The organism is Nostoc sp., assembly GCF_036916975.1.
Taxonomy (GTDB): Bacteria; Cyanobacteriota; Cyanobacteriia; order Cyanobacteriales; family Nostocaceae; genus Nostoc.
Genome location: NZ_JBALFF010000066.1, coordinates 57,672 through 141,819 on the forward strand (window position 1 = coordinate 57,672; position 84,148 = coordinate 141,819).

An 84,148-nucleotide genomic window follows, 5' to 3' on the forward strand; every position below is an offset into this window, starting at 1 on the left:
TGCACCAAGTACCACAACAGTTGGTAGCACCATCCAACTTAACTATCAAGTCAAGAACCAAGGTAATGCTAGTGCAGGTTATAGCTACAGCAAGTTCTATTTATCCAAAGATGCCACTCTCAGCAATGATGATGTGTTTTTGAACTCTGATTACGTTACCAACATTGGCGCTGGTGGTGTGAGTTCTGAATCAGTCGCACTTAGCATTGCTAATGGCACTGCTGCTGGTAATTATTATCTGCTTTCTCAAGCCGATGGTTATGCTTACGTGGCTGAAAGCAATAAAATCAATAATATTTTTGCCAGTACTATTACAGTGCAAGGGACTAATAATGACTGGTATAGTCAAAATCTGAAAGACGCAGGATTGATTAATTTAACTCGCTCTCTGGCAGCAGACGGGAATTTAAGTAGAAAGGATATGATTGATCTCTTCCGTGATGGTGAAGATAATAGTGCAATTGACGCTACTGAATTAGTTGATCTTCGCACCATTGTTAATAATGCCAGCCGCTTTACCATGCTAGATTATGTTCGTGTTCTCTCAGGCAATGTAGTGAATGGGAATATAGCGAACCAATGGTGGACGGGAGGTAACACAAGTAAAACAACACTAGGAAACCTTTTTGCTGGTAGTAGTGCTGCACAAATGGAAAAATTGATTGGCAAGTGGTTTTTAGGAAGCGATCGCCCCACAGCATCCAGTAGCGCCAACTATCAAGCAATCAGTGGCTCTTTATTCCAAAATGGTATTAGTACAGATGATATTAAGCAAGGTGATTTGGGAGATTGTTATTATCTGGCTACCCTATCTGCCATAGCTCAGGAAAAGCCTAACTACATCCAAAATATGTTTATAAACAATGGTGATAATACTTTCACTGTTCGTTTCTTTAATAATGCTGTGGCAAACTACGTCACAGTTGATCAATATTTACCCACTGATGCTTACGGAAAGTTAATCTACGCTAGTCCAGGTAGTTCCTACAATAATTCTAGCAATGAATTATGGGTAGCACTAGCAGAAAAAGCCTATGCTCAATTGGGTGAGTTAGGTTGGAGTCGTCCTGACAATACCACGAATGCTTACAGTTCTATTGAGGGTGGCTGGATGGATTATGTAACCCGTCAAGTAACTGGCTTGGATGCCACTATGCAACAAGTTACTAACATGACCAAAACTCAACTAATTGATTTAGTCAATTCCAATAAAGTATTAACTGCTGGGTTTGTTAATGGTGCAAATTACGGCGTAGTTAATAACCACGCCTATACTGTTACTAGTTACAATTCAGCAAATGGAACATTTAGCGTCAGAAATCCTTGGGGATATCAAGATGCGAACTTAACATGGGAGCAATTGCTCAATCTCAAGACATATTTTGTTTGGTCAAATGCTTAACTGCGATTAAGGGATGATATTTATTCTAATTTTCGGTGGGGATGAATAGCTTCATCCTTACCGAATTTTACCATACAGCATTTTTTAGTATTTATGATTAAAACACCTTTGATAACTTGTATTGCTTTACTGGTTGTAACGGGATCAACTAACATTTGTGCTATCCCTTCTACCTATGCTCAAAGTCAAATTCATTTTGCATCTAAACAGAGAACAACTATGAAAAATAATAATAGTTTGATTAAAAAAGTAACTCTGATTGCTAGACAAGAAAATTTACCACCTTTGGGTATTTCTCATGATCCACAACGCAATATTGGTCTTGCTTCTGTTTTTATCCTCTTGGAAAATCCTCAAACTAACAGTGTCATTGTAAAAATTTCTAAAGTTGAAATCCGCAATCTCTTAGATGGCAAATTACAAAATTTTCAGTCTCAGTACAAAGAAGTTGAATTAAAACCTCTAGAAAATTCTGAGATTCTTATGGAATTGACTAATAAAAGCGGCTACACAGGACATGATCGAGTCAAAGCAGTAGTTACCTATCATATAGAAAATCAAAGTAAGACTATAGAATCAGAAGCTGTTGCAGCTAATCTTTCCAAATAATTGATTGAGATTAAAAGCAGGCTTGACGCTGGGCTATGCGCGGCATAGTCTCCCCTTCTCACCTTGGGAGAAGCTAACGCCTGCCGTATGATGCCTGAAGGGCTGTAGGAAGAAGACCGCACTGGCTCCCCTCCCCGCAGGCGGGGTGGGGTTCTCCAGCTTTAATAAGTAATCAAGCGGACATGATATTACTTACCATTTCCACTCACTCTAAAGCGTCCTTTGTCATTAGTCCTTTGTCAAAAAGCAATGACTAATTTATACCTAGCCACTTTTGACCGCCTAAGCGCTGAACTAAGCCATATACCAACAAATCGAGGGTAATTTTGCGCTCATCGATTAAGAATGACTCAAGTGTGCTAGGTTTTTTGCCTTCATTACAGGAAAATCCCTTTTTCCCTTGAATATTTTCTTCGGGAAAATACAGGTTAAACTGACGCAAACCAGTTTCTTTCCAACTGCCGATAATTTGCCAGCATTCTTCAGCAGATTCAAAGCCAGTGATTGGCAGTTTCTGCTTGGCAAAAGACACCTGTAAATCTTTCACGCCTTGTTGAGCGATCGCTTTTTGTAAAGCTGGCAAGTAGTCTTGCTCGATGAACTCTACAAATGGCTTATCTTCAACAGCTGGGGCTTTTTCCTTTTTGGCGGCTTTAGCTGCGGGTGCGGTTTCTCCTGTTGCTGCGGCGGCGGCGGGTTTTTCTCGCTTGGGTGATGCAGCAGCTGGTTTAGCTGCATTAGGGTTATCTTCAGGGTTTGCAGCTTTCGGATCTGGCGTATTAGCAGTAGGAAGGTCTGTAGCTTCGGGTGAGTCTGTACTAGGAGCGTGTTCTTCAGCCACGCTGGGAGCTTGCTTGTCAACAGTGCTGGGAGCTATTTCTCCCGCTTGATTGTGATTGGTTGGGTCTGCCATTGCTCAGGTCAATCCTTTAATCTAGCTTTTGGAGCGATCGCTCACCTTGATGTATCGGGTATTTTTATTTTGACATAATAGTGCGTCAGCCTTCTTTAAATCCCCTTGAATCTCATACCAGTTTTTACCTGTTCCTGGTCTAAAGGCTCTTAGCCGATTGAATTTTTATTGCCCTCTTCCTGGTTTGCAATCTGCAAAACCCAATGCCTCTGTATCAAGGAAACTAGCGATCGCCATTTCAATTACCGCTTCGACTGGATACTCAATTTCGGTAGCACGAGCAATCAAAGCTTGTCGAATTCGCTCAGGTAAACGCCCTAAGATGACTTCAGCATCAGCACTCGTAAGTTGCTCTTGAAGTTTAGCTTGCATAGGTTCACCTTTCAGATGGAATTTGGACGTTGTACGGAGGTTCCGTAGCTCTTAGAATAATTGCTTCTAACTCCAATAGTAGCGCAGGGTTTCCCCAGTAAGAAATTAGCTGCATCGCAATACGAACGTCTTCATCGCTATATTTGTCAAGCCACGCCCATAAAAAAGCCTTGTGTCCTCCACTAAAGCGACCCCGTAAACTCTTAGTTTTACCAATGTAAAGCAAGCCATCAGTTTTGTGTCTGATTGCATAGATACCAGGACGAGCAGGAATGTTGGCAAATTCGCGGCTCAAAGGCTGGCATTGCTCAAATGGTGTGAAGGCGATCGCATCCAGGATTCTCCGAGCTTGGATTTGCAATTCATAGTCGTTTGTCGGCATGAAAGTAAGAAAACTGATTGCACAGATGAATTCACACAAATCATGTTTTGTCAACCAAATGTTATGCAGCGTTTCTGCAAGAGTTGAAGCCCATAATTAGAGAACTTCTTCAGCTAAAAGTTGTCCCTTGACTCGTTCATATTCATCTTCAAGAAGCCATTCTTGGGCGGCTTGATAGTTAGAATGAGTGACTATAAGTTTATAGTCAGATGCAGGGTTAAAAATACGACAAGTGCCATCTTGATCGCCAATTAACATCAGAATCTTAGGTGGAAAAAGAACTGGATCAACCCAGAGTTCTAGAAACTTCCAGGTTTTAGCTTGTTCTGCGAGGGCTGGTGCGTGGGATTGCATGATATTCACCTGTCGTCTTCACGATTTTGATCTCACCGTAGTCAAGTGGGATTTGGCTCCCATCTGCTTTAATTATGTAACCGATAGGCTCTGAAAAGTAGAGTCCATATCGTTCGTAATCGTCCTCTTCATCATCTATTCCAGTTCGCTCTCCCCCTGCAATAATAGCTTGTGTGACTCGTTCAAGGGTTTCACGATCGTTAAATATGTGCGCTCTACCTTCTCTGTGCAGCAGTCGTTGGACTTGGGGGGTATTAGGCAAATGGCGAGCAATTAGGCTTGGTCGGGGATCTGGAGTGATATCTCGGTCAATTCCGCTCATGGGTTGGGCGATCGCACACTAAATCAAAATCCCTATTGTAAGCGATCGCTCGTGCTTATTACGAACATCACACGAATTCAGAGGTGTAGCGAATTCTCTAATACTAACGGAGGACGATGATGATTAAATAATTCGTAATTCGTAATTCGTAATTCGTAATTATGTTTTGTAATGAAGAGAAGTTTGTGGGGACGGTTTCCGTCCACAAAACTTCGGGGGATTTAAACCCCAATCGCATTACAATCATGCCCTCTGGGGATGGGGACTTGACCCCAATATTGATTAAAGGGGGGTAATCCAATAAGTAATGCCTCCGACAACTTGTTTATTAAAACCAAACAGAGGTAAATTATCTTCAGTTAAACCTACATAAGTCCAATGTGGAAGATCATTTTGTACAGTTTGAAACCAACCATTTTGATTAAGAGCTTTTCTTTGTTCTTTACTACTTACGCGTAAATCAATTGCTAATCCCCAAAGATGTTGTGAAGTTCCCGGAGGTGCAACTAAACCGAGAACTTTTGTTTCTTTACCCTGTTGAACTTTTGCCAAAATTTGATTATTAGCATATTTATGCCAAAATATTAAATTCGTGTTAAAAGTGCGAGTACAATCACCAGAACCATAACCAGATTTTAGTGGTATCTGTTGTTGAACTCGCGCTTTATTTAAAGCATCAGCCGCCGATTTTTGTAAATAACAGTCGTTAGTGCCATCAACATGACCCATTGTTAAACTACCTTGAAACTCTTGGGTTTCTTGTTCATTAGCAAAGATATCTTTTGGCGGTAGTTTAATTCCGACATCTTGATTTACAAAGACTGCGCCATAGTTTCGCAGCAAAATATATTCATAAGTACCAGCTTGGGGAACTGTGGGTAACTTCCTAGCGATCGCAGATAAAAAACGCTGTTGAGCATTTAATTTTGCATCAGGGATAAATGGTTCTGATGTTGTCTTTTTAAAGGTATCTGTACAAGGTAATGAATCAGTAATCAAACATCCGTTTAATGGTTGGGCGGTTATAGCAACTTTGTGGCGGGTAATCTCATTACTAGCTACTAATGTGAAAATAATCAAGATAACTATACTGATGAAAGTTGCTTGTTTGATAAATCTAGTAAAATTTCTTGGCTTTTTGATGGTAAGTTTCATTTGTAAGTAATTTCTGAATTTGTTCAAGAATAAATAAGCTGATGATAAATATTTATAATTAATTAGAAAGGGGAGCATCCCGTCAGGTGCAAAAACCTTGATAGCCCTAACCCCGAATCCCATCATTTGGGGGAGGAGGAACTAGAATTATGTCTCCCCTCTCCCAAAAATGGGAGAGGGGCTGGGGGTGAGGGAAAAGATTTAAGCACTCATTGGGATGCTCCCTTAGAAAGTAACTTGTTTATCGGCATTAAACTATATTTTTACAGGGCTATTTCATTCTATTTTTACGACAGTTTTTAGGAATCTTTTTCAGAAAAATAAGAATTTAAACGCAATTTAAGTTGAGAACCGTAGTTTTTGCCCTCACCCTAAATCCCTCTCCCAGACTTGGGAGAGGGACTTTGAAAACGTCACATTTTAGAATGAAATAGCCCTGATATTTTTATGCAAGTTATAGACAGCATCTAATATATACCCGTAATAAATGAAATTGGTGCTAATCGCTAAACATGTGAGCAATAGTTGTGATAAACAACCCGGAACGTTGTCACAATTATTAAAAAAGATTATGTTTGTGACTTATTGCTCAAGTAAAAAAAGAAAATTGTTTTTCATTTAGTACTAGTAAATTTGATAACTTTTTTATCAGAAAGTTACATCCCTGAAACCACTGGAACAGTTAAAATTGAAAAGAACTCTCAGCAAGCTGATCCTGTAAGTATGACCATGCACAATTTGGTTGAATTCCAAGACGCTTTTGATGTCATAGTCGTCGGTGCAGGTCACTCCGGTTGCGAAGCGGCTCTGGCCTCTGCACGCCTCGGTTGTCGTACCCTGCTATTGACGCTCAACTTGGATAAAATCGCTTGGCAACCTTGTAATCCAGCAGTGGGTGGCCCGGCCAAATCCCAGTTGACTCATGAGGTAGATGCACTCGGCGGAGAAATTGGTAAAGTAGCAGACCGTACCTACCTACAAAAACGTATCCTCAACTCTTCACGGGGGCCTGCTGTTTGGGCATTACGCGCCCAGACAGACAAGCGCGAATATGCAGCAGTGATGAAGAATATTGTCGAGAACCAAGAAAACTTGACAATCCGCGAAAGTATGGTAATAGATTTGGTGCTGGGTGCTAACGGTGAAGTTATCGGCGTTGAAACTTATTTTGGTGTCGGGTTCCAATGTAAAGCAGTCATCTTGACAACCGGCACCTTCTTGGGGGGCAAAATTTGGGTTGGTAACAAATCAATGCCAGCTGGACGTGCTGGAGAATTTGCGGCCGAAGGATTGACACAAACCCTAAATCGTTTGGGATTTGAAACCGGCAGACTTAAAACTGGAACTCCAGCCCGGGTAGACAAGCGATCGGTAGATTATAGTAAAATGCTCATCCAGCCAGGGGATGAAGATGTACGCTGGTTTAGCTTTGACCCAGAGGCGTGGGTAGAACGGGAACAGATACCTTGCTACATCACCCGCACAACTGCCGAAACCCATCGCTTAATTCAGGAAAATTTGCACCTGTCGCCAGTTTATGGCGGTTGGGTGGAAGCGAAAGGGCCGCGTTATTGTCCCAGTATTGAAGATAAAATTGTGCGCTTTGCCGATAAGGAAAGCCACCAAATATTTATTGAACCAGAAGGAAGGGATATACCCGAACTTTATATCCAAGGGTTTTCTACAGGGTTACCAGAAAATTTGCAACTGCAAATGTTACGGACTCTCCCCGGTTTGGAAAAATGTGTGATGCTGCGTCCGGCGTATGCTGTGGAATATGACTATTTACCTGCAACTCAGTGTTACCCCACACTGATGACTAAAAAGATTGCCGGACTGTTTTGTGCTGGGCAGATTAACGGCACCACAGGTTATGAAGAAGCCGCCGCTCAAGGGCTGGTGGCAGGAATTAACGCCGCTCGATTTGTTCGCTCTCAAGAAATGATTGTCTTTGCCCGCGAGCAAAGTTACATCGGGACGCTAATTGATGACTTGTGTACAAAAGACCTGCGGGAACCTTACCGGATGCTTACGAGTAGGTCTGAGTACCGATTGCTATTGCGTTCTGATAATGCCGACCAACGCTTGACACCCTTGGGCCGGGAAATTGGTTTAATTGACGATCGCCGTTGGGATCTATTTACCCAAAAGCAGGCCAATATTACCACAGAAAAGCAAAGATTGCAAGCTACACGAGTCAAAGAACATGATGAAATAGGAATAGCGATCGCATCTAATACCCAACAATTAATTAAAGGTTCAATTACTCTCAACGACTTGCTGCGCCGTCCCGGATTTCATTACGTTGACCTCGACAGGTTCGCCCTTGGAAACCCCAACCTCAACCGGGCCGAGAAAGAAGGCGCAGAAATTGACATCAAGTATTCTGGCTATCTCGCTAGGCAACAAAATCAGATTGACCAAATTGCCCGCCAAGCGCACCGCCAGCTACCTGGGGATTTAGATTATACAACAATTGATACTCTTTCTAAAGAAGCGCGAGAAAAGTTAACTCACGTAAAACCACTCACTCTAGGTCAAGCTGCACGTATTGGTGGTGTAAACCCAGCAGACGTTAACGCTTTATTATTATATTTAGAATTGCGTAGAACCAAGAGCCAGCGAGAGTTTCCAGCGTTAGCTTCACACAAACTTGATAAAGACTGAGTATAGTAGTAGGGAGGGAGATTGGTATGATAGATGACATAAATATTAGTAATGGCATCATCAACAATCCCCAGATTAAAGTTGACTTTAATACCAACGCTCAACCAACTCGTCTCAATCAGAGGGCGGATTGGATATTATCTGTAATCCTAATTAAGAGGCAGTAGGCGCGGCGTTTCCTCGTCCTAGCAACAACCCAGAAAGTCTATGTTACAAAAAGCCAGCACCCGTCTCATAGTACCGGAACCATCAGAAGACTTAATCGCCAACGAGCCTTGGTCGATAGAAAACTATGCTGATGGTCTAATGGATGAACTCTTTGCCGATATCGACTCCATTCTGGATGTTAGTGGTAATCTGCTTTCTCAGACAGTTAGCCACAGTAGGCAGAAGAAATCTAACCAGTCTGTTGCAGGGGTTTCTCCCCAACCCCAACACCAGTCGCCTTCAGAAAAGGTGCCGCAAAGAGTCACGATACCGCAGATTATCTTACCAAACCCCGTGAACCAACCAGTGCAGTCAGTTGCTCAAGATAACCACAAACACTTGAGTACCGTTGTATTTGACACCGCCACCGTTAAACCATCTATTAGAAAGCCTCAGAAAAGTAGTGGTAATTTGGGCAAACTGCTGATAGCGGGAACAACTTTAGGCGTGGCGATCGCTGGTATTATCTACCTGGTACAGTCTGGAGTCGTATATCTTTTAAATCCCAACTTGACCGAGCCAGCTATTCTAGTCCCGCAACCGCAGTCACAGTTGCCCACAAAAGTAGAAATAGAGGCAGATTTGGTTGACTACATGCTGCAAGCGCTGGCAGTTATAGATAAGCAAGAAGCAACGCCCAATCGAAACTCTGCCATACCTGGATTCTCCAGTCAGGCAAATACTAATCAGATAGCCCTTGGTAACAGGCAAATAAGTGGTAATCTCCCATCAGTTCCACTTCTAGCCAACAATACACCACTAGCCCCCAACCGTTCTGGAAGCGTTGTTGAGCGCATCTACGTTCCCGTTTATCAAGCGCCGTCGCCAATGCGCTACGCACTGCCGGTTATTCCTCGTAGTCCTACATTGCCACAAGTTGCCAGTGTGTTGCAGGCATCTCAACCGGATGTTGTGAAAAATGCCCTGAATACAGTGCGACAAGCTGCCAAGCCTATAACTGTCAACATGTTAGCTGCGGCTGTAAGAGCCGAACTTAAACCTCTAGCTGCGAAAACTGCACCGATTACCGTGCGGCAAACACCCAGCCCTCTGCCTGCATTACCAGTAGTTCCATTACGTGCAGCCCTCGCCCCAGATTCAGAACCAACTATTACCCAAGAACAAGTATATCCGGCAGTTGCGATCGCAGATGCTCCGAGTAATACCTTAGAAGGATTACTAGAGTTAGGCAACAAATCTGCTGCTTTGTTTAAAATTGATGGCGTGACTCGCCGCATCAATATGGGTGAAAGCATTGGCTCAAGCGGTTGGACACTAGTAGATGTAAGTAATGGTGAAGCTGTTATCCGCCGTAACGGCGAAGTGCGATCGATTTACGCAGGGCAAAAATTATAATAAGCTGTTTAAGCCTCTCTCTAGTGGTCTATCCCATTAGTTTTGATAGGTGAATCAGTTTTAAATTTCTCTTCTTTAGTCACCAAGAACTAGCTCCTCACTGGTGGGTTAATTTCAAAATGAATATGATTATCGTGACCACTCAGAGGAACACAAAGTTTTTCTTTAATTAGCTGTTGATCGTTGAAAAAGACTGCCCGTAATAACTTTTGCTTACCAATAGACTTGAGAATAGCTCGTGCAGCACCTTGATCGTATTCAGAACTCGACCAAATGATGCCACCGAAATTTCCATTTTTTTGGGGTAAGTAAACATCGCACATCATACCAGTTTCATGTCCATGATGGTCAGGAGTATCGCCTCCATGAGGAAGGCTAACATCGTTAATTGCGAATGGAGCAGCTGTGGGGTGAGTCTTACGATAACTGTTTTGATAATCTTGGGCAATTTTTTTGATAACATCAGCTAACCAGTGTGTTCCAAAATCGTGCTTATCTTCGATGTCTTCTAGTTCACCGTTAACCAAACCATTATCACGATCGCTTTTTGGCATCAACTCCCACCGTGGTGCATTAGCTGCTTGCAACCATCGATGAGTTGTTCCCCCAACATCAACTCGCCCATCACCATTAAGAGTACTGCGACCAGCAATAATTGACTGAAATAGTTTGATTGCGTCAAATAGTCCTCTGTCTCTGTCTGCACTGTTAAAATCGCCTACCCATGTGTAGCCTAGCTCATACAATCGGGCCTTAATAGCCTTAACATCATCAGCTTTATTGACTCCGCCAATTCCTACACTACCACCGAGTTTAATTAACTTCGCTCCTGGTAAACTAGATGCAGTAGGTTGTTGAGTGTTTTCATCGTCCTTGCTATCGAAAGGAACAACAACTTTAATGCGGATCTCTAGAGTTTGACCATCAAGGGCAATTATCATGCGGCGATCGCCTTCTTGTTTAAAGACGAAATCAAGTTGCCATTTGCCGTCTTGACTAATTACTACATTTGCGATTGGGAATTGATCGTCAATTATAATTGACAAAACTTTGCCACTGTCAGCTAAACGTGCTACGCCTTCAACCCTAAAACTTTGCCCTACTTCCACTTCTTTTGGCGCACGAATTACCTGCAATTGTTCCACTGAAACGGGAATAGTAACTCCACCTGCATTAGCCAGTAATTTTTGCGCCTCTGGAAGTAAGTCCACAACTTTACTCACATATTTAGGATCGGATGAATAGCCTTTAGCCTTGAGAAAGCCAAGGAAGTTTTCTGGCGTGTTGGTATAATCTTCTAAACCTTTATAGGGAGTGCGAGTTAAAAACTTCCAATAACCAATAATAAAAGCATCTATATCTATAAATTTACAGAACTCAACTTCTTCTGGCTCAGAAGGAACTTTCATTTTAAAAGGTTCGGCAAACCCTTTCATCTCAGTAACTCGCCATTTTAATCCCGCAAAATTGTTAGCATTGACAGCAAGCTCACTTTTTCCTCTGTCAGATTCTAATAACCATTGTGCGAGGGTAACTTCTTTTAAAATTTGCCGATTAATATCGCTAATCTTTGTACCTTCAATGCCAACTTGTGTAAATATTGTTGCTAAATTTTTATTCAAATAATTTTTGACTAAATTATCTAGTAATGACATAAATTTTTCCTATGTAAAGGGCTTTATATATCCCCAACTTTTGAGAAAATTCGGAGATATAGGTGTTGACGAATCAATGATATATAGCAGTCCTAAATCATTCGTGAAAATTATATCTCTCTTTCTTCTTTCCTTTGCGTCCTTGGCAGTTCGTTTCCTAATCTATATTTTTACGTTATTGCGAGTGAAACAAAGTAATCGCAAAGGTTTTGAGGATTTTATATTTCGTTACATTTATACCCACCTACTTAATCTTTTTCTATAATGCTATATCCAGCAAAAATTGTTTTATGCCTGTTACCCCTGTATCTGGAGGGCAATTGTGTCTCATATCAATACAAATTTCATAGAGTTGATGTCCTTTTTATAACTTAAAAGGTACGGTTTAACTTACTATACTGTATTAATTATTAACTTAAATCCGTAGGCGTAGCCAGCACAACTCTTGGAGACGCTGCGCGAACGAATTTAGTTAAATAAATCTAAATTTAGCCTAAGTATTTCCTAAAACAGTTAAATACCACAAATTTTAACCAATATAGGACTTACGCAAAAAGCAGTGAAAGCCTTGATTTCCCGTAGGGGCAATTCATGAATTGCCCCTAAATTTTATACTTGATGCATAAGTCGTACAATATAGGTAGAAAATCAAGTTTATGGTGAAGAATTAAAAGACAGTTATAAATTTCCCTACCTAAAGATGGTTCACAAAAATAAATTTCAATGTTAAAAATATAATTTATGTTAATTATTACGCTGCGCGTAGCTTGCTTCTACGAACTGGTACGACAAACCTCAGTGACCACCAAAAATATAGCTTAATAAATGTTTCTCCAAGCTTTCACCGTCCCTTTGCCAATTTCGCTATCAACAGCTTGACCACCTTCCAAGACTAGTCTGATGTCTAAGTTCTCATCTGGAGCATTTTTCAAAGCAGTAGCTAATTCTTGACTGATAGCAAAAGTGCCGGTTGAACCGTCTAATTGAAAAACTTTTTCCCTGACCTTGAGCAAAAGTTTATCGACTTTCTTGGTAGCTACAAACCTAAGAGGGTCAGGTCTGGGATACACACGACCTGCGGTGTAGAAAGGAGACATTGCTTCACCAGAATTTACAGTTACCAGAACTCGAATGCTCGAAGGAGTCCACAAACTAATAACTTGCGTTGAACCCTCACGCAACAAATAGCCACCTAAGGAGTTGCGGTCGAAAACCCCAAGAAACTCCCCTTCAAAAGGGTCAACGATTCTCACGGCTTTCGACCAAGGTACATCCATATCAGGTGATAGTCCTGCTGATTTGACTAGTGGTAAATCACTTGATGCTTTGGCAAGACTAGCTACCTCTTGAACAGTGAAAGCAGGACAAACTTGAGGTGAAAGCACAGCCAAGCTAGTCCCTAAAAGAAGAACTGAAATTGTCTGCGGTAAGTTCATCATAAGTTAGGGGTAGAATGTTCAAAAATAATAATTGGACAGCCTTTATTAGTCATCCTCCGCAAGACTTTTGTTTGCTATGAAGCTTTGACAATTGAGCAAGTTTGAGTGTCTTGGGGCAATGTCTCTTAACTCGCCGCATTCTCTAAAAGACCCTTTGCATAGGTTACTAAGTAAGTGGACGCAAATAATCATCACTGGTTCGTAGTTGCGCTTTAGCGCATCCGGATAAAGATGCGCTAAAGCGCAACTACGAGCCAAATACAGAGATTTTACTTTTCGTTACATAGTTTGGTTTTATCTTGTCTACCTACTTATCAATAATACACAAGTACTAACTATTTACGGATACTTAAGTAATATCATTTAATATTGTTATAAAGGGTTTGAGGTTTTTGTGCCGGAGGTTTAGATGGAATTTTATTTTTGACATAAATATAAAAGCAGACATTCCCAAACTAGCCGCGGTTGAGCGTAAGAAAGTAAGTATTTACGAGATTGTTCTAGCTGGTTTATGATACTGGGTTGATGCCACTCCTGCCAGTAGAATTGCTGAAGATAATCAACTAACCACAGTTGGGCTTCTGTATCTAAATCTTTATCAATTTTCTTGGCTAACTCTAAAGCTTTGCGGTAAGAAGCAGGAGCTTTTTTTAAGTCTTCGAGTAACTCAGAGGGAATAGCTTGTAATTGTTCGTAAGATGCGATCGCACTTCCGGCACTGCCAGCTGCTATACTCAATACTGCCTGATTTGCCAAAATTTGTTGATGACCAGTTTGTGTAAGTACAACAGCCAAAGACTGTGCATCTAAGCGATAAAAAGGAATGCGTTGACAGCGTGACACCAAAGTTGGCAAAATAGACTCTAAGGTAGGTGCAATTAAAATTAACGTCGCCTGTCCCGGTTCTTCTAAAGTTTTAAGTAAAGCATTCGCTGCTGCTTCTGCCATTGTTTGGGCTTCTTCTAGCACCACTACATTCCTCGCCGCTTTCAAGGGTGGACGACTGAGAAACTCGGTAATTTCCCGAATTTGCTCTAGCCGAATTACAGGTGGTGCTTTACGCTTAAGTCCTTTCTCGGCCGCTTCTGCTGCTGTTAATCGTTGTCCCTGGTATTGGTACGTCGGTTGCATCCACAACAAAGCCGGATGGTTCCCTTGGCGCAAACGGTTTTGTAAAGCCGCAGTGACTCCCATCTCACTAGAAAATAGCAATTCCACAAAACATCTGGCTGCTAAACTTCTTCCCACACCATGTGGCCCCACAAATAGATATGCTGGAGCAACCCGATTTTGTCTGACAGCCTGAGTGAGTAATTCTATGGCTTGCTGTTGTCCTACAAGTGGTGCAAATGGGTTAATAGTTCAGTACCTTCGCCAAAACAAGAATATAGAAAACAGAGGGCTGATGTAGTAGAGTTGTTGTGTTCTATAACCACAACTTAGAAGCTACAAAATGCCAATATTTGACATACTAGCACTGTTGCAATGACTTCTACCGCCTAAAGGTCGTAGCCTTTTAAATACAGAGGGATGCAGTGCTATTGTAAGGCGATACATTCAGTAAATCTAAAAGTTTTTTTTCCAAAAGAGCGATCGCTTATTTTACAATTGGATAGCTTAAAAAACTTGTTTACAGACTGTACTGTACTTCATAATCCGGCAATTTGCTATATGAATTATGTTTTTCTTAGCGATTTGCTACCAATTTTTGAGCGATTTTTTGCTTAAATAGACGATAAAAAAACAATGGATTACCTATAATATAACGATCCCATAGACGAGTAGGTTCAGTAACTAAGCGGGTTAACCACTCAAAGCCATTATTTGTCAGCCATTCAGGCCCACGATATGTAGAGTTAGTATAAAAATCTAAGCACGCGCCTAAAGGTAAAAATACACGAGCTTCAATTTTATTGAAGTTATCTAAAATCCACCTTTCTTGTAATGGCATACCAAAACCAATATATAAAATATCGGGTCGAAAATTATTAATTTTTTCTATTATTAAATCATTCTCTTTTCCTGATTTATCAAAGTAACCATGATGCCCACCTATGCGAAGGTTTGGTGCAATTGATCCTAACTTTGTAATTGCTTCATCCACTACGCCGGGTTTTCCAGCTAATAAAAATAAAGAAATGTTTTCTTTTTCACATTTCAATGCTAAATCTTCTATATAATCTGGTGCTGTCATGCGATGTGCAGAATCTAGCGAATAACCGCTTAAATTAGCTGCTAACAATACACCAAATCCGTCGCAAAATACTAAATCTGCATTATTTAAAAAATCTCGATACCAAGACTTTTCATAAGCAAAATTCATCGCTCTAATATTCACATTTTCGACAATTGTCTTTTTGGGACTTTTGACTGCTTCTACTAAATAATCGATTAATTCTTGTACTTTAACTTGATGGAATCTTGTATCAAACAACTTGATTTCCGGGAAAGTTTTCGTATTAGTACTCGTATTCATTGTTATTTCCTTTTTGTTTAATTTAGACAAACTTTTTTCAGAATATGGCTCTCAAGCTACGACTGATGCATAAATGTATTTTAAAGATGCAAGATAATTGTTGATATCCAAGTGTTTTACACTTATGCGTGCATTATTTCCTAGAGATATTCTCAAATTTTTATCTGCAATTAAAGATTGCATTGCCTCTGACAACTCTTGAATCTCACCCGGATTAAGTAATAAACCATTCTGGTTTTGAGTAACTACTTCCGGTATTCCTCCTACTTTAGTAGTTATGACAGCTAAACCCCAACTCATTGCTTCTAGTAATGCCATCGGCAAACCTTCGTTGTAAGAAGGTAAAACAAATACATCAGCTTTAGCTAAAAGATCGTCGCGTTTTTCTTTGTCTACCCAGTCTAGGATAGTGATGTAGTCAGCAAGATTTAGAGTTTGAATCAAACTACGAGCTTTTTCTACATCTCCATCTCCTGCCATAACCAACTTTGCTTTACTTTTTTGTTCAGCAGGTATAGAAGCGAATGCGTTAATTAAATCAAATGCACCTTTGCGCTGACCAATGCGCCCTAGAAATAAGAAAAATACCTGGTTGGAATCTACATGCTGCGGAATTTCGGCGGGAATTCTTACCGCGTTAGGAAGAACAATAACTTGCTCTGGCTTCAAACCCAGATTTTCGATATAAAATTTTTTCCAGCTATCTGATAAAACAATAAAACGGGTACATTTACTAAAAGACCAACTCAGCCATTGCTTAAGCAATTGCGGAAGCTCAGAGTAAAATAAATGAAAGTCAGCACTATGAGCATGAATAATTAGCGGCTTTTGAAATAGCCAACAAATAAGACTAGTGATTGAGTGACGAAAAGCGCTACCTCTCTCTGAAACGTGAACGTGAATTAAGTCGGCTTTTTTATTTAATAAGTTCCAAAATAACTCCCCTATTGCCTGCAAAAACACTAATACTTTCTGGAGAGCAGAGCCATTCGGTAAAGTAGTAATATGTGTAAATTTAATATCAGAAGTCGCTTCAGTAGCTTCTTCAAGGATGAGCTTTTGCACGGAAACTATCCCACCTTGCCGCTCCAAGCTTTCGCCTAACATAGTAATCTTTATAGGACTCATAACAAAAGAGCTTATTTAGGGTAGATAAATTCATCAAATATTTATGTGCCGCACACACTACTTAACATATTATTAAGTTATGTATTTGTCAATGATATTGATTAACAGTTTTAATGTAATAAATATTACCATGCGACAAAGGATGGGCTAAATGTTGTTTAGCCGTGGCGTGTACTTTATTCTTAAAACTGATTGAATAATCTGTTGACAGACTGGAAAACTAATGAACTTATTTGAGCTTTTAGCAGGGGAAGACAATCATCTAGCCCTAGTTACGCCTGAGGGGCGATCGCTAACCTATAAGCAATTGCGCGAGAATATTGTTGGATTGGTATCGCAACTCAACAGCTTTGGATTGAAACGGGGCGATCGCATTGCCATTGCCATGACTAACGGTTCACCAATGGCTATTACCTTTTTGGCTGTGGCCTTGTGTGGCACTGCTGCACCCTTAAATCCTAAATACAAACAAGAAGAATTTGCCTTTTATTACGAAGATATCCAAGCAAAAGCACTAATTACGTTGTCTGACGAGCCAAAAGCAGCCATTGCCGCCGTCACACCCGATATGATGCTGATTAATGCCAAGGTAAACACTGACGGCACATTGAGCTTTGAATTAGTCAAAACAGGCTCAGAACCAGCAGAATCCTCGAATCTGGCAGCCCCCAACGCCGATGATTTGGCGATGATTCTCCACACTAGCGGCACCACCAGCCGTCCCAAACGTGTGCCGATTCGTCATTGCAACTTAATCGCCTCAGCTAACAACATCATTGGTGCTTACTCACTCACAGCAGATGATACTACAATTTGCCTAATGCCCCTGTTCCACATTCACGGATTGGTGGGCTGTTTGCTGGCAACTCTAGCATCGGGCGGCACATTAATTTGTCCCAATGGTTTTAATGCCCTGGAGTTTTGGAAACTGGTAGATACCTACAAACCTACTTGGTACTCCGCAGCGCCAACCATGCACCAGACAATTTTAGCCCGCGCTAGCCGCAACGCAGAAATTGTCAAAGCTAACCGCTTTCGTTTCATTCGCTCTAGTAGCGCTCCCTTGCCTCCAATTATTATTGAACAGCTAGAAGCAACTCTTAATGCTCCCGTGGTGGAATCTTACAGCATGACTGAAGCATCTCACTTAATGACTACTAACCCCCTACCGCCAAAAGTCAGGAAACCGGGTACTGTCGGTTATGGCTTCGGTGTGGAAGTCGGCATCATGGACTTTGAAGGTAACCTATTATCTCAAGGAAGCTTGGGCGAAGTGGTGGTAAAAGCACCCAATGTTATAGATGGCTACGAAAACAACCCCCAAGCTAACGCCACAGCTTTTGTAAACGGTTGGTTCCGCACTGGGGATCAGGGTACACTGGATGCAGACGGTTACCTGCGCTTGACTGGACGCATTAAAGAATTGATTAACCGGGGTGGGGAAAAAATTTCTCCTTTAGAAGTGGATGACGTTTTGCTGCGCCATCCCGCCGTCGCCGAAGCCTTAGCTTTTGCCGTCCCCCACAAATCTTTAGGAGAAGATATTCATGCTGCTGTTGTCCTCAAGGGAGAAGTCGGCGAAAAAGAACTTTTAGCTTACTGTTCAACCATGCTGGCAGACTTTAAAGTTCCTAAGCAAATTCACATTTTAGATCAACTACCTCGTGGTGCTACGGGGAAACTGCAACGGTTGGCTATGGCGAAATTGCTTAACATAGGCTGAATCAGCGATACACTAAGGAAAATTCCTTAAGGAAGCTTTGATGGCACGGTCAAACGGGGTTACAACTGAAATGTCTGCACAGGAATTGCCTACAATATCAGATGAAGATACAGTGACAATTGAAGATTTACCGGAAGCTGTGGAGGATGTCCAAGATATTGACGACATCTTGAACTCACTCAAAACCTTATTGAGTAGCCTAGAAAAACTCCAAAAAGTCCGGCAAGAAGTGGGCGATATTAAACCGTTAATCGGGCGGATGCTTGATGGTGAAATGGTTGCTGGTGAAGAACTTGAGCAACTTAAGGCAGGTGTGAGCAGTCTTTCTCGCCTTGTTCGGGCTTATAATGACCATCAAATAGCGCTGACTAAAGCACAATCTGCGAGAAGTTTGCTAGATCAAGTGCTTAAAGAGCGGAAAGCTAATTGAAACAAGAAGCAAGCGATCGCATTTTTTTAAAGAGGCGATCGCCTTTAGCTATGTCTACAGCAGCAAAGTAGATCAGTAAGTAGGGAGGTATTGTACTCTACTTCCTATTGATATTTTCCTCAATAATTGGCTAATAACCTAAAATAGGTTATGCTCACGAAAGTTTAGTATTACTTGCAAGGTAGGTATCGTAATGAAGACTAATAGAGAGAATCTACCCTTAGACCAGATTCTCTTGGAGGATAGCTTACAACTGCTTAGTAATCTGCCAGATGAATGTGTTGACTTAGTTGTATCCTCTCCACCTTATAATCTAGGCAAAGAATACGAATCAAGGCAGGCTCTTGAGATTTATTTGGCAGAACAAACAGCCGTTTTGCTTGAATGTAGCCGGATTCTTAAAAATACAGGTTCGCTATTTTGGCAAGTTGGTGCTTTTTCTGACCGAGGAATGCTGATTCCTCTGGATATTTGCTTTTTTCCGATTTTAGAGTCATGCAGATTAATTCCTCGTAACCGAATTATATGGGCTAGGCAACATGGTCTTCATGCCCAAAAAAAGTTTTCTTGTAGACATGAAACTATTCTTTGGTTTACTAAATCGGATAACTATAAATTTAATCTAGATGCTATTAGAGTTCCACAAAAATATCAAAATAAGAAACATTATCGGGGAAATCGTAAAGGTGAACTTTCATGTAATCCAGAAGGTAAAAATCCTGGTGATATTTGGCTATTTCGGAATGTTAAACATAACCATGAAGAACAAACTATACATCCCTGCCAATTTCCAGAAGACTTGGTAGCTCGAATTATATTAGCTACAACTAACAAAAATGATATTGTTTTAGATCCATTTATGGGTTCTGGTACTGTGGGAGTGGTTGCGAGAGATCATGAACGCCATTTTATCGGGTCAGAAATTGAACCAAAATATCATCAAGTTGCGTTGCATCGTCTTAGTGGCAATCCAGATAAAAATGGTTGTTTTCCAAATTTAAAAACATTGCGCGATTATGTTGAAAAAACTGGTCAATCTATTGATAAATTTAAGTTTGATGTGCAAGTAGGAAATAAAGCTTCGGAACGCAGCAAAGCAAAAATTTATCCAGAAGAGTATCACTTGCAAGAAATGGAAGATAGATTAATCTATGAAGAATCTGCTTTTGCAGCTAATCTAAGAGGTGAAGAGATTCCAATAGATCCAAAGCTTAATGGTAATGGAAAAAAGACCTCTTTGCAAAATAAAATAGTAAAACAAGTAGAAGAAATAGAACAAATTGAATTGAGATTATGGAGTTAATAGATTAATTTTTACAATAAGTTAAGTAGACAACGACTACGGGGTGAACGTCCAGCAATGATTTGACATTGGCGACTAACTCTAGTATTCACAGTTCTAGAATATCTTTTAGATGAATACTCAGTCCAGATGATAGGTACTATTGTATTTTGTTGTTCAAATAATCCAACCAGTCTAATTGGTACATCAAAAACTTGGTATTTAGTCAAAGCTGTTAACTGATTAACAGCTTGCTCGTAATAAAGAGTGCTGTTGGAAGCAGGAAACATCAGAGCCTTTGTCACCAGAATTACCAAATTAGTCGGGTATTCAACAAATTCAGTTTTAGCTTTGAAGAACAATTCTGAGCGCAAGGTGTTATTGAGTAGGAAGGGATAATTAGAAAACTGAATTTCAATGATAATGCCAGCTTTGGCAAAATCAACCTCTGTACCCAAAAATCTGTAAGCTAGGGGAATAGGTATATTTGATTGCCAACCATCATGAATAAAGGCAGCTTTAATGTATTCGTTCGTACCTACTGGATCGAATATTGCATTACCCTGAATTCCAGCTTGATCTGAAGCTTTGATGTGTAAAGGCATTCTAGTGAGAATAGTAATAACCTCATGCCATTCGTTCTGGTATTGGGTATTAATGATTGTATCTGCTGCGTTAAAGTCAATATATTGAATAATGATTATTATGTCTCCTTTTGGTATTTCAGCAATTCTTCGATAAAAGCAAGCGGATCTATTTCAAGGACTTGGGCAACTTGTAAAAACTCAATAACGTCAAGACGACGCTCTCCACGTTCATACTTTGATACATAGGATTGCGGAAGCTCTAACTTTGCTGACAACTCTGCTTGAGTGAGCTTGGCAGCTTTTCGGGCTTCGATAAGTAGCTGGCGAAACCGATTGTACTCTTCGCTGAAAACTGATTTAGGCACTTTAGCTTGCCCTTTTTCTGGCGATGGTTTATTCGATCTCAATGAGAGTTATAACAAACCTAATATGGTATAAACCCAAAATAGGTTTTTGAGCATATCTAAATCTGTGCTTTCATTTGAAGGATATCAAATTTTGCAAGATATCTACTTATGATGATGAACGTTGCACCCGCCATTGTAATACTAGGTCAAAATAGCGTGACAGTAGCACGCAAAATAATCACAGTCCTACCAGGGGCAACATTATACGGTCTAGCGGGGCGCACATCTGGAGTTGATGTCAGCTTTACTAACTTCGGCGAGACGTTACGCGAGTTATTTGCCCAAGGAACGCCGCTAATTGGCATTTGTGCCGCCGGTATTTTAATTAGGACGTTAGCTCCTATACTCTCAGATAAACAACAGGAACCACCAGTGTTAGCTGTGGCTGAAGATGGTAGCGTTGTTGTCCCTCTCTTGGGCGGACTTGGTGGGGTAAACGATTTAGCCCGTCGCATTGCCCAAGCGCTTGATGTCAAGCCTGCAATTACGACTACAGGCGATTTACGTTTGGGTACAACGCTGTTATCTCCTCCCCCCGGATACCATTTAGCAAACCCAGAGGATGCGAAGAAATTTATCTCAGATTTGCTAGCTGGGGCGCAAGTCAAGTTAGAAGGCACAGCACCTTGGTTAAGCGATCGCAAATTGCCCATAGATCCACAGGGAAATTTGACCATCCAAGTTACGGAACGTTTGGTAACTCCTACAGCCAACTGTCTTGTCTACCACCCAGCAACGATCGCGATCGCAATTACTGACACCATTGATGATCCAGTAACTTTAGTACAACAACTACTAACTGATACCTCATTAGAAAAAGCATCAGTCGCCGCCATATTTGCACCCATCACCGCCGCCGCCGATCCCGCAATTCACGCCGTAGCTAGCGCCTTGGGAGTGCCTACCCGCTTTTTTACCCCAAATCAGCTAGAAAGTCTGTTATCACAAGGTTATAGCCCCGCCCAAGCAGTTGCGATCGCCGCCACAGGCACATCCCCCATTACTTCCTCATCTCCCCACATAGCGATCGCCATTGCCCCTCAACCAATTGACCCTAACACCATCGGTCAACCACGCGGACGGTTAGCGATTATTGGCACAGGCCCTGGTGGGGAGCAATGGATGTCTCCAGAAGTGAAAGAGATACTCAAGTCGGCAACTGACCTAGTGGGTTATAAAACTTATTTAAATTTAATCGGTTCTCTGGCTGATGGTAAGCAACGGCATGAGTCTGACAACCGCGAAGAAGAAGCACGGGCAATTTTTGCACTTGATTTGGCCGCATCTGGGCGATATGTAGCTGTAGTTTCATCTGGTGACCCAGGTATCTATGCAATGGCAACAGCAGTTTTTGAAGTATGCGATCGCCTTTCCTTACCCGAATGGGACACTATCGACATTCATGTAGCCCCAGGCATTTCAGCTATGCAGGCCGCCGCCGCCGCGATTGGTGCGCCCCTTGGACATGACTTTTGTGCTATTTCCCTGTCTGACATCTTGAAACCTTGGTCTTTGATCGCTCAACGAATTGCTGCTGCTGCTGAGGCTGATTTCGTAATTGCTTTCTACAATCCTGTTTCTAAAGATCGTACCTGGCAACTGGCAGAAGCAAGAAATATTTTATTGCAACATCGAACACCAGATACCCCAGTAGTGTTGGCGCGGAATCTCGGTAGACCAGGACAAACGGTGAAAGCGATCGCCCTTGACCAATTAACACCAGCTACCGCCGATATGCGGACAATTATTCTCATCGGTTCCACAAAAACCCGAACCATCAAACGCAACGATGGTACTATCTGGGTTTACACGCCGCGTCGCTATGAAACTTCCAAATTATAAAATATCCAACTAACTCTTGTAGGGCGGGCGAGACGCCCACCCCACAAGATTGGTTATATTTATACAAATTACGAATTACGTACAGCCCTTTGGGCATGAAAACCGCGCAGCGTGCCGGAGGCTCTATTACGAATTACGAATTATTTAACAAATGGTGGGGGTTTAAGTCCCCTGCTTCTATCAAGCAGTGCGTTTTGTGTCGGGGTCTAAATCCACGTCACAAAACGTAATTGCGAATTGCGAATGGGCGAAAAAGCGAATTGTTTTAATCGGGTCTTAAATCGTTAGATAATTCCACAATACCCCTAGATCCATCAATCCTTACCCGTTGACCATCTTGGAGTAGCCATGTAGCGCCGTGAACATCCATCACTGCGGGAATCCCATACTCCCGTGCCACGATCGCACCGTGAGAAAGCCGTCCACCAGCTTCGGCAATTAATCCTCCAGCCCTTAATAACAAAGGTGCCCAGCCGGAATCTGTGTAAGGTACTACTAGAATCGTATCTCGATCAATCTCCGGCACGTCTTGTAAATTTCGCAACACTTTCACCCTGCCTTCAGCTTGTCCCTGGCTGGCTCCAATCCCTTGTAATATTTGGTCAGAGTAGAGTTCAGAGGGAGCTAAGGGATGAGGGGGTGTATTGCCGTAGACTAAAAGGGGTATTTGAATGATCTCACTATCTTGGGCAAATTGCGATCGCCTCGATTTCACTAACTCATCTAACTCCTCAATTAAGCTAAAATCGTCACCCACAACTAAACGCCGCACTTCATCAAATTCTAGAAAAAAGATATCTCCTGCTTTCTTAAGTAAGCCGGACTTTAACCAAATCTTCTCTAAAGCGACAAAACTCCACCGCAATTGGGCTAAAAGCCGGGAATAAACTTCGGTAACTCGTCCCTTGATATCCACACGCCGTTGCACAAATCCACGTTTGCGCTTCCCAGCAAAAATGCTATTAATTGCGTCTTTAGCGCCTGATTGTGGTTCGTTCCCCTGCATTAACTGTACAAACATCTGCTTAATCATCTGGGGATTTTCCCGCCAGGTAGAAACGGAAATATCAGTTCCCACTTCACTTAAATAACCGTAATCCTGAAGCAATTCGTCAAATTCTCGCAGGATCTTTTCTCCCTCTGGGGTTTGCTTTAATTGCTTAAATACGTGCTGTGGGTCAAACTCAAGCAATACTTCTTTGGCATCTGTTGCTATTGCACTGAGCGATCGCAATGCCGCTACCTCTGGAGTAACGCTATGATCAATTTGCCCATCCTTCACCCGAAAAATCCCCTGGCGCAGGGCAGCACTCAAGGGAGCTAAAATACTGTAATATGTCCCATGACGTAGCAAGTTTAAAATAAAGTCAATTCTGATTAGCAGCTTGGCTGGTTCAAAGTTCTCTATATCTTCTTCTGCCAACTGCGACAACCCAGGAATGAACCGTTTGTTATAATCCTGCTTGAAGTCTTTTTCTAAACTTAATTCCCGCCTCAGCAACTTTCCTAGTCCTGGCAAATTTTGCCAAGTTGACTGCAAGGACGGTTTACTTAATTTAGCTCCTCTAGTTAAAAATTCCAAACTTTCCGGCGGCAATCCCATGCGGAGAAAAATATCTCCTAAGAGGGATGCATTAAAGTAGGCTCTAGAATAATGCAGAGTTGCTGTTTCAGTGAAATCTAACCCGAAAGCGCGTTCGCCTAAAACTAGAGTAAAAAATTCTCCCCAAACTCCACAAGTTAAGGGACGATTAATCGACCATGTTAAGGGGTGAATTACTCCAGGAATCACTTCGGCGGCGATTTTGCGTGTCCAGATTGGTAGTAGAGTGGTGATCGGTCGAGATTGCAACACCCAGAGTGTTTGACCGTCGTAACTCCATTCCACATCTTGAGGAGTGCCATGATAACGTTTTTCGAGTCGATAAGCTAAGTATGCAACTTGCTTGATTAATGCTTGGGGGACTCGTCCTTGACCCTCTAATTGCACAGAGGAGGAATTTTCTGTTTCAATGACAAAAGCACAATATTGTTCTGGTGTGACTTTTCCCGAAACGACTTGCGTTGGGCTACCTGGAAGGGCTTCAATGATAATTGCATCACCTTGCTGGGTAATGGGATCGCGGCTGAAAGCTACGCCAGAATATACACTCTGGACTTGTTGTTGAATCAATACAGCCATTGCTGTATCTTTTAAGCCGCGATCGCGCCGATATTGCAAAGCAGATGGATGATTATAGGAAGCTTTAACTTGAGCGATCGCTGATTGTAATGCCTCTGGGCTGGTAACATTTAAAATTGTTTCATACTGTCCAGCCGCAGAAGCGTGTTCTGAATCTTCTCCAATCGCAGAAGAACGAACCACCAAGGGAGATAATTCTGATGGCTGGAGAAATGTCAACCCTTGGGGATCGTCAATCGGGGCGAGTACCCATCCCTTTGGGACTGGATAACCCCAGCGCTTAATTTGAGATAATGTAGCCGCCTTTTCTCCGACAATAGCAGCATCCAACTCTTCATCTAAAGAAACCATCGCGCGTTGGCGTAGCCCGTCGTAGACATCGCCGCGTAAAAATTCCAACATCGCAAGAGATTCTGTTTGTGCCTCTTGGGCTGGCAGATTCATATCATCAGCAATTTTAGTATAAATCCAGCCCATTAAACCAGCTAAGGCGACAGCAGCAACCATTCTGGGGAAATCGCTAATGTGCAGAAGTGCCACAAACACCGGAAAAAGAAGCAAAACCCCAAATTTTACTACCTTTCTCGATTGCAGAATTGTAAAGCTAATTCCTGCAAAAAAGGATACAAATATTGCCACAAGAGGATCATGTACGACAAATCCCCAGACAACATTTGTCGTACCTGCCCCTCTACCTATCCAGTATCTACCAATTACCAGAGCAATCAGGGCGATCAATTCCCAAAACGATCCTTCCGGGAAAAAAAGGCGGCTGAGTAAGACTACCGCAACTCCTTTAAAAGCTTCTGACAAGACTGCCAGAATTCCGACAAACTTACCGCCATGATAAAAAGCAGCTGATACACTAATGTTTCTTGTACCAACTTGTGATAATTTCTTGCCCGTTAGCGCGTAAGTGATCCATGCAATCAGGGGTAATCCGCCCAAGAGGGGGCAGGCAATTAAGATAACTAAGACACCCCAAGGTTCAAACATTCGTGATTTTGGACTTTAGATTTAATTCCACCTAAAACCTTAAATCTAAAATCTAAAGTTTTTCTAAAATTTTTGATGGTAATTAGGGCGTTTTTATTTACTAGTTGCTGAGTGGACACTTGGCTACGACGGCAACCGTTTAAGACAAGTGTCCTTCTAAGCTACTAATGGTTTTAGTTTAGCGCATAGGCAGCTTGCAGGGCCCAGATAATCAGAGCAGCGATCGATCCCAGAAGTAACACGGTAGAGATAGTGACTACTTTTGGGGAATCTGCACCCTCAAATTTCATAATTCCGCGATTTAAATCGGACATAGCTTTGTAATCCTCTTATGTTGGAGCATGAAACATTTGTCCGTTTTGATTGTAGTCCTTCTATTTGTGGATGATGTTAAATTCCTAATATTATTTTGTTTCAACTTGGGAATTTTTCCATCACCAAAATTGCTTATTTCTTTAGAGGTATTTAGTCTTATTTATACAAATGGGGAGACTGGGGGGAGAAATCAATTCAAAATTCAAAATTCAAAATTCAAAATTAAAGAACTTCTGCCTCCTCTTTCCGAATGCCCCTCAAGAGTGCTGAGTTCCTCTTTTCCGTTAGCGATAGCTACGGTTGAGCCAGTGCTGAGTGGTGCAAAGAAGAGAATAACTCCAAACTCCAAACTCCTAACTCCCAACTCCAAACTCCAAACTCCTAACTCCCAACTCCCAACTCCCAACTCCCAACTCCCAACTCCCAACTCCCAACTCCAAACTCCAAACTCCTAACTCCTAACTCCTAACTCCTAACTCCTAACTCTTTTGCCCCATATTTTAGTATCCTGCTTGCTTGTCTACGACATTCCGCAAGGGCTGACCGGTTTGGTAGCGTTTGAGATTGTCGATAAATAGTTGTGCTATGCGCTCTTTGAGGCGTGGCGAAAAGGCTGAACAATGGGGGGTGATAAAGGCGTTTGGCAACGTCCACAAGGGACTTTCCGGCGGCAGAGGTTCTGTAGCTACTGTATCTAATCCAGCACCGGCAATCCATCCCTGACGAAGTGCGGTGAGTAATGCGGCTTCATCTACGATCGCACCACGAGCGATGTTAATTAAGTAAGCTGACTGACGCATAGAGCGCAATGCACTTTCATCGATCAAGCCTTTAGTTTCTGGAGTTAATGGTGTAGCAATAACTACATAATCTGCTGATGGAAGGAGCGATCGCCACTGATTGGCACCCACAACTTTATCAAAATTTGCTAGGGGTTCGGGATGGCGGCGACTACCCCAAACTGTGACTCCAAAGGCTTTAGCGCGAGATGCGATCGCTTTACCTATATTCCCAGTGCCGAGAATTAACAAATTCGCATCTGCCAACTCTTCGAGAAACAATCCTCTTACCCAAGTGTGTTCATTCTGCAAAGTTTGCAATTTCCCCAGATTCTTGGCGTGATATAGCATGAATGCCAGTACAAATTCTGAAATTGGAATCGCATGAACCCCTGCGCCATTAGTGAGGATAATGTCCTTTTGCAAAAAATTTGGTGTGAGGATGTGATTAACGCCAGCACTCGGTGACTGTTGCCAACGCAGCGCAGGTGCTGCTGTCAGTACTTTGTCATGGGTAGAGGTTTTCAGGTAAAATCCGTTAACATAAATTTCTGCATCACTAGCATCACCATGAAGATTACCTTCACTATCCACCTCCACAACATCTATATCCGATGGTAGGTGTGGCTGAATATCAGCAATGAGATGATCGGGTAAAATTAGTTTCACCATTTGCTACTCCCTCATTTAATTTTGGATTTGGGATTTTAGATTTTAGATTGTTCACAAAGATAAATCTAGAAGGATCAAGCTTTTGATTTTAAATTTGGTGTTTTTGCTTAATCCCAAATCCCAAATATAAAATTGTCATTGTCATGAAGCACTCGTTAATTGTTGAGCAAATTTTTCCTTAGTGACAAATTCGCTAAAAGTACTCACGACTGGTGGCGTTAGCTGTGTAGGTTCACTCTGCAAAGGTAGGCGGGGAAATAATAATTCGGCGGTGCGATAGGCTTCTTCTAAATGGGGATATCCAGAAAATATGAAAGTTTCTATGCCCAAATTGCTATATTCCAGCATCCTAGCGGCAACGGTGTCGGGATCTCCAACTAGGGCTGTACCAGCACCACCCCGCACTAATCCAATTCCTGTCCAGAGGTTGGGGCTAATCTCTAAGGTTTTTCGACTACCATTATGTAGTTGACTCATGCGCCGTTGTCCTTCAGAATCAGAATTAGCTAAGTCTTTCTGAGAAGATGCGATCGCATCCTCATCTACATATTTAATTAGCTCATTGGCAGCATCCCAAGCCGCAGATTCGGTTTCTCGCACAATTACATGTAAGCGAATCCCAAAACGGACTGTTCTTCCTTGTTCAGCCGCCAGTTGCCGAACTTCGGCAATCTTTTGGGCTACTTGTTCTGGAGGTTCGCCCCAAGTCAGATAAACATCTATATGTTTAGCAGCAACCCGCTTGGCAGCAGCAGATGAGCCACCAAACCACAAGGGTGGATAGGGTTTTTGAACTGGTGGAAATAGAAGTTTACCACCTTTGATATCCAGATAGTTTCCTTTAAAATCGACTGTTTCCCCACTGACGATCCCCCGCCAAACTGTGAGAAATTCATCGGTTAAATCATAGCGATCGTCATGACTAAGATGCAAGCCATCCCCAGCAAGTTGCACCGGATCTCCACCTGTCACCACATTAATCAACAATCTTCCTTTAGAAATCCGGTCAAATGTTGCACCCATCCGGGCCGCAACACCTGGGGAAGTAATTCCTGGACGAATTGCTACGAGAAATTTCATCCGCTTGGTGACAGAGATCAAAGCAGCAGCCATAATCCAAGCATCTTCACAAGAACTCCCTGTGGGTAACAATGCGCCCGTGTAGCCTAAATTATCCACAGCTTGGGCAATTTGCTGCAAATAATCAGGTGTGGCAACACGAGAACCTATATCTGTGCCTAAATAGCGTCCGTCATGAGATCCAGTCGGAATAAACCAGAGAATTTGCATATTTTTCAGGGTATAAGGGCTTGAAATTCCGGTAATTCGATAAATTTACCGTATTTTTATTAGTATTTTACAGGAAATTATTTAAAAATAGCTACGCCCGCCGTAGGCGATCGCACTCAAGTTACGCGAATATAGCGCAGCCTCATACAGAATTGGTATTAGTATACTAGAAGGAGAAATTTTGCCTTATCCCACTCAAAAAAAATGCCTATCCAACAGGTAAGTAAAGAGTATATTGCCATAGATCCTGACTATTGTTGTGGTAAACCCCGCATTGTGGGAACAAGAATAACTATTGCTGCTATTGCAAAAATGTATTTGGAGATGGGAGAATCTCTAGAAGAAATTGCTTCTGAATATGATTTATCTAAAGCAGCAGTTTATGCAGCAATGGCGTACTATTACGATCATCGAGAAGAAATTGAGCGCCATACCGCAGAAAGTGAGGCGTTAGTGGAGGAAATGAGGCGTAATAGTCCTCCTTCTCCTTTAGAAGCAAGACTAAAGGCAATTCGGGGTGAGTAGTCGGATAAGATTTCATTTAGACGAACAGGTGAGGTCAGTTATTGCCCGTGAATTGCACCGTCGTGGTATTGATGTGACCACAACCACTCTCAGTGGGATTACGAACTCAAAGCGATGAAGCACAATTAGATTTTATTTGTCAACAACAGCGAGTGCTTTTTACTGAGGATGATGATTTCCTTAGAATTGCGAGTTTTACCAATAATCATCCTGGTATTGCTTACTGCAAGCAAGGAACTCGTTCAATTGGACAGATCGTTGAAAGTCTGCTACTGATTTATGAAGTTTATACGCCAGAGGAAATGGTAGGGCGTGTTGAGTATTTGTAAATAAACATCATGTCCTCAAGTGCGATCGCTTGACTTTTAAGACAGTCGCTACAAATTAAGATTGGATGATTTATTGTTTGATAATACCTAATAATTTATAGTTGTTCCCATTCAGATGCGGTATAACATATTGCAAGGTGTAGGGAAACCGCTTTCTTCGCAGTGGCTTGGCTACACAGGCTTTCGTCCGCAAAGGCAGACTAAGGTCAAATTAAGGGTTAAGTCTCGTGTAGATGCGGTTTCTAATCGCCCGTTTCGCTATGGGTACACCTCACTTTCCAAAACCAAGGTTTTCAAGAATTAAGTAAGTAGGCAAAATCAAACCAAACTATGTAACGAAAAGTAAAATCTCTGTATTTGGCTCGTAGTTGCGCTTTAGCGCTAAAGCGCAACTACGAGCCAGTGATGATTATTTGCGCCCACTTATTTAATTAAAAGGGAAATTTGCCAAAGATGAATTGTGTTACAAAAAAAGCAGGAGTATTCTAGTGGGGAACTTGAAAGCTGGTATTTTAGTACTCACACTGAGTTGTATCATTGCAACTGGTATAGCAGTATATCTGCTTGGCGGCATTGAACCAGCACAAATTCAAGCTTTGCTAAAATCTTCTGGGATCTGGGCACCTGTTATTTATGTTGCTTTGTACGTTATGGCAACTATGTTAGTTTTGCCCTCAACAGTGCTAAATTTGACTGGAGGTGCAATTTTTGGCCCTTGGCTGGGTACTTTCTGGACTAGTGTTGCAGCAGTCATTGCGGCAATAATTGCCTTTATTTTTACTCGGACTATCGGACGTAAAACAGTTGCCAAACGACTTGCAGGACGCTGGCAAGCAATGGATGCTGAGGTACGGCGTGGAGGGCTTTTTTATATGTTTGCCATCCGACTAGTACCAATTATGCCCTATGGTTTGGTGAACTTTGTGGCTGGACTGACTTCGATCAGTTTTAAAGATTATGTTCTAGGTACAACACTTGGGACTGTTCCTAGTGTATTACCTTTTGTACTACTAGGTAGTTCTGGTTTGAAGGCAGTCAAAACAGGCGATTTCTTGCCGCTAGTACTCGCCTTGGGCTTAACTGGAACCCTGGTAGCAGGGTCTACTTGGTATCGTCATCGTCGGAGTTTTCCCAAAAAAGCTGTAGAAAGCCTTAAAGAATCAGATTCAGATTACATAAATCCAAATAATAAATAAATTATCGGAATGGGACTTGAATCTTGCTAGGTATACTAAGAACCAAACCTTTGCGAAAGCAAGCAGTCTGTCAGCTTGGCTGTTCAAAATTAAACGAGATTCTTAGATGCTACCAAAGTATTCATTGATTGTTCCAATTTATAACGAAGAAGAAATTATTCCTGAACTATACCGCAGACTGAGTGCAGTAATGAATCGGCTCGATGGTGTTGTCGAATTAATTTTAATTAATGATGGTAGCCGCGATCGCTCCCTACAACTACTACGAGAACTCCATCAAAAAGACCCGCGCATTTGCTATCTAAGCTTTGCTCGTAACTTTGGGCATCAAATTGCAGTTACGGCTGGTCTGAATTTTGTCCGGGGTCAAGTTATCATCATCCTTGATGCTGACTTACAAGATCCACCAGAACTAATCCCCGACATGATTGAAAAATGGCGACAAGGCTATCAAGTCGTCTACGCTCAACGCACTCAACGCCTCAAGGAAAGATGGTTTAAGCGTTTTACTGCCTACTTCTTTTATCGCATTCTCCAAAAGCTTGCAGATGTAGAGATTCCTACTGATACTGGTGATTTTTGTTTAATGGATCGGCAGATCGTCGATATTCTCAATTCTATGCCAGAACGCACCCGTTATATCCGTGGTCTGCGTTCTTGGGTTGGCTTTGAGCAAACAGCAATTCGGTTCGAGCGCAACCCCCGCTTTGCTGGGGAAGTTAAATACACTTTCAGTAAATCTTTGGCGCTGGCTATTAATGGTCTAGTATCCTTTTCAATAGTGCCACTGCGGTTATCAACCTACTTAGGGTTAGTAGCGGCGACGGCGGCCATCTTCATGGCTTTATTAGTCTTGTATTGGCGGCTTTTTGTTCCCCATTCGCCTTTAACCGGGTTTACGATTATTTTGATGGCAATTTTCTTTCTGGGATCTGTGCAGTTAGTCAGTGTTGGCATCTTAGGCGAATATATCGGGCGCATTTATGAAGAAGTTAAAGCTAGGCCCCTCTATACTTTGGCAGAGGTAGGTGGTTTTTATCACAAGTCCTCTAACTCAAGGAGCAATTCTGACAAACTAGATAATTTAGAAGATCCTACTATTCAAAATGTAGACAAGTATTGACCTAAGAAAGGCAGAGGACAGTTGGTGGGGACAGGAGGGGTAAGAGCTTGTGCATAGGTATCAACTTAACGTAAAAGTATGTCCCCCAAGGAACTGAAGTTCCTTGCTAATAGCGAAAGTCATCTTAAGATGACTAAAATATAGCCAAAAATATGAAGTCTACTTCAGTAGACTTTAGCTATTAGCCTTGAACTTTAGTTCCAGGCGGGTGAGAAAGCTAACACTTAAGCTACTTTTGGCTGAAGTTGACACGTATGCAGCCTGTGAAGCCCAAATTATCTACAGCTTGGGCAATTTCCTGCTTTTCATTAATTTTTACTGACTATTTGCGGCGATTACTTACGACACAGGAAGCGATCGCAGTTGCTGGAGTTGACTTAGCCAAGAATTTTGACATATTTTCGCCTCATAGAAAATTACTGGGTCTTGCATTGTAGCAAGCTCTATGCAAAGATAATTCTACAAAGTACGGTAAATCGATAGAGCTATCGTATTTATTTAACAATTAATGCTGTCAAAATATAGCTGATTACAAATTAGTGTTTTCAGTTAATGTTAATTGGCAAATAATAACTTGCATCCAAATCAAGCTTTAGTCAATGTCAGTAGCCATTGATTAACTTTGTACAGCATAACAAAAAAATGCCATTACGATGTCTCAAGAAGTATCAGTTTCTATAGCTTATGTTTGATTTTTTCTTAAAAAGATAAAAGTCTTTACTAAAGCAGCGATTGTCTCATCTAAGAAGTTTCTAGGATTCTTTCAAGCGTTAGAATTCATAGTTGCTGCGAATTTTGCATTGTCCATTCAATTGCTTAGTACTGGTTTCGATATTTGTCAGAAACTTGTACTTTTCTAACCAAAAAACTTTTGCTAAGTCTATAATCTAAGGTTTTAGTAAAAACATTTAGATAAAAGATTTGTCTGTCTAATCGAGAGCTACTTTATTCATGATTTAAGGTTGAGGAGTTAAGGAGTCATGTTGAATTTGCGCTGGAATTATAGATGTATATTGTTCCTGCTTTCGTTGCTAGATATTCTAGCTATCCTGGTTTTTTATCCAGCCAAAAGTCAGGCTGAACTGCCTAAACCTGATGTATCTACTACTGAACTAGAAGATAACAAAGCTGCACAACCAGTTATCAATCAAACAATAGACACTTCAATTGCACCAGTCACTCGTAAAAAAGCTGCAAATGATCTCCAAGAGCGAGTGACACCTGTCTCGCAATTGTTGCAAGTTGCACCACCAAGTGATAAAAAAGCTCCAAATAATTCTGTAGGACAAGTGACATCCGTCTCGCAACTGTCAGATATTTTGCCGACAGATTGGGCATTTCAAGCATTACAATCTCTAGTTGAGCGCTACGGTGTAATTGCGGGATATACAGATAGTACATTTAAAGGCGATCGCTCTCTAACGCGCTATGAATTTGCAGCTGGGTTGAATGCAGCTTTAGATCGCCTCAATGAACTAATAGCAACTTCAACGGGAGATTTAGTCAAACGAGAAGACTTGGATACCCTCAAAAAACTACAAGAACAATTTTCTCCAGAACTCGCTCAACTTCGGGGACATGTAGATAGCTTGGAAGCGCGAACTGCGAATTTAGAAGCAACTCAGTTTTCAACCACAACCACACTTATAGGTCGAGCGCAGATTGTTGTTGGCGACCTTCTGACGGGTAATAACGTCGTCACTAAGAAACCAGCACCTCACAATGCCACACTTCAAGGCTTAACTTCTTTACGGTTAAACACCAGTTTTAACGGTAAAGATTCACTAGCTATAACAATAGGAGGTGGAAATATTGAATCATTGGGACAAACAAGAGCTGGATTATTGGGAACTTATGAGGGGAGAACTGCTGATAACGCCAGTATTACTTTTGCACGCAATCAGATTATTCTCAGTGGTCTTCGCTATCGGTTTCTACCTTATCCAAATACCCAAGTCAACATTTATCCTTTGTCTGATGGAGCTAGTGAGATAGGTCTTTCTGGTCCGATTAACCCATATTTTGAATCGTCTTTTGCGACTGGTGCTAATGGAATTTCACGATTTTCACGGCGGTCTTTGGTCTATAACTATGGAGATACCGGCCCCGGAATTGCCATACTCCAAGGATTAGGCAAACAGCTTCAATTCGGGATAGCGTACAGCGCACCAAACGGTAACAATCCCACATTTAATAATGGCTTATTTACAGGTAGGTATTTAGCTTTAGCACAGTTAATCTACTACTCTTCTAATCGGAATTTTCGGGTGGCGGCAACTTACGTTAATACCTATAGCCCACCAAATACTCTAGGTTTTAGTGGAACAAATTTCGGCCCAGCAGTCGGGAGTAATCTGGTAAACAGCACCGTTGCTGGAGCGGGAACTGTAGGTAACCTTTATGGTCTACAGGCGTTTTATCAAGTTAATCCCAAGTTGGCAATCAATGGGTGGGTAAGTTATGCAGCACACCGCTATTTGGGGCGCGGAGATGGCGAAGCTATGGATTGGGCTGTAGGACTGGCATTCCCGGATCTTTTTAGTGAAGGTGCTTTAGGGGGGGTTTTAGTTGGTATGGAGCCAAAAATAATTAGTCTCACTAAGGGTGTAGATTTGGGAGCAGGTGCGGGACAAGCGGACAAGGATACTTCCTTGCACGTTGAAGCATTCTATCAATATAAAATCGGAGATAATATTGAGGTTACGCCGGGTTTGATCTGGATTACTGCACCGAACTCTGATGCTAGCAATCCTGATAGTTTATTTGCTTGGGTTCGTACTGTCTTTAGGTTTTAACCTTTGCGACTCCCCGGACTGATTAAATAATTCGTAATTCGTAATTCGTAATTCGTAATTCGTAATTCGTAATTCGTAATTCGTAATTCGTAATTACGTTTTGTGACGAACGCACAAAGCGTCTCTAAGAGTTGAGTGCTGTTGTGGGGACGGCTTCCGACTCGCATTACAACGTGCGATTTAGATTGAGGCATTCAATTCGTGCTGCCTGTAGAGACTCTTTACTTAAACCCCCAAAGTTCGTTAAACTTTGCTTAAGCAAGTGGGCGTAAATAATCATTACTGGCTCGTAGTTGCGCTTTAGCGCTAAAGCGCAACTACGAGCCAAATACAGAGATTCTACTTTTCGTTACATAGTTTGGTTTTATCTTACCTACCTACACTGGTTTAATCGAAAAGTCTGGGATTCTTAAATCTTAGGGAGTGGCTTAACTCGCAAGTACAGACACGGTATCTTGGTAATATGCACAAAGTAAGCAAAAAAACAAGCCTATTTAGATAGCTAAATTTATTTAACATAACTTTACGTTTGAATTTGTTTGATAAAATACTTGCTTTTTATCGAAAACTATGAAAAGCTTTGTTATATCCAAAACTACGGTTTATCTATCAAGTTAAAGTAGTAACTAGCAATCAATCTGGTGGCAACCTGTCTTAAGGAGCCACAATTTAAGGCTACTAAACTCTCGATTCAGTAATTAAAAATCTAACCTTCAGCCCACTTCCTTTGTAGGCGAGAGGTTATTCCAGGATTACTAAATTGGTGTTTTCGTCAGTCGTCAAGTAGGTAGGCAAACTGATTTATGAAATGGTGTGGAGCATCGATGGGGTGAAGACTTGATGCAAAAGACTTTATCGATGGAGGGAAATTGTAAATGCTGAAGACGTTAACAACCGATTTTGAACTCGACTTAGAAGGCGATGTGCTTGTAATTGGAGGTGGGCCTGCTGGAACTTGGGCGGCATGGAGCGCTGCATCAAGTGGAGCTAGGGTGATCCTTGTAGATAAAGGGTATTGTGGAACAACTGGATGCGCTGCTGCATCTGGCAATGGTGTGTGGTACGTGCGACCTGATCCCGAAGCAAGAGAAACAGCAAAGGCAAGTCGGGAATCGTTGGGTGGGTTTTTATCCGATCGCAACTGGATGGATCGGGTATTGAATCAGACCTATGTCAACGTTAATCAGTTAGCAGAATGGGGTTATCCCTTCCCTACCGACGATGAAGGTAAACCCTATCGGCGATCGCTGCAAGGGCCGGAGTATATGCGGCTGATGCGACGGCAAATTCAACGGGTAGGAGTCAAGATTTTAGACAACAGCCCCGCCTTAGAACTACTGGTAGATGACGATGGTACTGTTGCTGGTGCAACAGGTGTGAATCGTCAAACTGGTGAGAAATGGATAGTGCGATCGCAGTCCACAATTATCGCAACTGGCGGCTGTGCGTTTCTCAGTAAAGCGTTAGGATGCAACGTCCTGACAGGGGATGGTTATTTAATGGCGGCTGAAGCTGGTGCTGAGATGTCGGGTATGGAATTCTCCAATGCTTATGGCATCTCTCCCGCCTTTTCTTCAGTTACCAAAACCCTGTTTTATAATTGGGCAACCTTCACCTACGAAGACGGTAGTGTGATTCCGGGAGCAAGTTCTCATAGACGTTCAGTAATTGCCGAGACATTGCTGCAACAGCCAGTTTACGCCATCATAGACAAAGCGGCAGAATCGATGCGGGCATCTATGCGTTTAGCACAGCCCAACTTCTTTTTACCCTTTGACCGTGCAGGTATTGATCCATTTACTCAACGTTTTCCTGTGACTCTGCGTTTAGAAGGAACTGTGCGCGGTACGGGAGGAATTCGGATTGTAGATGAGAGTTGTAGCACTTCTGTACGGGGACTCTACGCGGCTGGAGATGCCGCTACACGCGAACTGATTTGTGGCGGATTTACTGGCGGTGGTAGCCACAATGCTGCTTGGGCAATATCTTCTGGGTATTGGTCGGGGAAATCGGCTGCTGAATATAGCCGCAGTTTGGGAGAACATAAAACTCAACGACTAGTTAAGGGTGTTGGAGAGGTAATATTACAAAGTGGGAGCGATCGCTCCTTGGCAACTGATGAAGTTATTCAAGCAGTCCAAGCTGAAGTATTTCCCTACGAAAAGAACTATTTCCGTACAGAAAAAGGCTTAACCGAGTCTTTGGGTAAGCTAAATCATCTTTGGCAAGAACTCCGTAGTAGCCAGGTAATATCAGAAAAAGAGCTTCCCAGAGCGCGAGAAGCTGCGGCGATGGTAGCTACAGCCCGGTGGATGTATAGCAGCGCCATTGAACGTAAAGAAACTCGTGGTATGCACAAACATTTAGATTATCCAGAACTTGATGCTAACCAGCAACATCACCTGATTAGCGGCGGATTAGATCGAGTCTGGGTGAAAACTCAACCTTTACTGAATACAGAAGATATTTTTCAATCCAAAATCCAAAATCTAAAATCCAAAATAGGAGCAGCAGTGTGATTGAGTTGGTCAGCGAATCGCGGTGCATAAAATGTAATATCTGCGTGAATATTTGTCCAACCAACGTGTTTGACAGAGTACCCAATGCGCCGCCAACCATTGCTCGACAGAGTGACTGCCAAACTTGTTATATGTGCGAATTGTATTGTCCAGTTGATGCTCTTTATGTTGCACCAGAAAGTGATATGCAGACTTCTGTCAATGAGGCAGAATTAGCAGAAGTTGGGCTACTGGGTAGTTACCGGGAAAACATCGGTTGGGGACATAAACGTACCTCAACAGCAAAAGCCGATCAAACATTTCAAATTTTGAAGCAGATCAAATAAGTACGGCAAAGAAAAAAGTTATGCTGTGGTTCGCAGTAGGAACAGGTTCTATCAGTAAAAATATAGCCCTTTTCAATTCAGTGAGGTACAGGTATGCAGACAGACCTAACCCCCTCCCGTCGCTCTAAGGGGGAAAAATTCAAAGCCTCTCTCTTTTTAGGAGAGAGGTCAAAACTGTACTTCAACCAATCGAGAACCGCTATAAACTTCCTTCAAAATTATCAACCTCAGTGGCTTGTATCCTACTGCTACTAACTACAGGATGTAACCAAGGTGAAATTAAATCTGCTCAATCAATTGAGGCGTGGGCTTTGCCCACTCTATATTTCTCCTAACGAACCGCAGAGGCGCAGAGGACACTGAGAAATGAGAGTTTAAGAAAATATCCCAAAATTGACGCAAAAATCCTCTCTATGTCCTCTTCTCTCTGGGTTCTCTGCGTCTGGAGTTTATTTGGATAATTTATTGCTTGAAAATGCCTAAAAGGATGATTTGATTATGGTGTTAGATATTACAAAACCAAAGGATTACATTGACTTAGCAGCTTCTTTATCCAAGGAACTTGCCCAATCCGCAGTTGAAAGGGATGCCCAAGCCGGAGTTCCAGAAGAGGAAATTAATAAACTGCGTGAGAGTGGTTTATTACCACTGATTGTGCCTAAGCAATATGGTGGCATTGGTGCAACTTGGATTGATGCTTTAAAAATTGTTAGAAAGCTATCAAAAGCTGATGGTTCAATTGGTCAGTTGTATGGTAATCATCTCAATTTGACGGCTTTGGGTCACGTTTCCGGCACACCAGCCCAAAAGGAAAAATATTATAGAGAAACTGCTAAAAATAACTTATTTTGGGCAAATGCTATTAATACGCGAGATACTAGACTGAAAATTACCCCAGAAGGTGATAATTTTCGGGTTAATGGTGTTAAAAGCTTTGGTACAGGAATTTCTGTTGCAGATTTTAGGGTATTCTCCGCTTTAAAAGATGGGGTAGAATTGCCCTTTATATTCATAATTTCCAAAGACAGGGAAGGGTTAGTTTCTAATCAAGATTGGGACAACATCGGGCAACGTCGCACTGATAGCAGTAGTTATACATTTAATAATGTTTTAGTGGAGAAAGATGAGATTTTAGGCCCATCCAATCCTCCTGATAGTGCCTTCTCAACTTTTCTTGGGATTATTGCCCAGCTAACAAAAACCAATGTTTATCTGGGAATTACTAAAGCAGCCTTCGCCGCCGCTCGTGAGTATACTAAAACTACTACTAAACCGTGGATTACATCGGGGGTAGATAGTGCTACTCAAGACCCATATCTTCTGCATCATTACGGTGACTTGTGGATGGAAATTCAAGCTGCGATCGCTCTAGCAGATCGAGCAGCCGAAAAGGTGCAAGCAGCATGGGATAAGGATGTATCGCTGACTCATCAAGAGAGGGGAGAAGTTGCGATCGCAGTTTCCGCGTCCAAGGCATTAGCTACTCGTGTAGGTATAGATATTACCAACCGCATTTTTGAAGTTACCGGAACTCGCGCCACAGCAACTAAATATGGATTTGACCGTTACTGGCGAGATTTGCGAACCTTTACCTTGCACGATCCTGTGGACTACAAATTGCGAGCGATCGGTGATTGGGTACTCAACGATCAACTACCTGTTATCACCCAATATTCTTAAGGTATTGGGCATTGAACAAAACAGACTTTCACTCACAAGTTTTAATCTTCCACTAGCACTATATTGGATTGGGATCTTCTCACTCCACTTCCTAAATTTTTCCTCCTAACTATTAAAGTTTCAAGTTCCTCGAGTCGTTGCAGGGTGGGTTATACCCACTCTCTTCCCTAATTTCATCAATAAAGTTTTTAAATTTATAAAAAATAAGTTAGTAAATAAGATTTTTTGTTTTTTACATTGCAATTAATCATCATTTTTCTAACTACCTAGAGGGAAATCAATAAAACAACCCATGCCAGCTTTACAAGGAAAGTTTGAATTGAAAAAAAGCCAGAGAACAACACCTCGTTCCTTGTTGTTTGCTCTCGGTTACTGCTTAATGCTATCAACAACCCTATCAAGTTGTAGTGAAGCAAAAAATAACACTCAACAGTCAGAAAGTTCGCTAAAATCCGTCGCTTTATCTAGCACTACAGAGAAGCAATTAGTACGGATTGTACGTTCAAAACAACTTTCTGCTTTAGCAATTTTAGAAAAACAGGGTTCCTTAGAAAAGCGATTAGAGCCTCTGGGTTTTAAAGTACAGTGGGCTGAGTTTGCGGCTGGACCACAACAGCTAGAAGCCCTAAATGCAAACGGGCTGGATATCGCATCTACAGCCGAATCGCCTCCTGTATTTTCACAAGCAGCCGGAGCGCCTCTTGTTTATCTAGCTACTACACACCCCAGTGGTAAAGCTATTTCACTTTTAGTTCCTGTCAACTCACCGATTAAAAGTGTTAGCGATTTGAAGGGAAAAAAAGTCGCTTTTCAGAAAGCCTCTATTGGTCATTACCTATTAGTTAAAGCATTAGAAGACGCAGGATTAAAATTGAGCGATGTCCAATCAGTTTTTCTACCGCCGCCAGATGCAAATGTGGCATTCAGTCAGAACAAGGTGGATGCTTGGTATATTTGGGAGCCATTCGCTACTAGAAATGTAGAAAATAAAATAGCTCGTGTTTTAACAGATGGCGGTAAGTTGCGCGATACTGGCAACTTTTTCTCCACTTCACGCCAGTTTTATCAGGCTCATCCTGACGTAATTAAATTGTTTTTAGAGGAGCTAGAAAAGGCAGAAATTTGGACTAAGAATCATCCCAAAGAAGTAGCACAACTGCTTGCTCCTGTAACTCAGCTAGATCCACCTACTTTAGAAATAATGCATGATAAATATGACTATGGGCTGGTACCAATTACTGAAAAAACTATTATCAAGCAACAACAAGTTGCAGATAAGTGGTACAGCTTAGGACTTATCCCTAAGAAAGTGAATGTTAGAGAGGGGTTTTTGACACCTGAAGAGTACGCCAAAATTACTCCATCAGAGGTTTTAGCTAATAAGTAGTTATCCCCAATAATAAATAAAAACACAGGAGAATATTATGCCTACCTTGACTTTGACAGAGGTTAAAATTAGGAATATTGATGTCCCTTTGGGAGCCATAGTTACCAATCTTAATGCCAGTCAACCTATTGCACCTGAAGTCATATTACAACTTAAGCAAGCTTTGCGCGTAGACGCGTTCGCAAAGCGTCTCGCAGAGAAGCGGCTTGTCGCCAGACATCGCCACATCTTAATTTGGCTCGTAGTTGCGCTTTAGCGAAGACAGCGCAACTACGAGCCAAATACAAAGATTTTACTTTTCGTTACATAGTTTGGTTTTATCTTGCCTACCTACTTACTCCACCAACACTGATAAGTGAAAAATAGAGACTAATCAGATATGAAGGCTGTTTTTCCAGCCAACTATAATACCAATTTACTAAAACCAAAAAGAGATTAGTTAAATTAGCGCAATCTCAAGTTGGAATACTAAATTGGTGTTCTAGGAGCTTGACAGAACAACTTCAAATTATCTTACTTCCTGAAAGAAAGTAAGACTGATAACGCTAAGTTTTTTCAAACAAACTAGAATACCAATTTACTAAACACAAAAAGAGATTTGTTCAATTAGTGCAATCTCAATTTGTAATCCTAAATTGGTGTTCTAGGAGGTTGATATAACGACTTCTTATTATCTTACTTGCTGAAAGAAAGTAAGACGGACAACTTAAAAGCTAAAAATTACCAGGAAAACTACAACTGATGAACAAGCCATTTCAACCACAACGCCGCACAGTTTTAAAGCGTATTGTCCAATATTCAGCACTGGGACTGTTTGCTTTATTGTCTCCCTTTGCAGGTAGCCTTGTACAAAGCACCCAAGCACAGACAAAATCCGAATTTAACGCCAAAGTAATTAACTTGGCTTATCAAAGTTCTGGTGATATTGTCAAGGTTAGAAAAGTTGTTGAACCACGTTTCAAAGCATTGGGTGTAACTGTGAATTGGGTTGGGCCATTCGCCGCAGGGCCGCAATTGATAGAAGCGCTGAATGCAGGTAAGGTGGATATCGGCAATGTCGGCGAGACACCTCCAATATTTTCCCAAGCTGCAACCACAAGCATCCCTGAATTTGTCTATATTGCTGGACGCACGCCCACCAACGGTGCAAACCAAGGTATTGTAGTGAAAGCTAATTCTTCCATTAAGACAGTAGCGGATCTTAAAGGTAAGAAAATTGCTTTTCAGGTAGGGTCAAATGCACAGTATTTACTAGCAAAAGCTTTACAAGAGGTAGGGTTAAAAATTAGCGATATTCAAATCGTTGCTTTGACTCCATCTGAAGCCCGCGACGCTTTTATTCAAGATAAGGCTGACGCCTGGGTGGCTGGCGATCCCTTGTTAGCTGTTGTGGAAAGTACTATTCCGATTCGTAATCTGAGAAATGCAGCAAGAATTAACACTCTAGGCGGGTTTTATATTGGTAGGCGTGCATTTGTCACCCAAAATCCGCAATTGGTGCAAGTGTTTTTAGAGGAAGCAGAGAAAGCAGGAGAATTTGCTGAAAAAAACCCAACCGTAATTGCTAACGATTTAGCTCCTGAACTGAAATTAGATGTATCAATTGTAGAAAAGGTGGTACGCCGTAGTGCTTATAGATTGAGAAGACTGACACCTGCGATCGTTGCCGAGCAGCAGGGCGTTGCTGATTTCTATTTTGCAGAAAAAGTCATCCCCCGTAAGATAGATATCAAACAAGCGATTCTTCCTACTCTACAATATCAAGCGATCGCACCTAATAATATCAAGTAAAGGTAAACAGGTAGAGGCAGGTTTATCACGATCGGGCGGGCAACGGCTCTCGTGAGGGAGTCGTTGACTTTAACCCTCTTCTGTCATTCTGGGAAAAGAGGGTTAGTCCTGAAAGTATAGATTTGCTTGCTCTACCAGTTTTGATCTAGTTGGAACGAAAAATCCTTGTTTCAGGCACTTGAAATAATCGAATGTACAAAAAACCTTCTTTAGCACGGTGATGCCAACTACACATTTACCGACTTTTTCTCCATAAAAAAGCCCCACCGAGTGATGGGGATGAAGACTGATGGATTTTTGGCACTTTTCTCTGTTTAGGGTGCGCTTGGCAAAACTCTCTATCTATTCACTTCTTCTAATGGAAAGCTGTCAGGGTTCGCTGATGTACTAATGACATATTCAGGGTAGGCTGGTATGCCATGCTCGTGTAAATCCAAACCTTCTAATTCGCCTTCTTTCGACACACGCAGTGTCCCGGTCAAATTTACCAAATACATCAACCCCATTGCCACAGCAAATGTAGATACAGTAATAATTAGGTTGCCGATAACTTGTGCGCTCAAAACCTGTATCCCCCCACCATAAAACAGACCTCTTAAGGTTGCAGAGACATCAGGTGAGATGGGGCCAGTCGAGCCGAATTCACCAGTGGCAAACAAGCCCAGCGACCACGTTCCCCAAATTCCGCAAAAACCATGTACAGGAACTGCACCGATGGGGTCGTCAATCCTCAGCCATTCCAAAAGGTCTATGCCTAGAATGACAACTACGCCAGCTACCGCCCCAATGATGATAGAACCTGTTGGATTCACCCAATAGCAAGGGCAAGTAATCGCAACCAAACCCGCTAAGAAACCGTTGACTGTGAAGCTCAAATCCCACTTTTGTGTTTTCGGATATCCAAAAAACAGTGCCGACAGACCGCCTGCACATGCTGCCAAGGTAGTATTAGCGGCAACCCGTCCAGTCCCCACAAAGTCCATGGCCGAGAGTGTCGAGCCGGGGTTGAAACCGTACCACCCGAACCACAGAATCAGACCCCCGGAAGCAGCAATTACAAGGTCATGAGGTAACATCGGCCCGCCACCGTCGCGCTTAAACCGACGACCCAAACGCGGCCCGAGGGCGATCGCACCTGCCAGGGCAATGAATCCCCCAATGGTGTGAACAACTGTAGAGCCTGCAAAGTCATGGAAGCCAGTTCCCAAGAAGGGCAGGAAACCGTCTTTGCTGCCCATCGTTGCCAGAAAGCCGTCTGGCCCCCAAGCCCAGTGTCCGATAATTGGGTAGATGAATCCAGAAACGCCAAAGCTGTAGAGAAGATCACCAATAAACCCTGTTCGCCCAATCATTGCCCCCGAGGTAATCGTTGAGCAGGTATCTGCAAAGGCGAACTGAAACAGCCAGAACGCCAGAAACGCTACACCTGTACTTTCATAAGTCGCAGGCGCACCTTGCAAGAAAAACCAATTCAGTCCAATCAAGCCGTTACCATGACTGAACATGAAGGCAAAGCCCCATGCATAGAACAATAAACCGCAAAGACAGGTGTCAACGATGCATTCCATCAAGACATTGACGGTTTCACGAGAGCGACAGAAACCTGCTTCCAGCATTGTAAAACCTACCTGCATTGCAAATACTAGGAAGGCCGCTAGCAGAGTCCAGAGGGTATTAATCGGGTTAACGATGTCATTGCCTTTAAGTACTGGATCGGCTGCCAAAGCTGGTGTTTCCATCAAATTGGGGATGAAGGCAAATACCATGAATAGCATCATGATAGCCATTGCCTTGCCCAGCAGTAGTAAGTAACCGTAGCGCCTCCACTCTGGATCACGTAAACGCTGTCCCAATCGTGCCAACTTGTTAACTTGCTGACTTTCCCCAACAGTAAGAGGCATTTTCTTCCTTTTGGGCAATTGCTGATGCTTAAAGAGGAAAAAGCCTTTCTTGACTGGGGTAGATCCCGCCTTAACGAAAAATACAATAAAGCTTGTTACTAAATAGCCAAATAGATTGAGGCAATTTCGACCGTTTTTTACCAAAGAACTACAAGCGTTAAATAAGATAGTTTCTAGTCTGCTTCTCTTGTTACCCACTAAGTAAAACCTCCATCAAGGTAAATATTTTTAAACAACTAAAAGCTCAATTGTCAGTCAAGGTTTTGAGGAATAATCTGAAGTATTTATGTCAAATAAACTTGAGCGTCATTGTCTCAAAACTGATAGCCTATCACGTTGCGATAGTTGCGGCACCATCAACAACAAAAAAGGAGTTTTTCTGTAAGTCTCTAACCACATTTTTCTAATATCAAAAATCCTGATAGTGTGAGAAATCTGAATGTGACTTTACAGGAATCAAGTGATAAATTTGACTAATTGTTTATTTATTTCTGATAAAAAACTGTATTATTTAATACAGTTTTTGGTCAGGATGTCGCATAAAGTTACTCCTGCCACATCAGATATAACCACTGTATTCTTTACAGTATCAGTATTTCCCGATATTAAGATAGAAACATTCAGAATGTTATTAATTTTATATACAACAATTTAATAACTTGTTACTTTTGTTTTCACAGCCTCATCAATCTCGTCACACTTTCGTCATGATTTTGTCATATTTTCGTCAAGGGGATATGCAATTATTAGCCAGAATATGTTTATTCATTTGCAGAAGGTGGGATCAAGCTGTTCCACAAATAAAATTGCATAACCTGGGCGGGCTTTCCTGTCCACCCTACAAGAGTTATATTTAATAAGGGTTATGCAAGCTTATTTGTTTTTTAGCTTACCTGCCTTTTACTTATCTTTAACTGCTGTCCGTGGGTTTAAGTCCCCCGCTTCTATCAAGCGGCAAGTTTTGTGGTGGGGTTAAAATCCCCATTGCAAAACAAAATTGACGAATTACGAATTACGTACAGCCCTTTGGGCATGAAAACCGCGCAGCGTGCCGGAGGCTCTATTACGAATTACGAATTATTTAATAGCCTATCAATCCTGATGATGGTTAATCAGCTATTAAGTTAGCGATCGCATCTATTAATTCGGCTGGTTCTATTGGTTTTGCTAGATGCTTGTCAAATCCAGCTGCAAGTACCTGTTTGGCGTTCATTTCTCCAGCATAGGCGGTAAGTGCGATCGCTCGAATTTGCCCTCCTTGTTCTAGTGGTAGTGTTCTCAACTGTCGCATGAACATACATCCATCCACTTCTGGCATCCCAATATCGCTTAAAAGTATATCTGGCAGAGATTGGCTTAAAGCGGCTAGTGCCTCATTTGCTGATGTCACTGCTGTCACATTTGCCCCATACTGCTCTAGTAAGAAGGCAATAAATTCTAGCGTATCTGCATCATCATCCACTACTAAAATATTGACACCATTTAAATTTGAGGATGTCTCTGAGTCGCTACTTTCCTGTTTAATCTCTGATTGATTTTGGATTAGAGGGAGTCTCACGGTAAAAGTTGCCCCCTGATCCTCGCCTCTGCTTTCTACCTGAACTGTCCCGCCATGCAGTTCGACTAAGTGACGGACGATCGCTAACCCTAATCCTAATCCACCAAATTTTCTGGTGGTGCTGCTGTTCTCTTGGCGAAAATATTCAAACACGTAAGGCAGAAAATTGGGATCGATGCCCTTACCAGTGTCGCTGACGATAATTTGAGCGTAAACCGGGGAGTGGTTTGGTATTTCTTTACCCCCTACTCCCCACTCCCCACTCCCTACTTGTTCCAATCGAATATCAACCCGTCCCAGAGCAGGTGTAAACTTAACTGCGTTTGAGAGCAGGTTCCAAACGATTTGCTGCAATCGGCCAGAATCACCTAAAACTTGCCGCAAATGTGGTTCTAGGCTGATGTGCATCTCAATTGACTTCGCTTCTGCTGACAGCCGCACTGTTTCCATAGCTGCCAAAATCACAGATGCCAAATCAACTGGGTAGATATTTAAGCTCAGTTTACCTTGTAAAATTCGGGAGATATCCAGCAAATCTTCAATTAGTTGAGCTTGTAACCTAGCATTTCGCTCAATAGTCTTCAGCGCTTGAGGGATTGTCTTTTCATCAAGTTTTTTGGTTTGGAGTAGCTTAGACCATCCTAAAATCGGGTTGAGTGGCGATCGCAATTCATGAGAAAGAACTGCTAGAAACTCGTCTTTAATCCGGTTAGCGTTTTCTGCTGCTTCCCGTGCGGTTTGCTCTGCCTCGTATAGGCGGGCCCGTTCCATCGCTTGAGCGCACTGCTGTGCTAGTGCTAAAATGAAGGGTTTGTCATCTTGATTAAACTCCTGAATTTCACCAAAAGCTATAGACATTCCACCTATGGCTCGTCCCTCAACGATCAATGGAATCGAAATCCAAGCTCTGTAATTATACCGTGCATACTCCTGAGCTAGATGTGGGTAACGAGCAACCCTTGTTGTGGTTGGCTCTTGCCAGATGGGCTGTTTGGTTCGTACTGCTTCTGCCAGTGGTACGGATGTATAAATAGAGAATCGACTCCATGAATCGAGAGCTTCCTGTTCATAACCTACTGCACGGACAATTTCTAGTTCAGTGCCGCTTTTAGTCACTAGTGCGACTAAAGCACAACTAGCTCCCAAAGCTGCCATACCTTGCTCTACAATTACTTCAGCAACCTGTGCTGGAGTCAGAGATTCTGAAAGTGCGGCGGTAATGGCTTGCAGACGCGCAGTGCGAGATGCTGCCTGTAAAGCCGCCTGTTGAGATTGCTGGGTTTCTGTATAGAGTCGAGCATTATCAACGGCTACGGCAGCCCGACGAGCTAACTCCTGGGCTAACATTAGGCTATTGGTAGGGTAGCGACGACCTGAAGAAGATACCAAAGTCATAGCTCCCAGCACCCGTCCCCGAACTATGAGCGGTACACTAATGCCAGATGTCGGATTTAATTCTTGCAAAATTTTTAGATGACTGGCATTAAGGCTTATCGCTTGTATCTGTTCATCAGAAATAAAATTAGTAATTTTAGATTTACCTGTCCGTATTATCTCAGCAATACCTTTTTTCAATGTCAAATCAGGCGGATAATTTTGTAACTGTTCTACCAATTCTTGTTTTTTTGGATCGGCATGGGCTGCTGCAACCCGGCGGACTAATTGATTGTCACAAATAATATCAACTAAGCACCAATCAGCTATTTCCGGCACTACCAAACGTGCTAAACTGGCTAAAGTTGTCTCGTAGTCTAATGATGCAGCCAAAATCCCACTAGCTGAAGCTAGAAAACGCTGCTCCGACTCTACCTGCTTACGCTCTGTAATATCCCGCGAAGACGCTTGTATCTCTAAAATATCTTTAGTTTGGCGATCGCGGATAGCTCGAATAGTTGTTTCTAACCAAATATAATGTCCGTCTTTGTGACGAGCGCGGTGAGTAATAGTATAAATATCTGGTAAATCGGCATTGACTGGATAATTCTTGGCAATCTCTGCCAAATCCTCAGGGTGAACTAACTCCCGGCTGGGATGACCTACTAGTTCTTCTGGTTGATACCCTAATACTGTGTAGCAAGCTGGTGAAATGTACAGAAGAGTTCCATCTACTCTGTGGCGTGAAATAATATCAGTTGAATTCTCAGCCAGCAGCCGAAAACACGCCTCACTCTCACGCAGTTTTGCCTCTGCCTGTTTGCGTACATTAATGTTACGGAAATAAACTGATAACCCTGTCCCTGAAGGATAGGCGCGAACCGCAAACCATGCATCAAAGGGTGGGTAATAATCTTCAAGCTCAAGGGGCGTTCCTAAAGCAACTGCTCTTTGATAAAGTTGACCAAAGCTAGTATCAGCCAGTTCTGGAAACTCTGACCACAAATTTTTTCCGAGCAAATCCTCGCAGGAACGCCCCAGATTTCTGCTTCCCTGCTCGTTGAGGTAGGTGAAGCGCCACTCACTGTCAAATGCAACAAAGCCGTCAGTGATACTTTCTAAAATCTTGGTAAGTTGCTCTTTGGCAGCTTCGGCCTCAACCCGAGCCGCTTGCTCCCGCTCAAATAGCTGTTGACGCTCGACTTCTGCTTGCTTGCGATCGGTGATTTCTTCGCAGATTGCGCCCACCCAAGTAATATCATCTGGTAGTTTAATCGGATAGTAATTTACCGACCACTGCCGCTGCTTTCCAGGCGCGGCGGGTGTCTCTCCACTGGCCTCTTGAGCAATAGATTCTCCCGTTTCGATTACATGGTGGAAAGCTTCCATAACCGTAGAATCTACCCCAGGTAGCACTTGGGCAACGGTCTTACCGATATGCACCTCTTGGGAAAAACCGTTCATTTCAGCTAAAGCGTCATTCAACCTAACGTATCTCAATTTCTCATCCCATAGACCAATACCTATAGGCGCATTATTGAAGAGGGTATCAAGCAGAACATTAGCTTCAACCAAGCGAGTCTGTTCTGTTTTCAGTAGCGCCAGCAATTGCTCACGTTCTGCCTCAGCTTGCTTGCTATCGCTGATATCGACGCACATTCCTACCCATTCCTCGATTTCGCCTGTTTCGTCGAGTATAGGCACACCGCGGATCTTCATGTAACGATACTCACCGTCATACCGCAGAACACGATACTCGGCAACTGCAACGCTGCGTCCAAAAAAAGCCTGTCTCCAAATAGTAGCTACAGATGGACGGTCATTTGGGTGCAGTGCTTCAATCCAACCCCATCCTCTGTATTGTTCAAGACTTTGCCCAGTGAACGCCTCCCAAGTTGGAATCTCGTTAACAACGTTGCCCCAAGGTCCCGCGATCCAGACGATGGATGCGCTTGCTTCTGCCAGTGAGCGGTAGCGTGCTTCACTATGACGCAGATTTTCTTCTACTTGCTCCTGTTCGCCCAAATATTGCCGCAAATCTGTAACCTCTTGAGCTTTTAGATTATCAATTAAATCTTTAACAAGGGGAAATTTTCTTTCTCAATCGAGGAACTGATCAATCAAAGTGGCGATCGCACCGAGCATTTGCTGGAACTTCAGCAGTCACAGTCTCTGCTCCTCATTTTTGAAAGTATCTGGCTAAAACGGCTTCACCGGGTTCTCCCATTTGGTGTAATAGCTCTTTAATTTGTTTCATAGCCAGTGGCGAAGGTCGTGTCCGTCCGTTTTCCCATCGGTTTATACTGTGGAACGAAACCCTTAACATCGTTGCCAGTTTTACCTGTGAAAGTTTGACGCACTGCCGAGTCTTACGAACCAACTGGGCAAGTTTTGGCTGTTCGATTACAGCATAAGCTAAATATATGTTTATTTTTCTAGTAGATATTGGACTATAGCAGATGCTATCACTCTCACTACATCTATCTAGAGTTATAGAGGTTGTCAGTTGATGATTATGGACTACATTAACTATTATGCAACCTAATTTAAGCTAATAATAGAATTGTTTCAATCCAGGTAATAAAAATATGAGGGTTTGGCTTGCCTGCTTTTTTGTGCTATTTGCCTTGGCAGAACTGTTTGACTGGTTGCAAGAATTTAATCTGCCATTACCTATCTATATTTTGGGTGGTGCTTTTTTAGCTGTTGCTTCTAACTATGATAAAATATTTGATTCTTATTTTGCGGATTCGAGCATCGTCGAGGCATCAATCGAACAACCCCAGTTAGATTCCCTAACCCCATCTACTAATCCTATTTCTTTCCCAATTGCCAGTGCTGTTGAAGATGCTCAAATATCTCAAACGGATGATTAGCTCTAAGCAACAAGTAAATTGGTACATTAATATAGAAGCTCAGGTTAATCAGCTTTTAATCTAGAGTCAGAAAATTAACTTCTGTGTCTGCAACATCTACCCAATTCAGGCTACCGCCGCAACGCCGTGATTAGTGGACTATTAGAAAAACTCCGTGTCCCCTTTGTCAAAGTTCAGGATTCGCGTGAAACTTCCCAGAGCAAAAGCTGGTTGCAAATTATTTTAGTTACCAGTGTAGGAGTCACCGCCTTTATCTGGGGAGTTCGGGAACTAAAATGGTTGCAGTCTTGGGAGTTGAGAGTTTACGATCAGATGTTGCGATCGCGTCCACCAGAAGCACCCGATCGGCGGATTTTGCTCGTAAAAATCACTGACGAGGATCTTAAACAAGATAAAGGGACTATATCAGATCGTAGAATCAATCAGCTATTAAAAAAAATAGAGTCTTATCAACCGCGAATTGTTGGTTTATATCTTTTTCAACCAGAAAACAACTATTTGGCGGCTAATTTACAAAATCAAGATAACATCGTTAGCACCTGTTTGTTCAGCACCTTGGGTAAAGATGAAATCCCACCACCGCCAAATTTCTCTATAGATAATGTTGGGTTTAGCAATGTGGTTGCTGACAATGAAAACGACCAAATTCTCCGCCGCAGTTTGTTATTTGTTCACTCTCCAGAAAAAAAATGTACAACATCATTTGCATTTGGTGCGCTCATAGCAATTAATTATCTGGATAAACAAGCCATTGAATACAATTTTACTAATAAAGGAGATTTTCAGTTAGGTAAAATTCTCTTTTTGCGTTTACAAGCTAATTCCGGTAGTTACATACATCTAGATGCAGATGGCTATCAAATATTATTAAATTACCGTCATCCCAACAGTCTCGCCGACCAAGTAACCCTTACACAAGTCCTCAGTGGCCAAGTCAACCCCAATTTAGTCAAAGATCGCCTTGTAATTATTGGCACTACAGCAGCTAATTTCCCTCAAAATAGCTTTTATACACCTTACAGCGCTTTGCCAGATCAACCAGCCAGAATGCCTGCTCTGTTTATTCATGCACAGATAGCAAGTCAACTTATCAGTACAGTGTTGGATGGACGACCTCTAATTTGGTATTGGCCAGACTGGGCGGAAGTTATTTGGGTGTGGTGCTGGTCGCTCTTAGGTGGAATTATAGCATGGCGGTGGCAAAATCCGTTGCTGTTGCTAGCGGTGGTTGGGACAACTCTACTTGGCTTAGTAGGAATCTGCGTTGCTTTGTTTTTGCAAGCTGGATGGATACCATTAGTTCCCTCTGGCCTGGCTTTGGTGATTAGTAGCACCTGTGTGATTGCTTATACTAGTTACCAAAATCAGCGACAAACTCAGGCGATTATTCTGCAAGTCGAAAAACAACAAGAAGCGATCGCAGGGTTAAATATACTCTTAGAAGATAAAACAGCACTCCCCGACTCATATCTTGATTTTTCTCCCCCAGTTGATTCACCAGAAATAAAATCAGGTGATTTGCTTTTGAGTGGACGCTACAAAATCTCTCAAGTTCTCGGTGCAGGGGGATTTGGCCGTACTTATTTAGCACAGGATACTCAACGCCCAGGTAATCCGATTTGCGTAGTTAAAAAGTTAATGCCAGCCCGTCAAGATACACGATTTTTGCAAATTGCTCGCAGGTTGTTTAATAGTGAAGCTGAAATATTACAATGTTTGGGTAAACATCATCAGATTCCCGAACTACTTGCTTATTTTGAAGATGACCAAGAATTTTATTTGATTCAACAATATATCGAGGGACATACCCTAAGTGAAGAATTACCACCTGTGCGGAATGTGCAGAACGAATCATTTGTGATTGAGATGCTTAAACAAGTTTTAGAAGTTCTAGAATTTGTTCATCAGCATCGAGTGATTCATCGTGATATCAAACCGGCTAATATTATTAGATGCACTGAAGATAATCGGTTGGTGTTGATTGATTTTGGTGCTGTCAAATTGATGCAACCGCCAAGTAGTGAAACAGAATTAGCCACAGTAGCCATCGGGACGCGGGGTTATGCACCTCCAGAACAATTTGCCGGTCATCCGCGCTTATGCAGTGACATTTACGCTTTAGGAATGATTGCCATTCAAGCCATAACAGGGATAGCACCGCAAGACCTCCACCCAGATGCAGAAACAGGTAATATTATGTGGCGGCAAACGGTGCAAGTGAGTGAAAAATTAGCCGCAATTTTAGATAAAATGGTTTGTTATCATTTTAGCGATCGCTATCAATCAGCCGCCGCAGTTTTACAAGATTTAAAACGTTTGTAAGCGTTACCCACCGAATAGCAAAATACCATTTTTGACCACAAAAGCCTTCTTGTGGAGCGTTGTTGCCGGAATGCGAACCAGTATAATAGCCTGGATGTTCTTTAAAAAATTCGTAGCTAATCACTCTTGCCTTAGCGTCCTTTGCGGTTCGATACCCTAACCATGTCCACTCAACCCATAATCCAAAGCATATACACCGATGGTGCTTGCACCGGAAACCCTGGTCCTGGCGGTTGGGGAGTTGTCGTCTACTTTAGCGATGGCTCAATCCACGAAATGGGCGACGCATCTGCTCATACCACTAATAATAAAATGGAAATGCAAGCAGCGATCGCAGCCCTGCAATTTTTGCAAACATCTCAACAAACCCAACCCATAATCCTTCATACCGATAGCGAATACCTAATTAACTGCGTTACCAAGTGGGTGAAAGGCTGGAAAAACAAAGGCTGGAAAAAGTCAGATGGTAAACCCGTCCAAAACCAAGAGCTTTTAGAAACTCTCGATGAACTCAATACCCAACAGGTAAAATGGCAACATGTCAGGGGACATTCTGGTAACATAGGTAACGAACGTTGTGATGCGATCGCTCGTACTTATGCCAGTGGTAAAATTCCTTCGCTACAACAATTAACTCCGACAAATTTTTATCAATCTTTATCTTCTACAAATGAACTAAATGTAGCAAAAGTAGCTGATTATGAAAAAAACTCTCGAATAATTAACCAAAGTCCGCAACAAATCAGTACTTCTGCACCAGAAATAACCGTTATGGAACCATCTACTGGGCCAACTGCGTCCGCAACCGATGAAAAACCACCAGAAATGAGGGTTTTGCAACTCCGCAGCTTGGTCGAAACTCTACGTATAGCTGACGAAATTTCAGAAAAAGGCTACTTAATCACCAGTTCTGAGTTAGCAGACTTGATGGATGTCCACGCCAGCGCTGTTACCAGTCGGGGAGATCAATGGCGCTGGCGAAACTGGATAGTGTCACGGGTACGCCGTGAAGGAAATCAAATTCTTTGGGAACTAGAACGCGGGGATCAAGTAGGAGGGGAAGAGGAGTTTGGAGTTAGGAGTTAGGAGTTTGGAGTTTGGAGTTAGGAGTTAGGAGTTAGGAGTTTGGAGTTTGGAGTTTGGAGTTTGGAGTTTGGAGTTATGAATTTTTAACGAGTTACCTGGGTTTAAGTCCCCCGGTTCTATAAAAAAGCAAGTAATGCGATTGGGCTTAAATCCCCATTACAAAACAAAATTTACGTACAGCCCTTTAGCCCATGAAAACCGCGCAGCGTGCCGGAGGCTCTATTACGAATTACGTACAGCCCTTTGGGCATGAAAACCGCGCAGCGTGCCGGAGGCTCTATTACGAATTACGAATTAATTTAACTCTAACTATATTTTCGTCCCCGCCACTCGCGTGGCTTGTGGAACGCAGATAAGAAGATTCGTAGCACGGCTAAGGGATCGGCAAAAGGGGAAAGCCAGAATAACCAGCCGCTTTTTGCGCTTTTGCGATCGTAAGAAGGTGCGATCGCAAATAGCATAGCAAAGCGAATTACCACCAACAATAAATTTAGTCCCAGCAAGAGAAGTGGGGGAGTAAGCGAGTATGAGAGTGGGGGAGAAATCAACAAAAAAGTAAGAACTATTAAAATAGGTAGACCTTGAACAGATGTGAGTAACCATAAATCTCCCCACAACTGCGAACGAGAAGTTGCATCTTTGAGATCGAGACTCCGCCCCCATTCCTTCCACGTCTCCATCGCCCCTTCATACATCCGTACTCTCAGCACTTTTGCGCCATCTAAAAAGCCTACTTTATACCCTTGAGCAGCAATATTTCGTGCCAAAGTGACATCATCACAAAAAGAACCACTCGCACTGCTATAGCCACCCACAGCAGCTAAAACGGAGCGGCGACACAAAAAACACTGTCCATTTGCCATGACCCGTTCTGGCTGCTCTGTATTGATCCCAGCTGGGTCAAATCGGTAAAGCAGAGTCATCAACAAAGCCGGTTGTAGCCAGCACTCTCCCGGATATTTGAGAATAAACTGGGGTGAAAGGGAAACGAGATCATAGCCCTGTGCTTCGGCCGTCTTTACCAAACCAGCAACCAAACCAGGATGCGGTTGAATATCAGCATCCAGCCCCAGAAACCACTGACTACCCTCAGAGCTAAATAGAAAACCGTTATGCAACGCCCAAGGACGCCCCACCCAACCAGAGGGTAAGGGGTCATCTGTCATCACGCGAAAGCGCGGATCTTTCTGTTGTTTCGCTTTTACCAATTCGGGTGTACCATCAACAGACTTGCTGTCTACAACAATAATTTCCCGAACTTCGTAGCTTTGCTGGCTTAAACCAGCCAACAGAGGGCTAATGCGAAGCGCCTCGTTCAGCGTGGGAACGACGACGCTAACCTTACCCAAAAGCTCCAGTGTCGGCTGTTGCGGTTCTATTGGAGGAAGCCGTCTTGGCCCCTTTAGCAGGCGCGAAAACAGAATCGCCGTCGCTGGTACTTGGATAATTAGCAATAAAAAAGAGATGGCGCTTTCTACCATCAAAGCGTTGTCATTGGTCATTAGTCATTGGTCATTAATCATTAGTCATTGGTCATTAGTCATTGGTCATTAATCATTAGTCATTGGTCATTAGTCATTGGGCGTGGGGAAGAGGCAGAGGATCTCTTAGAAGGGTGCAGAGGAGAGGAATTTTCCCCCTGCTCCCTGCTCCCTGCTCCCCCTCATCTCCACTCCCCACTCCCCAATCTATAGACTTATTTCAAGGCAACTTTAACATTTCTTGCCACGGAGACTTCCTTATTTGCTGGTTCAACAGCAACTGGAGTGGGTGTGGTTGAACTGCTTAACCACAGCGCCACAGCAGGAGTTACACCAAACAATAAGCCGAGCAACACTGGAATGGAAAACCCAGCGGCCAAGCTTAGTCCGGCGGCGAAGGCAAAGTTAGTTAAATAAACGACTAAGGGTAGATTGAGTTGCGATCGCTCTAATTTTATCGAAGCGTTTCTCCACAACAATCCTGCCACACTCATAAACAGGGCGCTAGTGCCAAACCAACCTGCATAGTTCTGGTAAGGTGTGCCAAAGAAAGCTCCTGGGTGTTCCCAATACCAAAAAGGCAGAGAAGTTTGACTCATCGCTGGCTCAAGGGCAAAATCCCAGCAAGTGAAGAGTAAAGCACCAACGGCTATAGCCGCAATATGGCGTCCCCAACTAGGTTTTTGTGCCACTTTCAAACCAGTTCTCGCAATTAAATAAGACGACAGCCCAACATAGAACCAAGATAAAGGAATTGTGAAAGGAACTAGCCCCCCAATCTTATAACCCAAGCCACTTAAGTAGCTATAATCACCAAATGGAAAACCTGTGCTGGTTCCCAGTAGTTCACTACCCAAGGAGATAAACATAGCCGGCAGCATAAATGCTAGCCAAGTTCCCAATCCCAGCGTCCGGTAAGCATAAATAGAGACAGCTATTGTCCCCAAGATGATATCAACTACACCGCCACCTGCCATACTTAACTGTACGGCAGTTTCTCCAACCTGCGATAAGTTGAAAAGTATTTCCGCATTAGGTACGACCAGTAGCATCCCTACCAGTCCAAAGGCTTTTGACACGATATGACCAATCAGGCATACGCGTTCAGCAATAACAAGTTGTCTCATGATAATTCCTTAACAAGATGTGACACGCGGCTACTCGGCTGCTAACAGTTTACAAATCTTTAACAACATATTGAACTACTTTGTGCCGCAATTTTCTACAAACTTGTTTGGCTTTCTTGGGAAGAGCATAACAGCTTATTGATTGAAGCTATAAGAAATATGATGATAGATTTACTAGTCTAAGCTATATAGTCAAAATCTACATAATTTCATCTGTAAAAACTTTTAGTTTCTTGTTTCACTTATACCAGTATGATCAAGAACTCCTTCCATACAAGGATCTCGTTGAGGTAGCACAACCACCATAGATTAAGCAAGCCCAACAGTAAGTGTGAAGATTGACACATTTATCCCCAAAAATCACGGCAGGGGCTACTAGGTATACCGTAATCTAGAGGTTGTTGATAAACAGCTTCTAACTTAATGACTAACAGACGCCAATTTTTAAAAGGGGTGACAGGGCTTTCTGGCTTATCTTTAGCTGGTTGTGGCTGGAGGCTAGCTGAAGTCCGTGCTAATTCTGATACTTCGGGTCAACGTGACCAACTTTATATTTTTACCTGGACGCAATATACTGACAACCAATTATTGAAAACCTTTAGCACCCAAACAGGCATGAAAGTGCTAGCGGATGTGTATGATTCCAATGATGTCATGCTGGCTAAATTGCAAGCTGGAGGCGGTGGAACTTACAGCATTATCTACCCATCCGATTACATGGTGCAGAAGATGGTAGACAAAGGTTTATTAACAGAAATAGATCGCGATCGCTTAATCGGTTTAGAGAATTTATTTCCCCGGTTTCAGAATCCTAGCTATGACCCCCATAACCGATATAGCATCCCTTTTAACTGGGGGACAACAGGTTTACTTTACAATTCTGAAAAAATCAAAGATGCACCACAAGACTGGGATTACCTTTGGCAAAACAAAAAGCAACTTAATCAGCAAATGACCTTGCTCAATGATGTTCGAGAGGTCATGGGTGCGACATTACGGATGCTAGGTTACTCTTACAACTCAAAAAATGAACAAGAAATCAAACAAGCTTATGAAAAATTGAAAGTGCTAAAATCTGCGATCGCACGTTTTGACACCGACGCTTGGCAAAATCAAATTCTAGCAGGAGATTTACTATTAGTAATGTGCTATTCAGCAGATGCGGTGAGAATTTCTCAAGAAAATCCTAAACTCAAATATGTAATTCCTCGCAGTGGTTCTTCATTATGGACAGACACTATTGTAATTCCTAAAACAGCCCCCAATCAGGCTGGAGCTTATGCTTGGATTAACATGATTTTGCAACCAGAATTAGCAGCTAAAATCAGTCAACGTCTAAATATTTCTACGCCTAATAGTGCTGGATTTGAGCAATTGCCAAAAAAAATCCAAAATAATCCTAATTTATTTCCCTTAGAGTCAGTTTTAGCAAATTGTGAACGTGTTACTCCAGTAGGAGAATTTGAAGAGGTTTACGATCGCTATTGGACTCAGTTAACTAGCGGGTAAATAAAATAGTTAGGAGTTAGGAGTTAGGAGTTAGGAGTTAGGAGTTAGGAGTTAGGGGTTTGGAGTTAGGAGTTTGGAGTTTGGAGTTAGGAGTTAGGGGTTTGGAGTTTGGAGTTTGGAGTTTGGAGTTATAAGTGGTGAATTTTCAAAAAAATGATATTTCTAAAATAGAAGAATTGCATCGCTCACCAGCGAATTGGCTGCAACCTTTGGCATTACTTGCACCATCTGGGATTTGGTTATTGCTTTTGTTAGTGCTGCCAACTTTGATAATTTTCGAGTTAAGTTTAGTTGCAGACATCCGGCCAGGAGATTTGGTGAATCCCAACGGATTCAAAAATTACATTAGAATATTTGATCCCCTTTATGTGCATGTAATTGTGCGATCGCTATTTTTTGCGTTTGGGACCACAATAATTTGTTTAATTTTGGGGTTCCCCGTCGCCTATTGGATTGCTCAGATAGCGCCGCAGCGTTGGCGAAATTTGCTGTTATTAGGCTTTGTCTTGCCTTTATGGACTTCCTCGTTACTCCGTTCCTATGCCTGGATTACAATTCTTCGTCCTACTGGTTTATTGAACAGTTTACTCAGCAATTTAGGCTTGCCTACTTTGGAATTACTTAACCAAAGTCAAGCTGTATTTATTGGCATGAGTTACAGTTTGTTACCCTATATGGTTTTGATTTTATATGCTTCTCTCGAAAAGCTAGACAAGCGGTTGCTAGAAGCGGCGGCTGATTTAGGTGCAAATCCGGTGGAAACTTTTTGGCAAGTAACTGTACCACAAATTTTTCCGGGAATTGCGGCTGCTTCGGTGCTTGTATTCATCACAGGCTTAGGGGATTTTGTCGATCCAGAATTACTTGGTGGTGCTTCTAGTATGACGGCGGCGCGGTTAGTTTATAACCAGTTTCTGGGAGCAACGCAAAATTGGGGATTTGGTTCAGCCTTAAGTATGACGTTAATTTTGCTTGTTAGTATTGCGATCGCACTTTTAATTAAGTTTGGTGAGACTGCACCCAAACGCTAAACTTTCAGTCACTGAATTTTAGATTTTAAATTTTTGATTTTGGATTAAATTTAAAATTAAATGACAGTAGTGACTTGAGTCATGGAGTCAATCTAAAATCCAAAATTCAAAATTGTTTGACTCATTTATAATAAAGGCATCAAACGCCAGCGAGACAACGGTTATGCTCTCACCTGATCTCAAAAATGCGTTACCAACTACTGATGAACTTCCCTGTTCAGACGATACGCCAGTGGATAACGAAGACCAAAACTTTTTGCCCAACATTTTACTCTTTTTACTCAACTCGATTTGGGCAAATCGCATGGATTGGTACTTTGGAGTTTATATGGTATTATATCACACCACAGGACTAAATTGTAGAGTACCTGTAGTGCCAGATGCTTTTTTAAGTGTGGGAGTAGAACGGAAAAAGGGTGGCAAATCACGCAAAAGTTACGCGGTTTGGGAAGAAAATGGGATAGTTCCAATATTCACATTAGAAATGGTATCCCACACCCCCGGAGGTGAATATGACGAGAAGTTAGATATATACAGAAAACTCGGTGTATTGTACTACGTAATTTATAACCCTGAGTTTTGGCGGCGCGACCAACATCAACCCTTTGAAGTGTATAAGTTAATAGATGGAAACTACCAACTACAAATAGGTGAACCTTATTTGATGCCAGAGGTAGGGTTAGGTATTGGGCGACACCAAGCTGTAATTGCCGGGATACAACAAGAGTTTTTATGTTGGTACGATCAGCAAGGAAATCGCTATTTGACAGATGCAGAACAGGCACAACAGCAGCGACAAAGGGCTGAACAATTAGCCCAGTATTTACGTTCTCTAGGTGTAGATCCAAATAATCTACCTGGTAATTAAGGCGATGTCTACGACGGGCTATGCCTACGCATTTCTGAAAATATCAAACCGCAACGCGAGAGTTATTAGTTATTAGTCAAATGAACAATGACTAATGACTAATGACTAAATCGTTTAAATCATTTGTATTACTGTTAATTAACTCCCTAATTGTAGAAAGAAACTCATGCTCTAAATAAGGCTTAGTCAAGTAAGCCTTTGCACCCAATTCTTGAGCAAGCTGACGATGTTTTTCAGCGCTGCGAGAAGTGAGAATCACTACAGGTGTTTTTGCTAAATTGGGGTATTGACGGAAATTGCCCAACAACTCAAAACCATTCATTCGTGGCATCTCTAAATCGGAGATGACAACTTGTATTTCTGGATGTAACTGTAACTTTTCTAGAGCTTCTACACCATTTTGAGCCTGTATTACTTGATAACCAGATTTTTGCAGTGTTAGAGAGATAGTTTGGCGCAGACTAATTGCGTCATCTACAACTAAAACAACTTTTGGTAATTTATTATCTGCTTGAGAGTAACTAGGTTGGGTTTCTATAGGTAATTTATTATCTGCTTGAGAGTAACTGGGTTGGGTTTCTATAGTTGTTGTGGAAGTAGATGCAGCAAGTAATGGTGTAGATGAAAAAGTATCTCCTGATATCGCTAAGGCTTTTTTATTTGACAAAGAAGGTACTGGTAGCGCCATGACATCAAGTGTTGTTTGTTGAAGCTCGCTAGATACGAGGAATGAAGCATCAATCACTAAAATCAGATTACCATTAGCTAAACTACTACAACCATAAATGTATTTTGGCGGTGCGATCGCATTTCCTAAAGGTCTAATTACCAGTTCTTGTTCACCAATTATTTGGTCAACTTCTAAAGCAAACATTCCCTGATTTCGTCGTAGCAAAAGCACCGGATTTTTGGCTAGGCTTGGGTCGTGATTAATTGATATGTTATATAAACTATCACTATTAATGTATGAACCATTATAATTAATTAACTTTGAAAGTTGACGCAGGCTAACCATAATCTCATCATTGTCTGTATTGCAATGTAAGACTTTTTTACCTTCAATTTCTTTAATCTGCTGCTCAGAGGGAATCAATATTTTTTCGATGCTGTCCAAAAGAAGGGCATAAACAACACCTTTGGCTTGAACTAGCATTAATTTTTCGGTAGTCATAGAAAAAGGAATTTTGAGTATGAATATTGTTCCTTGGTTAGGTAAGGATTGAACTGAAATTGAACCATTAAGTGCGTTCATCTGAGTCCGCACGATATCTAACCCCATACCGCGCCCAGAGATTTCACTTACTTTACCAGCAGTAGAAAATCCCGGTGAAAATATCATATCTAACAGTTCAGATTCAGCTAAATTAGAAGCATAGGCGATAGTTTTTTCTTCACTTTGTATGGGATAAAATTCAGCAGCTTTTCTGCGAATTCTGTCTAAATTCAATCCCTGTCCATCATCCCGAACCTCAATAACAGTTTGGCTACCCTGATGATAGGCGCGGATTTCGATTAACCCTTGTTCTGGTTTACCAAACTCTCGGCGAAGTTGCGGAGATTCAATACCGTGGTCAAAAGCATTACGTACTAAATGTAATAAGGGATCGTACAGCTTTTCTGCGATCGCTTTATCAACTAGTACCTCAGTACCAGTAAGTTTCAATTCTACAAGTTTGGCATGAACATTCCCCAACTTATCTACCATGTGGGGGAAGCGATTCAGGATATTGCCCAAAGGCGACATTCGTGCTTCTACTAAGCTATCTATAATATTAAGAGTTAAATTTTCTTGTTTGTCGCTAATTTGGGCTGCTTGCGTCACAAGCAAGTCAAGAGACTCTGTGGTTTCTTGTAGTTGCAGTGTCTCTTCTATTGCTTCATGCAATGTCATCTGAAAATCTGTATATACATCCATTTCTAAAGAGTCAAATTTCACTGCAAAATTTTGCGTTTGTTGTGAGGCAATATTTTGTATTTGTAATGGTAAATCACGTAATTCATTTAAAGTTGTTTGGTGTCTAATAAGTTGCTGGATTAATTGGTCAATTATTTCTTTGACTTGTTCATCTTGCAAACTACGCCGTTTTTGGTAAATTAGCAATTCTCCGGCTAGATAATTGAGGTGTTGCAGTCTCTCTGTATCTACTCGGATAAATGAAGGTTGGCGAAAGTTTTTAGTTTGAACATACTGTGATTTGTCTTCTATTTCTTTGTTGATTTGTGTCGCTAAATCAGGCATGACTTCAATAGCAGTTTCAGGAACATTTATAACTACCTGCTCATTGACAATTAATGAATCAAGCTTTCCTGAATAATCATCAGTTGTAGTTATAAGCACTTGCTCGGCAAGGGTTACGCTAGCTTCTTCTCCCCATATTGCTTCTAGTAAGTTCTCAGTTATTTGAGAATAACGATTAGGTATTTCTTTAATAACTAAAAGTTTTTGTAACTTGGGACTATCAAGCCAATTTTTCTCTTTGCTAGTAACAGGAGAATAATTTTTATATTCTTGTGCTAATCGATGAATTCGGTTTTGTAATATTTTAATGATTGAGATATAGCTGTCAGTTTTTTCAACAGAATGCTGAAACTTTATGACAGCAAATATTATGATTAAAATTATCCCCTGTCGATAAATACAAAGGCTTTGACTATCGTCTTCCTCTTGAACAAAATCAAGAAACGTTTTCAGCCAATTATCGATATAATCAAGTAAATTATCTTTTTCTAATTTGGGAACCATTAAATCAAAATTAAGCTCTGCCTCTGGTATTTGGATCTCGTGATTAAACCAGCCAAAAATGTAGCGAATTACTTTTAAATAAAACTTGGCTGTTGTAGGCTTTACTGATTCGTTTTTATTCTTATCATATGTAGTGATAAATTGGTAAAATTGTTCTTCTGAATTATTTTGTAATTCTTCAGATAACTCATTATTTACCACTGTTGTGAGTTTTTGCAAAGCTGGAGAAGTTTTTCCGCCAGATGTGCGATCGCCTTCTAATACCAATTTTTGTGCTTCTTGCAAATCTGCAAGAGCAATTTCTGCAATTTGCTGCACCTGAGTGGGGTTTGCTTGCAGGGCTGACAGAATTGTTTGAGAAATTTCTCCCAATCCAGGTAAATTTAGAGATTCTGCTAAACCGAGAAACACCTCAGCTTGAGAGTGTAAAAACTCGATAAATTCGTCATGACTTGGTGGATTGTTAACAGCTTCAGCAATACTCTTTAGACGTTGCTCTACTCCCACTTCAAAAACAGACTGGACAATATCAAATCCCAATTCTTCAGAAGTGGGAATATGAGTCTCAGCACCAAATGCATCACCCAGCTTTTCTTGCAACTGTGCAAACACTGAAGTCGTTCGATGAAGCAGTTCTTCATCATTAACAGTACTGCCAATTAATTCGGTATTTAATGCTATGCTCAGACACTCATAAGCTTGTAATAAAAGTGTTTGTAATTCGGCATCAACTACCACATTTGGATTATATAGAGCCTTAAATACATCTTCTAAAAAATGGGCTATCATCTTAATTACTTCTAGCCCAACATTAGCAGCGCCACCTTTAAGTGTATGAGTAGCCCGCATTAAGTTATGAACTTTAGCAATGCTATAACCTTCCGATAAGCTAAATAGTTCTTGTTCAATAATTTGGACTAATTCTGGGGCTTCAGCCAGAAAGTAGATATATCCTTGTTCGCGGATTTCGTTATCTGTAATCATATTTTAGATTTTAAATTTTGGATTTTTGATTTGTTACGTAAAGTTTTGATTGATGCGACTGTCATTGCCAGAATTTCGGTATTTTCTGACATCAAGTTGCTTACTTTTTCCAAAGGTAATAAACCAACCTCAACAATAAGTTCCATCCAATAAAGACTTTCATCGGCTTCTTCCTCTACCAAACTGAGTTTAGCAATCATATCGGCAGTTGACTTACCACGGCAAGCTGACCGATAGTTAGCTCCCACAGATGTTGCCGAACGGATTAGCTGCTTGCCAATTACCTCTGCCGTTCGGCTCTGTGGACTGGCTCTCTACTAAGCGGATTACTCGCAATGCTAGCTGCTTTGTTCTCCGCTTAAAATCCTCCTCATTCATAATCCAAAATCCAAAATCTAAAATCTAAAATTCATTTAACTTTAAACTTACTAGCAGTTGTTAATAGCTCTTGCGCCATCCCTGATAAATCTTGGAATACAGTAGCAATTTCTTGAGATTCCGCAAAAGTTTTATTAGCAATTTCTGCTACATCTTGCATTGATTTTGTGACTGTTACAGATTGCGTCATTTGTTTTTGAGTCGCTGCGGTAATTCGCTCGATTAGCTGACTAATTTCGGCAGTTGCATAAACGATCGCATTCAAGTTTTGGCGAGTATCATTGACAAGATTTGTACCTTCTACCACCTGCTGAATACCAGTTTCCATCGCTACTGCTACTTCTCCGGTTTCTGCTTGAATCTCTTGGACTAATTTTTCTATTTCGATGGTTGCTGCTGCTGACTGGCGAGATAAAGAACGAACTTCATCTGCTACAACTGCAAAGCCTTTGCCATATTCACCTGCACGGGTGGCTTCAATGGCTGCATTCAAAGCCAGCACGTTTGTCTGTGTGGCAAAATTACCAATTAAATTCACTACTTTCGAGATTTTTTGCGAAGATTCACTGAGGCGTTTAATCTTCTTGCTGGTTTGAGCGACGGTTTCACGAATTCCTTGGATTGCTTTTACAGTTAAGTTCATTGCAGTATCGCCAGACTCTACAGTTTCATTGGCTTGTTGTACCGCTACTTGCACTAACTCGGCATTCGTCACCACAGCTTGAGTCGAGTCCACCATTTGTTGAATCTCACCTAAAGCTGCGGTAATTTCCTCAGATTGTTGTTGTGCTAAATTAGTCAGTCCGGCTAGTGAAGCCTCGCTATTACCGGAAGTTTGGACAACTTGTTGAGCAGCGCCCTGTACCTGAAGAACGATTTGCCGCAGCGCTTGCAGGGTATTATTGTAAGCATCGGCAATTGTGCCTAGTTCGTCTTCTGTAATGGGTGCGCGTACTGTTAAGTCGCCGTTGAGGGCGGGTCTAACGGCTATTAAAAGTTGAATAGATCGTTGTTGTAGTAACTCCTTGGCTGCCTTTTCTCGTGCTACTGTTTCTGCTAATTTTGCTGACTGCGCTTGTACTTGTTGCAAATATTCAGTCTGTTGTAATGCTAGTCCTAACTGGTTGCCAATGCGTGCTAACAAGGTGACTTCCGATTCTTCCCAATCACGAGTTCCAGAATTTTGATAAGCTGCCAATAATCCCCACAATTGTTCCCCAGCAAATACAGGAACAATTACATAAGCTTTAACTTCAAATTGCTCTAAAATTTCAATGTGGCAAGGAGAATGACCTACCTTATAGATGTCATTTACAACAAAGTTTTCCCCCTCGACATATCGACCTCCTTGAGTTTCTTGCAAGTGGGTATCTTCCCAGACAGTTTTGATATCGGGGCCTACCAGTTTTACCCAAGTATGAGCTACTGATTCTGCGACAAATTCACCACTCCAATTAGGGCTGAAGCGATAGACTGCGACGCGATCGCATCGCAGTAATTGCCGTACTTCTTGAGTGGTTGTTTTGAAGATTTCTTCGACATCTAAAGATTGCCGAATCCGGTTACTAATCTTGGTGACAGCTTTCTCTTGTTCCGCTATCTGAGCTAGTTTATCAGATTTTAACCGAACTAATTCTAAATAATCTATCTGTGATTTAGCTAGGCTAAATTGCAAGCTAGTCTGAACCAAAAAGTTCGCTTCCCAGGTTTCCCACACACGGGAGCTAGAATTTTGATAAGCTGCCAGTAAACCCCACAATTTATCCCCAAAGAATATAGGAACAATTATGTAAGCTTTGGCTTCAAACTGCTCTAAAATCTCAATATGACAAGGAGCAAGCCCTACTTGATAGATGTCATTAACGATAAAGTTTTCGCCTTTGGCATACCTACCTCCCTTAGTTTCTTGCAAGTAGGTATCATCCAAAACTGTTTTAATATCAGGCCCTACGAGTTTTGTCCAACCAGTACCCACAGACTCAGCGACAAATTCACCACCCCAGTCAGAGTTAAAACGATAGACTGCGACGCGATCGCATCGTAGTGATTGACGCACTTCTTGAGTCGTTGTTTTGAAGACGCTATCTACATCTAAAGATTGTCGGATGCGACCTACTATCTTAGTAAAAGTTTTTTCTTGTTCAACTATTTGAGCTAGTTGTTCAGATTTCTTATGCATCTGTTCTAGATATTCACCTTGTGAGATAGCCACACCAAATTGCAGCCCAATTTGTGTCACAAAGCTTTCTTCCCAAGGTTGCCAATCACGAGGCCCAGAATTTTGATAAGCTGCCAGCAAGCCCCATAATTTATCTCCAGCAAATATGGGCGCAATCATGTAAGCCTTCATTTCATACTGCTCTAAAATATCAATGTGGCATTGAGCATGACCCATTTTATAGATGTCTTTGGCCACAAAGCTTTCACCCTTGGCATAACGCCCTCCTTGGGTGTCTTGCAGGTGGGTATCTTCCCACACCATATAAAACTCAGGGGTAACCATTTTTACCCAGCCATTACCCACTGACTCAGCGACAAACTCGCCACTCCAGTCAGGTTTGAAGCGATAAACGCCGACGCGATCGCATTTTAGTAATTGACGTACTTCTTGAGTGGTTGTTTGAAAAAGCTTATCGACATTTGATACTCGGAGAATTTTGTCGATGACTTTAGCTACAGATTTTTTTGCTAATATGCGCTGTTGTTCTTCTTTTTTGAATTCAAAAGTCTGCAATTTGTATATCAGTTCTGTGGTAATTTGAGATAACAGACTAATTTCTACTTCTTGCCACTGCCGCGTTGATAAGCAATTATTTACTGCTAGTAAGCCCCATACTTTACCTTCTATTACAATCGGTAAAGTCAAACTAGCTTTGATTTGAAATTTATCTAGCAGTTGCTTTTGATAAGGGGTAAGTTGAATCTGGCTGATATCATCAATAACTACAGGTTCTATATAGTCTTGATTGGTATATAAACCAAAAATAATTCCGGGAATATTTTCGCCTAAAGTTGGTGTCCAACCTAATGTTCTTGATTCTGCTAAAACATTACCTGCATCAATGGAAGTAAACTGATAAATTAAGGCGCGATCGCAGCCAAGTTTTTCTCTAATTTGCGCTACGGTAATTTTGAGTAGTGTATCAAGGTCTGGCGCTTGGCGCATGTGAGTTGCCATGTCTTGCAACTGTCGCCGCCAAGTTTTAAATTCCTGAGCGATCGCCTTTAATAAGGATATTTCATTGCTAGCAATATTTGTTATATTCGCGTTCCCATTCAGATTTTCTATTTCAGAAATTATCTGCTTATTTTCATTGCTATTGTTATACAAAAATGTCATTTGATTAACCTCAAAAATTCTTAGACTAATAATTGGTTATTCGGCAGGTAAGAATGAATTATTATTTGGCTATGAAGGATTAGGAATTGTTAAAACAATATACCTCATCACCTATAATCAACCGTTCAATTATGAATTTTCCACATGGGAGCTTGGATAATTGTTATAGCATCCAAATTAAAAATCATATCCTCAGAATCATTAATAAAGTATCCCTGTAAAAAAGGTAAGATTTTAGGATAAAATAATTCGCTAGTTGGGGGTTTCATTTGCTGAGTATCTAGCCATTCAATATCTATCAGTTGTCGCACCAACAGTCCCAAATATTTTCCCTTATTTTCCAGAACAATCGCCATCATTTTTGAAAGTAAATTTGCTCCTTGCGAAATTGGAGGATAGCCTAACATTGCCTCTAAATCTACTAACCAAAGCATCTCACCACGCCAGTTATAGATACCCAAGATGCTACTAGGCATCTGCGGAACGCCACATATTTCTGGTAATGATACTTGCAAAACTTCTGTGATGTGTTGTAACGAAATTATCGCTGTATCCTTTACTCCCAAATTAAAACTTAAAAACTTTTCCTTGGTTTCCAAAGTTATTGATCCTTTGTGCTTAATTATTAATCTCTAACCACTATTTGCAGTTATTCTTTAGTTTTCTAGAGGCTCTACATTAGCAACATTGACTTCTAGTTTTTTCTTGATTTATGAAAATTTTACTAATTAAGTAATCGCTTTAAAACCATCGCTAGTTCCTCTCGATCAATCGGTTTTGATAGATAACCATCAGCACCCAACATATTACCCCAAATTTTATCTACATCACTATTTTTTGTAGAGCAAAAAACCACAGGGATTTTGCTAGTTTTGGGATTGTTTTTTAACTCTCGGCAAATTTCAAAGCCACTTTTACCTGGTAAAATTACGTCGAGAAATATCAGGTCTGGCTTATTTGTATCTATTTTGTCTTGAGCTTCTTCACTGCTTGTGGCGCTAATCACAGAATAACCTGCCTGTTGCAAATAACGACTGATTATTTCCATATCTGTTAAGCCATCTTCAACAACTAAAACAGTATTCATGATAATTCCCTTTTAAAGCTTTTTAAGAATGTAAACAAATTAGACATACAAATCCTAAATGATGTGTGGACAAACACAAGGGGTTAGGGACTAGAGACTAGCCCCTAACCCCTTGTCATAAAGAATATTTCACAACTCAAATAGGACTGTTATAAATACAAAAATTTGTATTTGTCTAATTTTGATTCAATCTTTATATATTAACCTCCGAAAAAGTACGTAATGAACAGAATTTAATATATTTTATTTACGGATAACATCTTCGATTTTGGACAAAAAAATTAGGTGGATTTAAGACTGCCACCTAATTGCTGTTGGAAATTTGGACTTATTATTTATTACCCCAGTAATTTTATGTTTATAGGACTTACGCATTAGTTACGAAATGTAGGGGCAATTCATGAATTGCCCCTACGCAAAATCAGGGCTTTCACTGCCTTGAAAGCGTAAGTCCTGGTTTACTGAGGTGGGATTTACTGATTGTAAATATTTTTGTTATTGCAATTGTTAAGCAATAGGCTGATGCTGAAGAATGAAATTTTCAACCTAATCAGATTAATTTATGATTAATCATCAAGAAAAATTATTCATTCTCCCTACTTCCCAACTCCTAAATTACCTTGACTCTTGTCGATGGATACACTCGGTGTAGGCAAATATTTACGTATTATACTCATCACCTTGTCAGCGACTACAGGTTTAGTCATAAAATCTGTAGAGCCGACTACCTTAGCACGAACTCTATCTAAAAGACCATCACTACCTGTTAGTATAATTACTGGTGTATTGGCGAAAGCAGATATTCGTCGCAACTGAGTACAAATTTCGTAACCACTGGCGACTGGCATAATCAAATCCAAGAAAATCAGGTCTGGTTTATCCTGAATGAGAATTGGCAAAGCTTGTACAGCATCTTGAATTTTGATAAACCTTAGTCCATTGGAGGTGATAATATCCTCTAGCATTTTACAGACCTGAGGGCTATCATCTACGCAGGCTACTAAAGGAGCAATGGGTTTTTTTGGTTGTGGAGTGATAGGCTTATTGTTGCCCTCACTCACTACTAAGGGCATGTCAGGTATTTCTACCAATTCGATGATTCCTTTAAGGATATAGGGAAGCAATGAACGGGTGAGTGGCAGTACACTTTGCTTCATTTTCACAGCTAAATCTCGCAGAGTTAATTTGCCGTTGATTAAATTTACAAAGTTTTTGTAGACAGATGGACTTACCATCTGTTGAAGTTGTTCTGGTCGCCGTATAACTGGTGCTAAGTCAGGAGAAAAATTTGCTAAACCTGCTTCTGACCAAATTTTCCACGAGTCCTGCATGTGCTTTACAGACATTTCTGCACTCGTGAAGCTTATTGGTGCTTCTAAGATAGCTTCTTGGTTGCGATTGCAACTTATAGAAGCAAAATTTCCTTGCATAGCTAGATCAAACAATAATTCTGCTATGGTGTTTTCGGCAATACACTGAATCTGTTCTCTCTGAATTTTCTGTTTTTTATGAAAGATTTCTAGAATGCGATAATCCCAGTAATCTAGTGATACGTCTTTCAAACGCAACTGCAATTTTTCAACATCAATTTGGGGACAATTTTGAGCCATATTTCTCCGCCAACGGCGGAAGGGATGAGTTCCACCTGTTGCCCAAACTATCCGTCCTAAGCGATAGTAAAAAGTCCATTGGCTGCCCTTAGAACTTTTAATATTTAATTTGCCATTATATTGCAGTTGAGTACAAGTTTTAAATTCATTAACTAGGTTATTTGAAAAAATAAGTTCGGAGTGGGTCATACTTTGTTCCTTATATTAAAAAGCCAGCTATTGAAAAACCCACAGTAGTACCGCAAGTCAGAAGTCAAAATTTAATTTTTTTTGGCTTTCTGGCTGTTGGAAATAATAGGTTTATTTGCGCCGACCTGTACTAGCTTATAGTGGTCACCAGATACGTCAATAAGTGCAAATACATTTCGGATATAGCAGTCTAAATCAAGTTTATTATAATCAAGTGATATAGGAAAATAGCAAAAATATTATTAGTAAAAAAGTCATGTCGCACAGAGTTGATTACCGGCATTTACGACTAAAGTAGGTTGCTATACCCAACATCATTAAAAAAGATGCTTTCAGTATTTATATATTATTTTAATAATTTCCCTACGGAATTATATCCGTAGAATTTCTGAATTTTTGTTAAAACAAGATTGGCAGTCTTTATTTAGGTCAATACTGCTTGATTTTGCCTAAAAAGTCACTGTATGTAAGTCGGTCAAATTAAATATAAAACCTCACCCTCAATCCGGCTGACCCCGAGAATAATAAGGAGAGGGATTGAGGATGAGGTTTTGTCTTATGTTTAACGAACTATGTTCAGCTTAAGTCAAGAGTCTCTACAGGCAGCGCGAATTGAACGCCTCAGCTAAATCCCCCGAAGTTTTGTAAACCCAAACCGTACCCACAACAGCACTCAACTCTTAGAGACGCTTTGTGCGTTCGTCACAAAACGTAATTACGTACAGCCCAAAAGGCCATGAAAACCGCGCAGCGTGCCGGAGGCTCTATTACGAATTACGTACAGCCCTTTGGGCATGAAAACCGCGCAGCGTGCCGGAGGCTCTATTACGAATTACGAATTATTTAATTACGCCTACTTACTTATCTTAAAAATATTTACTAAAATTTACATTTATTAATGTGTCTGATTTATAGAGAGACGCGAAATTAGACTGGGCAACTCTTGGAGAGGCTACGCCAACGCTAATGCGTCTTTTTACACGCCTGAAATTGCCACTGGTAATCCTTAAGTGTATAACCTTAAGTGTATAAATTTAACTTCTTTAAGATTTGTTATGGTTTTGATAGCTGATAACAGCTGCCCTAAGATTACTTTGGTGTTCTGAAAGGAGGCGATCGCCTTCGTCTTTTTCCAAACCAGTCCAGTGCATCAATAGCGCTAACTTAACCCATTTGCCACTGCGTTCTAATAAAAAACCAGCGGCTTCCCGACTTAAGCCTGTGAGGTCTTGCAAAATTCGCAAAGCGCGATCGCGTAACTTTTGATTTGTTACCGCTACATCTACCATACGATTACCGTAAACTTTGCCTAGTTTGACCATCACCCCAGTCGAAAGGATATTTAAAGCTAACTTCGTGACTGTACCAGCTTTCAGGCGAGTTGAGCCAGCGATTATTTCTGGCCCTGTCAAAAGGCGAATGTCAATATCGGCATCAAAGCTAACTTGTTCAGCAGGAACACAGGCGATAAAAATAGTAGCGGCTCCTCGTTGACGAGCAGCATGAAGCGCACCGTGGACATAAGGGGTTGTCCCACCTGCGGTAATACCAACTACCACATCTAATTGGGTAATATGTCGCCCAGCGATCGCAGCCTCCCCATCTTCGATGCTGTCTTCTAAATCCTCCGAACTGCGTACTAGTGCGCCAGCACCACCAGCAATAATCCCCTGTACTAACTCTGGCGGCGTACAAAAAGTAGGTGGACACTCAGCAGCATCTAAGACTCCTAACCTGCCACTTGTGCCTGCACCAATATAAAATAAACGTCCTCCGTGGCGCAAACGCTCTGCGGTGCGATCAATTGCTTGTGCCAACTGAATTTTCGCCGCCGCAACCGCCTCGACTGCCTTTTGGTCTTCGCTATTAAACAACTCCACCAATTCCAGAGAACTGAGCTGGTCTAAGTTAAGACTGTTAGGATTTACCAGCTCGGTTAAAAGATGCCCACGTTCTTGCAAGTTTGTCATTTGTCCTTTGTCCGTTGTCATTTGTCCGTTGTCATTTGTCCGTCGTCATTTGTTCTTTGTCCGTTGTCATTTGTCAGTTAGCGACTAGTGACCAATGACTAGTAACCAATGACCAATGACCAATGACTAATGACTAATTACAACAATCCTTCCAATTTGCGACGCATCTTTTCTAGTTCAGAATCAGACAATTCTGGTTCTTCTAGTGGCTGTTGATTGAAAGGGAAGGTGTCTTCAACAGTATCCTCCTTCTGGGCATCTTCTTGCCAGTCGGTTTTTTCGACGTTAAGTTCTGGGGGAGTTACAACTAAATTGCTGTTTTCTGGGACGATTTCCCATTCATATCCAGCACTTTCGCAAAATTCCTTGATTTCCTCAGCATCGATCGGCTCTGGTGTCGGTGCGGGAAAATCCTGAGCTTCTAACATCAGGGCAAAGCGGGTGGCGTCGTCTTCTGACTCAAACATCAGAATTTTATTGAGATCGCCTACCCGAATGGTATGAATTCCCTCATTTTCCGTTCGAGCATTAAAAATTAACACAAAAACACGCATTGGTGTAATCATTTGTCTTTTTTAAGGTCTATCCATATTAAAGTTCTCCGTTGTGCCTCAGCGAAAGTCACAGGAACAATTTTCACTCTATTGAGATCAGATTTAACTGAAAACGCCAATATTATGAAGCACAAGCATTGGATCAAGCAAATAGCGTAACTCAACAAATGAGGTCTTGGGTTTAGTTGGCGTATCCTGGAAATGGCATACTGAATCAGCGTCTCAGTTAATGCTTGTGTGTGCCAGCGACATCTGGCAATTAATACAATTAAAGCAAATGACTAAATCTCCCAATCAAGATATTCTCTGCCCGTACCCTATCCGCAAGCGTCTATGGTTGCTGGTGTTGAGTCGGGGTAGCATTGCTTTGGGCGGACTTTTGCTGTTAGGAGTTATTGTCGCTATTTGTCGGTTGTGGACTTTTGTCCAAACAGAGTTAACACCATTAGCACAAGAAAGTCTCACTACTACACTCAACCGTCCGGTAAAACTGGGAAAAGTCACACAATTTTCGTTGACGGGAGTTCAGTTTGGGGCTTCAGCTATCCCAGCCACACCTACAGATCCAGATCGGGCCGTAGTTGAAGCTGTAGAGGTGAGTTTTAACCCTTTACAACTAATCTTTAACCGCCATCTAAAGCTAGATGTTACCTTAGTTAACCCAGATATTTACATTGAACAGGATAAACAAGGGCGCTGGGTTTCCACTAATATAGCGCCTGAGCGTGTAGGTGCGGCTATTAAAACCGATTTAGACAAATTGTGGTTTCGCAATGCCAAGTTGGCCTTGATGCCGCAGAAGAGGGCAGAGGGGGCAGGGGGGGCAGGGGGAGCAGGGGGGGCAGGGAAAGATAGGGAAGTGAATTCTTCCTCATCCCCCGTAACATTTTCTCAAATCAACGGTTCTGCCCAACTTTTAGCAAATAACAAGTTGATCAGGTTTGATATGGGGGGTCAAGCAGACAGTGGTGGTAGTATTTCCATTCAGGGAGAGACGCGTTCCAGGGTGCTAGCAGGGAACTTTCAAGTGCGATCGCAAAACTTCCTAGCTGCGGATCTTTCTCGGTTGATTAAGTTACCAGTGAGCTTACAGGCGGGTCGAGCCAATGGCGATTTGTTAGTTAGGTTAACACCAGGACAACGGACTTTATTGTATGGCAGCGCTGTTGTGCAAGGGGTAACAGTTCAAGTGCCTAAAGTCCCGCAACTGTTGAGCAATAGCCAAGGAAATCTTCACTTCCAGGGAACGGAGTTGCAGTTAAACAATGTTACTAGCAACTACGGTAAAATTCCCCTAGTGGCTACGGGAATCATCGACAATCAAGCAGGCTTTAACTTGGCAGCGCGGGTAAATGCGGTGAGTTTGGTTAATGCCCAAGAGACTCTGAAGGTAAAACTACCTGTGCCGATCGCTGGACAAGTACAAGCTTCTTTGCAGATTACCGGATCAACTAAAGAGCCAATTCTCTCAGGTACAGTTGCCACTATTCAAACTGCTCGGATTGACAAAGTTGATTTTAATAGCATTAGTAGTAAGTTTGAATTTACGACTAGTTCTTCTTTAATTACCCTGAAAGATATTCAAGGTAAAGCTAAAGTTGGTGGTGATATCACCGGCGCTGGGACAATTCAACTCGGTAAAAACCCGCGACTGGATATAAATTTTGCTGCCAATAATGTTCCAGGGGATGCGATCGCAAATGTTTATGAAATAACACCCAACTTTCAAATCGGCAACGTCTCAGGTACTGCCCAACTAACTGGCCCTCCCACTAATGTGCAAACGGCGGTACAATATCAAGCCCCTAACGGAACTTACCCAGGGACAGGTGAAGTGGCAATTGCTCCAAATCGCAATGTCTCTTTCCGCAATGTGGCTCTGAATGTGAGTGGTGGTACAGTCCGGGCAACTGGTAGTTATGCCAATCAGCATTGGCAAGCTGTGGCTGTTGCCTCTGGGGTAAAATTAGAACCCTTTGTAGACAAAAGTCAACTGCAAAATGTCTCTTTGGCGGAAGCACAGTTTAATGGTCGTCTTATTCTCTCAGGTAGCACAGGACCATTTAAAATTGCCACGATTCGCACTGATGGGGGAGGGGTTCAAATTGGTGGCGGCACAGTTGCAGTTTCTAATATCCAACTACAAGACCAAAGCTTCTCTGCTCAACTTGTAGCTAATGGTGTGCGGTTGGGACAAATATTAAAACAGTCTCCCCCAGCTTTAAATAACCCATTGGCGGGTACGTTCCAAATCGCAGGCAACAGAGATAATTTCAGCCTGAAAACCCTCCGTGGCAGTGGTGAAGGTCGCCTTGCTATTGGCGGTGGTATGGTTACAGCCTCTAATATTCAAGTGGCGAATGGTGTATATCAGGGGCAAGTTCAAGCAAATAATGTTCCTGTGCAGCAGTTGGCAACAGTACCAAAGCAGTTCCAGGGAGCGTTAAATGGTCAGTTCAATGTCGCGGGTTATGTTGATTCTTTTAAGCTGCAAACTATTAAAGCCAACGGTCAAGCGCAGGTAAATGTTGCGCGTGGGACTATTACAGCCTCTAATATTCAATTGGCGAATGGTGTATATCAGGCGCAAGTTCAAGCAAATAATCTCCCGTTGCAGCAGTTAGCAGCAGTACCACCGCAGTTGCGAGGGACGTTAACCGGTCAAGCAAACGTAGCGGGTTCTGTTGAGTCGTTTCAACCGCAAACTATCCAAGCCAGTGGTCAGGGACGGGTGAATCTTGCAGGTGGAACGATCGCAGCTTCTAATATCCAATTGGCTAATGGTCGCTATCAAGCTGTAGTTAATGCTAACGGTTTGGAATTAAATCGGTTAAATCAGCAATTGCGGGGTAAGTTTGGCGGTCAGTTGCAATTAGCTGGCACCTTTGGATCATCCAAATTAGCTGATTTACGTGCTGCTGGAGAGGTGCAATTATCCCAAGGTATCCCCGGTTTTGAGCAACCCCTGAGTGCTGCGATCGCTTGGAGTGGTGAAAGGCTTACTATTGAGCGAGCAACTGCTCCCGGTTTAACTGTTATTGGTAACATATTGGCCAATGCTCAGGGAACAGGTATACCAGAAATTACTGCCCTAAATCTCAACGTCCAAGCCCAGAATTACAACTTAAAACAGTTACCGATCAATCTTCCCAATCAGGTTACTGTGGCGGGAAGAGTAGATTTTAATGGACAAATCACTGGTAAGTTGCCCTTGCCAAATGTGGTAGGGCAAATTAATTTACGAGACTTGGTTGTTCAAGATATTGCTTTTGAGCCGTTGTTAATTGGAAACATCGATTCAGCACAAGGACGCGGGTTGAATTTAAATTTAGCAGGAAATAATGATCGCTTGGGCTTCAATTTAGATGCTAATAATCGCCCGAAATCCTTCTTAGTAAAATGGCAGCAAGCATCAGCTATAGGTAATGTTCAAGGGAATGATTGGGCGCTCAAGCTTGCAAATTTCCCCTTAAAAATATTGAATTTGACTCCGCCAGTAATTACTCGACTGGGTACTGGTAAGATAACTGGCTTGTTAACTGGAGATTTGCTATTTAATCAGCAGACATTGGCAGCTACGGGGAATTTAGCGATCGCTAATCCGCAAATTGGCCGACTTAAAGGCGATCGAATAGCTGCTCAATTCCGCTACAGTGATGGTAAAGGCACACTCACCAGTAGTGAATTTGTCAAAGGCAAAAGTAGCTATGCCCTTGTCGGTACTTTTGCTCAAAGCCCTAAAGGCCCTCAACTAAAAGGTAAACTGAACGTCAACCAGGGAGAGATCCAAGATGTTCTAACGGTAGCGCAGATATTTGATTTACAAAACTTGCCAGGTGGTTCAGCAGAAATCTACGGCACAGCAGAGGATCTAACCACCACCCCCCAAGGAACCCAAAATCAACCTTTATTAACCCAAATCGAACGGTTTTCTGAAATTGAAGCTTTGGTAGAAGAACAGGAAGAAAAGCGACTTAATTCTACTCCTATACCAGATTTGGCAGACTTAAAGGGGACTTTCAACGGGGAAGTGGCTGTAAATACAGCTACAGCCAATGGATTATCAGTGGATTTTAATTTGAATGGACAAGACTTTGCCTGGGGTAAAAAGAAAGAACTGAATCGTTATTATACTGCCGAGAAAGTAATTGCCGAAGGTAATTTTGAAAACGGTGTTTTGAGTTTGCGACCTTTACGGCTTGAATCTGCAAACAGGTTGATTGCTTTTACCGGTAACGTTGGCGGTGATGAACAATCTGGCCAGTTGCGGGTGAATAATTTGCCAGTACAAGTACTGAATAATTTTGTCAAACTACCAGTTGGAATCAGAGGTAATCTTAACGGTACAGCAGCAATAGCCGGGAGTATTGCTAATCCCCAAGCTAGAGGGGAATTGCAAATCACAGAAGGATTATTGAATCAAAATAAAATAGACTCAGCGATCGCAGGTTTCAGCTATGCCAAAGGACGCTTAAACTTTGGTAGTACTGTAGCAGTTGCTGGGCCAAAACCTGTTTATATTACTGGCAGCATCCCTTATAAATTGCCTTTTGCAACCGTTGCACCAGACAACGATCAAATCAATTTAGACATGAAGTTAGAAAACGAGGGATTAGCACTGTTAAACGCATTGACTAATCAAGTGGTATTTGAAAAAGGTGAAGGAGAAGTAGACCTCAAAGTACGCGGAACATTGCAAAAACCCGAAGTAAATGGAACTGCTACTATTAATAATGCTACTTTTTCAGCCCAGGCTTTGCCAGGTAAGCTGAAAGATGTTACAGGTAGAGTGCTGTTTAATTTTGACACCATCTTAGTAGAAAATCTTCAGGGTAAATTTAGTCATGGTAAGGTAGAAGCTGCTGGAGAAATTCCCATTTTCAACAATGAGAACGTGACTATCAACAATCCCCTAACCGTTAATCTCGATCGGCTAGCGTTAAATCTGAAGGGACTTTACCTGGGAGGTGCTAGTGGCAATTTACAGATTACTGGTTCTGCTCTTAACCCAGTAATTGGCGGTAAAGTAAATTTATTTGATGGTCAAGTATTGCTCGCAGAATCTACCAGCACCGCTTCATTTGCAAATAGTGGTATTGGCATATCACCCACAAAAAATAAGCAGAGCAAATCTGAAATTGCGAATGGGACGGTAAATGCGTTGGCGACAGCCTTGCCGTCAGGCATCGCTAGATTTAATAATCTAGATTTAGAACTCGGTAAAAACGTCGAAATTACCCGTCCTCCTATTCTCAGTTTCCGCGCAACTGGTAATCTCATAGTTAACGGCTCAATCAATCAGCCAATACCCGATGGTACTATCCGATTAGAACAAGGTGGGGTGAATTTATTTACTACCCAATTTAACCTTGCTCGTGGCTATACACACACCGCAACTTTCAGTCCCTCTCAACCCCGCGACCCCAACTTAGATATTCGCCTATATGCCAAGGTACTGGACGTAACTCAAAGTAATGACTTCGGTCGGGTAAATACCACAGGTTTATCAGCATTAGAAAGTGTTCGAGTCGAAGCCACTATCAACGGTTTAGCCAGCAAACTGAATGAAAATCTAGAACTAACAAGTAGTCCGTCGCGTAGTCAAACCGAAATTGTGGCTCTTTTAGGAGGTGGATTTGTAGACACCCAAGGACGAGGTGACAGTACTTTGGGTTTGATTAACATTGCAGGTTCAGCTGTGTTCAACAATTTTCAGTCAGCTTTTAACCAGATTGGGAGTACCTTTGGCTTAAGTGAACTGCGGATATTTCCTACCGTTATTTCTGATAATCCCGAAGCTGGAAGGAGCAGTTCAACATTGGAATTAGCAGCAGAGGCTGGGGTTGATATATCTCCCAAAATCTCCGTTTCCAGCATCAAGATTTTGACAACAAATGACCCATTTCAATGGGGTGTTAATTACCGGATAAACGATAGGTTTCGTGTGCGTGCTTCCACTAACTTAACCGATGATAGTCGTGCAGTAGTGGAGTATCAAACACGGTTTTAAATAATTCGTAATTCGTAATAGAGCCTCCGGCACGCTGCGCGGTTTTCATGGGCTAAAGGGCTGTACGTAAATTTTGTTTTATAATGGGGATTTAACCCCAATCGCATTACTTGCTTTTTATTGAACCGGGGGACTTCAACCCACGGACAGATATTAAATCAATTTATTCAATTTTAAATTACGAATTACGAATTACGAATTACGAATTACTTCCTGTTCTCTCTTCTTCTTGCTTATCAATAGCTTGTCGTACCTGTTCAACATTCAATTCTAATACTTGGGCGATTTGCTCTATACTTAAACCAAACTTAAGCAAACGAGGTATAGTCTCCAACTTTGTTTCTTCCTTTACTTCCTGGTAAAATTTAGTTTGTCTCCAATCGGTTAATCCAAACATCGCTTCCAACTCCTGTTGAGTTTTGTTTACAAATTTATAGATAAGCATTCTCTCTACTAATTCTAAGAGATTGCTACGGTTAGCTTCATCTGTTTGTTGTACTTGATTTATCAAGTTTTTTGCTTGCTGTACGGCTTTATCTTCTGTTGCAACTACTAACTTAATCACACCTAGCCCAATCGAAGACGATGGTACATCATCTAACTCGTCTAAATAAATTATCCGAATTTGCCATTCAGCCAATGATGTTTGATAAATCAATGGTACGCCTGGGTCGAGACTGCGTTAAGCAAAAAGTAATACTGCTTGCCAGCGGGGGGAACTAACCGCACAGGTGCAAAGGACACAAAGAAAGAAGAAGCCAAGAAAATTTGGCGCACTCTCACGAAGTAATGCTATAAGTGATTACTAGATTTATTACCTCGCATTAAATTTTCCAATAAATTCCGTAATTACACTAAAGCTTTAAGTTTTATCTAATACTAAATTAAGATAATGACTTAAAGCAGAGAATAGCAGTATGAAAAAGTACACCACTTTGAAATTTCCCAACAATGCGACAGGACAGAGAATGAAGCTTGAAGCTTTACAAAGCTATGGCGCACAAGGATGGAGAGTTGCCAGTGAAACTATAACGCCTGGAAATTTCAAGGGCGGCAATGCTTGTTGTTTAGCATTCATATGTTTGCCCCTTGCTTTTTGTGCAGGATCAACAGACGGAGAAATTAACCTAACCTTAGAACGTGGTGAATAACTGACCAGAGAAAGGACAGAGATGTTGCACCAGTACCAATACCTGTAATAAATCGAAGCGTATTATTAGACTTTCTTAATCCAATTAGCTGAGTTGTACCATCTAAAACTAGAGCTAAAAAAAACAAGATGAACAATGTAGAACTATAACTTCTTACTAGTAATAATGCAGGAGATATTACATAACCAACTAACAGCCCAGTACATCTTGCACATACATGAAACTGTCTATTTTTCACAAAGAAAGACCTAGAACTCAATCTATGGCAGCGTACAAAATTGTAAAGAAGTATGTTATCAACAAACAGCTTAATTAAAAGCTTGTCTGACGCATTTCTGAGAATATACTTGTATTTGTGCTTCATAGTTAATCGTTATTGTTTAAGTCAAATTTTCTAAAGATTAGCATTAATTATAAAAAATAATGGGCTAAATCTAAATGCTGCATTTTCTTATAATGAAGATTAGTTAGTATATGAGGTTTAGGAATCGCAACACGGACCTGGGTTGCTATAAAATTTACTATATATAGCTTTCAGAGTTTTTATTGCGTCGATATTAGGTGAAGTTAAGCAAATATCAGATTGTAATATTATCTCCACCCTCTTGATTGATAACTAATCGCAAAATTGATAATCCTAAAATTATCAAAAATAGCACTAAACCAATTGTGCAAGCATAGCTGATTTCCAAGTTACCAAAAGCTTGCTCATATAGATAATAAACAATTGTTTTTGAACTATTGAGTGGGCCTCCTTGGGTCATAATGTATACTTCTTCAAACACCTTCGTGGCAGAAATAGCCGAAATTACCGCCACTAGTGCTAAATACGGCTTCATCAAAGGTATGGTAATATCCCAATGTTTGCTGATACCATCAGAACCATCGATCGCAGCAGCTTCGTACACATCAGCAGGAATTGATTGCAACCCTGCTAAATAAATCACCATATAGTAGCCTAGCCCCTTCCACACGGTGACAGCCATGACACTGGCAAGAGAAATTGGTACAATACCAAAAATTTTTTCTGGGCTAGTTAACCAAGGAATACCTTCTGGAAAAAGACCCAAAGCTTTCAAAAACTGATTCAGTAATCCGTTTTCTGCATACAGCCATTTCCAAGCTATTCCCGCAACCACCATTGAAATTACCACTGGGGTGTAGTATGCTGCTCTAAACCAATTCATCCCCCGCAGTTTCTGATTTACCAAAATTGCCAGCACTAGGGGAGCAATTACTAAAATTGGGACTACACCCACAAGATATAAAAAAGTGTTTTCTAAGGTTTTCCAAAAAACTGCATCCTTCCAAAGCTTGAAAAAGTTGGCAAAACCTATCCATTGTGGCGGCTGGGCAATATCTTCGTAGCTGGTAAAGCTGAGGTAAAACGCTTGCAGTGCAGGCCAAAAGACTGTTAACGCCAAAAGAATTAAGGCGGGTAGTAAAAATAAATAAGGGGTCAGTCGCTGTTTAATGAATATCCAATCTTTAGGTGTTAATTGATTCATATAAGGTCTAATAGTTGTTTTCGCTTTCTCAGCAAGAATTTGGGGATGTGAGTAGATTTAAGCTTCAATATTCTAAAGGCATATATTTGCGTAACGCTAATTAATAACTCGGAGAGAAACTGCGATGGAAACTCAACACAACCCGCCAATTGAACATCAAAATGTCCCCATAAACCACCGTGGACTACATGAGTTTTTGTATAGTTCTGACGAGGAACACACCGCCATTGAGGTGAGTATAACCCCTGAACTGGCAAACGATGGTACTGAAATCATTAACCTTGAGGCTTGGAGTGCATCTGCTCAGAACGCCAAAATTGCAGGTGTTTATGCAGTATTAGACGCAGAACGCTGTACACAGTACATTGGCTATTCTCGGAATGTGTTGCTTTCTTTAAACGGTCATGTCAGCCAAAATGGTCAGCAAAAGTGTGCTTTTGTACGTGTGCAAGCGTTCAAGTTCCCCAAGCGTCAAGAAATGGAAGATTTACGAGATGCGTGGATAGCACAACTCGAAAGCACACCACCTGGTAATGCAACTGAAAGCGAAATGTGGGCTAGTACGGTGGGCGAAGCTGCAAAGGCGGTAATGTCAGAGGCAGAACGTCAAGCTTACGAGGAGAAAAAGCTAAAACTGCGGAAAGCAATGGCTGACACAAGCCTCTTCAAAGAGTCAGAAACAATAGATGCGAGTATAGCCGAACGTCAGCGTCAACTTGAAGCTGCTGTGACAAATGATGACTGGAGTGTAATTATTGACGCACAGACACAAGAAACTAAGTCTTAGGATGAGTTGTTCAGTCCTCTGGTTATTTCCCCACTTGGATACCCCATCTTGTCAAAGGATGGGGTATCTAAGTGTTTAGATCAATATTTTTGCTGGCTTGGCATAGACAATATGCAGCTTTAGGGATATATTCATTATTTTTATTTATCGTTTTGAAAAGCAACAATATTTGCTTCTATCATTCAACCAACGTACATTAAAAGTCATCGGGGTAAACACAGACAGAAATAACGCCAAGAGGTGCAACATGAATCCATTCAAAAAAGTATCGTCCAACAATGTTGATGTAAAAGTAGTTCAAAAACCTCAAATTGTGGAGATAGAACCAGCAGCCCAAAACACTTCCACTGAACCACTAACTCGCGGACAACGCATTGCTGATAAATTAGCGACGCATGTGGGTTCTTGGGGATTTCTGATTGGGCAAAGCGTTGTTTTAGCTGGGTGGGTTGGTGTAAATGCCATGCCTGGGGTTCCCCACTGGGATGAATCACCATTCATGATGCTCAATTTAGTGTTTTCATTTGCCTCAGCTTATACAGCGCCAGTTGTCTTGATGAGCCAAAATCGCCAGTCTGATACTGATCGGATAAATGCCGAAATTGACCATCAGGTGAATTTGAAAGCTGGACAAAATATTGAACTGCTACATGAAAAGTTGGATGACTTACATACTCAAAAACTAGACGAACTGACCCAAATTATAAAAGAACAACAGCGAGTTCTCCATCAGCTTCAAGTAAGTCTAGCGCCTGAATCTAAAGAGGTTAAAGTGAGTGTATTGCCAGGACTTTACGTTCAAAATGGCGCTCAATCACCCAAGCAAGTTATTGTTAACAAAGCTTTCAATGCTGACCAAACAGTTATGGACAATAACAAAGTTATTGATAAGTTAATTCGTCGATAAATATTTCTAACTAAGCCATTTGGAAGAGTCTATTTGGCTGATTTGTACAGAAGTAATAAAAGGGTGTCAAACTCTGCTCAGAAAAGTAATTGAGTTATAATGACACAGCAGAAATAGCACAAACTTGTAAACCAACAGGTGTGTGAATAATCACAGATTCCACACCAAATACTTGAGCGATCGCACTTGGTGTGAGAACTTCTTCAGGTGTACCAACTTCCCAAATATGACCCTGTTTTAATAATGCAATGCGGGAACTATAGCGGGCTGCTAAATTCAATTCGTGTAAAACTGTGATAATAGTTAATCCTTGCTGCTGATTCAGTTCTTTCAGCAGTTCTAATAGTTGCAATTGATAGTTTATATCTAAAAAAGTTGTCGGTTCATCTAATAGTAAAACTTTTGGCTCTTGCGCTAGTGCTAAAGCTAAAAAAGCGCGTTGTCTTTCACCACCTGATAGTTGTTCTAGTAAGCGATCGCTAAAATTTTCTAATTGGGTCTTTTCAATTGCAGCTTCCACTTTGTCCCAATCTTCGGCGGTTAATTCCCATTGCCACCAAGGTTGATGAGGCGTGCGTCCTAAGCTTACTAATTGTCGCACACTTAAGCCAACGGGAACCGTTTGTTGTTGCGGTAATAATGCCAGTTTTTGTGCAACTAGATTTGGGGGTTGAGAGTGAATTGCTTTGCCATCAAGTAGCACTGTTCCCTGTTGTGGGGAGAGAATACGACTCAGCAATTTGAGTAAAGTAGATTTACCTGAGCCATTAGCACCAACTAAACTCAACCATTCTCCTGTTTGCAGAGTCAGGTTAATGTTTTGAACAATTGGTACTAAGGTGTAACCGCCTGTAAGGTTTTGCAGTTCGAGTGGCATTTCAAATATTCAAAAATTATAAACTTAATTTTACAGTGAGTGGATGATTTAGCATCCTTATACCCAGTTTAATTCAATTAGACATATTAATTTAGTTTGGCTTGATCCATTTAATCGAATTGCGATCGCTATTGCGGAAATTACTTAAATGAGAAAGCAATATGCTTGAATGCTTGCTGAATCTACTGAAATGAGAAAGCAATCAAGCATTTTGAGAAAGCAATATGCTTGAATGCTTGCTGAATCTACTGAAATGAGAAAGCAATCAAGCATTTTGAGAAAGCAATATGCTTGAATGCTTGCTGAA

66 protein-coding genes and 1 pseudogene (1 of these 67 running past the window's edge) are annotated in these 84,148 nt (G+C 41.6%); 32 read left to right on the top strand and 35 right to left on the bottom strand.

What is annotated here, in order from left to right; translation table 11 throughout:
• Window positions 1-1,402: the 3' portion of a C2 family cysteine protease gene (locus tag V7K73_RS15980; protein ID WP_334881583.1), read on the top strand. Its footprint begins 203 nt before the window's first position; 1,402 of the gene's 1,605 nt are visible here — the last part of the coding sequence; its start codon lies off the left edge, out of view; it ends in the stop codon at window positions 1,400-1,402.
• A gap of 93 nt (window positions 1,403-1,495) precedes the next feature.
• Window positions 1,496-2,011: a hypothetical protein gene (locus V7K73_RS15985; RefSeq protein ID WP_334881584.1), complete on the top strand. Its 516-nt coding sequence runs from the start codon at window positions 1,496-1,498 to the stop codon at window positions 2,009-2,011.
• Between the two features lie 253 nt (window positions 2,012-2,264).
• On the opposite strand, the gene V7K73_RS15990 is transcribed toward V7K73_RS15985, so the two are convergent.
• From V7K73_RS15990 to V7K73_RS16015, 6 genes are all read right to left on the bottom strand, one after another.
• Entirely contained in the window at window positions 2,265-2,924 is a 660-nt protein-coding gene (locus V7K73_RS15990) for a DUF2996 domain-containing protein (protein ID WP_334881585.1), read from the bottom strand.
• Window positions 2,925-3,089: 165 nt separating this feature from the next.
• Window positions 3,090-3,296: a hypothetical protein gene (locus V7K73_RS15995; RefSeq protein WP_334881586.1), complete on the bottom strand. Its 207-nt coding sequence runs from the start codon at window positions 3,294-3,296 to the stop codon at window positions 3,090-3,092.
• Between the two features lie 4 nt (window positions 3,297-3,300).
• On the bottom strand, window positions 3,301-3,678 hold the full coding sequence (locus V7K73_RS16000) for a GIY-YIG nuclease family protein (RefSeq protein WP_334881587.1): 378 nt from the start codon (window positions 3,676-3,678) through the stop codon (window positions 3,301-3,303).
• 96 nt (window positions 3,679-3,774) lie between these two features.
• Window positions 3,775-4,032: a hypothetical protein gene (locus V7K73_RS16005; RefSeq protein WP_334881588.1), complete on the bottom strand. Its 258-nt coding sequence runs from the start codon at window positions 4,030-4,032 to the stop codon at window positions 3,775-3,777.
• Complete coding sequence (locus tag V7K73_RS16010) at window positions 3,995-4,354, bottom strand: DUF6972 family protein (protein ID WP_334881589.1); 360 nt, start codon at window positions 4,352-4,354, stop codon at window positions 3,995-3,997. Before V7K73_RS16010 ends, V7K73_RS16005 begins: the two co-directional genes overlap by 38 nt.
• 282 nt (window positions 4,355-4,636) lie before the next feature.
• A complete protein-coding gene (locus V7K73_RS16015) occupies window positions 4,637-5,509 on the bottom strand; it encodes a D-alanyl-D-alanine carboxypeptidase family protein (RefSeq protein WP_334881590.1) in 873 nt (290 codons plus the stop codon).
• Window positions 5,510-6,232: 723 nt separating this feature from the next.
• On the opposite strand from V7K73_RS16015, the gene mnmG reads away from it, so the two are divergent.
• The 3 genes from mnmG to V7K73_RS16030 are packed head-to-tail and all read left to right on the top strand — an operon-like array spanning window position 6,233 to window position 9,739.
• Window positions 6,233-8,176 carry a tRNA uridine-5-carboxymethylaminomethyl(34) synthesis enzyme MnmG gene (mnmG, locus tag V7K73_RS16020; protein ID WP_334881645.1) on the top strand — a complete coding sequence of 648 codons (1,944 nt, stop codon included), beginning with the start codon at window positions 6,233-6,235 and terminating at the stop codon, window positions 8,174-8,176.
• Between the two features lie 26 nt (window positions 8,177-8,202).
• Window positions 8,203-8,343, top strand: coding sequence for a hypothetical protein (locus tag V7K73_RS16025; RefSeq protein WP_334881591.1), 141 nt, complete (start codon window positions 8,203-8,205; stop codon window positions 8,341-8,343).
• 40 nt (window positions 8,344-8,383) lie between these two features.
• On the top strand, window positions 8,384-9,739 hold the full coding sequence (locus V7K73_RS16030) for a hypothetical protein (RefSeq protein WP_334881592.1): 1,356 nt from the start codon (window positions 8,384-8,386) through the stop codon (window positions 9,737-9,739).
• A gap of 89 nt (window positions 9,740-9,828) precedes the next feature.
• On the opposite strand, the gene V7K73_RS16035 is transcribed toward V7K73_RS16030, so the two are convergent.
• The 5 genes from V7K73_RS16035 to V7K73_RS16055 all read right to left on the bottom strand — a co-directional run bounded on the left by V7K73_RS16035 (window position 9,829) and on the right by V7K73_RS16055 (window position 16,437).
• Complete coding sequence (locus V7K73_RS16035; RefSeq protein ID WP_334881593.1) at window positions 9,829-11,394, bottom strand: glucosaminidase domain-containing protein; 1,566 nt, start codon at window positions 11,392-11,394, stop codon at window positions 9,829-9,831.
• Between the two features lie 818 nt (window positions 11,395-12,212).
• Window positions 12,213-12,833, bottom strand: coding sequence for a hypothetical protein (locus V7K73_RS16040; protein WP_334881594.1), 621 nt, complete (start codon window positions 12,831-12,833; stop codon window positions 12,213-12,215).
• Window positions 12,834-13,250: 417 nt separating this feature from the next.
• Window positions 13,251-14,192, bottom strand: coding sequence for a DNA polymerase III subunit delta' (locus tag V7K73_RS16045; RefSeq protein ID WP_334881646.1), 942 nt, complete (start codon window positions 14,190-14,192; stop codon window positions 13,251-13,253).
• Between the two features lie 328 nt (window positions 14,193-14,520).
• Complete coding sequence (locus V7K73_RS16050) at window positions 14,521-15,309, bottom strand: WecB/TagA/CpsF family glycosyltransferase (RefSeq protein ID WP_334881595.1); 789 nt, start codon at window positions 15,307-15,309, stop codon at window positions 14,521-14,523.
• Between the two features lie 51 nt (window positions 15,310-15,360).
• The gene (locus tag V7K73_RS16055; RefSeq protein WP_334881596.1) at window positions 15,361-16,437 is read right to left on the bottom strand and encodes a glycosyltransferase family 4 protein; all 1,077 of its coding nucleotides are present in this window, start codon (window positions 16,435-16,437) and stop codon (window positions 15,361-15,363) included.
• A gap of 223 nt (window positions 16,438-16,660) precedes the next feature.
• Between V7K73_RS16055 and V7K73_RS16060 the strand changes: the two genes are divergently transcribed.
• The 3 genes from V7K73_RS16060 to V7K73_RS16070 all read left to right on the top strand — a co-directional run bounded on the left by V7K73_RS16060 (window position 16,661) and on the right by V7K73_RS16070 (window position 19,893).
• A complete protein-coding gene (locus tag V7K73_RS16060; protein ID WP_334881597.1) occupies window positions 16,661-18,160 on the top strand; it encodes an acyl--CoA ligase in 1,500 nt (499 codons plus the stop codon).
• Window positions 18,161-18,200: 40 nt separating this feature from the next.
• Complete coding sequence (locus tag V7K73_RS16065; protein ID WP_334881598.1) at window positions 18,201-18,590, top strand: hypothetical protein; 390 nt, start codon at window positions 18,201-18,203, stop codon at window positions 18,588-18,590.
• A gap of 193 nt (window positions 18,591-18,783) precedes the next feature.
• Window positions 18,784-19,893, top strand: a complete 1,110-nt coding sequence (locus tag V7K73_RS16070) for a DNA-methyltransferase (RefSeq protein ID WP_334881599.1) — start codon at window positions 18,784-18,786, stop codon at window positions 19,891-19,893.
• A gap of 11 nt (window positions 19,894-19,904) precedes the next feature.
• Here the strand turns inward: V7K73_RS16070 and V7K73_RS16075 are convergent, their stop codons facing one another.
• Both V7K73_RS16075 and V7K73_RS16080 read right to left on the bottom strand, forming a co-directional pair.
• Window positions 19,905-20,477 carry a restriction endonuclease gene (locus V7K73_RS16075; RefSeq protein ID WP_334881600.1) on the bottom strand — a complete coding sequence of 191 codons (573 nt, stop codon included), beginning with the start codon at window positions 20,475-20,477 and terminating at the stop codon, window positions 19,905-19,907.
• 98 nt (window positions 20,478-20,575) lie between these two features.
• Window positions 20,576-20,824, bottom strand: coding sequence for a helix-turn-helix domain-containing protein (locus V7K73_RS16080; RefSeq protein WP_100897345.1), 249 nt, complete (start codon window positions 20,822-20,824; stop codon window positions 20,576-20,578).
• A 153-nt stretch (window positions 20,825-20,977) separates the two neighbouring features.
• Between V7K73_RS16080 and cobJ the strand changes: the two genes are divergently transcribed.
• Window positions 20,978-22,708 (top strand): precorrin-3B C(17)-methyltransferase, encoded by a 1,731-nt coding sequence (gene cobJ, locus V7K73_RS16085; protein ID WP_442936770.1) that lies wholly within the window; start codon window positions 20,978-20,980, stop codon window positions 22,706-22,708.
• 265 nt (window positions 22,709-22,973) lie between these two features.
• On the opposite strand, the gene V7K73_RS16090 is transcribed toward cobJ, so the two are convergent.
• From V7K73_RS16090 to ssuD, 4 genes are all read right to left on the bottom strand, one after another.
• Complete coding sequence (locus tag V7K73_RS16090; RefSeq protein WP_334881602.1) at window positions 22,974-25,886, bottom strand: glycerol-3-phosphate acyltransferase; 2,913 nt, start codon at window positions 25,884-25,886, stop codon at window positions 22,974-22,976.
• A 173-nt stretch (window positions 25,887-26,059) separates the two neighbouring features.
• Entirely contained in the window at window positions 26,060-26,200 is a 141-nt protein-coding gene (locus V7K73_RS16095; protein WP_041565237.1) for a hypothetical protein, read from the bottom strand.
• A gap of 501 nt (window positions 26,201-26,701) precedes the next feature.
• Window positions 26,702-27,652 carry a D-2-hydroxyacid dehydrogenase gene (locus tag V7K73_RS16100; RefSeq protein ID WP_334881603.1) on the bottom strand — a complete coding sequence of 317 codons (951 nt, stop codon included), beginning with the start codon at window positions 27,650-27,652 and terminating at the stop codon, window positions 26,702-26,704.
• 141 nt (window positions 27,653-27,793) lie between these two features.
• Complete coding sequence (gene ssuD, locus V7K73_RS16105) at window positions 27,794-28,942, bottom strand: FMNH2-dependent alkanesulfonate monooxygenase (RefSeq protein ID WP_334881604.1); 1,149 nt, start codon at window positions 28,940-28,942, stop codon at window positions 27,794-27,796.
• A 204-nt stretch (window positions 28,943-29,146) separates the two neighbouring features.
• Here ssuD and V7K73_RS16110 point away from each other — a divergent pair, with 204 nt between their 5' ends.
• The 7 genes from V7K73_RS16110 (at window position 29,147) to V7K73_RS16140 (ending at window position 34,910) form a co-directional block, all read left to right on the top strand.
• Window positions 29,147-29,467 (top strand): DUF433 domain-containing protein, encoded by a 321-nt coding sequence (locus V7K73_RS16110; protein ID WP_334881605.1) that lies wholly within the window; start codon window positions 29,147-29,149, stop codon window positions 29,465-29,467.
• Between the two features lie 92 nt (window positions 29,468-29,559).
• Complete coding sequence (locus V7K73_RS16115) at window positions 29,560-29,796, top strand: DUF5615 family PIN-like protein (protein ID WP_334881606.1); 237 nt, start codon at window positions 29,560-29,562, stop codon at window positions 29,794-29,796.
• A gap of 115 nt (window positions 29,797-29,911) precedes the next feature.
• Window positions 29,912-30,100 carry a hypothetical protein gene (locus V7K73_RS16120; RefSeq protein ID WP_334881607.1) on the top strand — a complete coding sequence of 63 codons (189 nt, stop codon included), beginning with the start codon at window positions 29,912-29,914 and terminating at the stop codon, window positions 30,098-30,100.
• A gap of 184 nt (window positions 30,101-30,284) precedes the next feature.
• A complete protein-coding gene (locus V7K73_RS16125; RefSeq protein ID WP_334881608.1) occupies window positions 30,285-30,992 on the top strand; it encodes a TVP38/TMEM64 family protein in 708 nt (235 codons plus the stop codon).
• 106 nt (window positions 30,993-31,098) lie between these two features.
• Window positions 31,099-32,115 (top strand): glycosyltransferase family 2 protein, encoded by a 1,017-nt coding sequence (locus tag V7K73_RS16130; protein ID WP_334881609.1) that lies wholly within the window; start codon window positions 31,099-31,101, stop codon window positions 32,113-32,115.
• A gap of 254 nt (window positions 32,116-32,369) precedes the next feature.
• Complete coding sequence (locus tag V7K73_RS16135) at window positions 32,370-32,552, top strand: hypothetical protein (RefSeq protein ID WP_334881610.1); 183 nt, start codon at window positions 32,370-32,372, stop codon at window positions 32,550-32,552.
• Window positions 32,553-33,095: 543 nt separating this feature from the next.
• A complete protein-coding gene (locus V7K73_RS16140; protein WP_334881611.1) occupies window positions 33,096-34,910 on the top strand; it encodes an iron uptake porin in 1,815 nt (604 codons plus the stop codon).
• Here V7K73_RS16140 and V7K73_RS16145 read toward each other — a convergent pair.
• Window positions 34,907-35,104, bottom strand: a complete 198-nt coding sequence (locus tag V7K73_RS16145) for a hypothetical protein (RefSeq protein WP_334881612.1) — start codon at window positions 35,102-35,104, stop codon at window positions 34,907-34,909. The two genes, V7K73_RS16140 and V7K73_RS16145, sit on opposite strands and share 4 nt — an antisense overlap.
• A gap of 681 nt (window positions 35,105-35,785) precedes the next feature.
• On the opposite strand from V7K73_RS16145, the gene V7K73_RS16150 reads away from it, so the two are divergent.
• From V7K73_RS16150 to V7K73_RS16175, 6 genes are all read left to right on the top strand, one after another.
• Complete coding sequence (locus V7K73_RS16150) at window positions 35,786-37,429, top strand: FAD-binding protein (protein ID WP_334881613.1); 1,644 nt, start codon at window positions 35,786-35,788, stop codon at window positions 37,427-37,429.
• The gene (locus tag V7K73_RS16155; RefSeq protein WP_334881614.1) at window positions 37,426-37,755 is read left to right on the top strand and encodes a ferredoxin family protein; all 330 of its coding nucleotides are present in this window, start codon (window positions 37,426-37,428) and stop codon (window positions 37,753-37,755) included. The genes V7K73_RS16150 and V7K73_RS16155 overlap by 4 nt, the downstream gene beginning before the upstream one ends.
• A gap of 498 nt (window positions 37,756-38,253) precedes the next feature.
• Window positions 38,254-39,435 (top strand): acyl-CoA dehydrogenase family protein, encoded by a 1,182-nt coding sequence (locus V7K73_RS16160; RefSeq protein ID WP_334881615.1) that lies wholly within the window; start codon window positions 38,254-38,256, stop codon window positions 39,433-39,435.
• A 292-nt stretch (window positions 39,436-39,727) separates the two neighbouring features.
• Entirely contained in the window at window positions 39,728-40,822 is a 1,095-nt protein-coding gene (locus V7K73_RS16165) for an aliphatic sulfonate ABC transporter substrate-binding protein (RefSeq protein WP_334881616.1), read from the top strand.
• A 37-nt stretch (window positions 40,823-40,859) separates the two neighbouring features.
• Window positions 40,860-41,078 carry a hypothetical protein gene (locus tag V7K73_RS16170; RefSeq protein WP_334881617.1) on the top strand — a complete coding sequence of 73 codons (219 nt, stop codon included), beginning with the start codon at window positions 40,860-40,862 and terminating at the stop codon, window positions 41,076-41,078.
• A 485-nt stretch (window positions 41,079-41,563) separates the two neighbouring features.
• On the top strand, window positions 41,564-42,613 hold the full coding sequence (locus tag V7K73_RS16175) for an aliphatic sulfonate ABC transporter substrate-binding protein (RefSeq protein WP_334881618.1): 1,050 nt from the start codon (window positions 41,564-41,566) through the stop codon (window positions 42,611-42,613).
• Between the two features lie 338 nt (window positions 42,614-42,951).
• Here the strand turns inward: V7K73_RS16175 and V7K73_RS16180 are convergent, their stop codons facing one another.
• The 3 genes from V7K73_RS16180 to V7K73_RS16190 all read right to left on the bottom strand — a co-directional run bounded on the left by V7K73_RS16180 (window position 42,952) and on the right by V7K73_RS16190 (window position 49,826).
• Window positions 42,952-44,514 (bottom strand): ammonium transporter, encoded by a 1,563-nt coding sequence (locus V7K73_RS16180; protein WP_334881619.1) that lies wholly within the window; start codon window positions 44,512-44,514, stop codon window positions 42,952-42,954.
• Window positions 44,515-45,622: 1,108 nt separating this feature from the next.
• Window positions 45,623-49,483, bottom strand: a complete 3,861-nt coding sequence (locus V7K73_RS16185; protein ID WP_334881620.1) for a PAS domain S-box protein — start codon at window positions 49,481-49,483, stop codon at window positions 45,623-45,625.
• Window positions 49,484-49,625: 142 nt separating this feature from the next.
• Window positions 49,626-49,826: a helix-turn-helix domain-containing protein gene (locus V7K73_RS16190; protein ID WP_334881621.1), complete on the bottom strand. Its 201-nt coding sequence runs from the start codon at window positions 49,824-49,826 to the stop codon at window positions 49,626-49,628.
• A 208-nt stretch (window positions 49,827-50,034) separates the two neighbouring features.
• Here V7K73_RS16190 and V7K73_RS16195 point away from each other — a divergent pair, with 208 nt between their 5' ends.
• The 3 genes from V7K73_RS16195 to rnhA all read left to right on the top strand — a co-directional run bounded on the left by V7K73_RS16195 (window position 50,035) and on the right by rnhA (window position 53,730).
• Window positions 50,035-50,322: a hypothetical protein gene (locus V7K73_RS16195; protein WP_334881622.1), complete on the top strand. Its 288-nt coding sequence runs from the start codon at window positions 50,035-50,037 to the stop codon at window positions 50,320-50,322.
• 126 nt (window positions 50,323-50,448) lie between these two features.
• Window positions 50,449-52,644: a CHASE2 domain-containing serine/threonine-protein kinase gene (locus tag V7K73_RS16200; protein WP_334881623.1), complete on the top strand. Its 2,196-nt coding sequence runs from the start codon at window positions 50,449-50,451 to the stop codon at window positions 52,642-52,644.
• A gap of 162 nt (window positions 52,645-52,806) precedes the next feature.
• Complete coding sequence (gene rnhA / locus V7K73_RS16205) at window positions 52,807-53,730, top strand: ribonuclease HI (protein WP_334881624.1); 924 nt, start codon at window positions 52,807-52,809, stop codon at window positions 53,728-53,730.
• Window positions 53,731-54,035: 305 nt separating this feature from the next.
• Here rnhA and cruG read toward each other — a convergent pair whose 3' ends face one another.
• The gene (cruG, locus tag V7K73_RS16210) at window positions 54,036-55,232 is read right to left on the bottom strand and encodes a 2'-O-glycosyltransferase CruG (protein ID WP_334881625.1); all 1,197 of its coding nucleotides are present in this window, start codon (window positions 55,230-55,232) and stop codon (window positions 54,036-54,038) included.
• Between the two features lie 194 nt (window positions 55,233-55,426).
• Complete coding sequence (gene cruF, locus V7K73_RS16215; RefSeq protein WP_334881626.1) at window positions 55,427-56,338, bottom strand: gamma-carotene 1'-hydroxylase CruF; 912 nt, start codon at window positions 56,336-56,338, stop codon at window positions 55,427-55,429.
• 423 nt (window positions 56,339-56,761) lie between these two features.
• Between cruF and V7K73_RS16220 the strand changes: the two genes are divergently transcribed.
• The 3 genes from V7K73_RS16220 (at window position 56,762) to V7K73_RS16230 (ending at window position 59,746) form a co-directional block, all read left to right on the top strand.
• Window positions 56,762-57,847, top strand: coding sequence for an ABC transporter substrate-binding protein (locus V7K73_RS16220; protein ID WP_334881627.1), 1,086 nt, complete (start codon window positions 56,762-56,764; stop codon window positions 57,845-57,847).
• Window positions 57,848-57,984: 137 nt separating this feature from the next.
• Window positions 57,985-58,878 carry an ABC transporter permease gene (locus tag V7K73_RS16225; protein WP_334881628.1) on the top strand — a complete coding sequence of 298 codons (894 nt, stop codon included), beginning with the start codon at window positions 57,985-57,987 and terminating at the stop codon, window positions 58,876-58,878.
• 163 nt (window positions 58,879-59,041) lie between these two features.
• Window positions 59,042-59,746, top strand: a complete 705-nt coding sequence (locus V7K73_RS16230; RefSeq protein ID WP_334881629.1) for a Uma2 family endonuclease — start codon at window positions 59,042-59,044, stop codon at window positions 59,744-59,746.
• Window positions 59,747-59,837: 91 nt separating this feature from the next.
• Here V7K73_RS16230 and V7K73_RS16235 read toward each other — a convergent pair whose 3' ends face one another.
• The 8 genes from V7K73_RS16235 to V7K73_RS16270 form a co-directional block, all read right to left on the bottom strand.
• Window positions 59,838-63,473, bottom strand: a complete 3,636-nt coding sequence (locus tag V7K73_RS16235) for a hybrid sensor histidine kinase/response regulator (RefSeq protein ID WP_334881630.1) — start codon at window positions 63,471-63,473, stop codon at window positions 59,838-59,840.
• Complete coding sequence (locus V7K73_RS16240; protein ID WP_334881631.1) at window positions 63,470-63,721, bottom strand: four helix bundle protein; 252 nt, start codon at window positions 63,719-63,721, stop codon at window positions 63,470-63,472. Before V7K73_RS16240 ends, V7K73_RS16235 begins: the two co-directional genes overlap by 4 nt.
• Before the next feature lie 161 nt (window positions 63,722-63,882).
• On the bottom strand, window positions 63,883-67,191 hold the full coding sequence (locus V7K73_RS16245) for a GAF domain-containing protein (protein WP_334881632.1): 3,309 nt from the start codon (window positions 67,189-67,191) through the stop codon (window positions 63,883-63,885).
• Between the two features lie 125 nt (window positions 67,192-67,316).
• Window positions 67,317-67,790 (bottom strand): chemotaxis protein CheW, encoded by a 474-nt coding sequence (locus V7K73_RS16250; RefSeq protein ID WP_334881633.1) that lies wholly within the window; start codon window positions 67,788-67,790, stop codon window positions 67,317-67,319.
• Between the two features lie 125 nt (window positions 67,791-67,915).
• Complete coding sequence (locus tag V7K73_RS16255) at window positions 67,916-68,278, bottom strand: response regulator transcription factor (RefSeq protein ID WP_334881634.1); 363 nt, start codon at window positions 68,276-68,278, stop codon at window positions 67,916-67,918.
• A gap of 596 nt (window positions 68,279-68,874) precedes the next feature.
• Window positions 68,875-70,077, bottom strand: coding sequence for a response regulator (locus V7K73_RS16260; RefSeq protein ID WP_334881635.1), 1,203 nt, complete (start codon window positions 70,075-70,077; stop codon window positions 68,875-68,877).
• A gap of 1,043 nt (window positions 70,078-71,120) precedes the next feature.
• Window positions 71,121-72,047: an N-acetylmuramic acid 6-phosphate etherase gene (gene murQ, locus V7K73_RS16265; RefSeq protein ID WP_334881647.1), complete on the bottom strand. Its 927-nt coding sequence runs from the start codon at window positions 72,045-72,047 to the stop codon at window positions 71,121-71,123.
• Window positions 72,048-72,184: 137 nt separating this feature from the next.
• The gene (locus V7K73_RS16270; protein WP_334881636.1) at window positions 72,185-72,613 is read right to left on the bottom strand and encodes a DUF3110 domain-containing protein; all 429 of its coding nucleotides are present in this window, start codon (window positions 72,611-72,613) and stop codon (window positions 72,185-72,187) included.
• 265 nt (window positions 72,614-72,878) lie between these two features.
• Between V7K73_RS16270 and V7K73_RS16275 the strand changes: the two genes are divergently transcribed.
• Window positions 72,879-78,611 (top strand): translocation/assembly module TamB domain-containing protein, encoded by a 5,733-nt coding sequence (locus V7K73_RS16275; RefSeq protein WP_334881637.1) that lies wholly within the window; start codon window positions 72,879-72,881, stop codon window positions 78,609-78,611.
• A 199-nt stretch (window positions 78,612-78,810) separates the two neighbouring features.
• Here V7K73_RS16275 and V7K73_RS16280 read toward each other — a convergent pair.
• Window positions 78,811-79,281 (bottom strand): annotated as a pseudogene (locus tag V7K73_RS16280) (DUF2887 domain-containing protein); the annotation flags it as partial.
• 247 nt (window positions 79,282-79,528) lie between these two features.
• Between V7K73_RS16280 and V7K73_RS16285 the strand changes: the two are divergent.
• On the top strand, window positions 79,529-79,762 hold the full coding sequence (locus V7K73_RS16285; RefSeq protein ID WP_334881638.1) for a hypothetical protein: 234 nt from the start codon (window positions 79,529-79,531) through the stop codon (window positions 79,760-79,762).
• On the opposite strand, the gene V7K73_RS29890 is transcribed toward V7K73_RS16285, so the two are convergent.
• On the bottom strand, window positions 79,734-80,126 hold the full coding sequence (locus V7K73_RS29890) for a DUF2085 domain-containing protein (RefSeq protein ID WP_442936769.1): 393 nt from the start codon (window positions 80,124-80,126) through the stop codon (window positions 79,734-79,736). The two genes, V7K73_RS16285 and V7K73_RS29890, sit on opposite strands and share 29 nt — an antisense overlap.
• Window positions 80,127-80,340: 214 nt before the next feature.
• Complete coding sequence (locus V7K73_RS16290) at window positions 80,341-81,270, bottom strand: carbohydrate ABC transporter permease (protein WP_334881639.1); 930 nt, start codon at window positions 81,268-81,270, stop codon at window positions 80,341-80,343.
• Window positions 81,271-81,394: 124 nt separating this feature from the next.
• Here V7K73_RS16290 and V7K73_RS16295 point away from each other — a divergent pair, with 124 nt between their 5' ends.
• Complete coding sequence (locus tag V7K73_RS16295) at window positions 81,395-82,057, top strand: GIY-YIG nuclease family protein (protein ID WP_334881640.1); 663 nt, start codon at window positions 81,395-81,397, stop codon at window positions 82,055-82,057.
• 247 nt (window positions 82,058-82,304) lie between these two features.
• Window positions 82,305-82,964 carry a DUF1003 domain-containing protein gene (locus V7K73_RS16300; RefSeq protein ID WP_334881641.1) on the top strand — a complete coding sequence of 220 codons (660 nt, stop codon included), beginning with the start codon at window positions 82,305-82,307 and terminating at the stop codon, window positions 82,962-82,964.
• Window positions 82,965-83,058: 94 nt separating this feature from the next.
• On the opposite strand, the gene V7K73_RS16305 is transcribed toward V7K73_RS16300, so the two are convergent.
• A complete protein-coding gene (locus V7K73_RS16305; RefSeq protein WP_334881642.1) occupies window positions 83,059-83,841 on the bottom strand; it encodes an ABC transporter ATP-binding protein in 783 nt (260 codons plus the stop codon).
• Between the last annotated feature and the right edge of the window lie 307 nt (window positions 83,842-84,148).

Coding starts and splice junctions, on each gene's coding strand:
- V7K73_RS16025 (WP_334881591.1), top strand. CDS start 8,203: ATGATAGATGACATAAATATTAGTAATGGCATCATCAACAATCCCCAG.
- V7K73_RS15990 (WP_334881585.1), bottom strand. CDS start 2,924: ATGGCAGACCCAACCAATCACAATCAAGCGGGAGAAATAGCTCCCAGC.
- cruG (WP_334881625.1), bottom strand. CDS start 55,232: ATGACCAATGACAACGCTTTGATGGTAGAAAGCGCCATCTCTTTTTTA.
- V7K73_RS16275 (WP_334881637.1), top strand. CDS start 72,879: ATGACTAAATCTCCCAATCAAGATATTCTCTGCCCGTACCCTATCCGC.
- V7K73_RS16245 (WP_334881632.1), bottom strand. CDS start 67,191: ATGACATTTTTGTATAACAATAGCAATGAAAATAAGCAGATAATTTCT.
- V7K73_RS16295 (WP_334881640.1), top strand. CDS start 81,395: ATGGAAACTCAACACAACCCGCCAATTGAACATCAAAATGTCCCCATA.
- V7K73_RS16110 (WP_334881605.1), top strand. CDS start 29,147: ATGCCTATCCAACAGGTAAGTAAAGAGTATATTGCCATAGATCCTGAC.
- V7K73_RS15995 (WP_334881586.1), bottom strand. CDS start 3,296: ATGCAAGCTAAACTTCAAGAGCAACTTACGAGTGCTGATGCTGAAGTC.
- V7K73_RS16030 (WP_334881592.1), top strand. CDS start 8,384: ATGTTACAAAAAGCCAGCACCCGTCTCATAGTACCGGAACCATCAGAA.
- V7K73_RS16300 (WP_334881641.1), top strand. CDS start 82,305: ATGAATCCATTCAAAAAAGTATCGTCCAACAATGTTGATGTAAAAGTA.
- V7K73_RS16150 (WP_334881613.1), top strand. CDS start 35,786: ATGCTGAAGACGTTAACAACCGATTTTGAACTCGACTTAGAAGGCGAT.
- V7K73_RS16120 (WP_334881607.1), top strand. CDS start 29,912: ATGCGGTATAACATATTGCAAGGTGTAGGGAAACCGCTTTCTTCGCAG.
- V7K73_RS16070 (WP_334881599.1), top strand. CDS start 18,784: ATGAAGACTAATAGAGAGAATCTACCCTTAGACCAGATTCTCTTGGAG.
- V7K73_RS16065 (WP_334881598.1), top strand. CDS start 18,201: ATGGCACGGTCAAACGGGGTTACAACTGAAATGTCTGCACAGGAATTG.
- V7K73_RS16175 (WP_334881618.1), top strand. CDS start 41,564: ATGAACAAGCCATTTCAACCACAACGCCGCACAGTTTTAAAGCGTATT.
- V7K73_RS16235 (WP_334881630.1), bottom strand. CDS start 63,473: ATGATTACAGATAACGAAATCCGCGAACAAGGATATATCTACTTTCTG.
- V7K73_RS16255 (WP_334881634.1), bottom strand. CDS start 68,278: ATGAATACTGTTTTAGTTGTTGAAGATGGCTTAACAGATATGGAAATA.
- V7K73_RS16060 (WP_334881597.1), top strand. CDS start 16,661: ATGAACTTATTTGAGCTTTTAGCAGGGGAAGACAATCATCTAGCCCTA.
- V7K73_RS16040 (WP_334881594.1), bottom strand. CDS start 12,833: ATGATGAACTTACCGCAGACAATTTCAGTTCTTCTTTTAGGGACTAGC.
- V7K73_RS16095 (WP_041565237.1), bottom strand. CDS start 26,200: ATGTCCGATTTAAATCGCGGAATTATGAAATTTGAGGGTGCAGATTCC.
- cobJ (WP_442936770.1), top strand. CDS start 20,978: ATGATGAACGTTGCACCCGCCATTGTAATACTAGGTCAAAATAGCGTG.
- V7K73_RS16230 (WP_334881629.1), top strand. CDS start 59,042: ATGCTCTCACCTGATCTCAAAAATGCGTTACCAACTACTGATGAACTT.
- V7K73_RS16135 (WP_334881610.1), top strand. CDS start 32,370: ATGCAGCCTGTGAAGCCCAAATTATCTACAGCTTGGGCAATTTCCTGC.
- V7K73_RS16285 (WP_334881638.1), top strand. CDS start 79,529: ATGAAAAAGTACACCACTTTGAAATTTCCCAACAATGCGACAGGACAG.
- V7K73_RS16130 (WP_334881609.1), top strand. CDS start 31,099: ATGCTACCAAAGTATTCATTGATTGTTCCAATTTATAACGAAGAAGAA.
- V7K73_RS16010 (WP_334881589.1), bottom strand. CDS start 4,354: ATGAGCGGAATTGACCGAGATATCACTCCAGATCCCCGACCAAGCCTA.
- V7K73_RS16160 (WP_334881615.1), top strand. CDS start 38,254: ATGGTGTTAGATATTACAAAACCAAAGGATTACATTGACTTAGCAGCT.
- V7K73_RS16100 (WP_334881603.1), bottom strand. CDS start 27,652: ATGGTGAAACTAATTTTACCCGATCATCTCATTGCTGATATTCAGCCA.
- V7K73_RS16055 (WP_334881596.1), bottom strand. CDS start 16,437: ATGAGTCCTATAAAGATTACTATGTTAGGCGAAAGCTTGGAGCGGCAA.
- rnhA (WP_334881624.1), top strand. CDS start 52,807: ATGTCCACTCAACCCATAATCCAAAGCATATACACCGATGGTGCTTGC.
- ssuD (WP_334881604.1), bottom strand. CDS start 28,942: ATGCAAATTCTCTGGTTTATTCCGACTGGATCTCATGACGGACGCTAT.
- V7K73_RS16050 (WP_334881595.1), bottom strand. CDS start 15,309: ATGAATACGAGTACTAATACGAAAACTTTCCCGGAAATCAAGTTGTTT.
- V7K73_RS16000 (WP_334881587.1), bottom strand. CDS start 3,678: ATGCCGACAAACGACTATGAATTGCAAATCCAAGCTCGGAGAATCCTG.
- V7K73_RS16075 (WP_334881600.1), bottom strand. CDS start 20,477: ATGCCTTTACACATCAAAGCTTCAGATCAAGCTGGAATTCAGGGTAAT.
- mnmG (WP_334881645.1), top strand. CDS start 6,233: ATGACCATGCACAATTTGGTTGAATTCCAAGACGCTTTTGATGTCATA.
- V7K73_RS16005 (WP_334881588.1), bottom strand. CDS start 4,032: ATGCAATCCCACGCACCAGCCCTCGCAGAACAAGCTAAAACCTGGAAG.
- V7K73_RS16270 (WP_334881636.1), bottom strand. CDS start 72,613: ATGATTACACCAATGCGTGTTTTTGTGTTAATTTTTAATGCTCGAACG.
- murQ (WP_334881647.1), bottom strand. CDS start 72,047: ATGACAAACTTGCAAGAACGTGGGCATCTTTTAACCGAGCTGGTAAAT.
- V7K73_RS16305 (WP_334881642.1), bottom strand. CDS start 83,841: ATGCCACTCGAACTGCAAAACCTTACAGGCGGTTACACCTTAGTACCA.
- V7K73_RS16170 (WP_334881617.1), top strand. CDS start 40,860: ATGCCTACCTTGACTTTGACAGAGGTTAAAATTAGGAATATTGATGTC.
- V7K73_RS29890 (WP_442936769.1), bottom strand. CDS start 80,126: ATGAAGCACAAATACAAGTATATTCTCAGAAATGCGTCAGACAAGCTT.
- V7K73_RS16145 (WP_334881612.1), bottom strand. CDS start 35,104: ATGCCTCAATCTAAATCGCACGTTGTAATGCGAGTCGGAAGCCGTCCC.
- V7K73_RS16260 (WP_334881635.1), bottom strand. CDS start 70,077: ATGACCCACTCCGAACTTATTTTTTCAAATAACCTAGTTAATGAATTT.
- V7K73_RS16290 (WP_334881639.1), bottom strand. CDS start 81,270: ATGAATCAATTAACACCTAAAGATTGGATATTCATTAAACAGCGACTG.
- V7K73_RS16165 (WP_334881616.1), top strand. CDS start 39,728: ATGCCAGCTTTACAAGGAAAGTTTGAATTGAAAAAAAGCCAGAGAACA.
- V7K73_RS16220 (WP_334881627.1), top strand. CDS start 56,762: ATGACTAACAGACGCCAATTTTTAAAAGGGGTGACAGGGCTTTCTGGC.
- V7K73_RS16035 (WP_334881593.1), bottom strand. CDS start 11,394: ATGTCATTACTAGATAATTTAGTCAAAAATTATTTGAATAAAAATTTA.
- V7K73_RS16015 (WP_334881590.1), bottom strand. CDS start 5,509: ATGAAACTTACCATCAAAAAGCCAAGAAATTTTACTAGATTTATCAAA.
- V7K73_RS16090 (WP_334881602.1), bottom strand. CDS start 25,886: ATGTTTGAACCTTGGGGTGTCTTAGTTATCTTAATTGCCTGCCCCCTC.
- V7K73_RS16140 (WP_334881611.1), top strand. CDS start 33,096: ATGTTGAATTTGCGCTGGAATTATAGATGTATATTGTTCCTGCTTTCG.
- V7K73_RS16180 (WP_334881619.1), bottom strand. CDS start 44,514: ATGCCTCTTACTGTTGGGGAAAGTCAGCAAGTTAACAAGTTGGCACGA.
- V7K73_RS15985 (WP_334881584.1), top strand. CDS start 1,496: ATGATTAAAACACCTTTGATAACTTGTATTGCTTTACTGGTTGTAACG.
- cruF (WP_334881626.1), bottom strand. CDS start 56,338: ATGAGACAACTTGTTATTGCTGAACGCGTATGCCTGATTGGTCATATC.
- V7K73_RS16195 (WP_334881622.1), top strand. CDS start 50,035: ATGAGGGTTTGGCTTGCCTGCTTTTTTGTGCTATTTGCCTTGGCAGAA.